This window comes from Tardiphaga sp. GW821-FHT12E02 (genome assembly GCF_058807155.1).
In genome coordinates, this window is the sequence record NZ_JBXAQK010000001.1 from 229,829 (window position 1) to 342,628 (window position 112,800).

A 112,800-nucleotide genomic window follows, 5' to 3' on the forward strand; every position below is an offset into this window, starting at 1 on the left:
GCGTATTGGCAAGCTGGTCGAGCTGCGATTGCGCCGCCGGCAACACGGTGTCCCGCATGCTGATCAGCGCCCCCAGATCACCCGACGTAATCTGCGCGGTGATATCGACACCATTGACGCTGACGCCGCTCAGACCCGACGTCGCACCAGCAACGTAGCTCGATGACGCCGTCACCGACGACGCGGCCGTAAAGCTGAGCAGATGCGCGGCGCTGTCCACCAGCGTCTGACCGGATGGCGTATAGACCTGCATGTCGCCCGTCGAGGAGATGAAGTAGCTGACATTCATCTTGTCGGCGACGGTCTGCAGCGCGACATTGCGCTGGTCTTCGAGGTCGCCGGTCGGCTGCCCAGCCGCCGCGGCCTGCTTGATCTGGACGTTCAGGCTCGCAATTGTCTTCAGGCTCGCATTGATCTCGTCCACATCGGACGCGATCGCGGCATCAGCAGAGCTTCGCAATTGCTGGATGCCCGACGAGGTCTCGCGCAATTGCGACGCCAGGTCGTCGAGCGAACTCACCACATTCGCCTGGAGCGATGCACTGCTGGTCGTGCCGGCCAGCGAAGAGATGGCTGTCTCCAGCGAGGCCAGCGTATTGGCGATCGATGTGCCGGTCTCTTCCGCCCCGGTCGTGCTGCCATAGAGCGCCTGCAGACGATCGAGATAGGTGGTATTGGCCTCGGCCGCGCCGAGCTCCGACGTCGCAGATATCAGCGACTTGAACAGCAGCTTGTCCACATTGCTGGTGATGCCGGTGATGGAAACGCCGGTACCTGCACCGCCGCTTGTGGTCGCCACCTGGGTTGCCGTCTTGACCGTATAGCCCGTGGTATCGGCGTTCGAAATATTCGACGACGACACGCTGATCTGAACCTGACTCGCCATCAGGCTGCTGACGGCGATATGGCGTGCAATCTCCAGCGACACGGCGGCGACCTCGTTCAGCTGCGATCAGATGCGCAGGTTGCGCGCATAGGACGTGGCTGGCGCGCTGAGCCGGCCATTGGCACCATAGGGCGAGTTGTCCGCGACCTGTTCGCGGATCGCCGCCATCACGGCATCGATGCGACGCTGGCTCGCCTCGATCGCAGCGCGCAACCGGGTCATGTTTTCATCCATCGCAACGCGTAGTGCCTCAAGCCTGCCGAGGATCCGGGTCTGCAATTTGCGGTCTGGCGTGTCGAGCAGCACATTCTTGCGATCCGCTTGCCTCACCCAGATCTCGAATGCTTCGGACAGTTCGAGCTTCTGCGACGTGTGGCGCGACTGCGAGGCCGGGATCCCCATCGCCAAAGCGATGTTCTCCTCGGTCACCACATCGATCAGTCGCTCGATCAGCTCGGCCAGATCCTCGATCTTACCGCCACCGTGGCCCATTTCGGGCTGCAGGGATGGACTCGGGGTCATCATGTGGTCACTCCGTGATCGATAATCGTTGTTCGCGCGCGGTGTCATGCGCCACTCCGTGCTGTGCGTGAATAAGCATTGACCGCCCGACTGCGCGCGCCAGCGATGTTGAGATTGCGGGCGATTTCGTCGCGACGCTGCTGCACCTTGGCCAGGGTGGCGCGCAGATCGCCTTGGAGGCCCAGGATCCAGCGCCGGTCACGACGCTTGCTCATGCGTGCCGTGATCAACAGGCGCTCAAGGTGATCGAGCAACGCATCGTCCTCACTGTGCTGCAACATCGCCGTCACCGCATGCTCGAAATCAGCGTATCGAACATCTTGTTCACGGCAGTGATGACCTGCGAAGCCGCGGAATAGGCCTGCTGCGCGGAGATCATGCTGCTGAACTGCTCGTTCGTATCTGTCGTGCTGGATTCCAGCTGGCTGCCATAGACCGTGCCGGCGCCATTCACGCCAGACTCCTGCAGCGCAGCCGTGCCGGACGCGGCGGTCACCGAATACAGGCCATTGCTGTGCGCCTCGAGCTCGTCAGGCGCCGCGAAGGTCGCAACGGGGATCTTGTAGATCGCGATCGTCTGGCCATTGGAATAGGTGGCGTTGACGATGCCATTGTCGCCAACCGAGATGTTGCTCAGCTTTCCGAACGACAACCCGTCGGACTCGATCCGCGTGATATTGACCGCGGGCGTCGACAATCCTGAGGCATATTGCGTCAATCCATCGGTCCCACCGACCGTGCCGAGATCGAGCGTGATCGAGCTATCAGCTGCGCCGGTAGTCCAGCCGCTGATGGCGAGCGTTGCCGGGCTCGGATTGGTGCTGGCAAGCGAGCCGTCGCTATTGAACGACACGGTCACCGTGCTGGTCGGCGTCGCCGCCGTGGTGACCGATGAGTCCGAGGAGAGTGTCGGCTGACCGAAACTCCCGCTCCAGGTATTGTCGGCTGTCTTGGTCCATGTGACCTGGAGGGAGCTCGACGTGCCCAGCGAGTCGTAGACGGACATCGCGGTCGTGAAGGTATCGCCGGTCACGGCGTCCGCAGGCAGGTTGGCCGAGAACGACGTCGTGGTCGTCGCGCTGCCGCTGGTCTGCGCGACGCTGGTATTGATCGCTTCGAGATTGCCGCTGCTCGCGCTGCCGATCACATTGCCCGAGGCATCGGTGCGCCAGCCGAGAAGATAGGAGCCATTATTGACGAGATAGCCATCGGAATCCGTCGTGAACGCACCGTTGCGCGTGTAATAGGTCGTTCCCCCCGTCAGCGACGACGTGACCGGAAAGAAGCCATTGCCCTGGATGGCGATGTTGGTCGATGTCGAGGTCGTCGACAGCAGGCCCTGCGTGGTGATGTTCGATTTCGACAGGGTGGTGACGCCACCCGACGAGTAGGACGAAGCGCCCGACGAGCTCGTCACCAAAGATTCAAACGAAGCCGACGTGGTCTTGTAACCAACCGTCGAGGAATTGGCGATGTTGTCGGAAATCATCGCAAGCGCTGAGCTTTGCGCGTTCAGCGCGGAAATAGCAGAAGACAATGCACCGGAAAGGCTCATGACGAAAACTCCAACTAATGTCAGGCTGAAACGCCGATGACGTTGTTCGTGCTGATTGAGGTGTTGCCGATATTGAGCATCGGCGTTCCGCTCGAATTATCGATCGAGGTCACCTTGCCGGTGACGGTCGTGTAGCCGTAGACGGACTGGCTGGTGCTATCGGTCGCGCTGACATTGAGTGTGTACTGACCGCCGTCGCTGAGCTGCGTGCCGTCGGTCGTCGTGCCATCCCAGGTAAAACTGTTGGTCCCGGACGTTGTCGTGCCGCTGCCGCTCCAGACCGTATTGCCGGACGAGTCCTTCACCGACAGCGTGACGTCACTCGCCGCGGAATCCAGCGAGTAGCCGAATGCGATCTGGCCGGACTGCAGCGTGCCGGTGTCGGCCTTGGCGGTCACCGTCTGGCCGATATAGTTCGACGAGTTCAGCGTGAGCAGGCTGTTGAGCGACGACACCAGCGTGCTCATATTGCTGTTGAGCGTCTGCTGCTGCTCGAAGTTCGCATAGGAGGTGAGCTGGTTGACGAAATCGGTGGAGTTCGTCGGATCGAGCGGGTTCTGATTCTGCAGTTCAGTCACGAGCAGGCTGAGAAACTGGGTCGAGGTCAGGCCCGAGGACGACGATGCCGAGCTCGTCGTCGTCGCGGTCGTCGTGGTGGCTGCAGTGGTGGCAGCGACAGTCATGGCGTGCTCCGGCGATTTCCGCGCGCAGAGCATCGCGGAATGGCTGTGGTGAGGTGCTCTTGAAGTCCGTTCCCAGATGAAACGGGCCGTCACAGCCATTCAGGCAAAGAATTTTTGCGCATGCGGATCTGCGCCGCGCGGACGCAGTCGAACGCAGATCACGTCATGATTTCAGTTGCTTACGGGAGAGAGCGCGAGTGGAGCCGCCGCCGGCCTGCGCGGCAAAAATTGCCGTTTGGCGACGCGCATGTGCATCGCTTCGTCGTCAGGATTTATCGGTCGGTTTTTTCGCCTGGCCTTTGCCAGCGGGATCGCTCGATGCGACCTTGCGCATGATCCGATCGACAAGCCCGTCAGGGGCACGGACGGGTTCGGGACGAAGGGCTTTGCGCAGCAGCCCGGCTTCGGTCAGGAGCGCGCGCGCCTGATCCGACTCGCGCAGCAGCGCCAGCGCCTCGACTCTACGATGTTCCGGCCAGCTCGACACGTCTTCGCCGTGTCGCCCCAACAGGTCCTCAAACTCCGGAATGTCCATTCTGGAAACTCGCCCGGCGCGCAACAATGCACTCGATGCCGTCCCTTCAGGATCGGCGTGGCAGCCTCGTAAGACACACCGCGGCAGGTGGCAATGCCGCCAGCTGCCATCAACTTAAAAATACATCCAATATTGGTAAAATTTCTACTTGCGCCTCGGTTTGCCTCAAGCCGGCCGCGCGGTGCTTTGCACCACTGCCAGCCAGGCATCGCGTAGCTCCGTCAGGCTGCCCACAATCCGGCGATAGCATTCCGGTGCATCGGGCCGACCAAACGAGCGCAGGCAGGCCATGATAAGGGCGTGATAGGTCGCGTGCAGATTTTCAGCGACCTCGCCACCCCGCTCGAAATTGAGATGATGGCTCAATCCGCGCAGGATCGCTGTGGCCTTGATCATCAGATCATGGCTTTCCTCGAATTTGCTCTGTTCCGCGGCCGCCACGGATTTCTGCAGGAAGGTGACTGCGCCGTCGATCAGCATCACCACGGCGCGCATCGGCGGCACCGCCACTGCCGTTTGCCGATAAGCCTGAGCTGCCTGAAAGTTCATTTGATGCTGCATGGTTTAATCACTCGACGCGTTGAGAAGGGCGGACAGGTAATCCAGAGTTGAGTTTGCCGTTGAGATCGCCGATTGGTATTTCGCATATTGCGTCACCAGCATCGCGCGATAGATCGCAGCGCGCTCATTGATGTCGTCGATCTGCTGCTGCATGCGATCGTCCTGCGATTGCAGGTTGGTGATCAGATCCTGCAGCGATCCAGAACTTTTGTTGGACGCCGCAGTTGCGATCGCATTGATCTGCGCGGCGATTCCGGTGGTCGATGTCACCGTGACCGACTTGGACGACGAGCCGCTATAGGTAAAGGCCATGCCCGAATAGATCGTGCCGGCGGCACCGATGATCGTCCGCCCCGACACCGTGAACATCAAACTGTCGCCATTCACCGAAGCCGACAACGCGCCGGACTCGTCGACGCTGATATCCATGACGAAAGACGCCGGCGGCGACGAACTCGTATTGACCACGGCAAGCGAGCTCGACGATGTCGAGGTCTTGGTCGCGAGCAGCGAGATGACCCCGTCGAGATTGTCGGCCAGCGTCGTTGCCAGCGTGCTGGTGTCCAGCACGAGATCGTTGGTACTGGAAAATGACAGGCCCAGATCGCTCATCGACATGCCGCCGATGATCGAATTCAGCACCTGCTCCATCTGCGTCATCACGTTGCGCATCGTTCCATCGCCGAACAGGACCGAGCTGGTATCTGCCGTTCCACTCGATGTCAGCGTCTGCTGGCTGGTGACGTAATCCCGCACAGCGTTATACGACGTCACGAATTGCTGCAGCACTGACTGGATCGAGCTGGTGTCGACCTCGATGCTGATATCGACCGTCGATCCGGTCGGCGTACTCTGAAGCAGGCTGAATGAGACCCCGCTCAGCACGTCGGTAATATTGTTGGTATCGCGGGTCAGGGAAATGCCATCCACGGAGAAGATGGCGGGCTGCGGCGCCTGGAGAACGTCGGTAAAGGCGCCCGTACTGTCGGTGACGCCGAGTGACGTCAACACGTCATCTCCCGAAACGACGCTGGTGGCGATACTGGCATTGTCCTTGGTTGCCGTCAGGATCATCTCGTACTGATTGCTCGAGATCTGGATGATCGAGGCCTGAACATTGGTCGTCGAGCTCTGTGCATTGATCGTATCGACCAGATCCTCCAGCGTCATGCCGCTGGTGATCGAGATATCCGCGCTGGTGCCACCTTCGAGACCGAGCGTAAACGTGCCGGTCACGCCAAGGTCGGCGGCTTTGCTCGCCACCGAGGTGCCGATCACCTTGTGAGCAGTCGCGATCTGCGTCACCGTCAGCGTATGATCGCCTGTCGCGGCGCCATTGCTGATCGCCATCGACACAGCGGAGCTGGCGCTGACGTCTCCGGTTGACGAGATGGTGGCAGCGCGTGCGCCATAGGCGCTGGATGACAGCGAGTTGACGATCGACTTGGCGAGCGACGTCGTGTCGGTCGCCACCGTCGCCAGCAGAGTCTGCAATTGTTGATAGGCAGCGATCTTCGCCTCGTTGGCGGTGATGCTGGTCTCGATTGTGGTTGCGGCCTGGGTCTTGGTGGCAACCATGGTTTCGATCAATGCGTCCCAATCCACGCTCGTCGTGGTCTTGGTACCCGATGTGGTCGTCGCCAGCGCTGCCGTGGCCGCCGCTGAAGTCGAACTCGTCACCGTCGCCATGCTGCCTCATCCAGCCAGAGAATGCGGGCCGGCGCTCACGCCGACCCGCGCGTCTGCGAATTAGCCGAGCAGCTTCAGCAGATATTGCGGCATCTGGTTTGCCGACGATTCTGCCGCAACCGCCGCCTGCACCTTGACCTGTGCCGACGATAGCTTCGCCTGTTCAGCGGCAATATCGACGTCGGTGATCGCCGAATTGGCGGCCTGGAGATTCTGCGACTGGGTCGAGATCGAACTTGCGCTGAAATTGAAGCGCGATTCCTGCGCACCGATGGTGGCGCGCGCTGCCGACACCGTGTCGATCGCGGTATCCAACGCATCGATGGCTGAGGTCGCGCCGGTCTGCGTGCTGATGTCCAGGGTCGAGACACCCAACGTTGACGACTGAAGGTCGCTGAGCGTGACCGTGATCGTATCTGCCGAGGTGGAGCCGACCAGAACCGCTGCGCCGGAGGCGAAGGCGCTGGTGCCATCGAGCAGGCTCTGGCCGCTATAGCGCGTCCCGGTCGCGATGCTGTCGATCTGGTCCGACAGCGCCGTGAATTCCGAGTTCAAATAGGCGCGGCTGCTGTCGGTGACCGTGCCCGACGACGACTGCGATGCCAGCGACTTCATGCGCGAAAGGATATCGCTGATGTTCGATGCACCACCGTCGGCGGTCTGCAGGATCGACGTTGCCTGCGAGGCGTTCGTCGCGGCCTGCTGCAGCGTGGTGATGTCCGACGAGATGCGCGTCGAGATCGCGAGACCGGCGGCGTCGTCGGATGCCTGCGTGATTTTGGAGCCGCTGGACAGCTTCGATAGCGAGCTCGACATCTGCGCCGAGTTGATATTCAGGTAGCGGACCGCGGAATTGGCGGCAGTGTTCGTGGAAATAACGGGCATTGAATTGCTCCTTGCATGAGGGACCGCTCAAGCGGTCCAACCGGGGGACGACCGGACGCAGGCCAGCCCCCGTCCACCCGCTAAACGGAATGAGACGTCGAATTCAGGCGCAGAATTTTCGGGGACCGGATTTTTATGGTTAGCAATCGCTTAACGCAGTGATGATGTCCGGCTTGTGCTGGCGCAGGATCTCACGCAATTGCTGGCGCCCGCGCTTGAGCAGTGACTCCACTGCCGAGACCGTGGTGTTCATCACTTCGGCGATGTCGCCGTTACTCATGTCCTCATGATAGGACAGGATGACCGCGACGCGCTGCTGCTCCGGCAGACGCTGGATCGCGGTCTCGAGCAGTGACGTCACCTCGTTGCGCTGCATGGCGCTGAACGCGTCCGGCTTGGCATCCGCCGGCTCCGGCACCGCATCGATATTGTCGGTACGCGGCCGACGATGCAGATCGATGCAGCGATTGGTGACGACGCGGTAGAGCCAGGTGGAAAACTTCGCGCGGCCCTGCTCCCACTGGCCGCGATGCGTCCAGATCTTGAGCATGGTGTCTTGCACGACATCCTCCGCATCGGCGCGGCTGCCGAGCAGGCGAAGCGCGACGCCGAAGGCGCGATCGATATGACGCTCCACGAGGCGACGGAATGCGACTTCATCATCGGCCGCCATGCGATCGAGCAAGGCTTCGTCGCTGTCATCCTCGTAATTGAGCGCATCCGACAGAGGGGCGATCGACATCGATGCGACCTCTAACGCTTCGGTCCGCGCGTCCAGCGCCAATGGCGCGACGTCGACGGTGTCTGCAAGCTGGATCGCGAACGCCATGCCCTTCTCCCACACATCCTATGCCGGCAGACCACGGGTCTCGCCGATCGATGTAGCTTGAACGGACGGCAGCGAAAGTTCGGGCGGCGATTTTCTTCTTTTTTTGCAAATAGTTAGCCGGAATTTTCTGCCTAGACCTAGGCAAAAAATGCCCCGCGTGCCGCTGGTTCTGCAATATCTCGCAAGAGATGGATGACGGATTGAAAACATAGATGATGAATTCTCTGGGCACGCGCAAATTGCGACGCAATGACGAAAAACGTGGAGCAACGCTACGCAGGCACGACGCGTGTAAAGCGTGATGAATGCACGACGTCAAAGCAACGCCGTGCGAGGAAACGGAGTGAGTGCACGTCGCGTTCTTCTGTACGAATCGATGCCTTGAAAAACTAACGAATTTCACCGCGCTGAAAAAGCGAAAGCGCCGCGTCAACGGCGCACATCACCTCTGCAACGCGTCTTTTTTGTTTCTCTGCGTAAACGGCTTGTCATGCGCGTTGATGCAGCAACAAACAGACATCAAATCCATCTCACAGAAATATTCAGACTTATTCTGAGTACTCCACTGCGAACTGCGCAGCGCGCTTGGCCCACTGCATGCACGATCCGCGACACCGCACCGCCTGAATGCACGATCCCGCTCGTATCACTATCGAGTTTTGATGCGGGAGCGGGCGATGGATGCAACACTGGATGAGTTTCTGCAGCAGAATGGTCCGTCGCTGCGTGTGGGCGAACGGCAGCGCCATTTTCTTCGCAAGCTCGTCGATCGCTGCAACGCTGTGATCTGCTGGGACGGCGTCAGTACCGTTCCCGACATTGCCGTGGCCGTGATGATCGTCAATGCTGCGCCCGCTGCACGCATCGAGATGTTGATCGGCGCACTCCACGAAAATTCCATTGTCATCGTCTTTGGCAGCGGCAATGCGGCTTTCGATACGCTCAAGTCTCGTCTGCATGCACACGGCTCGCTCGGCGCCGACGGCGTCGACGCACCGCATCAGATCTGGTGGGGAAGTCCGAAGCCGCCGACCGTACCGACAGGACTCTACCGAAAGCAGGACACGCTCTTTATCTCGGCCTATGACGATGACGTGAGCGCCGATCATGCGGCACTGTTAGGTCACGATCTTCAGCGGCTCGGACTCGATCACGCCGTGGTGCCGACGCCGCGATCAGGGCGGCGCCTCACCGCCGCATCGAAGGTGGATATCATCCTTCAGCACTGGTCAACATCATGCCGGCCGGTGTTCTGGATCGGCCCACATGCACGCGTCCTTGCACATCCATTGTTGCCGCAAGCGACAGACTGCGACTTCGCAGTCCGTTGCGGACGCGACGGCGCAATGACAACGGAGAGCGTGTTCTTTCATCAGACCGAGGAAGCAAGCGATCTGCTCGACATCTGGCATCGCCTGGTCAATGCCTATCCGGATCTGCCGGATCACATCCTGCTCGACCAGGCATGGACAATGACCTGCGCACAGCGACAGGTGACGACGACATGGCTGCCGGAGTCATATGGCCAGCCGAACGCGAGCGGACAGCGCGATCGCGCTGTGATCCTTGCCGGCACGCTGTCTGATCACAGGGAAGACGAGCTTTCCCTCCACGCAGCAACGCTCCACACCGGTCGGCGCTTCCATCGACCGCAAGCCCCCGAAGCCCATCTCATCATCAGGAACCCTGCCGGACGCAGCGGCCTCGTCACCGTCGTTGTCCGCGACACGCTTCAGGCCAGCGCGACCGATGTCCGTGGATCGATCGAGGCTGCCGCTACGGCTTTCGCTGCCGACAGTGGCGGCTTCTCGCAGATGGAAATCGTGTTGTGCGGCTGGAGTGAGGACATCGAGGCCGTTCTGCAGATCGAGGACCATTCATCGGTTCTGATGACCGATCCGGCCAGGCGCCTGCAGCCTGAGGCATTTCGCATGTTGGCGGAGAGTATTCGAGGCAGCAAACGAATATCCGCGAAAGGAACGCCGTCGATCGCAGCCGATATGGACACGACGCGCTCATCCTTCACGATCCATCGACCGCAGGACCGGCGCGGCATTCATAGCCATCAAAGTCGGACCGTGTTCCGGTATCGGGAGACAGTGGGTCCGTCGTCCGTTCTTAATTGAGAAGTGACCGCAGAGTCTGGCGCACCAGTCTGAAAACAAGCCGCCTTAGGTAGCGTCGGCTTGGTGCGGAAGCGGGCGAGCGTGAGCCAGCCGCTGACGCGGCAAACTGGGCTGTCCGGCCCGATTGGTGTTTTCGCAACGAAGCAGGACCTCGTCTTCGCTGCGATGGCCGTCGCAGCCTTGGAGGCCGCCGCGTCACCCGGCAGCGAATGGCCCGAGTGAGCGCTGAGTTACAGCCTCAGCGCGGACACATCCCACCGATCAAGTCAGGCGATGCGACTGGGCCCTCGGGCGCCATTCGAGCCGGGTTACGCTCATGCCGGATGGGAACGATTGGGGTTCACGAGCGACAAGCCTCAGCTTCATCCCCGGATAAGGCATTGAGAATGTGAGGGCTTCTCAGATCACAGCACAACTGGCGGAGAGGGGGTCCTTCCGATTAATCTCCAATCAAATCCAAGACCATCCAATCTACCCATAGATCTCAATAGCTTAGGTCTCTACCTCACTCGACCTCGTCCGACCAGATCCTGTTCCATCCCGATATTTTTGTGGTATGGATTGTGGGATGAAGAAGTATGGCGGACACCCCCATAAGGCTCTTTCAACCGTCAAGGTGAACAGCCTCAAGGACCCCGGAAGGTATGCCGATGGAAATGGATTATACCTCATAGTCGATCCTTCAGGGGCAAAACGATGGGTTCTCCGGACCATTGTTCACGGTCGTCGGCGTGACATCGGCCTTGGCGGTCTCCGGCTAGTTTCCCTGGCTGAAGCTCGCGACAAAGCGGCTGAGTACCGGAAGGTTGCCCGAGAGGGCGGCAATCCGCTGGAGCTCCGGCGGAAGACGGAAGCGATCATCCCGACCTTTGCCGACGCTGCCAAGCTGACCCTCGAACAGCACAAAGGGGCTTGGAAGAACGCCAAGCACGCCGATCAGTGGATCAACACCCTCACGACCTATATTTTCCCGATATTTGGCGAAACGCGGGTCGATCGGGTCGAAACAGCCGACGTTCTGAAGGCGCTGACGCCCATATGGCTGACCAAATCTGAGACGGCCCGTCGTGTTCGCCAGCGCATCGCCACAGTAATGGATTGGGCGAAGGCCGCTGGATATCGGACCGGAGATAACCCCGTCGATGGCGTCGCGAAGGGTCTGCCGCGCCAGAATGACAAGAAAGCCCACTTCGACGCAATCCCGTACGCGCAAGTGCCGAGTTTCGTGAGATCGCTGCAGGATGTCGCAACGAGTGAGTTTGCACGCCTCGCATTCGAGTTCTTGATCCTGACAGCTGCACGGACCAATGAGGTGATTGGTGCCCAATGGTCCGAATTCGACACCGATAATGCGGTCTGGACGATTCCGGCTGAGCGAATGAAGGCCGATCGGGAGCACCGAGTGCCGCTTTCTGATCGCGCCGTGACAATCGTCAAGGCGGCTGAGGCCATTAGAACGAGCGATGAGCTGGTCTTCCCCGGGCGTTCTGCCGACAAGCCGATGTCGAACATGGTCTTCCTGATGCTCTTGCGGCGGATGAAGGCGGACTTCACGGCTCACGGATTTCGATCAGCGTTTCGCGATTGGGCTTCAGAGACAACCAACTTCCCACGCGAAGTCTGCGAGATGGCTTTGGCTCATGCGATAAAGGATAAAACAGAAGCAGCTTATCGCAGAGGCGATCTGTTCGATAAACGACGCGAACTTATGAAAGCTTGGTGTGAGTTCGTCAGTAAGGAGATGCAAAGTGCCTCAAGACAGCTTTAGAAATCGAATTGAGAGAGAAGCGGAAAACTTTGATACGATCTACGAGGCGTTTGTCGCAGAGCACAAGGCTCGCCTGGAGCGGGGAACGGCGGAAAGTCCATGGCCCAGCGTTTTTGAAATGCCCTTAAGGCCCCGGGAAATGTTGCCAGATCTCGTGGCAGATCCTAGCCTTGACGCCAACGACGAGCTGTTAAGAGCATCATATGACGCCGTCGTCCGCACCGTGCGGGCGCTTAAATTGCACGAAAGACATACGGGAGCGATAACTTCAAGTGATCCGCGTCTTTTCGATCTCGAATTTCTCGGTCTCGATATCGAGGACCTTAGACCGCATTACACTTTAACAAAGAAGGAGCAAACTAGACGGGGGTTAGTTCCTATTACTCGGTCGCCCCCCGACTACAGCGACCCTTTCTTTTGGAGAACGCTCCTCGAAATTTTTTGCAGAGTTTTTATTTCATCTGCTCACGGTGCTCGACCTTGGTCGCAAAAGTTAAAAGCTCAACTAGCATTGGATATGATCGAAATTCAGCATCGTAAATTGGATGGAAAATGGAACGCCAATAAAGTTCGGAAGATCCTGAACAATGAGCCATATAGGTCCAAGTATCTTTCTGGAAATAACTCTCCCGAGCGCGGAGTAATCGGAGAAGATCGCATCAGAGAATTGACCAACCTCATCGGCCCGATGGATGATAAAGCACCCGTCAGACTTTATAAGCTCTTTCAGGATGAATGCAGGGCTATACTGCATGAGGAAACGCGACCAGAAAATGTGGAGAGGATACAAGAGCTCCTTGAGATGGGTAGACTAGCTCGCCGGCCGGATTAAATCGTCCGTTTCATCCGCCAGATATCCGTCTAGAGCCGACTCGATTAGTTCAACTGATCGAGGCAGAAATGAACCAATTTCCAAAGCTTTTACGACTAACGTCTATTGTCAGCCCGAAAGGCCCGATACCGGTTTCACGCTCTACGTGGTGGGCCGGCGTCAAGTCGGGCCGCTTTCCTAAACCAGTATCCCTCGGCCCCAAGGTCACGTGCTGGCGGGAGAGCGATATCGCGGCCCTCATCGAGGACGGCATCACCCAAAAGCCAAAGGTCGGGTGAGATGGCGCTCCCAATCGATATTGTCGATCGCCATCTTTCCCCGGCCATTTCTTGTCTGAGCTCGACCTATGAGATCGTTGCCAACGACCCGGTAGAAGCTGCTGAGCAGATTGCGGCTCATCACGGTAAATCCACGGCTGCTTACATAGATTTTGCTTATGCGTTCGCGGTCTGCTGGAAGCGGTTCTCGGATAAAGAGCAGCAGATCATCCTTCTTAAGCGTCTGGCAGAGCTCGGGGTCATCTCGCGGCGGGATGCGATGGTGCTCGCCCGCCCGAACGGAATGGTCTCAATGATCAAAAAGATCGGAGAGAACGCTCACTGGCTCCGTCGTTCCGAGATTTTGCCATTGTTGGTGCCAGAGCCGTCGAAGCTTTATCAGATTGTCCTCCTTCGAGAGGTCCTCAACGACGACTTCGATCTGATGATCAGCAAGCTGCGGACCTTGGAGCCGGGTTACACTCGCGACGAGATCATTGATCTTAGGCCTCTCGCGAGCGCATTTTGTCCGACGGAGCACAGTAGTCGCAGGGTCGATGCTCCCGGCAGCGATGTGCTAGGCAAGTCCTATGATAATCAAGGGTCTGCCCCGATTACAACGCCCGGCCGAGCTATGTCCGCCGCCGCGAACGGTGGCACTGTCACCAGTTCCGGGGAAGCAGATAGCCGAACTTTCGATCTCGTTGCAGTTAAATGCGATAGTCGCGATCTTCGCCGGTTGAGAACCGATTTTGCCGACGCGAACGAACTCGACCGCCTCCTACCGCGTCCCCCGCTGGCTGCTCTGTCCGCGGTCGTCGTTTTCGCCAGGGTCACCGACATCTCCGTTATCGAGAATCGGCTACTTCCTCACCTTGGATACAGCCGCATCGATCACGTTTTCGCTGTTGGCAGTCCCACTTTGCCCGACCTAGCTCACCAACAGATTGCGCTGGTTTCTATTCGCGGCTTATCCTGCACTTTGCCTCGCGATGCTCTGTCCAGCAAATATTCGCCGTTGGAGCTGGCGACCCGCCTCTTCCCGAAGACGAAAAGCAAAGCACATATGTTTTGCGAACCGGCTTCGGATTGGACATCGTTCGGTTGGGTGGCGGAGGAAGCGTGATGCAATTCATGCAGAAACTCGCCTCTATCGTCGAACGCTTGAGCTCGGCCAGAAACATCGCGCTGCTGTTGTCTGGCGGCATTGACAGCTATTCGGTCGGCGTGGCCGCCGAGATGACGGGAAAGAAGGTCGTCGCTTACACCTACGAACTTGAGGGTTTGCCGTCGATCGATCGTCCTAAGGCAGAACGCCTTGCTCGCTTGCGGGGATGGACGCTGAAGGTCGTCATCGTTCCGACGGGCGACCTTAGCAACGATTTTCTCCGTTTGGTAGCTGATCACGGTTGTCGGAAAAAGGTTCATGCGGAAGTCACCTTCCCGATAATGTACGTGCTTCCTGCCATTGACCAGGACGTCATCTTCACCGGCTGGAATGCCGACGATCACTACGCAAACACTGCTGCCAATCAACGGGAGATTGCTGCGGCCAAGCGCCAAGGCGCATCCAAAGATGAACTGGCAGCTCTCTTCGATGAAATCCGTCAGCGGCAATACCAAAAATTCGACGCGGTAGACTCCGACGACGCTTTCTGGATCGCGTCGCGCATCGCCTCAGCTCACAAAAAACAACTCCTGGATCCGTACGCCCATGTCGAAATCCGTTCGTACTTTGCGCTTTGATCCCGCCAAACTGGCTGATTCGAGCAAGCCGCTGGTCCGCGCCGCGCTCCGCAGTGCCGGATACCCGGTCGGCGACGACGATATTGCTGTCGGCGTTAAACTCCAAAAGGGCGGCAAAGTGTCTGACCTATTTGAGGACACTCTCCTCGACGACGATCGAATCAATCGCTTCGATCCGCCATACAATGCCATTTCGCCGCTTTGCCAGCGGTGGGGCAAAGAACGCGACCTTGCGTGCGAAGAGGTAACATTGTTTCCCCCGCAGCGACGGGCTGTCGTGAAGACCATCGAAAGGCGCGCCCACGGCTTCAAAACAATGGAAGGCATCCACCGTTCGGCGCAGCGGAAGCTCTTCACGGTTATATCGACGTTTGCCGGCGGCGGCGGCTCGTCCACCGGCTACCGAGCCGCAGGGGGAGAAGTATTGCTCGCCAACGAGTTCATCCCGGAGGCAGCCCGCACCTATAAGCGGAACTTTCCCGACACTGTCGTCGATACGCGCGACATTCGTTATCTTGTGAACAATAACGACGCGATCACTACCCTGCTTGTTGGCCTGGGTTTGCAGGTTGGTGAGTGCGACATCCTTGATGGATCACCTCCATGCTCGGAGTTCAGCAGCGCCGGAAAGGGCCCTACCGATCCTACGGTCATGAAAGCTTATTCCGACGCTAAACAGCGCGACATTTCCGGCCTGCCACTCGATTTTGTCAGATTGGCACTGATCGTTCAGCCTCGTACCATCGTCATGGAGAACGTTCCTGAACTGGCCACGCGTGGAAAAGACATCCTCGAAGGCATCGCTCGTGCTTTGGGCGAGCAGTATTTTGTCGCCTGGCGCGTTTTGAATGCGAAGGATTACGGCGTCCCTCAGGCTCGTCGACGGCTGTTCGTCATAGCTGTCCGCAAGGATGTAGGTGCTAAAGTCGGCATTCTCCGCGACCGCGACGTCGAGCGGATCTTCCCCAACCCGACGTATATGCACGAGACGATCCGCTCTGCCCTCGAAGACCTTGTCCAATCGAACGATGAGCTGCGCCCGTGGTTCACCTCTGTTCGTGCGAGCAGTCTGGAGGCAGTCATCCAACGACTGCCGCGCAACCCAACGAAACACACTCGCCCCAGCAACGTCGATCCCACCGAGACCAAGAACTTCACACTTACCCGATGCTCCTGGGACCTGCCCGCGCCAACGCTGACGGTCACGGGACAGCAGCCGAGCGGGCTGGCCGGCTGCGTTCACCCTGAACAGGACCGGAAGTTCTCGATCCCAGAGATGAAGCGGCTATTTGGGCTGCCCGATGACTTCTACTTGTCGGGCTCGGTTGCTCAAGGTGCTGAACGTATCTGCCGCATGGTCCCGCCCCCATTGACCCACGCGATCGCGGAAAGCATCTATGAGAAGTTCCTTATTCCGTATCGCGAGGCTAGAGGATGACTGGCAATCGCGATTTCTCGTTCCAAGAGCATGGCGCCGATTTTGACAAACACATCGCATCATCAATCCCTGGATACTACGCACTGCGCTCGTTGGTAGCCGATATCGCTCCACGTTTCGCTACGTCAGGGTCAACAGTTTACGATATTGGCTGCTCCACCGGCACTCAACTGCGGTCGGTTTACGACAGAGTCTACCACCGCCGACGCGACGTTCGCTTTGTTGGCATTGATGTCGAGGCCGAGTTTCGTAGCCAATGGGCAACCCTTGCCGCGCCTAACCTGATGTTTTCCACCATCGACGCTCGCCGACACAAGCTGAGGCAGGCATCGCTAGTCTTAAGTATCTTCACCGCACAGTTCCTGCCCGGTAGAGATAAAATTCCGCTTTTGCGGCAGATTCACGCGGCTCTCATTGAGGGAGGGTGTCTACTCATCGCAGAGAAGGTGCTTGCCCAATCCGGTCGCATGCAAGATGCTCTCAGCTTCCCGTACTATGACTTCAAACAGTCCAACGGCTTTTCCGCTGATGAGATTTTGGTCAAAGAGCGACAGCTCAGAGGCCAGATGACGCTCTGGACCGAACTTGAGGCGGAAGCTGCCCTTCGGCAATCCGGCTTCAAGGATATCCAACGCATTTGGGGCCATTTCCCTTTTTTCTGTTGGCTAGCGTTGAAGTGATCCGGCCTTTTACCGGAGTAAAAAGCCCGATTAGTCCGTGAGACGCGCTGCTAGAGAACTAAGGCTGGCATCAAGCCAGGCTAGGATAGAGGCAGACCCGATGAACACGATCGATGTGACTAAATTCAGCAACGCTCAGCTCGATACCTACATTGGGAACTGCCAAAGGTACGGTAAGCAGGAACTGGCTCGCGCAGCCGCCATCGAGCGCATCCAGCGGGGGCGGTACAAGGAGCACCTGCTCGCTTTGATCGAGTGGGCTCCGAGCCGCGTCGAGGAATTGCTCGCGCCGTTTGCCGAACTCGCGGCCAAGGTTAAGAACAGCAAACGGAAGGCGTACGTCGAGGCTGGTGGCCGACGGCGCAAGAGCCGTCAGGATCCGGACGCTCTTTGGATTGACCAGTACTGCGGCGTCAAGGCTGGTGGTGTAAACGCCACAATCGCGTGTCAGATCAAAGAGCCTGGCGACACGCCCCTACTGACGCTCATTGAGAGGACGTGTGAAGGCCCCCGAGAGTTGACCTACGAACCTCACGATGTGGGGGTCGCCGTGGATGATTGGCTCAGCGTCATCAAAAGAGCTACCGGGGATCGCCTCGATCGCTGATCTCACATTGGTCTCTTGAATATAAATACTCGATGATCAGCAAACATATTCTGCAACGCAAAGAAGCCTCAAGCGAGCGACTTGAGGCTCTCCGCTCCCTCATGAAGCCAGACCTTGGCAGCCACAAGAAGACACGGCTCGTCCAAGCCGGCTGTCATGGGTCCGGCTCAATTCTCCACGACAAGGTCTCCAAGGAGCATGCAGAGCTCCTGACCAATGACTTCCGCGAAATCTTTGGTCGGAGCGAGGACCAGTCGAACCTCCGGTTCGTAACAATCCTGCACTCCGTCGTTCCAGTCGATACCGGCAGAGCAGTCGCATCTGCCACGGAGATGGAGCGAGAGATCGAGCGAGTACTGGCTCCAACTGGTGCTCGCTTCCTCGGCGCCGTTGAGGTCGAGGTCGTCAGCCTGGATCTGATGAGACGGATAAGGGCATCAAAGGGAGATCAAGCCAGGAAGTTGACTGTGCTTGAAGGATTGATTGATCCCGCTGATGGATATCTTGATACTGGTATTCTTGTTCATATCCATGGAATTCTGGATCTCTGTAACTCGATACTACAGGAAGATGAGATCCGAGATCGACTGCAGGCCTCTCCGTTCTGGTCGAAAGCTCCCTATCAGGTCGAGCTCAAAGCGTTCTTCCGTACGAACGAAATCACGAAGAACCTGGCAAATATCGCTGCCTATATCACCAAGGGTGGCAACGAGACGCTCCGTTACAATCCCGGCTTCGGACGAGATCTAGCTGATCAGCTGGAAGCGAGTGTGTGGCGGGCAGGCCTTGGTCGGAGAGAATATGGGGCCGAAACCATCACGGACGAGCGAGCTCTCTCGTTCCGCGAGATTTCTACCCTTGATGAGATCTGGCGAGCCCTCATGAATCGATCGGCAGATGATCGGGGGTATCTGGTTTCAATCGGAATCAGCACCGTAGTATCGAGTTACGACACTACGATCAGACCAGAAAGCTACAAGCAGAAATCAAACAAGAACAATCAAGCTCCAGATGGATCAAATTCATTCAAAGTACAGCTCATTGATGTATCTTACGGATCGCCAGATCCCCTAGATGCTAGGTTTCTGCCAGATACTGAACCGATATCTCGCTGGATATCCAACCAGATCCATCCAAATCCCGTTGGATTCAACAGCTCGTAGTCAGAGCATGTCGTAGGCTTTCACTGGATAATTCAAGGTTCGAGATCACAATGATTGATCTAACTCGCTTTAAGAACATCGATCTAGTTAATCGATGGAAGACGGTTTCCAGCTCAATAAGACTTGATGACATCGAAAAGCGAGATAAATTCTATCATGGTTCCTATCGATACATCTTATCACATGTAGCGACATGCCAGTTTGACAAGACTGAAGGTGACTGCGAGCGCTTCTGGCAAGGGCTCATACTTGTCTACTCTTGGATGGCATGTGGGTTGCTTCACGACTTTGATAGGCCTTACGAGCGTTACCTGGAGGCCTGCGACACCTTCAAAGCAATAAAAGACGGCAATAACATTCCGACCTCTGAGCTCAAACCGCTTATGCCCATATGCCAAAATAGCGTGGTAGGTCTTTCAAAGCTGCTGCACTTTGTGGCACCGGCCGAATTTGCGATTTGGGATCGACGGGTCGCCAGCGCCGTACTTATCAAGGAACACGACGTCGAGAAGCTCACAACCTACTGCGTCTATCTGAATTGGATCAGGTCCACGCCGATCGATGAGAATACGCACAGTGAGGTTTGCAGCCTGCTGAAACTGGATCAATCCACGCCATCGCTGCGACCAAAGGAATTCATCTTATTCACGAGTGGACGAATGTCGGGCACCGCTCACCCCCAGACCTTAGCCGATTGAGCATCGTAGTAGATCACGTCAAGCGCCGTACGACGTCCCTTTCCTGGCCCACGAATCTCAACGAACTTCTCCGCCTTTGCAATGATCTTCTGATTTCCCGGTGTATCAGGCTTCCCGAACAGGCTAACCAGCAGCCACCCACAATTCCCTTTTGGAATGCAGCGAAGGATGTGATCGTCGTTGTCATCCAGCGAGTGCCCATAGACGACGATCGCATTACCTGATGACGCACAACACGACTCGAAGCTGCGGTGCGACTTGTGCAGATATGCTGCGTGCAAGATACGGTCCCACTTACTCACGCTTGTACCTTCTGAGACGAAGAGCGGATACTTCTCTTCATCGAGCGCGGCTCGAATCTGATCAATAATGGGCTTGTCTGTTTTCGACCAAGTGTACTTTGTAACCTCCGATCCTGCGTCGAATAGATGAAGAGCTCCGTGGAGATAGCTCACTGTCGCCGAGTTACCCTGCTGCCACGATACCCAGGGAGCATCGAAATTGTCTTCTGGATGGCGAAATCCGTCATCCGGCATCAGATCGAGCTCATCTACTTCGGTCTGCATCAACGCCCAATAGAGTAGAACGTCATAGTTGAGTGTGAACTTATGTCCAAAATTCGAGAGGAACTTGCGACACGCAGCATATTGATCTGCGGTGATCTCGAACGGCCGATCCGGATGGCGCTTAGCGATTACGGCAACCAGTACATCCTTGATCGCTGTAGCATCCGCCAGCAATTCAGTTACTAGTTTCTTGTCTTGAGGTCGATACAGCGCCGCAACGGCAGCTGCATTCAACAGGTGTCTAATGACGGCTTCGAAATCCTTCGTCTTTAAGGCTGCAAAGACGCTTTTGGCGTGAGGCACTTTGCTGAAGTCAGCGTTCTCAAAGAGAGAGCCATAGGTGAAAATGTCAGGCTTCAACGCAATGCTGAAGCCGTTCCCTAGCAGAAGATGCTTGTGTTTGGCTGCGCGGACAGCCTTCAATGCCTCGTCAAAACTCAGAACGGCAACCATTTCTTCCCCCGGATCGATTTTTGGCCGGGAGGCTACTTCTCTTCTGCAATTTTGGGTAGTGCTTTAACGCGCCACTCCTTGGTTTGATTCGAGCCCTACCAGACATGATCTCCAAAGAACAACGTATCGAGGCGATGAAGGGCGTACTTGCCTCACTGTTCGCTTCCCAGCGGACACTCAAGTCCCTCGCCCCCCAGTTCAAGTGGGCCGGTCTCGGCAACCTCCTCGGCGACTACGGCGAGTTCATTGCTATTGAGGCCTATGGACTTGAACCTGCTCCACGCGGAGCGAATGGATACGACGCAAAGACACCGGACGGAAAGACCGTGCAGGTCAAGGCGAACTTCGCGGCGTCTCAGATTGGGTTTCGCGGCGAGGCAGATCTGCTGCTTTGCCTCAAGATCGACTTGAATGGCGACTGGTCGGAGATCTACTACGGCGATTTCAAGCTCGTGAAGCAGGCATCCCGTCATTCAGCGCGTGACAACAAGAGCATGATTGCCATCACCGCGCTGACCAGGATCAAGGACGCCAACTACAGAATCCCCGAAGGACTACCTATCACAGTGCCAGACGCCTCAGCTGACGATGAGCCGATCTAGTTGACTACAGTCAATCTGCGAAAACGCAGAGCGAAATCATGGAAAGGAGGGCAACGGCACCGTACTGCCCTTGACTGTCAGCTGCTCAATTATGTGCGGCTTTAAGCCACCATTCACCGACCAGCGCGGCTCGGAGGGATCGCCCTCCTTGTATTTCTTATTGTCTTCCCATTGATCCCTCTTCGGGACGTCTTTCAATCCAATTGCATGTATCTTGACCTCGTCACCACAAATACGCAAACGGACGAAGTTGTTGTAGCGGCCTATTCGCAAAGCACTGAACGCGTCGTTCCGGTTCATTTGCAGCCATCGACAGGTATAGAGCATATTCAATCCGAAGATCGTGCTGCCGCCCACAAGCCCGGCCACGCCTGAGGTCACAGCAAGCCCTCCTAGCCAGAGCCAGAAGTCCGGGTAATCCGCCGAAGCGGTGATGCCGTGAGAAATCGCCCATTGTGCAGCTTTGGCAGCCAGCCAGAATTGCGCGAACGCGTGAATTAGGCTTGTCACCCAGACAATTAGGGCCTTCTTGAGCTGAAGCTTGAGTTTTGACGGTCCTAACGGCCCCAACGACTTGGTGTTGTAGTTCCCCTTTCGCCAGACTCGGAAAATGTCACTAAGTGACACGCTCTCCTGCTTAGTTGTGTATCCGATGATTGCCCACGTCATCAGTAAAAACACAACCCAATAGGTGTCCATCTCGTTGCGCGCGCCGATAAGGATTCCGACGACCATGTAAACGACTGCCATTAGGATCGAAAAATCCCAGTTCGTCGCCGCAAAAAACCGATTCCTCCAAACGAGATCTCGGCTTGTCTCCATAGATGGATAGACTGCCGCCTCGCCATCCTGCTTGTTGTTCAATGTGGCGAGGGCGATGTCCTTTCGCCCCTTGCACCATCCCAGGCTGGCCGTATCGTCAAGTTGATGGGTCGGGTGCAAAAAAGCGCCTCCCCCGCCTGACGTAATTAGCTGAGTGCCGTCGGCAGCCTGGTAGCGGCTGTAGTGATGGGTGTCACCAGAGAGGAGGATGGGCACGGTGAAGCGCTTGTTGACCTTGCGCGCGATGCCCATCGCATATTCAACTATCTCCCAAGAATTCTTGTTCGTGTCTGTATAGAGCCAACCCGGCTCTGCCGTGCAGAGGATAATGCGCGAGTCGTCGCCCATCGCATCAGATATGATCTTGAAGTAGTCGGCCTGCGGTTGGTCCATGTTATCGGCGAGCTGGATGTCCATCGCCCAGAGCCACCAAGTGTCAGTTAGCTGAATAGCAAAGTAACTGCGCCGCTGCCGGGTACGCCAGCTGCCAAAGTGCATGGGCTTTTCGCGGCAAAAGAAGGCGAGAAACATCACTAGGCCGTCGTACCAGTCGTGATTGCCAGGAATTGCAAACAGCGGTGTACCTTCGTCCTTCAGCTTGTCATGGTCAGGGAACGCCCACGAATAAGGCTGCCACAACTGATTCCTATAGGTCTTCTCCTCGGCGACTGGATAAACCTCATCGCCGCCCATCACGAGAATCTGCCCCCGAGGCAACGGCTCTTTCAGGTCTTTGACCGCGAGTTGATCTCTTGCCAACAAGCTCGCAACTGCGAAGGTGCTATCAAATCCGTCGCCTAAGTCGGCGACAAAGTCGATCCACACCGCGCCGTCGTTGTCGGGTTCGAGCTCTTTGCGGATCGCCGTCGCCCGGTTGACTAATTCCTGTGCGGGAACAGAATCGAGAGCTGCCACAATCAGCCGCCGGTCGGCGAACTGGCCGAACATGCTCGATGTGACGACGTTGTTGAGCAGCTTGCGCAACAAGATGGGATTAAACCAACGCACCATCCTCGGGTACGTCGTGAAATCTTTGAGAAAAGGCTCGGCCATGGTGGACAATCCTTTGATGAATCGAGCGTAACCCACAACCTAGCACGCTGGCGCATTTGCCTAACACGAAGCAAGTTTTCGGCGATTCACCTTGACGAGACAACCAGAGGCTCGGTCGCCGTCACGACGGCGTCGAAGTCTTTCTTGAGCAAAACAAGTTGCTGCAGCGTAGCGTTGACCGACTGCAGACTAAAGTCGCCGCTCTTTAGCTTTTCATTCTCAGTTACTACTGCCTCAAAAACTTCCATCTTGAGAGGCACAGCCTGAAGCGTCCTACGCTTTGCAAGATACGCTGAATAGGCCGCATTTAACTCAAGGCCACCATTTTTATCGAAAATATAGCTGTACTTCTCGTAGCCCGGCACTTGGCCGTTTGGCTGGTCGCGTATGTAAACAAGCTTCTCGAGAGCGCACTCATTCCACTTGCGGAAAAACCCGGTCTCCGTCGCCGCGAAAGCAGGATAGTTTATTCTCAGTATTGCAACAGCTCTTTTGAGATCCTGGTGCATTTGCTCAGCGACATATTTCATCTGCCCGACATTGGCGGAAGTTACACCCTCTCGGATGAGCACTTGAAACGCTGCGATCGCAGTTGTTATTGCTGGTGCGGCGGGAGTGGGGTTGAACGAGTTTACTGCCGTCGCGATGCCGGACGCTGCGTCGACTGTTTCGATGTCACTCTTGTTTTGCGCGACTATTGCAGTTAGCGCTTTCAGGTATCCATCGACGAAGTTTCTGGCTCTATCGAACTTCTTGCTGATTTTAACGTCGGCGACGATTTTGGCTGGATCGCGATCTAAAAGTTTTGCGAGAAGGCGCGGGTCTCCGCAGCTGTATTTTCCTTTCGAGAGGAAACGCAAGCTTTCATCCTCTTCTTGCAATTCCGCGATAAGTGTACGTTCCCTGGCCTCCTGAGACGCGAATCCTGAAGTGAGCGTTTGCCCAGAGACGGGCACCATTTTTGCTAGATCAAACTGAGTTCCGCAGGCCCCGACGGGCAGAGACAGCAGTCCGACTACAAAGATATTCTTCATCACAGCCCCCAGCCGTTTTCCAACACAACTCTCGTCCTGGTTGTTTACGGTGTCCAATGGTTGCAAACGCAATCCACAGGAAAGCTCGAATTGTACGCGCCGCTCTTTTTCGGGCCGCTTAGCATCGACGAAGCAATGTCCGAGAAACTTAGGCTCTCCGCCCCTGCCTTCATCACGTTGGCGGAAGCGACTCTGCTTGCGCAGTGCACCCCGCGGTGGGTCCAAAACGTATTCGTCGATGGTTATGACGCTCGAACCGCGGACCATTTCATCGATTACCGAGTTCTAGATTTCCATCTCGCTTACAGGCTTCGTTTTGCGACCCTTGCCGGCTGTAGTCGTTCGTATGTCATACGGACCACGATAAATCCGGTGCCTCAGGCCGCCAATTGCTTCCTGCGCTTTTGGCAGTTTCTCAACCGAAGCGGGGACGTTCTAACGCGCGCCTTAACTGAGATTTCGACGTATATTGTTGTGAGCTCTGAGCTTCTCCGCGCGGACCTTTATTGAGCTGATATCGCCACATTCCAGGCCGGACCTGCCCATGCCAATTGCCAACGGGCTCTATTCGATACGCATCTCGATGGATGGGGAGGATCGACGCCGTGCCTCTGGCATCATCACCCTGCAGGATGCAGCGCTCATCGGAGGCGACAGCTTCTTTTATTACATGGGGACTTTCGATGCCAAGGGCGGGAGATGACGTGGCGAACTAACGACGCGTCAACACACCGACGCGCCCGGCAAGAACCTCTTATTTGGTAGGCGGGAAGTCAGTTGCGGATTCTCCGGGTCTTACACGGGCAAGACTGCAAGAGTTGAGGGCACAGCCCTCGTCGGCAAAGTCAGCGTGGCTTTCAGAGCTGAGTTACAGTTTCTTCTGTTGATACAGGTCTAGTGGGCAATCACGACATTGACCCGACTAGAGTTGCTGAACGACCTTTCTCTGCGCATCGGCGTCGATATCGATATATCGCTGCGTTGTTCTCAGGTTCGTATGACCGGCTAGCAGCTGAATATCTCGAAGCGATCCGCCTACAGTCGATATTTTCCGTGCCGTGTTCGTGATGAATGTTCTACGACCACTGTGGCTTGAACATCCCATGAAGCCGAGCAGTTCATACCAACGTGAGAACATGTTCACGATCGTCTGCGGACTGACCTTCGTCGATCGCTCAGACGAAATCACGTACTTGCCAGCCTTGGACCCCAAGTGATCTTTTAAAGCCTGAAGGGCCGACCCGAGCTCACCGTTCAAGGGGATGATCCGGCCTGACCTGCCTTTACTCGCTTTGTCCTGAAGGTGGATGGCCTGACCGACCTGCCCGTCCGCATCGGTGATCATCTCCCAGGTCAGGAGGGCTATTTCTTTGGCCCTCAGCCCAGCCTTTAGGGAAAGGAGGAAGATGACCCGATTTCTGGTTGGATATCGGGACTTCGAGAGAAAGCCGAGAATGGCCTCAGTCTGGCCTTTGGTCAGGGTCTTAGCTTGCTTCCCGAGAGACATTTGGACGCTCCATCGATAGGAGCACCATATTCAGACATGCGTAATCGGACAGGGCCCAGCACTGCGACGTTCACTTGGCGGCCATCAGCAGACTTGCGGTCGGACAAGCAAGTCTCGTGGGCCGAAGGTCCGTGACGCTACGCGCCGTCGCTACATTCGGAAAGCGTTCGAAATAGAGAACAGAAATCTTGGATTTCGGTTGATGTTGTCGAACGGACGATAGCTTAGAGGAACACCGACACCGAAGTCGGCTTGTAAGTTTTCCGCAAGGAACAACCGAATGCCGCCGCCGGCTGAAGCAAGAGAAAGGCCATCTGTGTACTGGTATCCGACATTCCAAGCGACACCAGTCTCAGCAAAACCGTAGATTTGATATCCACGCAAATATCCGAAGTTCAGTGTTCCATCAAAACGCAATTCGACAGATCCGGCCATTGCATTATCGCCGCTAATCTCAGCATTGCCGTAGCCCCGGCCAAAAGAGCCGCCGCCCAAATAAAACTGCTGCGAGGTAAGCAGTTGTGTCGAGGCAAACTGACCAGCGCCTGCAATCTTCACAGACCAATCATTAGCGAGAGACTGGTACCGTGCATACTGTAGGTTCACCGTCGCGGCTTGAGCGGATCCACCATATCGCGACAATCCTTCGTCATTGACTTTCGATGCGCCCAACACGTCCAGCCCCTTACGCAAGGTAAGCGTAAGGTAGTTGACGCCGCCATACTCATCTTTCAGACGGTAATCTCCGGTAAGATATAACGTCCGCAAATGATCTCTGTACAAAGACCCGAACGCATCGCTTTCGGAAACATCCGTGAACTGCGATCCTAATGTCATAGTTAAGGTCTGGCGTTGCGTCTGAATCGGAACGGCGCTCGCGTGTATCTCGGCTGATTGTGTTCGTGTGAGGTTGCCGTATTCTCGACGCCAGTCCCCCGGTCGAACTTCGCTGTAGAATGCCGACCCGCCAAGTCTCACACCATTCACGCCTACTGGTGCATCATAACCGATGCGACCAAACCCAAGTTGGTTAGGGTCGTTTGCAATAGTCGATCCATTGATCGTTAGAGCGTCACCCGCAACGAGATACGAATTAAATGCTCCCGTTGCATAAGACTGCCACGGTCCCACAGAGCTCGATCCGAGATTGTCGGTGCCGAGCGATGCATAAACTTGCCATGACTTGACGAATACCGAAAGCCGAAACGCTCCGGTTGTTTCGCCGATCTCTTTTAATGACGTATCGGTGACCCGGATCCCAGGAAGAGAATTTAAAAGAAGAAGCTGACGTTCCAACGTTTGGTGGCGAGATGGCATCTCTGCCAAGATCGGCGACAACAGGGTCTTTACACCGAACCGCCCCTCAGGTTCTCCGTCAACGACGAGTTCAGTGATAGTTCCCTCAACGACTTTGATAATTACAACGCCGCTTGCGACGTCTTGGGTCGGCACAATTGCCCTGGTCAGGTGATACCCATTGGCGCGGTAGAGTTCGCTGATCTTTGCAGCGAGCTCACCAAGCTCGCCTTCGGTGATGCTGCCGCCAACAAACTTGCGGTACAGAGGCTCGATGGCTGGAGTTGATATCGTGCGGTTTCCAACGAGCGATATGCCGCGCACCTTGAATCTTCTGCCGCCTCCGACGACGCCCCTTCGGTTCGAAACAGCGGGAACGGAAGTTTCGTCGCCGCCCTGCTCGGCCCCCCGCCTGGCAGCTTCGAAGCGTTTCTCCGGCTGTAGTGGATCGAAGCCAGGACTGGCTGCTTGGGAGAGCGCCGCGGTCAATCCTCCGATAAGCGATATGGCGACCAGGCCTGTGGCAAATGCTGATTTGATCAGGCGATTATCGGCAAAGCAAAACGGTGCCATAGAATCCAATTCTTGACGCGCAACGACAAAAACTTGCTGCTGATCAAGTGGGTAGGTTCGTATGGTCAATGAAGCCTTAACGCGCGAGTCGTAGGTGTCCTTGCACGTAAATTTATTTTTGAATGTTTCCAGATAGCGTTACGGTTCCTTGTTCTGGAGCATTTTTGTGTCGCATATCAGACATTTATCCGTAGCTTTTATCGTGGTCGCCTTTCAGGCAAACCCCGCCTACGCAAGCGACGAACGTGGCTGGCAAATCGCCAAATCCTCGGGACAAGTCTGGACCGTCAGCGCCCAGGCACAGCCGGTATCGCTCACGAGCCAGGAAATTCGAACAGGCGACACGATCCGCACCGGTCAGAATGGTCGCGTTATGCTCAGACGTGGCGAGGAAACCATTCTCATATCGCCGAACTCTGAAGTGAAACTTCCGACGGCCGCATCGGACGGACTCTCAACCACAATTGTTCAGAAGGCAGGCTCCATCCTTTTGGATGTCGAGAAGAAAAACGTGAAGCATTTTGAGGTGGAAACGCCTTATCTCGCTGCTGTGGTGAAGGGAACACAGTTTAGGGTTAGCGTTACCTCCAGAGGGACCAACGTCAACGTTGTTCGCGGTCAGGTCGAGGTCGCTGATTTTAAATCTGGTCAGATCGCCCAAGTCCTGCCCGGCCAGACAGTGTTGTCTCGCTCGGCTGGAAACGTTGGGCTCCTCATATCAGGTCCCGGCATTCACAGCCCCATCCAACAAGGCGCACCTAGAACGCCGACATTTGACCGGCTTCCGGTGCCGCGGTCAGGCTTACCAGCACCCCGCTCAGCAGCGAACGCAATTCAAGTCCGCACGCTCGCAGCCGTAGGCACTCCTATTCCGTCCGCTGCTCCCGCGGGTCGCCGTTCGGAAGGCGAAAACGGCAATCGCGGACCTGGATCTCACAGCAAGAACAGCCCCACGCAAATCGCCGCACCGATCGGCGACGTACGTCTTAACTTTGACCGCGTGACTAACGGCCTCGCGCGGGGCACATCAGATGCTCAGCCCGGTCGTGGCGAACCAAGACGCGCGAGTTATTGGAGCTCCGGACAAAACGTGAGCCCATCCGCGGCAATATCGAACGGATCAAACTCGGACACGACCGCCGCGGCGATACCTAGCAACGTAGCCGGCGCCGCTGCCAGCCCTGTCATTACGCCCTCCTCCACGCCGAGCGCTTCCGCCAACCCCAACTCGATCACAAACAATGGGAAGTCCGGTGCCAACGGAAATGGCTACGGACGATCAAGCGACACCGCCTCGGGTAATGGGAATTCAGGAGCGGGTAATAACGGCAACGGTTACGGCCGTGCGAACGGCAACAATGGGAATGGCAACAGCGGAAATAATGGCAACGGTAACAACGGCAACGGCAACGGCAACGGCAACGGCAACGGCAACGGCAACGGCAACAACGGGAATAATGGCAACGGCAATGGCAACAACGGTAACGGCAATGGAAATGGGAACGGAAAAAAATAACGCTTAGATCGGATGACAACGATGAAGCCTTATCGCGCTCACCTTTTAGCGATGTTAGTCGTAGCTCTAGCGGCCGCGACCGGAGTTTCCGCATCGCTGTTTAACTTCGCAGCCGATTGGCGCTTCTCGCTCACTCCCCGTCCGCCGACGGGTAATATTGCCCTCATAGCTATTGACCCTCACTCGATCGAAGCTATGGGGGCGTGGCCCTGGTCCCGATCGATTCATGCCGATCTCATCAGAAAGCTCGACTCAGTTGGGGTCAGCGATATCATTTTCGACGTAGATTTCAGCTCGCCATCAACGGCAGCCGCCGATGGCGACTTGGCTGAAGCGATTAAAGCATCAACGAGCTCGGTCGTCCTTCCCGCATTTCAACAATCAAAAAAAAGTGGTTCGCCTTCTGTCCACGATAATCTGCCAATTCCACTTTTGACCGCCGATGCATGGGTTGCCTCCGCAGGAGTCAAAGTTGAGAAAGACGGCCGTGTCCGGAAATATGATTATTCGGATCGAGTGGGAAATGAACTAATTCCCTCTATCGCTACGGCAATGTCCGGAAGCGGCACACTTTCGAAGCCGCCTTTCTACATCGACCACGGTATTCGATTCCGCGAAATACCGATGGTCTCTTACTCGGACGTACTTGATGCCAACTCAGCGTCGCGCTTAAGCCTTCGAGGAAAGAAAGTCCTGATCGGCGGTACCGCGATAGAACTTGGAGATCGGTTTAGCGTTCCCAACGCGTCCGTTCTGCCCGGACCCTTGCTGCAGATACTTGCCGCTGAATCGCTCGCCCAAAACCGGGCATTGACAGCAACGTCTTGGGTTTTGAGTCTGACGGGCGTCATCCTATCTCTCATTGCGATGGTTTATGGTTGGCCTCGAATTCCCGCGAAGAGGCTCGTTATACTCATTGCTTTTGCCTCCATCGCCATTGAAGCCAGCGCGCTGTGTATCCAATTTTATTTTCCCGTTATCGTGGATACGTCGCTGCTGCAGATTACTTTCGCTGCATATTTTCTAGCGATCGCCCTCCAGGAACTAGACATCCGCGGCTTGATGACACGCGTGGCGGAGCGACGATTTCGTCGAATTGCAATGTCTATGGGCGACGCACTCATCTGCATGGACGGGAGTTTGCGTATTACGGTCTGGAATCCTGCCGCCGAGTCGATCTTTGGTTACCAGCCGGTCGAGATAATCGGCCGTTCATTCACTGAATTAATGGCGGATGCAACAAATTCCAGCGCAGTCGTGGGCATCACTGCCGACCTTATTGCAAGTCATAACGGACGTCTCATCGAGTTTGACGGCCTCCGGAAAGATGGACAAAAGTTCGACGCAGAGGCTTGCTTTTCGTCATGGGAGGATACGGACGGCCTAAGCTTTGGCTTAAGTCTAAGAGATGTTTCGACGCGAAAGAGAGAAGCCGAAAAGATCAAGTATTTGGCCGAATTTGACTCATTTACCGGCCTGCCCAATCGCTACAGCATTGAAAAACACCTTAAAGCACTACTGACGTCAAGCGATCGTCAACACTGCCTTTTCATAGTGCGTGTAAATCGGATATCCGACACCAGTGTTCTTCTTGGGCGCTCATTCAGTGGGGAGTTGATCAGGGCAGTTGGCGAGTCACTTGATCGTCACTTACCAGAAGGCCACCATTTTCTAGCGCGCATTGGCGATGAAACGTTTGCGGTATTGGCGAACGATTGCAGCGCAGACGCCGCAGCGAGATTTTCGGACACGATCAAAGCTCTCTTTGATATGCCGTTGCAGGTTGGCGAGCGGCTACACCACGCCCACGTTCGAATCGGTGCGGTACAACTACCTGATCATGGATCGACCACCGAAGCCGCCTTCGGCAATGCATACATAGCTTTGGATAAGGATAAGGCTGATGGAGCTGCCAACTTCTACCAGATGCGAGATCGCGACACGATCGAGAAGCGTCTCGCTACCGAGGAAGATCTTGTCCGAGCTTTGAATAACGATGAGTTTGAACTCTTCTATCAACCTCAGGTTTGCCTCGAAAGCAAACGAGTTGTCGGCGCAGAAGCTTTAATTCGCTGGCGCCATCCGTCTCGGGGATTAGTGCCGCCGATTGAATTTATTCCAATCGCGAACGCGACTACAGTTTCGAATGGATTGTCGCGCTGGGTAGTAGACACCGCATGGCGACAAGCCAGTCGCTGGGCTGCAGCGGGCCATGAGCTTCGGATCGGCATCAACCTTTCGCCATGCCAGTTTGCAGATAGCTCGCTGAGCGCGCAGATTGAGACGCTGCTACGTGACGCCCCCATTCGGCCGGACCTCATCGAGCTTGAAGTCACAGAAGACATTCTTCTTGACGACGAAGCCCAGGCCAAGATAGCGATCGAGAGCTTGAAGCAAACTGGTGTGAGACTTGTCTTCGACGATTTCGGTACTGGATTTGGCAGCCTCAGCTATCTAAAGTCTTTCCCACTTCACGGGCTGAAGATTGATCGGTCTTTTGTAAAGGACGCTCTCTCATGTGAAAGCGATCGGACAATTGTAAGATCGGTTATTGGTCTCGCGGAGGGGCTTGATCTCTCGGTGATTGCCGAAGGGATCGAGGATGCAGCGACTGCTGATCTTCTCCTAGCAATGGGATGCCGAGAAGGACAAGGGTACTACTTCGGGAAGCCATGCCCTGCGAGTGACTTCGAACTACAGTTCATGTCGATGGCCGGGCACATTGCCGCGTGAGCACGCCGCCCAAGTATTTTGCCATTCTGGGACCCATAGCTTTTAGACTCGGGGCGAAGATTTTCTCAGGTGTGCTGCCGGAGCTGGCGCTCTCCGCATCGACGTGTGCGCCACGCTACGGGTGGGGTAAGGTGCGGAATCAACTGCTCACAGTCTTGTTAATACTTAACGAGCGACTGTGGCGCCAAGACTCGTCACACTAAAATGCGGAAGCGGTCCCCGCGCTCCGATTCTAGTATCGGCGTCGAACGCAACCTTAGTCGCCAACGCTCGCGCGAAGCCTGCCGTCCTTTTGCTCGAGCCGCGATCGCTGTAGTTCGAAAGAGATCGTGAGAGGCTCAGCGGGAGCAATTGACGCGCGCGCCCGTCCGCTCGTGTTAGTGAATCTCCGATCCTTGGCGGTTGCAGTGGTAGCCGCGCACGGTGCGTGAGATCGCTGTCCGGAGTTGATCCGCAGTGAGGCGAAATTTCTTGTATGCCGCAAGAAATTGAGATCGAAGAAACGACGGCTCTTGCCGTTGGGGAAAGTATACTGCAGCGAACTTGGCTCGAAACGCTGGGTGGCTGCCATTAAGTTTCACGTTATTGCGCAAAAAAATGCCGGGCTTGCTCATCCGGACGGCATTCTCTGCGTCGCTCAAGCGCAGTCTGGCATAGCCAATGGAGGAGCTTTGAACGCTTCTGGTTATTTTTCAGTTAATCTGCGTGCTGGTTCCAGTCATAGCAAGAGCCTCTGGCTCCGTTCATGAAAGCGCCTTGAATTCGAAGGCGCTTGAGCAGGCATTGGAGCAAGTGAGCGGAACACTCGCCATTGGCGACACGCGAGAGCTGGACAAAGCCGAATGGCGGAAGCCCCGCCACCTGAGGCTGACGCCTACGTCTCGTTTTATCAGGGATAAGCTTTTTTCATGAGCGCCAGCCGATGCGACCCCGCGTCGCGCTATCGGTCTTGGAAGTGGCGCAGCATCGTGCGTATGATGCGGTGGTTTGGATATATCTTCACAGGAATTTTGGAATGGCTATCGGCACTGTTAAATGGTTCAACGGCACCAAGGGTTACGGCTTTATTGCACCGGAAGGCGGCGGACCTGACGTGTTCGTCCACATCAGCGCGGTCGAACGCTCCGGCCTCACTTCGCTCAATGAAAACCAGAAGATCAGCTACGAAGTTGTTGCCGACCGGCGCTCCGGCAAGGCTTCGGCTGAAAACCTCCGCGTGATGTAGGCTAGCGATCAGCTAAGGTTGCTACCAAAGCCCGCCATGCTCGCGGGTTTTTCTTTGAAGTACGTCGAGCAGTCGGCAATAATTAGCGCCTACATATCTTTGCTACTGCCGTAACCCAACGCCCTTTCCAATTCTGCCGCTTGCTGCATGTACTGTCTAGCAGCCGCTGTCATGGCGTCACGAATGTCGTTCGACGTAGCGGAGGCAGCAAGCTTGCGAGCTTGGTCAGCTCTGCGTCTTAGATCATTGATTGCAGCTTTCACGGTGCGTCCCCAACGATTCGTTGAGCTTACACTTCCTTTGCTCGGACCTTAGCTTGAAGAAGCGGCACCTTCTGCCACTTAAAACTGCGCCTCCATCATTCATGGCGGTAGCTCTCATCATTCAACTCTTGCGCTGAAACTAATGCTGTAGCGTTGAGATGTCTGCTTTGCGCCATGAGCCGACATTCGGCTAATGACAGCCGGTCCAACATGGGTGTCGGGTCAGGTTCCGGCGATGCGGTCGGCAGGCCAGTGAGTTGGGGTCAGTAGGAGGCCGACGGATAATGGCGGACGGCGATCATCGCTGCTAGAAGCCACGGATGAACGAGTTCGAAGACTTTGAAGAGCGTGTCATCTACAAGCAGCGTTTTCAGGGAACGCTTCTGGATTTTCGGGCGAGGACTTGCTTTCAGAGGTACGACTGCTGCGAGTTCGTGAAGGCCACGATCCTCATCGACGAAACAACGCAAGCCCTCGCTTTCACCAGCTGCATCTTCGAGGACTGCAACATGGACCGGCTGACGTCCGACGAAGGCAGAACGTTGATCGCTCGCGACAACATCTTCAAGGCGCCCATCGAGCAGCGCAGATCCGAGTTCGAAAAGCGGCTGGCAGACGCCTTGGCCAAAAGATCGGATAGCGAGCGGCGGCCGTAGCCTTCTTCCGCCGGATCTTCTCTTGACGAAGATCGGCAACGCCTACGTCGCGTGCTCGATGAGGGATATCACGTCGGTCGATCCTGCCGCAGGGCCTTCAGCAGCCCGTCTATCGAATACGGCTTCTTGAGGAGTTCGAAGCCGAAGGAGCCTTCCTCGGCAAGGACGTGGCTGTATCCGCTTGTCAGAACGACTTCGAGATTGGGCCATTCGGCCGCGATCTGGCGTGCCAGTTCGATTCCGCTGATGCCGGGCATGACCACGTCCGAGAAGACAAGATCGTAGTCGGCGCCGTCTTGCCGCAGCATGTCGAGCGCGCTTTGTCCGTCCCCGACCCACATGACGGCCTGGCCAAGCTCCTTCAGGAGATCGGCAGCGAATGCACCTACCGCCTCGTTGTCCTCGACGAGAAGGATCCTGCGGGTCGGAAGTCCTGGGGCGATGCCCTCCTTCACCGGCAAGCGGGATGGAGTGGCTTGAGCAGTGCTCCTCGGCAGATAGAGCGTGAAGGTCGTGCCCGACCCGAGGACGCTCTCGGCATTGATCTCTCCGCCGGACTGTTTCGCGAAGCCGTAAACCTGGCTCAGGCCGAGGCCCGTGCCCTTGTCGACCGGCTTGGTCGTGAAGAACGGCTCGAAGATCTTGACGAGCGTCTCGGGAGCCATGCCACTTCCTTGGTCAGCGATGCCGACGGCTACAAACTTGCCTGCCGCGGCGGCATGGCCTCGCACGGCGGGAACAACGTCGACCGTCTTGACGGAGATGGTTACGCGTCCTCCGTCCGGCATAGCGTCTCGGGCGTTAACGACCATGTTGACGACTGCAGTTTCGAACTGGCTTGCATCGGCTTCGATCATCATGCCGGCGTCCGGCAGCATCATTTCGACTTCCACCGTTCCGCCGACCGTTGTGCGAACGATCTGGTCCAGATCTCTTATCCGCGCCGCGACGTCGAAGAGCTCGGGCTTGAGGGGCTGCCGGCGCGCAAATGCAAGGAGCTGTCCCGTCAGCACCGTCGCGCGGCTGGCGGTGTCGGAAATGGCCTGGACGTACCGCGCGCGTTTCTCTTCCGTGATGCCGGGCCGCTGCAGGAAATCCGCGGATATCCGGATGACAGTCAGCAGATTGTTGAAGTCGTGGGCGACGCCGCCGGTCAGGCGTCCGATCGCCTCCAGTTTCTGCGCTTGCGCCAGCGCCTCGCGCGATCGCTCCAGCTCGACCTGCGCGATGCGGCGTTCCGTGATGTCCCGCGTGACCTTCGCGAAACCGACCAGCTTTCCGGTGGCGTCATGGATTGGGTCGATCAAGACATTGGCCCAGAACCGTTCGCCCGACTTTCGGACCCGCTGCGCCTCGCCCTCGAATTTCCCGTGCGTCAGTGCAGTTGCCAGCGCCCGGGCAGGCGCTCCGTCCGCCTGATCCTCGTCGGTGTAGAAGACCGAAAAGTGGCGTCCGACAATCTCCGCTTCGGTGTACCCCTTGATCGCCTCGGCGCCAGCGTTCCAATTGGTCACGATACCTTCTGGATCGAGAAGGTAGATGGCGTAGTCCTTGACGCCCTGAACGAGGAGACGGAAGCGCTGCTCACTCGCCCGCAGCTCCTCATCGATGGCCCTCTTGTCGGAAATGTCCCGCGTGATCTTGGCAAAGCCGATGATGCCGCCGGCCGCGTCGTAGACCGGATCGATGACGACATGGGTCCAGAAGCGCGTGCCATCTTTCCGGAGCCGCCACCCCTCCGACTCAAAACGTCCTTCGGTCGAGGCGGTCGCAAGCGCCCTGCCTGGCAGCCCTATGGCTCGGTCCTCGTCGGTGTAGAAGACCGAGAAGTGCCGACCGACGATCTCTTCCTCCGTATATCCCTTGAATCGCCGCGCGCCCGTATTCCAGGTCGCAACATGGCCATCCGCATCAAGAAGGTAGATCGCATAGTCCTTCACCGCATCGATCAGGAGCTGAAAACGGTCCTGCTGCGCGATGTCGGTCAGGAGTGTCGCCGGGGGAATTTGCATACCCATCCATTCAATTAGGCAGATCAGACGGCGACAGAGTGAGCCGGATGGTGGGCCGACCATAGGCCTTAGATGCGCCAATTCAAAGCCTCGTACTTGTGTCAGGCGACCAAGGCCCGGGCGCGGATGTCGAAGAGCTTGGAGGCCAGGGGCGACAACGCTCATGCTTTTGCTCGCTCGCTCTCTTACGTCCTCGATAGCGACAAAAAGGCGGCTGCCGAACAGCTTGTCGAGCGCCTGCGGCAGAAACAGGCAATATGCTCGCGGCACGGACGCCGTCAGGAAATGAAGAGCTGCCCAGCCACACCGCAAAGCGCAACGACCAGCCAGGGCGGTGCTTTCCAGACGTACAGCATCACGAAGGCGGCGAGGCCGAGGACGTAATCGAACCGGTCTGTGATGCCCGCCGTCCAGACCGGGTCGTAGAACGCGGCGAGCAGCAGCCCGACGACCGCGGCGTTCACACCCGCGAGCCCCGCCTGCGCCACGGAAATCTTCCTCAGCACCTCCCAGAACGGCAGGAAGCCGACGACCAGCAGGAAGGAAGGCAGAAATATGCCGAGAAGACACACCAGCGCGACCGACCATCCTCCGATGACGGCGCCGAGATAGGCTGAGAAGGTGAACAACGGGCCGGGAACGGCCTGGGTTGCGCCGTATCCCGCGAGGAAGGCGTCGTAGTTCACCCAGGCCGGCACCATTTCGGCCTTAAGCAGAGGAAGCACCACGTGTCCTCCTCCGAACACGAAGGAACTCACGCGGTAGAAGATGTCGAAGAGTTGCAGTGTTCCGCTGCCTGTCAGGGAAGCGAGCAGCGGCAGCCCCAGAAGCAGTCCTATGAACAGGGCGAGCGAAGCCATGCCCGCTCGCCGGCTGACCGGAAGCGGTAGAACCGTCGCGTCGACCGGCGGCACAGCCTTGATGGCCGCCAATCCCAAAATTCCACCGAGCACGATGCCGCCGATCTGCCCCCAGGCGGACGGCAGCAGGAAGGCAACAATCATGGCGGCGACGGCGATCGACGCGCGGAGGCGATCGGGCGTCAACGTCCGCGCCATGCCGAGGATGGCCAACGCAACGACCGCGACCGCGGCGACCTTCAGTCCGTGCAGCCAGCCGCCACCAAAATTGCCGCCCGCGGCATTCAGCCCATATGCGAAGCCGACGAGCACGATGGCTGAGGGCAGCGTGAAGGCCGTCCAGGCGGCAAGAGCGCCGAGATAGCCGGCCCTGGACAGGCCAATTGCGATACCCACTTGGCTCGAGGCCGGGCCGGGCAGGAACTGGCACAGAGCCACCAGATCGGCGTAATTGTTTTCGCTCAGCCATTGCCGACGTTCGACGAACTCGGACCGGAAATAGCCGAGATGCGCGACGGGACCGCCGAACGACGTCAATCCGAGTTTCAGGAAGATCAGAAAGACTTCCGCGGCACCTCCCACAACGCCGTTCATCGATTAACCGATCGGAAGGCGTCTGGCCCAAACTTGCCGCGAGAGAAAATCATCCAGAACCTTTGAACCTCTGCGACAGCCTGCCGCACCCATGTGTGCAAGCAATGCGGAGGATGTCATGCCTATAGCCTTGAAGCGTCCAGCCATCGTTGCAGAAGAGGCCCCGAAAAGCTCAAGCCCGTTGGTCCATGTCGCCATGTTCGCTGCGGCTGGCCTGTTCGTCTGTCTCTTGCTTATGACTTACGGACTGGACTTGAGCCCCGGCTTGTTCTGATCACATACGAAAAACTCGCCGGTGTCGCTCCCGGCGAGTCTGTCGTGTCTACCTGCCGGCGGTACGCATTACTGATCCGCCTATGATTAAAATGCCCTGCAATCCTTAAGGAAGGATTCCGAGCTGCGCCGCGTAATCTCGTCAGCGAAGGGATAGGCATTCACCCCGAAAGCCTCTGGCACGTATTGCCGCACCGCAACTTGTAGCGCGGGCAATGTTCTCATGGGGTTTCACTATGTCTTTTCGTTTTATATCGTTTGTTGCAGTCGCTGCTTTGATCGCCACCAGCCAGGTCGCAATGGCTCAGGGCGTCCCGGGTGGCATGGAGCGTGGCGCCCGTGATGGCGAACGCGCTGCTGGTCCGGTAGGCGCTGCGGTCGGCGCGGCAGTGGGTGGTGTTGTCGGTGGCGTGGCTGGCGTGCTTGGTGTGGACGACCGTCCCCGCTTCCGCACCTACGTCCAAGGCCGCAACGTTCGCTCGTACACCTACGCCGAGCCGGTAGCCGTTGGTACCGTACTGCCAGCTGATGGCGTGACCTATTACGACGTGCCAGATGACTATGCGTCGGTGCGAGAATATCGCTACACAGTCGTGAATGACCGCACGGTGCTGGTCGATCCGCGCACTCGTCGCGTAGTGCAGATCGTCGAGTAACACCGCTCGCGTAACGTTGACGGACGGCTCGCCTTTAACGGCGGGCCGTTTGCGTTAGGCGACACTTTGGGAGATATCTGTAATTGCCTGAGTCACTGCCGTTAAAAGTAGAATGTCGGCTTTGCGCCATGAGCCGCCATTGGTACTGCCGAATGGATTGGCCTGACTGAAAAGGACGAGGTGGACAGCGTGTCGCAGAAGACGCTGCTCTGTCTTAGGGGACAACGCGGTCGAGGAAACCGCATGGTCGGCTCGGTCTGGTGTTCGAACCATTCCACTCTACAAGCAGCGAAATTTCAGCGCTCTCGCTTGCAACTCGCTGATTGCCTACGAGCCCTCGGCCTCCATCCCCTGCCTCGTAAACGGAGACTGCAAACCGTCTAACATTCTTTTGAAGAAGGTCGGGAACTCCATCCAGTGTGGAACGCAGATCGCTGAGCATACTCGGTCATTATTGCGGCGCGGGCCGGAATATCCACTCGCGCCAGACGGTTAACAACGCTGCCATAATCACGGGTCCAACAAACAACCCAAACAGTCCAAAGGCAGCGATTCCCCCAAATATTCCGACAAAAGCAAAAAGGAACGGAAGCCGCGCTGAACTCCCGACCAAGGAAGGCCATACGAAGTGATCTCCTGCGAGCATAACGATCGCACCCCATAAAAACACCCCGGCGGCCGCAAAACCACTACCGCCGCCAGAAACCAGAACCAATGCTGCTGTGGTGAAAGCAAACCAGGCCCCGAACGGCAGCATCGCGAAAGCGGTAGTTAATATTGTAAACATAACGGGATTGGGTACCCGGGCGACCAAGAAGCCGACACCGATAAGCATTCCCTCGCCAATGGCGACGAGGACTGTTCCATTCACCGTCCCGCGCGTCGCTTCAACTATTTTTTCGACAAGTCCTTCTCCTGCATCACCGATCAAGCGGTCGCACGTCTCGAGAAAGCGACCCGCGACTGCGCGGCCATTCCTGAGGAGGAAAAACAAGGTCAGCAGCGAGAACAACATCAGAAGCAGGCGATGGAGCAATTGTGCGCCAAAAGTCTTAAATAGCTCCGACGCGTTATCTGCATTCACGGTCTGCAGCCATGCTGCCGCAGCTTTCGGATCGGAAAGATTGGCGCGCCACCAACTCTGGAGCGCTTCCGCAGCAACAGGCAGACGAGCGACCCAATCCGGAACCTCGACACCGCTTTCACGAGCTTGCTTCAGCCAATTCACGAGAACATCGCTTTGTTGCGCGATCTGGTAGATGGCAAGCGACATCGGAGTAAACAGCACCAAAGCCACGATCGCGGTGAAGAGGAACGCCGCGAGGCTAGAAGGACCTGACGAAACGTGATCTGCAAACTTTAGGTATAGTGGCCAGAGGGTAACTGCGAGAATAGTCGCCCATATCAATGCCGGTAGAAAGGCCGAAGCGGTCCATGCTCCTAGCGCGAATAGCGTGAGGGCGAGAACGACCCGCGAATTCATCCGCGCAGCAGCTCCCAAAGGAAGAGGTTTTTGCTTAGCGTTGGCTGATGCCAGATCAATTGGCGTTGTTCGCCGCTTTCGCGAAGCGTCTATTCCGGCCTTACTCACCATCGCTGGATCTCTCCATTTCACCCAATACGAACGGTCGGTCAGGCAAATTATCCAATTGCTGAAGCGCCGACCGACTGTTGAGCACTGCGAAAGTCTCGCGGGATGTTAGGAAGCTTACTGCTTCGTCAAAATGCTCGGCGTCCGCTATCTTGGCACGAGCGATAGCCAAATCAGAATCTATTTGGCCACGGCTGCGCGGCGCTTCGTGCAACGATTGCTGATGTGCTCCACGCAGGTCAGTATCAGTGCGCAGCGCGTGCAATGGACTAGCGCCGTACTCTGGCGCCGCCAGCGCCAATGCATTTGCGCGGGCAAGCACCGCGGGAGGCACGTTCTGTTCCGGCGTGGAGAACAAGCTTGCCCCCTGGCCCGCAGGCAGCAGGCGTGAAGAAATCAGGGCAACGGGCACTGACATGAGCAGTCCCAGGATCACCGGTGTCATCCAAAGGAACAGCGGCAACGATACGAGATAAGCACTGATCGCCATCAGGACGCCGACGAAGGTCGGCCCACTATATTTGCGGACCATTTCGCGAAGCGGCACGCCCCCGTCGTCGCGGCGCTGTACCTGCCAGCCCGCATCGCGGCCTAGCAGAATTTCGCCTACCGCAGACGACTGGAAGATCATCATCACTGGAGCGACGAGGCCGGACAGCACGGTCTCGACGATGATGCCGGCGAACACCCGCAGGCCGCCGCCGAAATCTTTTCGGTTCTCGCTCTGGGTAAGCAGCAGCACATAGGCGAGCAGCTTGGGTACGATCAGCAAGCCCATGGTGCCGCCGAACACCCAAGCGGCGCGTACTGGATCCTGTGCCGGCCATTGCGGAAACAGCGTAAAGCCTTTCGCAAAATATTCCGGTCGCACGAACTGCGCCTGCAGCGAGATGAGAATGCCCATCACCAGGAACATCAGCCAGAGTGGTGCGGTGAGGTAAGAGCCAATCCCGGTCAACAGATGCAGGCGCGACACCCAATGTAGCCGCCGGGCCGGCAGGACCGCCAAATGCTGCAGGTTGCCCTGGCACCAGCGGCGGTCGCGCGCGGCGAAATCGAGCAGCGACGGCGGGCATTCCTCGAAACTGCCGCCGAGTTTCGGCGCCATGTGAATGGCCCATCCGGCACGCCGCATGAAGGCAGCCTCAATGAAATCGTGACTGAGGATATGGCCGCCGAACGGCTTGCGCCCGGACAGTTCCGGCAGGCCGGCGTCGCCCGCAAAGGCGCGAATCCGGATGATGGCGTTATGACCCCAGTAATTGCTTTCGGAGCCGTGCCACCAGGCAATGCCGGATGCGATCACCGGTCCATACAGCCGGCCGGCGAACTGCTGCATGCGCGCAAACAGCGAGCGTGCGTTGACCACGATCGGCAGTGTCTGGATCAGCCCGACACCGGGATGCTGCTCCATGCCGGCCACTAGCCGCACGATGGTGTCGCCGGTCATCAGGCTGTCGGCATCGAGAATGATCATATGCTCGTAGCCGGCGCCGAACCTCCTGACCCACTCCTCGATATTGCCGGATTTTCGCGCCACGTTGCGCGGCCGATGGCGATAAAAAATGTTGGGAGCGTCGGCCGCGTCGCGTCGCAACTGCAGAAGAGCCTCTTCCTCAGCGATCCAGACCGCGGCGTCGGTGGTGTCGCTCAGAACGTACCAGTCGAAATGCGCACCATGTCCGGTTTCCGCAACAGACTCCCAGATCGCGCGCAGCCGCGCCATGATCCGATAGGGATTCTCGTTATAGGTCGGCAGAAGCATGGCGTTTCGGCTCGAGATCGCCGGCAACGGCGCCAGCGGCTCAATGGCCAGCGGATCGCGTCCGCACACCAACAGCATGGCGAAGCCCGCCGTTGCCGACATGAAGGAGAAGGCGACCCAGGCGAACAACAGCGCAAACAGCCCGAGCACCATCCCTTCCAGGATGGTAACGCCCCCGACCTGCAGCACTTCGAACATCTCGTAGCCGCCAGCTGCCGTGAGCGCGGCGGTCCCAAACAAAATATAGGCCCGTCGCAGCTTAGTCGGCATGGGTCTGAATTGCGCACGCCGCCGCGACGCGTCCTGACCGTCCAGACCGTGCGAAATCATCGCCAGTGGCATCTCCGGGGGGAGAAAGGGCGCGTCGACAGCAGCCGGCAGGTTGCCCGCGGCCGCCGTCAGTGATGACACTGACGCTTGCGCATTCAAGGTGTCCATCGATAGACCCACACTTCCGAGACCGGCTGATCATCCTGCATGAGGATCGCGCGCAACTCGACCGGGGTCTTGGACTTGGCGGCCATTTCGAAACTCAGCCGCCAGCCACCGGTCTGCGGGTTGCGCTGGGTAACGATGTTGCGGATCTCGGCTTTCTCCGCCGTAACGACGCCCTTCATCTTGGCAGGATCAACGGATGTCAACTTGTCGCCGATCAGATCCAGCACGAACAGCCTATTATCATCGCCGCGGGCACCGACGCCGCTGCGAGAAAAGATCGCCAGCGCCGACGGTTTGGGCTGGTCCGGTCCCCAGTGCAGCCGATAGGTGAACGCCTGCTCGCCCTTGGCCGGCAACGCGTTCTTTGGACGCCAGAAGCTGCCGATGTTGTCGTGGATTTCCTCGTTGGTTGGAATCTCCAGAAGCTGCACTGATCCCTCGCCCCAGTCGCCGATCGGCTCCACCCACAGACTGGGCCGCCGTTCAAAGCTGGATTCGAGGTCCTGATAGTCAGAGAAATCCTTCTGGCGCTGCATGAGCCCGAATCCCCGCGGGCTGCGGTCGCCGAACGAACTGATTTGCAGATCACGCGGGTTGTGAAGCGGCCGCCATAGCTGTTCGCCGCGCCCGTTAAAAATGGCGAGGCCGTCCGAGTCATGCACAGCAGGACGGAAGTCGTCGACTTGCTTGCGATCGTTGGGACCGAAGAAGAACATGCTGGTGATCGCGGCGAGCCCGGCGGTCTTGATCTCGACCCGCGGGAAAATCACCATCTCGACGTCGAACACAGTGGTTTCGCCCGGCCGGATCGTGAACCGGTAGGCCGCTGCCGCGCTCTCGCTGTCGAGCAGCGCATGAACGACGACGGAACTTGCATTGGCTGCCGGCTTCTCAATCCAGAATGCCCTGAACGCGGGGAATTCCTCACCGGCGGCCTCGCCGGTATTGATCGACAGGCCTCGCGCCGAGAGACCATAGACCTGGCCTTTGGCGACTGCGCGAAAATAGCTTGCGCCGAGAAACACACAGACTTCATCGTAATAGTCGGGCCTGTTGATAGGCGCATGAAGGCGGAAGCCGCCAAACCCAAGGTCTGTGCCGGCCGGTGGCGGTGTCGCGGTCCCGAATGAAAAGTTCTCCGGCTTGTACGGCACCCGCGTCGCCTGACCATTGGCAACCTCGTAGATGTCGACCCGGTTGGTGTAGGTGCAACCGACATCGGACGTGAAATGGTCCGCCGGGGCTGAGCGATCGAGTTCAAGCGATACTCCGACGGCCGATACGCTGGCGCGGAGGCGGAGGCAAAGGCCGCGAAGGCTGGCTTCTGGTCTGGAAAATTCGACGAGCCAGTCGAGTGGCGGAAGTCCAAGCGCGTCAGTGAGGTGTTGGATGCGCCGTCGGCAACACAGTCATTCAGCCCGCCGGTGGGATTGATGGCCGCCGCTGGATCGGCCGTAGCGAAGGTTCCGCCGACTACATCCGCCACAAGCTGCAAATCAGCCCGGACCTGCCGCGACGCCGTGATCCTCTGGTGCGGCGGCTACAGCCGCGCTGACGCTGATGCTGACGGAATCCCATGCGAAAACGCTTGCCGGACGCTGGCGCAGGTCGAGCCCATCAAGAAGGAGATTGGTTGCGAAAAATGAGCGTGTATCGAGGAGAGTCACTCGGGGGCGAAAACAAAGATGTTCGAGCGCGGACCATTTAGAAATTGCTTCGCCTGCGGCAAACCTGCGTTTGGCATATTGTCAGCCGGCGGGACCATGCTCCGGCGACGCTGTAAGGATTGCCGCTATGTTTGCGATGAAACTCTCCCACCCGTGGATAAAAAGGTTGTCTATCTAGATCAACTCGCAATCAGTGAAATTTATAAGCTGAAATCCGGAAAGCGGAATGCTGCTGCTGGCGGTCAAGCTCTGTGGGAAGAGATTGCCGACCAGGTCAACCGGACATTCTTGCTACAGCAGGTCATTTTTCCCGGCTCGAACATTCACAGAGACGAAACAATTGTCTCGCCGTTCCGAAGTGAGCTCGCGCTTGCACATGATATGCTTAGCGGAGACATCTCGCTTGCCAACATTGAGGACGTCGAACTGAGCCAGACGTTTGCGCATGCTAGCGCATACGCCGCTGGCTCTGCCGAGCCCGCCATATTGTTCGATGTCGATGAAATTCTAGAAGGTGCGGAGCGTAACGAGTGGATCCGCGACCTGCATATATCCGCAAATATGGATTACGGAATTTTTGCGGAGGGTATTCGGAAACATAGAGAAGAGGCGGACGCGAGTTGCACCCCGCTGTGGGAGCGATGGATCGCTCAAAAACCTAGCTTTACCGATGTCTTGATGCATGAACTCAACGATTTTAGCAAAGCGAAGCGGGGCGCGCTGCGACATGCAGCGAAGCGGGCACAAGAAGCTCTTGAGATAGACCACGACACTCAGGAATTCTTAGACCGACTGTCTCATCCGACAATGCGTGAATTCAATCAGTTGAAGGAGTTTTTTAGACAGAAAGACCAGACAGACCGTGAGGCAGTTGGCGCGGTCTACAATTTTTGGGATTGGCCTATGAATAGAGAGATGCCCGTTCACAGGATTTCTGCCTACCTTTTCGCAGGAATAGCTCGTCGGCTGGCTAGTGGTCAAAAGCGGCATCCATCCCGTGGGATGATGAACGATATCCGTGCGATCTCAACGTACGGCCCATATGTTGATGCGATGTTTCTCGACAACGAATGCGCGTCGCTCCTGTCGGAAGAGCCGCTCCGAACTGAACTAAGGCTTAAAGCAAAAATCTTCTCGGCGAAGTCCGGTGAAGCATTTTTGCAATACTTGCGTGACCTCGAGGTCGCGGCGCCGGCAGAAGTCAAAAGATATGCCGAAGAGATCTACGGCCTCTAGCATTGCGGATGATGTGTGCAATCACCTTGCGTCGCGGCTCGGCGTCCGGTCCCCAACGCGGCCAGCCGGCGCGACGCTCGCGTTTCCGTTATCCGACGACGGTGGCGCCGCATTCGGATTGACCATCACTCCGGTATTTGTGCTGCTCAGCGACTTGGTCGCCGCGGCGCCGCCGGGCGACTGCCCATAGGATGGAGAGCTCGACGAACCGCTGATGGTCGAAGGCGAAGGGACAGCTTTGTTATCGTTCGTGCCGTTCTCCCGTGTAACGGAGTTTAGGTTTCCGTTGTTTGGCTGATTAGCATTGCCGCCGAGGCCAGAGCCTCCACCGGGTGAGCTACTGCCCGCTGCCCCGCCGCCAGCAGCTCCACCTCCGGCCGATCCACCCGCACCGGCACCTCCGCCGCCACCTCCCCCACCACCACCGCCGCCGCTGCCGCCTCCGCCGCCTTGGGCGAACACAGTCCCTGATGCTGCGATGAGGACTGCGGCGAATATAGCAATAGACTGACGTGTCATGTGGAGCTCCTCGGTTCGGAGGCTTAAACCTACTTTCCGTGAACAGTTCCGGCCGCTGTGGAACGTTCGCCGCTATTGAGGCGCTGTCGAGGAGAATGGAATGTCCGAGGAACACCCAGAGCCGACAGCTGAGCCGGTCGAAGATCTGCACACGGTCGTTGTCGAGGGCGTCAAGGACGCAGCGCAGGGAGCTGGCGCAGCGATCACGGAAGCGCGCAAGCCGGGACGTCCCCTTGACCTGCTCGCGAGGATCGGACGCCAGGCGCCTCTCGGTTCGATCCTCGTAGCCTTCTTGCTAGGCGTCGCTGTAGGGCGCCGGCGATGAGCAAATCTCCGATTGTTCTCGTCGACGATCTCAGGCGGGAAACTAACCGGCCACATGCCAGGCGATACCGAATATCCGCCCCCGGAAGAAGACCTCGGCGGCGGCGACATTTGTTCGCCTGAGCAAGATCCGTCGACCGAAGACGACAAGCCTCTCGATTAGGATCTGTCCGTGTCCAACGACGCAAAGAAATTGTCAGCTGCAGAACTTCAAATCGAATGCCTTCGGGAGCTCAGCGGCGACCCGCTCACAAGAGACATCCAGACCGTCCGCATCGTCCGCCTGTGTCCCCGCGATGCTGACGGCCAAAACTGGACATTCGGTTCGCTAGAGCCGGCGCCAACCCGCGAGGGTTTTGGCGCAGCTCAGACTATTCTCGGTCCGTTGCACGCCAAGTACTCGCTTGAAGACTGATGCTTCGTCATCATGATGGCGTGCCGTGGTCATGCAATCTCAGCGGACCAAAGCTTGGTCTTCGAATCACCTTCGTGCAGCCAGAGCTCAGCGGCCTCACAGTTCTCCGGCGTGTTGCGCTCCATCCATTCGAAAGCGGCAGCCACCGCCTCCGCCTGCGTGTCAGCATCAAAGGGATCGCTCAACTTGAACGGACCGATCTCTTGTCCAAGCTCCGGCTTCAGTCGCAGCCACGCCTCGTAGTAGACCATGAATATTTCCGTTTTTCACTGAGGCTCAGACGGCTTTTCCCGCTCGTGACTTTCGGCTTCCGCAGCTGCACATGCATCCAAGCCATGGCATTTGCTCCGATAGTACCAGGTGCCTACGGCTGCCACCAAGCAGACGAGAACGAAAGCAAAAAGCAGCAACCATCGCCGATTAGACATTTCAGCGGCTGACCTTCTTCTCACCAGCCTTGGCTTCGCGTGCAAGCCGCTCCGCCTTCAAGCGTTCGCGATTGTCGTCGAAAGCTTTCTTTTCCAAGGCCTGCCCGTCTAACGGCGGGGGATCCATCTTCACAGGTTTGAAAACAGCTTCGGCGCGAGCGGCGTTTGTCATTCCGTCGGAAGACTTTTTGTTCACGGCTTCTTCTTTCGATCTCTCCGCACATCGCGGAATTCTGACGGCCCTTTGAGCAGACGCCGCTTACGCGTCTCCTGTTCCTCCGCCGACGCCGATTGATCGCTCATCTTGTCGATCTGCTTGCCGGCGAGCTCGGATGACTTCGACGAAGTCGCCGACTTCTTCGCGCGGCCGGCGGTCGCGCCAGCCAGGCCGAGCTCGACTAGGCGGCGGATGGCCTCGGGGCGCGATAGCTCCGGATCTCGCTGTTTTGCAATCCATGCGTCGATTGCCGCTAAAGGTTCGTCGAGCATTCGCACGCCGATGACAGTGCCGGTACCCGTGGTAACAGGACGGCCGCGCTTATTCGCGTTAACGCCAATTGACTTCTTCATGATTTAGCGTTAACCGAAAATCGGACCAAAGGGAAGTTGGCGCTTCCCTCGGGCCCTAACTCGCAACAAGAGGTCTAGTCATGTCGCAAGCTGTCCGTGCGAATAGCACGGCTGCGCCCGCTTTTGGATCTCCCCCCCGGTCTTCGCGAGATCGGTGAAGGAGCGACATGCCTGCTCGACGAGAGCGGTACAGCTTCTGTACTATTGTATTTGAGATCCCGAGCTTTGGCCTGCGCAAGCTTGGAGCGGGAGATGGCGTAGTCCGCCAGTGCGTTGCGCATGAACTGTGCGAGAAGTTGAGGTTGAACGCGTCCGTTGCCGTCGACAGAGAGGCAGTGGCAATGAACCTTGACCACGAAGCCGTCGATCAAGACGTCACGCTCCACAATCGATAAATGCACGTCTAGAGCTTCAGGGTCACCCGTGAGAGCTGCGACGAGATCGGCAGGCGTGATCGTCGACAGTCTTTCCCCCAAGGTTCTCCGTGTTGAGCGATGGCAATCTGAGTCGCGTCGATAGGCGCATCCAGCCTTTCGAGCGCCGCTTAATCTAGCGACTTTGAATTGTTATCGCCGAAGCAAGAAAGCTGACGCGTTATCTGTAGACAGGAATTTTGCTATCATAGTGGCCCGGCCAGTCCGCGACGTTGCCCCCACGATCCCAGCTCGCTTGTAAATTGACGTGAGGTATCTCGCCATCGACGCGGTCGTCAGCGCGCCTTTTCGTTGCGATTGAAACAGAGGCTGCTGTAGATCTGCGGGACTGAACGTTGCGTGGTGCTCGAAGCAATCTGCCAAAGCACTGCGCAGAGCTTTATCATGGAGCGCTAACCGGATCGGGCGGGAGGCGCTTTTGGGGTTAAGCACAAGCGCCGGGAGGACGCGCCCTTCGGAGGAGAAGACGTCTGCGAATCGAAGCACGGCCAGCTCGCCGGCACGCAGGCCTAGCGTGACTGACATGAGCATCGCCAGCTTCCCGCGCTTATCATGGTCGCTGTGAACCGAGCGAGAGACTTTTCGTCTCCTGAGCTCAGGGTGGTGACTAGACCACCGGTCCCTTTCGGACGACCTCTGCCTCTTCTTTTCATGATCGGCAGGGTATTTCGGCGGGAAAGGACGAACAGGGCCTAAGACCCGGTGACTTGATTTATTTTCGTCCGAATAAATCCAATTCCATCCGAGGATTTTTGGTGGATGGAATGTGGGATAACCCAATTACCCCAACAACTTAATCTAACAAATACAGATGGTTATGGGGTTAAACTGGCGGAGAGGGGGGGATTCTCAGCCAGCGGCCGCGTAGGCCCTCGAAAACCCGTAAAACAAGGCATTCCCGAAAGACCGGCATATTTTTTGTGGCCACCACTGTGTACCACATTTTCGCCCGCGGCAAGCGGCGCCGGCGCTGGCGGGAACCCCGCCCTTGATGCTCGTCAGATGGTCCGTAGTCGCGCGTCTGTTCGCCTAGCTTGACACGGCGTCGGCCAATCGGCCGGCCTCTGCCGCGTAGACGTCTTTGAAATCGACGTGGTCGGCGAGAAGATCCGGTCGATAGGGCTGCTCCTTGTCGTAGACGAGGACACGGGCTTCGTCGAAGCGACGCTTGACCGATGGATGATAGGTGGCCTTGGGAACGACCTTTCTGGACTTCTCCTTCCAGTTCAGCCTCCAAAACAGCAGCCGGACGCCCACCCGGCACTCGTCATGCTGTTGCCCGGTATGTCGACCATAGGTCGCGAGCAGGCTCTCGTTCACCAGCAGGCCCGCCTTCTTCGCCTGGCAGGCCATCCACTTCAGGGCGATGTCCGACAGCCTCGATTCGTTTTCGGGGTAGCTGCCCCCGACATCGGAATGGTTGCCGGCGAACCATAGCTGCCTGAGATCGGCGCCCTCCTCGATCTCCCGGTTCGGCGGCTCGGCGTCGTTCGCCCACGGAACGCGGTCGAAGTCCGCCCGCCGCTCGTCGAGGGCCAGCGCGTGACGTGCGTAGCGGACGAGCGGGTTCAGATGGCGGTCGAAGAACTTCATCTGCAGGTTGGTCAGGTGCACCGTCTGCCACCAACCGAAGCCAGGCACGCCGAACGAGACCTTGAGACGCAGCAGATAATACGACGTCAGTCCGGCGACGCCGACGGCGGCCATGGCCTCGATCCACGTCATCCAGAAGACGTAACCGTATCGCGCCAGAATCCACGCCAGGACCGCCGAGGAGCCGGCCACGAGGGTGGCGGCGATGGCCCAGAGCCAAGGGACGAGCGATGAGCTCACCCCGATCGCGGCGACCGTATCCCATACGCCGATGAAGTGCGGCACCGCGTTCGAGCTTCCTGCCTCCTCCGACGCGTAGCGCCGCCTGAACTGAGCGCCGAGAGCGGTCCGCTGCAGCTTGAGTGACCGGGTGCGATCCGTGGCGTGATCGTCGTCCCGGTCCGCAGCACCGCTTCCGTGCCGATAGACGCGCTTCACGGCCTCCACGGCGATCGCCTTGAGCGTCTCCGGATCCCGCTGGAGCGGGGAGCCGTCCGGCATTCGGGTCGGAATCCCGCAGAGTCCGAGCACACCGGCAAGGCACCGCACCGTGTAGGCGCCGCGGCTGAAGCCGAAGAGGAAGATGCGGTCTCCGGGACGCCAGAGCCTCATCAGAGCCACATAGCAATCGACCAGGTTGCCGGTGATTCCGAGGCCCGTAGCACTGCCGAGGCCGTTGTAGATGCGGCGCAGGAACGGCACCTTGATGTCGTCACCGGCGAGCCGCGAGCCGAGGCCCGGATCGTAGTAAGCCAATTGACGGTCGGGGTCGATGATGGAGTCAGGACCGCAACGCGTTGCCCTGAAGAGCTTGTAGACGTTGCTCCGGAATTCATCGACTTCGACGCCGCCGGCCTGGCCCGTTCCGTCCGAGAAGACGACGATGTTGCGTCCGGAGAATGTTGGCATCCGGTACGGCGTGTCGTCGTCGTCCCACCTGTCCGCTACGACCTCGACCACATCCGGAGCGGGCGTACCTTTAGGAGAAGTCATGAGCGTCACTCCGTCCTGTACGCGCGAGCGAGAAGGGTCAGAAAATCCTCGACCATGCGCTCTGCATCGAAGCGCAGCGCCGCGCGGGGGCGGACCGGCGGCGACAACAGGATCGGCCCGTGATCGTCGGTCTGCATGCGCATCGTCATGCGGTTCGGGCTGGCGTCGTGCTGCCGCCGCGTCCGCCAAGCATGGACGGAAGCGCCCTCGATCGCGACGGCCGGCGCGGAATGGGTCAGCCGCTGGGTGGGATCGATTTCGCCGAGAAGCCATTCTGCGAAGCCGAAGCCACGCAGAAGTATCCCACGGACCTCCTCTTCGATGATGGCCGACACCCCGAAGTGGGCGTCGTTCGCCTTCGGGATCGGCATCCTCATGCGTAGCGTGCCCTGAGGATCGACCAGGAGCTCCGCGCCCCGATCCTGGAAGATGATGAGCGAGCCGCCATCGAGTCGGGTGTCAGATCCCGCCCTGCTGTCGAAAATCCTGTTGGCGCCGAACATCGCCTCCCTGAGAAGCTTGTCCCCGAGGGCGGCATCCTCGATCTCGCTCGGCCGCAGGATCGCATGGGAAGGTCCGCTCGCAATGCCCATGACGATGATCGGCCCGCCCGACGCCATGCGGCCCCGCTGCTCCACCGGCATCAGCGCCCGAACCGCGGCGGACAATCCCCGGTGATCGACCGGGGAAGTCGCGATGGAAAGCTCCCATTCGTGCAGCGCGCGAACGATCTTGCGCCGGAGATCGTCCGGATCGTCGAAAGCGCCACGGAAGTATCCGCCGCTCCAGCTCTGGACATCCTTCACGAACGACGCCTGATCGGCGCCCTGCGCCACGCCGTTCTGCACGAACGCTATGACCGGCCGCGCCTCACGCGCTTCGCGGAACTCCTCCTCCGTCGCCGAGAAGCCGGACTGCTGCCGAACGCCGTATTCGCCGCCGAGGAGCAATAGCGTCAACGCCGCCTCGCGGACGCCCGACAGACACGCGACCTGCGGCGAGCGGGGACCTGGCACGAAATCCTCGGCCATCACTGGCGCGTGGCCGAGCTCTTCGATGGCAGCCTTCGCCGCAGCCCTGAAGGGCTCCATCCCGGTTATCAGCGAGCTTACGAAAATCTTCATGATGGTCCTGCTCCGCGCCGGACGACCGTCCCGGCCGCCCGCCTGTTCGGGGCCTTGCGCGCCGTCGGTTTTTTCGAATCCTTGTTCAGATGTGGCGACTGAATGCTGAGAAGCAATTGACGGGCGTAGGACCGAGCGGCCTCGAACACGCCTTCCTCGGTCACGAACAGAGCGAGGTACGCAGCATGGATCGCGGCGATCACCACCACCGCCAGTACCTTCGCGTCGAAACCGTCCGAAAGGTCCACCGGCCAACGGCGCCAGAAGATCGCGATGCAGACAAGGACGATGAGGGCGTTGAGAACGAAGCCCGGCCGCTTCAGACCGAGCAGGTTTCTTCGGAAGCCGTAGTCGACGTTCTCGTTGAAGAGTATGTCGAACTTCTTCCTGTTGCGGGTGTTCTCGCGCAGCCACGCGGTACCCCGCGCGTAGTAGGCGTCCGCGGCGCCGGGATCCGCCGATTCCTCCGCCGCCGACGGGGCGGCTTCGCCCAGCTTCCGAGCGATGAATGCATGGAAGCCGGACTTGGTCGCCGCGTCGTACGTCGGGTCGCGATGCCGCAGCGTCACCGTCGTCGGCAGACCACCCATCTTTTCGATGATCGCCGGCTCGATCGCCCGGCCGCGGCGGCGCGCAACGTCGGCGAACATGGCGAACAGACGGCGAGCCCGGTGCCCGCGATGAGATTGGTAAGCGCGACACCGCCCCAGGCGATGAAGATCGCGACGAACGCGAAAGCCGGCGCGCCTCCTATCACGGCCGGAATGAGCCGCGCACGTACCGTATAGGCATCGATCGGATTCCTCATCCGGTTGCTCCGTCTTCCTGAACCAGCGGGGCGACGGCGTCGGACAGCGCCTCCGCGGTGAAATGCACGTATCCCGCCGGCGTATGGATCAGCATCAGCAAGGGAAAAAACTGGCTGACGCAAAGGAGCGCGGCCGTCCTCACGTCGCGCGCCGACGGGCCGCTGGAAACGAGATGATTGTGCCAGGTGCCGAGCGCGTAGAGGGCTCCGCCCGACCCTTCGATGAGATCGCGCAGGACGGGGCGCAGGCCCTCCGTGCCGAGGACGAATTCGTCGCGCGAGAAGCGGCTATGCGGCGGAGAACACGAACGATACCGGCTCGACGGCACGGACACCGGATGGACTGGAGCCAGCCGCCCGCCAGGCGTTCGCAAATTCGGTGCGGATCTCTACCACCGCGACTGAAAATGCGGGAATAGTTACCCGCAGGAAGCGCATGTCGATCTGCAAATGATCTCATAGTCCGGACGATTGATTGGGGATCGTGATCATCCGCATCCAGCGGCCGAGCACGCGAAGCTGGTTCACAGCGTTGAACGACTGCGATCCGCCGCTGACCTGCATCACGGCGAGCGTCTTGCCCTGCGTCGGACGGACGGCGCCGATGGAGAGCGGGATCCAGTCGATCTGCGCCTTCATGATGCCAGTCATGGCACCATGGCGCTCGCGGCTGCACCAAACTTGTCCTTCGGACCAGGCTGACAGGTCGCGGAGTTCCGCGACCTTCGGATGCGTCGCCGGCGCGTCGTCCGGAAGCGGCAGGCCGGAAGGGTCGAAGACGCGGGTCTCGGCACCGAACGCCTGCAGAAGGCGTGCCGTCTCCTCGACGGCGAAGCGGCTGAAGGACCGCTCCCGCAGCGAGCCGTACAGCAGGAGAATCCGCGGACTGTGCCCGATGGCGGGCGTCCGCTGCAGAACCGTCGCGTCGGGGGCCCGGAACGCGGCGGGATCGATGTTCGGCAGATCAGGCGGCATCGACGATCTCTCCGTCTTCCTTCACGAACCGCCCGATGTGCGGATTCGGCAGAAGCGCCAACACTTCCTCCGACGGTCGGCAGAGTCTGACGCCTTTCTCCGTGGCCACGATCGGCCGGTTGATCAGGATCGGATGGGTCAGCATGGCGTCGATCAGGTCGTCGTCGGTCTTCGCCGGATCTGCCAGGCCGAGGTCGGCGAAGGGCGTGCCCTTCTCGCGCAGCAAGTCCCGGACGGATATACCCATGTCGGCGATCAGTTCGAGAAGCTTTTCACGGGAAGGCGGGGTCTTCAGATACTCGATCACGTCGGGCTCGACGCCGCTCTGGCGGATCATCGCCAGCGTGTTGCGGGAGGTCCCGCAGTCGGGATTGTGGAAGATGGTGACGGTCATGGCCGGACCTCCGCAGGTTTCGTTTCGGTTTGGCCGGCGCCGGCTTCGTACCAGCCGCGCGACCTCTGGACGATCTTCACGACCGACAGCATGACGGGGACTTCGACCAGAACCCCTACGACGGTTGCCAGCGCCGCGCCGGAATCGAGGCCAAACAGGCTTATGGCGGCGGCAACCGCCAGTTCGAAGAAATTGCTGGCACCTATCAGGGCCGCCGGGGCGGCCACGCACCAGGCCACCCCGAACCGGCGGCTGAGCCAGTACGCAAGGCCTGCGTTGAAGTAGACCTGCACCAGGATCGGCACCGCCAGCAACGCGATTACAGTGGGCTGCTTGATGATCTGTTCGCCCTGGAAGCCGAACAGCAGCACCAGTGTAGCCAGCAGGGCGACCAGCGACAGCGGCTGCAGCCGCGCCATGGTGCGGTCGAACCCCGGCTGGCCGGCGCGCAGCAGCAGCCGTCGCCAGACCTGGGCGAGCAACACCGGCGCCACGATGTAGAGCGCCACGGACAGGAGCAAAGTTGCCCATGGCACCGTGATGGATGCGACGCCGAGCAGCAGGCCGACGAGCGGAGCGAACAGAAACACCATAAGCACGTCGTTGAGGGCGACCTGGCCGAGCGTGTAGTGCGGCTCTCCGCCGACGAGGTTCGACCACACGAACACCATCGCCGTGCAGGGAGCCGCCGCGAGCAGGATCAGGCCGGCGATGTAAGAGGGAATCTGCTCGGCCGGTAGCACAGGCGCGAACAGGTGCCCGATGAAGAATGTCCCCAGCAGCGCCATGGAGAACGGCTTCACGGCCCAGTTGATGAACAGGGTCACGCCGACGCCGCGCATGTGCTCGGTGACCTTGCCCAGCGCGCCGAAATCGATCTTCAGCAGCATCGGGATGATCATCAGCCAGATCAGCACCGCAACGGGCAGGTTGACCTTCGCCACCTCCGCGCCGGCGACGGTGGCGAATGCGCCTGGCATCGCGTGCCCGAGGGCCACGCCAGCGACGATGCACAGCGCCACCCACAGGGTGAGGTACCGCTCGAAAATGCTCATGTCAGGCCACGTCCGGACGGGACGACGTGGTGCCTTCCGTGCGGCCGATCTCGCGCAACTTGGTGCCGAGCGACAGCCTGTCGATGCCGTCGATAGGGAGTGCCGTGAAGGCCGCTATCCGGTTTTTCAGATACCGGAAGGCCGTCAGGAACGCCGTATGCTTCAGAAGGTCCGCTCCTTCGACGTCAGAGGGGTCCTCGATGCCCCAGTGCGCCGTCATCGGCTGCCCGGGCCAGACCGGGCAAGATTCGCCGGCGGCGTTGTCGCAGACGGTGAACACGAAATCCATCACGGGCGCGTCCGGAGCCGCGAACTCGGTCCAACTCTTAGAGCGCATTCCATCGGTCGGATAGTCCAGGCTTTCCAGCACACTGAACGCGAACGGATTAACCTCGCCCTTGGGAGTGCTTCCAGCGGAGAACGCCCGGAAACGCCCGGCGCCGTCCTTCCGCATGATGGACTCGGCCAAGATCGAACGCGCCGAGTTGCCGGTGCAGAGAAACAATACGTTGTAGGTCCTGTCAGACACGGGATTTCTCCTTGTTGCGTTTCGTCTTCGCTGCGGGTCTCGGCGGGCAGCATGGCTGTAGGCTCTCGATGAGAGGGCCGCACAGTTCCGGGCTGCCGCCGCAGCAGTCCTGGATCAGGAAGAGGGTGAGAGCCTGGAACGCGGCAATGTCAGCCCGGTAGATGATCGTGCGGCTGTGACGCTCGCCGGAGACGAGGCCCGCCCGCGACAGGATAGCGAGATGCGCCGACATGGTGTTCTGCGGGACGCCCACGGTGCGAGCCAGTTCGCCAGCGGCCACGCCGTTAGGCTCTTGTCGGACGAGCAGACGGAAGGTGTCGAGGCGGGTGCCTTGCGCGAGCGCAGACAGCGCGGTAATGGCTTCTTCTTTTTTCATATATCCAGATTTATGGAAATGTTTTTTCTCTGTCAACTGGACCGGAGTCTCGATGCACGACCGACAACTGCCAGTCATCCTGGCGCTGGGCACCACGCAGACCCTGGCATGGGCGTCGAGCTACTATCTGCCGGCAATCCTTGCCGACCCGATCGCCCGCGATCTCGGCATCTCAAACAACTGGTTCTTCGCCGCCTTTTCCGGAGCGCTGTTAATCTCCGGACTGCTGGGGCCTCGGGTCGGCCGCCGGATCGATGTCGTCGGCGGCCGGCAGGTCCTGTCGTTCTCGAACGCAACGCTGGCGGCAGGTCTCGTCCTTCTAGGAAGTGCCCATTCCATCGCCGTCCTCGTCTCCGCTTGGGTCGTGCTAGGCGTCGGTATGGGTCTCGGCCTCTACGACGCCGCGTTCGGCGCCTTAGGACGCATCTACGGCGACAAGGCCCGCCGTGCGATCACGGGCATCACGCTACTGGCGGGCTTCGCCAGCACGGTCGGATGGCCACTATCGGCGTGGGGTCTGGAGACAATCGGCTGGCGTCAGACCTGCTTTGCATGGGCGGCGGCGCATGTCCTGATCGGGCTGCCTCTGAACACGGTCTTCCTCCCGAGGGTCGGGCGACAGGCGGCTGCAGCGGCCGCGTCGGTCAAACCGGATATACCGATCGACCGCACGATGGTGCTGCTGGCCATCGCGTTCGCCTGCGCCTGGGCCGTAACGGGGGCGATGGCCGCCCATCTGCCACGAATATTGGAATCGATGGGTGCGACGAGCATCCAGGCGGTGGCCGCCGGCGCCTTCATCGGGCCCGTGCAGGTGATGGCGCGGATCGCGGAGGCCAGTCTGCTGAGCCGCTTTCACCCTATCGTCTCGACCCGCATCGCGTGCGTCACTCATCCGATAGGGGCCGCCGTGATGGCATTGGTTGGCGGACCGGCGGCGATCGCTTTTGCCATCTTCCACGGCACCGGCAACGGCATCCTGACCATCGCGCGAGGTACGTTGCCGCTCGCGATCTTCGGTCCCAAAGACTACGGCTACCGGCTCGGTATCCTCGGCGCGCCAGCGCGTGTCGCCCAGGCCGCGGCACCGCTGGCGTTCAGCCTCCTGATCGATCGCATGGGAGGCGGCGTGCTGCTGGTGTCGTCGGGCTTAAGTCTCGCGGCCTTGCTGGCGTTGGCACTCGTTCGTGCCACCTCTAGAAACAAGGTTGGATTATCCACCGACCGAATTTTGAAGTCGAATTAGCAGCTCTAACCACTCTTCGGTCGCGGGGGGTCTTTCGTTTCAGCGCGTCCGACACTTAAAGTCGTCCGTTTCAACCACCCCTTATCCGTGGGGTTATTTTCATTCGAGCCAATAGCCGTAATTGTCAGGCCCTTTCTCAACGACACATTCGAACCGGCACCAGGGCGCACTGCGGAGGACTTCTTGGAAAAGGACGCAGAGAAGAAGCTTGCCAGATCGATAGCCAACCGCCCTGAAACCAACTAGACGGCGCGTCGCAAACCGCGCGGCCGCTGATTGGTGGAGTACTCGCGTTGTAGTCGCATCTGCCGCACCGAAACGTCACTCTAAGATAGGAGCGACTCGGAACACCGACTACCATTTCGTCGTGCATCCCGCATGCATAGCAGTCCGCGGTCCGCCGCGCGTATTCGGCGTTCGTGGCAAACAGAGTCAGTCGTCTTCCTGCGTCGCAGACGCGATCGCCCGGCTAGGAAATGGGACGATCTGTAAGTCGCTGTGCCCAACCATGGCTTTTGCGTCCGGCGACGAATTCAAGCACCCGCAGAGGATCTCGGCCTCAGTCTGCATCAGCGGATGCCGGCCGTGGCGGGACGTTGCGAGTTCGCGGCCGGTCGTGTCGTCCACGACCGTCCAGCCCCGCACTCCCCGGACAACCCGGAAACGCTTCGCGTCCCGACGGGGAGCATCTCCTGCGCGAGCTGTCACGACAAGCTTCCTGGGAACGACCGATGTTGCGGAACCATCATCGACCCTTCGGCCCGCCGCTGTACGTCCAGGCTCCCGCGCGTATTTGCGGCGCGACGCTCCCCGGCTGACCGGCGGAGGCGAACGACTCGAGCGGGGTTGCGGCCCGGTACGCTTCGGAGGCTCGGGTCTGCTGGTGGATTTCGTTAGGCCAGTAGCTCTTGTCTGTGATCGTCGAACCCGCATTCGCCGCGGCGGAAAATACAACGGCCGACGTCAGGATCGCGGAAAGAAAAATGGTATTGCGCAACATGGTCCAACTCCATCTGGTACGAAAGCGGCATCATTGCGCTTTCAGAGATAAGTTCGGACCCGAGCGACTGCCGGTTACAGGCTCACACCGACGTGATGACGATCGTTCACCACCTCAGCAGACGCGGGCCCAGAGCGGCTCCGGCGAGCGTGCACAACAGGATCGTTCCGCCGTACCAGACCGTCACGAAGGGTAGCGAGTCGTCCATGCAGTGCAGCGCGTAGGCCATCGCGCTCACGCCGCCGGCGAATAGTCCTGCCGCGGCCCCGGCGAGCCTGAGATCCGTCGGCGCCCCCTTCCGCACGGCCCAGATCGTGGCGGCGAAAGGAACGATCGCGATGAGCGGTATCGACAGCAGACATTCCAACCACTGATCTCCGACGATCATCGCCTCCCAATGGGCGGGCGGCGCGAAGGAAAGGTTGACCAGGCCGAGGGCCGCGATGACGGCGAACGGCAGGACGATGAGGATCGGCCTCGTCCTGCGCTCGCCACCCGGACGCGCGAGCTTCGCCAGGGAGAGGAATGCGAGCACGACGACCGCCATCGCGAACAAGAGCTTCAGGACGAGAAAACCGGCGGCGCGCGAATCGGCGAGATCCGGACGGAAGCCGAGAACGAAGGCCACGCCGATCAGCGCGGCCCCGATCACGACCGCTGCGCCGATCGTCCATGACTGCGGCGTCCGATCGACGCCGACGTCGCCCGTGCTCAGCAAGTCGAGAAGTTCGTCCGTCTTCATGCGCGCGATTCCTTCGCAATCGAAGCAGCCAATCTCTTCAGGCCGCGGTGGATGTTGATCTTCACCGAAGACTCGGAAACGCCGCATCGCGCGGCGGCCTCCGCGACGCTCCTGCCGTCGAGCTTCACCGCGACGATGGAACATCGCATTTTCTCCGGCAGCATTTTCATCAGACGCGCCAAGTCGAGGCTGCTCTCGGCGCCCGACCGGTCGTCTCCCGCCGTCACATCCTCCGCCGCGTCGATGGGCAGGTCGGTCGTAGACCTCCGCGTCCGGCGCAGGAAGTCGATCACCTTGAACCGCGCGATCGCATGCACCCATGGTGTCAACGGTTCGGTCGGATCGTAGGTGTGCCGCTTGAGGTGGATCGCCAGCACCGCCTCCTGGACGAGATCCTCCGCGTCGCCGACCGACCGTCCGGCCCGGGCGAGCTTGCTTCTGTAATACGCGCGCAGATGCCCGCTCAGGCGGCCAAGCAGCGCGCGATGCGCGACCGCGTTGCCGTCCAGGCTCGCAAGCATGAGCTTTCTAAGCTCGGACTCAGGGGAGATCATGACGGGTCCATTCCCATGAGTTCGCGAAGCCGAGAACTTCGGTTACAGGCGACCGCGAAAAAAGCCGAAATCCGACGAAGATGTACGGTAAGCCCGCAGGGCCTCATTCGGCCGCCTGTGATCGGTCAGACCGATCCATCAGCCCGGCGGCACCGTCGGGCTTTGCTTCAGGCACCTCGGCCCCCGGGTCTCGGGGCAGACCGAAGCCCTTGATGAGGGCGTAGACGGCCGGAATCACGATGAGCGTCAGGATGGTCGACGAGATCATGCCGCCGATCATCGGCACCGCGATGCGCTGCATGACTTCCGATCCGGTCCCTGTACTCCACAGGATCGGGATCAGGCCGGCCATGATGGCCACGACGGTCATCATCTTCGGGCGGACCCGCTCGACCGCCCCCAGCATGATCGCCGCGTTCAGGTCGGAACGCGTGAACGGCTTGCCTTCGGCGGCCCGCGCCGCCTGGATCTCCTTCATCGCGTGATCGAGATAGATCAGCATGATGACGCCGGTCTCGGCCGCGACGCCGGCCAGCGCGATGAAGCCGACGGCGACCGCGACGGAGAAGTTGAAGCCGAGCCACCACATCAGCCACAGCCCGCCGACGAGCGCGAACGGGAGCGACAGCATCACGATCAGCGTCTCGGTCAGGCGCCGGAAATTCAGGTAGAGCAGCAGGAAGATGATCAGCAGCGTGACGGGCACGACGATCTTGAGCCGTGCCGTCGCCCGCTCCAGATATTCGAACTGCCCACTCCAGACCACGTAGTTTCCCGGCGGAAACTGGACGCTGGCGGCAACGGCCGCCTTGGCGTCGGCGACGTAGCCGCCGAGATCGCGGTCCCGGATGTCGACGAAGATGTAGACCGCGAGCTGGCCGTTTTCGGTCCGGATCGACGTCGGCCCCCGCGTCAGCTTGATCGCGGCGACCTCGCCGAGGGGAACGGTGCCCCCGCCGGGCAACCCAACCAAGACGTCCCGGGCGATCGACTGGGGATCGCTGCGCAGATCGCGCGGATACCGCAGATTGACGCCGTAGCGCTCGCGGCCTTCCACGGTGGTGGTAATGGTTTCGCCGCCCAGGGCGGACGACACCGTGTCCTGCACGTCGCTGATCATGAGGCCGTATCGCGCGAGCACCTCGCGGTCTGGAACGACGTCCAGGTAGTAGCCGCCGATGACGCGCTCCGCATAGGCGCTCGACGTGCCTGGCACGGCCTTCACGACGGTTTCGATCTGGCGGGCGAGTTTCTCCATTTCGACCAGATCGGTCCCCAGCACCTTGATGCCGATCGGCGTACGGATGCCGGTCGCCAGCATGTCGGTGCGCGCCTTGATCGGCATGGTCCAGGCATTGGAGACGCCGGGGAACTGCAGCGCCTTGTCCAGATCGGCGATCACGCCGTCGACGGTCATTCCCGGACGCCACTGCTCCTTGGGCTTGAGGTTGACGATCGTCTCGAACATCTCGGTCGGCGCCGGATCGGTGGCGGTCTCGGCGCGCCCGGCCTTGCCGTAGACCGACGCCACTTCCGGAAACGTCTTGATGATCCTGTTCTGGGTCTGCAGGATCTCCGCCGCCTTTGTCACCGACAGGCCCGGCAACGTCGTCGGCATGTACATCAACGTGCCTTCGTTCAGGCTAGGCATGAACTCGGTCCCGAGTTGCCGCGCCGGCCACAGGCTGACCGCCAGCGCGGCGAGCGCGAGCAGGATCGTCAGAGTCTTGGCCTTCAGCACGCCGCGGATCAGGGGCCGGTAGACCCAGATCAGGAAGCGGTTGATGGGATTCCTGTGCTCCGGAACGATCCTGCCGCGCACGAACAGCACCATCAACGCCGGGACCAGGGTGATGGACAGGAGGGCAGCAGCCGCCATCGAGAACGTCTTGGTGAACGCCAGCGGGCTGAACAGCCGGCCCTCCTGGGATTCCATGGTGAAGATCGGCAGGAACGAGACCGTGATGATCAGGAGGCTGAAGAACAATGCCGGTCCGACCTCGCTCGCGGCCTCGATCAGGACCTCCAGCCGCGGCTTGTCGGGCGGGGCGCGTTCGAGATGCTTGTGCGCGTTCTCGATCATCACGATGGCGCCGTCGATCATCGCACCGATCGCGATCGCGATGCCGCCCAGGCTCATGATGTTGGAACCGATGCCGAGCAGCTTCATGGCGCCGAACGCCATGAGGATCCCGACCGGCAGCATGACGATGGCGACGAGCGCGCTGCGCACGTGCAGAAGGAATACGATGCAGACCAGGGCGACGACGATGCTTTCTTCGGTCAGCGTCCGCTTCAACGTCTCGATGGCGCTGTGGATGAGGTCGGAGCGGTCGTAGACCGGTATGATCTCGACGCCCTTGGGCAGTGCCGACGCCATCTCGGCCAGCCGCGTCTTCACGTTGTCGATGACGTCGAGCGCGTTCTGTCCGAAACGCTGCAGGGCGATGCCGCTGGCGACCTCGCCGTCGCCGTTGAGTTCGGTGATGCCGCGCCGCTCGTCCGGACCGAGCTCGATGCGCGCGACGTCCTTCAGCAGCACGGGCGTGCCCTTGTCGACCTTGAGCACGATGTTGGACAGATCGGCGAGACTCTTGACGTACCCCCGACCGCGGACGACGAATTCGAATTCCGAGAGCTCCACGGTGCGGCCGCCGACGTCCATGTTGCTGCCGCGGACCGCGTCCCGCACCTTCGCCAGCGGGATGTCGAGCGATCTCAGGCGGTTCGGATCCACCACGATGTTGTACTGCTTGACGAAGCCGCCGACGCTTGCGACTTCGGCGACGCCCTCGGCCTTCGAGATGCCGTAGCGGATGGTCCAGTCCTGGATGGACCGAAGGTCCGCAAGCGACCTGTCCTTGGACTGCAGCGCATACTGATAGACCCAGCCGACCCCGGTGGCGTCCGGGCCCAATGTCGGCGTGACGCCGGCGGGAAGCTTGCGCGCAGCGGCGTTCAGGTATTCGAGCACGCGGGAGCGCGCCCAATAGATATCGGTGCCGTCCTCGAAGATGATGTAGACGAAGGAAACGCCGAAGAACGAGAAGCCGCGGACGACCTTCGATTTCGGGACCGTCAGCATGGCGGTCGTCAACGGATAGGTCACCTGATCCTCGATGACCTGCGGCGCCTGGCCCTTATACTCGGTATAGACGATCACCTGGGTGTCGGAGAGGTCCGGAATCGCGTCCAGCGCCGAATGCTGCACGGCGTACAGGCCGCCCGCGACGACGAAGACCGTTCCGATCAGGATCAGCATCAGGTTGCGGGCCGACCAGTCGATGAGGCGCGCGATCATTGCGCTTTCTCCCCGGTGTCGAGGCCCTTGAGCGCGGCCTTCAGGTTGCTTTCGGCGTCGATCAGGAAGTTCGCGGAGACGACCACCTTGTCGTGTTCTTCGAGGCCCTCCCTGATCTCCACCCGGCCGTCACCACGGCGTCCGGGCTTCACGGCCCGCGGTTCGAACCGGCCGTCGCCCTTGTCGAGGAGCACCAGTTGGCGCTCGCCGCTGTCGATGACGGCGCTGCTCGACACGGTCACGACGGGCGCTTCCGTCCCCGTGGCGATCTCCACGTCCGCGTACATGTCGGGCCGCAGCACATCGTCCGGATTGGGCAGTTCGATCCTGACCCTCGCGGTGCGGGTCTCGGGTCTCAGGTTCGGATAGATCACCGTCACCTTTCCGGCGAACGGGCGGTCCGGATACGCCCGGGGCCGCACGATGGCCTTCTGACCGACCTCCAGAAGCGCCAGATCCCGCTCAGCTACGTCGACCATCACCCAAACCACGCCGCGGTCGATGATCCGAAACAGGATGTCGCCCGGTGCGGCCCGCATGCCGTTGACGGCGGTCCGCTCGACGATCTCGCCGTCCTGGGGCGCGGGCCAGTTCAGGTAGACGGGAATCTCCCGCGTGCGTTCGATGTCCGCGATGAAGGCGTCGGGTGCACCGAGGTTCTCGAGGCGGCGGCGCGCGCCCTTCAGCGCCTGGCCGCCGATCCCGGCGTCGCTCCGTGCGTTCAGCGCCGACAGATATTCGGCGGCGGCGCTCGACAGGTTCGGCCCGTAGAGGCGCATCAAGGGCTGGCCCTTGCGCACGTGCGAGCCGGTGGTGACGTCCGCGACGGTGTCGATGAAACCTTCGAAGCGGAGCGATACGACCGACACCCGTCGCTCGTCCTGCTGCAGCGTTCCGGGCGCCCTGACCATCGTATTGAGGGTGCGGAATTCGGCCGTTTCGGTCCGCACGCCCGCTTTCTGGAGCTTGCCCGCGCTGACCTTGACCAAGGAGTCGTCGTCCTGCTCGCCTTCGTAGACCGGCAGATAGTCCATACCCATCGAATCCTTCTTCGGCGTCGGCGAGGTATCCGGAAGACCCATCGGATTGCGGTAGAACTTGATGCGTCCGGGCTCGGCACCCTTCGCGGCCACGGGCTGCGGCGCTTCCTCGAAGCTCACGTCCTCGCTGCTCAGGACCGCCAGATATTCCTTGCCCGAAGAAGTCTTCGCCGGTACCGGCGAATACTTGGGCGCACCGTCGGGATCGCGGTAGTAGACGACCGGTCCGGTCGGCGCCGGACGGGCGGGTCCCGGGCCGGCGACCGCAGGCAGGACGGCCGACAGCCAAGCCGGCAGCGGATGGTTCGACCGGCCGAGCGCCAGGCCGGCGCCGCCCGCGATCGCCGCCGCCGCGGCGATCAGAAACAAGGTCGACGAACGCTTCATAGCGAACCTCCCGCGAGCCGCTCGAGTTCGGCGTATTTCGATTGCAGTTCGACCTTGAGCTTGAGCAGGTCGAGTTGGACGGCGCGATACCTCCGCTCGGACTCGAAGACCGACGAGAGATCGGACGAGCCGGCCTGGAAGCTGTTCCTGGCGTTGTCGACCGAGGAACGCGCGGGCGGCAGTTGGCGGGACGCGTAGATCTGGACGACCTTGCGCAGCGCGTCGACGCCGAACCAGGCATCCGCGATCTGCCCGTCGATCCGGAGCCGCAGCGCCTCGCTGCGGGCCTGGGCGGCGCCGAGACGCGCGCCAGCCGCGCGCTGTTCGGCATCCTTGACGTAGTAGTGCAGCGGCAACTTGACCCCGAGCGTGAACTCGCCGGTGTCCTCCACGCCAGGCCGCTGAACGTACTTCGCCCCGACGTTGACGTCGGGGTAGTAGTTCAGATCGGTCAGCGACTTCGTCTGGGCCGCCGAACTGCTCTGGGCGCCGGCGAGCCCCAGCATCGGGTTAGCCGACCGCCCGAGCGCCTGGGCCTGCGGGAGACCGACCGCCTTGAGGATCCGGAATCCGGTCGGCGCCGCCAAGGGCGCCATCGACGGGCGGCCGATCAGGGCGTTGAGGCGCGCCGCGGCCGACTTCAGTTCGCCCTGCCGGCGGACGAGATCACCCTCGGCGGTGGCCGCCTCGATGTCGGCCTTGATGACGTCCTGCTGGTCGACCGACGTCGTGCCATACCGGGAACGCAATAGGCTAAGGATCTCGTCGTAGCGGCGCTTGATGTCGGTGGCGATGCCGATCGCTTCATAGGCGGCGTTGTATTCGCCGTGAGCGGCCACGACCTGCGCGACCAGTTCGACGACGGTCGCGCGCCCCTGGAATTTCGCGGCGTCGGCATCCGAACGCGCGATGTCGCGCTCCAGGCCGTATTTGCCCCAGAGCTTGATCTCCTGGTCGAAGCCGATGCGGCGCTGTCCGACGCCCTGACGATTGACGTCCCACGCTTCGAGGATGAGCGTCGGATCGGCCATGACGCCCATCGTTCCGATCCTGTGCACGGCCGCGTCGAAATCGAGCGACGCGGCGGCGACCGTCGGATTGAGGCGCCGGGCAAAAGCGACGACGCCTTCCACCGTGGCACCGAGCTCGTTCCGCTCGGCAGCGGCGGCGGGATACGACCACAGCAATGCCGTGGTCGCTCCCACAATCGCGAAACGCGCGATGGAGGCCGCCGGTGTCACGGCGTCGCCTTCAGGACGAGCTTGTTCTCGACCGTTCCCGTCTCGCCCTGGACCTTGGCGCCAAGCGACAACTGCCAGCCGCCTTCCATCGTCACGGCGGCCTTGAACTTGTAGACTCCCGGCTCGGTGCTAGGCATCGCATCGATGGTGGTCTTCATCGACTCCATGCCGTCCGGAGCCATGTCCAGCCGCTTGGCGAAGATTACGGCGTCAGGGACCGGTTTGCCGTCCGGCTTGTGGACGAGGCGGACGGCGATGACCGCTTCGCCCTTCTTGACGGTCTTGTCGACCAACTGGAATTCGTAGTCCTTGACGTCGGCGCGGGCGGTGGTGGCGCCGGCGGCCAAGGCAACGCCGATCGCCGCGGCCCGGAGGGCACGCGTGGAATTGTAGCTCTTCATTCTGAGATCCTCGATGTCCTGATTTACCGCGAACAGCGGCATGCATGTTCATCCGCACGGCCTTGGGCCGATGCGGCAGCAGACGCGTTTTGGCGCCGATCAGGTTGAGGTTCGGGGAGGATGGTCCGGAGGGTCGCCGACGAGGCCGTCGGCCGCAAGGTCGTCGAACGCGAACGAGAGCCGCCGGACCTGGAAGGATATCCGGATGCCGTTCGACGCCGACGGATCCGCCTGGGCGACCGTCAGCATGCACAAGGCAAGCAACGGACAATCCTTGCAGCCGTCGCTCTTCTGCTCGTCGGGACAGCACGGCATGTCAGCCGACATGGCAGACATGTCGCCCGTCGCGGCGGAGGTCACCCGTTCGGCGGCCGCCGGCGTCACCAGCGGCGCGAACGCGAGCCCGGCGATCACGAAGACCGCGAGCAGACGACCGATGGTGCGGCGAATATCCATGACAGGACCATCACACGGGCGGTGGATGCAGGGAAGGGCCGTCGGTTCACGTCTTCGCCAGCGGGTCTACAAAACGGCCACCTGGTTAACCGCCTCCGTTCAGGACGCGATTTCGGTGCCCAGAAAGCGCATGAAGGGCTTCTGGCCGTCGGCTCCGAACATCAGGACATCGTACGCCCTGTGCGTTCCGCCTTCCATGCCGGGCGATCCGGCGGGCATGCCCGGGACAGTCTGTTCGAGTGCGTCGGGAAACGATCTCCGTACTGGACTGACCGGCCTGACGAGTTCGGCTTCTGCCATATAATCCGGCGAGAACCGTGCGCTGCTCCGGGAATGTCGATGCTTGTGTCCGCGGCTTAAGCCGGCGGCGGGGGGCGCCATTAAGATCGAGGTTCGGGGAGGATCGTATGGACCGTCCGGGAATGGTCTCCGATAGATCCGACCGCTACCGTTCGAGATGCCCGCGCGACGATGTCAGACATGCGGTCCACGATTAGAGTGCCCCGCGGCTGGTCTGCCATCCTCAACTCACCGGATATCCTTTCCGACGCGAGCAGCAACGTCGCCACGGTCGGCGGGACGGCCCTGCGCGATGCGACCCCTTCGGGCATCAGCCATCTGCGCACTGTCGCACCGTCCACGGCCAATCCGTCCGCCAACCACGACTGCCAGGAAGTCCGCCCATTGTAAGAGGCGCCGGCATACAAGGCTCGGCCAATCCGTGCGAGATCTTCCGGCGCGATCTCCCTCGTCACCATTTGAACGGATCCGCCCATGGATTCGCGACGTTGTTCGTGTCCGGCCATTCGGCGACGCGGATGTTGCCCAAACCGTCAATCTCGACGAGCTTGTTCACGGTGTCCGACATCCCGGCGATATGATCCATCACCGCTCGGAAAAGACGAAGTTCGGTCCGTCTGTCGATCTTCTCGAGGATGACGATGAGGCCGGAGTGGAGCTCGACGTCCGCCCTCTCATAGTATTTGTTGACGAAGTCGCGGCGATTATTGGTTACGAACATCCAATCTTCGGTGCGGATACGCTCTACGATATCGGGATCCTGCCAAGAAGCCGTCCCTCGGGGCGGCGTGCCGAGCCAAGGCACGTAGGTCGCCGCCAACCTGAACTCTTGTCTTGCGATGAGGACAAGCTCCGGCGTGAGGCACTCGTCGATGAGGACCTTCGAGGTTGCGTCCATCAACTGCGCCAGGCGATCCCATTTTCGTCCGCCCATCGGACGGCGGCATCGACGGCGCCTTCGGGAAGGGTTGGATACGCCGCGTGGATCTCGGCAGCACTATCGCCTGCCTTCAGGTTCGCAATGATGGAAGCCACTGCGATCCGCGTTCCGCTGATGCAGGGGTCCCCACTCATCACTTCGGGTATTGAAACGACGGCGGCGTAAACTGGCATGCAAATCCCTCCAAATATCTTCTAGTGCCAATGGCACTTTATGTCAAGCCTGGTTGCGTGGCGCGCCTATCGACGGGGTACACTACTGCAGGCCCCGTTGGTCGGGACATAAACGGTCCGGATGCGTCAGTGCGGAACGGTCGCGTCAGCCGACGCTGTTTGCCCCGACAAAGCGCATGAACGGCTTCTGGCCGTCGGCTCCGAAGGTCAGGACATCGTACGGTCGGGGCGTTCCGCCTTCCATGCCGGGCGATCCGGCGGGCATGCCCGGGACCGCAAGTCCCAGGACGGCCGGGCGCTGCGCCAAGAGCCGTCCGATCGCCTGCGCGGGCACATGGCCCTCGATCACGTATCCGGAGACTTCCGCCGTGTGGCAGGATGCCAGGGCGGCGGGCACGCGGAGCCGCGTCCGGACCGCCTTGAGGTCGCCGGTCTCCTCGACCGTCACGGCAAACCCGGCGCTCCGCAGGTGCTCCACCCATCCGCCGCAGCAGCCGCAGTCCGGATCCTTGTGGACCAGCACCGCAGTCGCGTCCGCGCGGGACGACGCCGGAAACACTGCGACGCCGGCCGCAAGCAGCGCCAGTGCGCGGCGGCGCGTCGGAAATTCGAATTCATGCATGGAAAACTCCCTTCGTTATGAACTGCTTCGTTCTCGCGCTGGTCATGAGCCTCCGACGAAGACCGCCCTCGCGCATCATGGCAGACTTTTGGAGATCGAGCGGATCGCCTTCAGACCCTCGCCGAAGCGGATGATGGAATCCCGATGGCGGTCGAGCTCGCCGTAGGAGAGATAGCGGACGTCGAGATCGACGACGGCGGCGAAGGCGGGCCTCGCCATCTGCGCGCGAACCTCGGCCTCACGGGCATCCGGGGCGACGAGGAAGATGCCCTTCAGCAGATTGCCGCAGGGGCCGAGCGCCAGATCGAGCATCCGCACGATGCCCGAATAGATGGAGGTCGTATGCTCGACCTCGAACGCGGCGTGGATGGCGCCGTCCCGCCTGTCGAGCCAGAGCACGTCGATGAGCCTGACGGCGTCGATTCCCGCCGAGCCGTCGAAGGGCCGGAGATCGCCGGCACACCCGTCGGAGAGCCGACCGCCCCCGTAGGCGCGGTTGCGGTCGTTGGCGGCGATCCAGACGTCGTATCCGAGCCCGAGACCGATATCGCGCAGCAGGCCCTGCATCTCGGTGTGGGTCCGATCGCTTTCCGCTTCGCGGGCCGGCGCATGTTCGGCGGCCTTCTCGCGCACGGCGGCCAGATCGCGCTCCCAGACCGCGACGGCCTCGGCCTCGTCGAGCGGCGGGGCGGGATAGCGGCCGGTGCCGACGTCGAACAGAAATCCGGCGACGGCGCCGAGATCGTTGGACAGCAGATCCCTGTGCCTCTCGTTGAGCCGCAGCACCCCGGCGCGCATCGCCAGATAGTCCGGCCAGCTTCCGAGCTTCGTCCGCGAACCGGTGACCGCGTTGTATCCCTTGACGATGGCGGTATTGAACGGCACGGCGATCGTGGGATGCAGGAAGTACAGCAGGTTCGCCGCCGCGGGGCCCAGCCCCTTGATGCGACGGGCGTCGAGCGCCGTCACGGCCTGCAGCACCTGCTCCTCCGTCGAACAGCAGCAACACGTGTCGAGAAAGCGGCCGAAAGCACGCTGGTTGTCGGCATTTTCGTAGATGTCGGGGATCCGAAGCTTCGGCTTCCAAAGGAACGCGTGATCCGCGCCCTTGAACATCTGACGCTGCTCGGCCACGGACTTCACGGCGACCTCGAGCGAGGATCCCTTGTACACGTTGCCGAAAGATCGGTCCTCGATCTGCCGCACGACCTGTTCGATGCCGCGGCGGATGGAGCGGAAGTTCTTCAGGCGCTCTTCCCACAGGAACCACGTCCGATAGGTCGCGCCGGGATCGGCCCGCCACGCCTCGATCGAACTCCTCAAACGGTCCTCGCTTCCCCGCGATGTCATCCGTCGTACGTCCTCTGCCTTCACATCCCTCGTCTCGCTCGCCAGCGCGATCAATGCTGGTGGCCGCGCTCGGGCTTCGCGCCGTTCTCGTCCTGCGCCGGCTTGCCGCCCGTCGCGGCTTTTTCGCCATCCATCTTCATCCCGCCCATCTCCTCGTCCGGCGGGGCGTCGGCGACCATCTGCTTGTAGTGCTCCTCCGACAGTCCCGGAAGCTTGCTCACGAAGGCGACGATGCTCCAGATGGCGGCGTCGTCGTGGCCGAGGCCCCACGCCGGCATGCCGCTCATCTTCAGGCCGTGCTTCACGACCCAGAAGGCCCTTGCGGGCTCCACGCGCTTCTCCGACAGGTTGGGCGGCTGCGGATAGAGGCCCGGCCGGATCTCCGAACCCTTCATGCCCGGCGCGAGATGACAGTTCACGCACATCGCGGCGTATTGGCCGGCGCCCTTCAGGACGACCTGTTCGTCGCCGAGGTCGGGAACGCTGATGTCGCGGGTCCTCACCGCGATCGAGTGGTCGCGGAAGGTCTCGATGGCGGCCCGCGTGACGTCCCAATGAGGCGTGTCCGCGCCGACATCGTAGACCCCGGAGGCGACGTAGAAGGCAGATGCCCCCAACGCGACCATGATGGCTGCGAAGCCGGCGATCCATCGTAGTTTCATCTCGTCGCTCCCTCGGCGTGAAGTCCTGCGGATCCGGCCGACGGCCCCGATGGCGTCCGCGCGTCGAGCGTGCGAGACCATGTCCGGTAGAAGGCCACCCCGGTCATCGCCGCGATCCCGGCGACGCTCACGGCCACCTGCGTGAGAAAGGCGTTCGACCACATCTCGAGGATGAAATGCCCGACGAATGACAGGAAGATGCCGACGCAGAACACTTCCAGCGACCGCTGTCCGCAGACGACGAGCGGTCGGAGCGCTGCGGACCGCAGCACCCGCCAGTCCTTGGGGACTAGCCGCACCAGGACGACCATGAGGGCGAGCAGGTGCAGGATGCGGTAGGGCGCCAGGTTCGTCTTGTCGTTGGGGTCGAAGAGGCCGATCAGCGCGGAAGGAAAGAGCCCGTCGACCTCGAAGCGGATGGCGAGCGTCACGGCCATCGCGAAAAGCAGATAGGCGCCGCTGATGACGACAATCGGACCGGACATGACGAGGGCACGCACGCGCCGGCCGCCTCCCATCGCCACCCAGGCTCCGATGACGAAGAGAAGCTGCCAGGCGAAGGGGTTGAAATACCAGTCGCCCGACGGCCAGGCCGGCAGGTTCCATCCCAGCCAACGGGCCGTCAGGTAGAGGATCGCGGATGCCGCCAGCGCCGGGTCGGGGAAGCGTCTCATGACCGCCAGCAGCGGCGGGAAGCACGCCATCAGCACGATGTAGAGCGGCAGCACGTCGAGGTTCAGCGGCTTGAACTTCAGCGCCAGCCCCTGAGTCAGGGTCGCCACCGGCTGTTCGATGAGCCATTTGACGTTGAACTCGTCGAGGAGGTGGGAGTGTCCGCGCTGCGCGATGAAGCCGATCGCCGCGGCGTAGAACACGAATAGGAGGATGTGGGCGACGTAGAGCTGCCACACCCGCCGCAGCAGGAGGGCGGCGCCGGCGACGATGCCCTGCACCTCCATCCGGCGGGCGTAGACGAACGCCGCCGTGTAGCCGGAGATGAAGACGAAGATGTCCGCGGCGTCGCTGAAGCCGTAGTTGCGCGTCGTCAGCCACGCGATGGCGTTGTTCGGGATGTGGTCGAGGAATATCGCCCAGTTCGCGAGTCCGCGGAACAGGTCGAGGCGGAGGTCGCGCTCCTTCGGAGCCTTGTCGTCATTCGTGGTCATGCATCGCCTTCGTCGCGTCCGACCGTCCGGCGCGGCTCCGAGAAGCCGCGCCGGACGGAGATCGAACCGGTTTCCTTGGTGTCAGGCCGCCATCGCGCGGCAGCTTTCGGCGCAGGCCCGGCAGGCCCTGACGCACTCCTCCATACCGCCTATGCGTTCGCAGTCGGCGGCGCATTCGGAGCAGATCTCGGCGCATTCGCGGCAGACATGCCGGTGATGGGCGGAGTTCATGAGCATGAAATGAGCCGCAGTCCTGCAGATCTCCGAGCAGGCGATCATCAGCCTGAAGTGGGACGGCTCGAGATGATCGCCGCCGCTTTCGAGGCAGTGGGTCATCGCCATGCCGAAGCACGTCCTGTAGCCGTCGAGACATTCGTCGATGCATTTGCGCATGTGGGCACTGGTGGTCATCGTGGCCTCCCTTGTTTGACGGCCGCCGCAAGCGGCGGCCGTCGTCGCCGGTCACTGTCCGATCGCCGGCCTGATCGTTCCGATGATGCTCACGCAGACCAGGACAAGAAGTCCCAGTGCCTGCTCGCTCAGCACGTGCGTCCGCAGTTGTCTTCGCCACGCCTCGGAGGCGCCTGCGCCCGACCGCCCGGCCGCCTCCAGCGCCGGCACCAGCCAGAAGCGGTTGGCGGCGGCGAGGGCGAGCATGCCGGCGAAGAGGACGAGCTTGACGATCAGGATCCAGCCGTAGGCGTTGGAGACGAGGCTGGAGACGGATCCGACGAGGAACCAACTGTTGACGAGTCCGGTGCCGACCAGCGTCGCGACGGCGACGTAGCCCATTCCGGAGAAGCGCATCAGCACGCCGTCGACGTCGACCGCTCCGGCTTCCGCCGGTTTCCCGCCGTAGCCGAGCAGGATGAAGCCGAGCGGGACCAGCCCTCCGAGCCAGGCACCGGCCGCCAGAAGATGCGCCGCATCGGCGGCGACGTGCACCGCCCCCTGCCAGCCTTCCTCCATCTGGGAATGACCCGCGCCGGCGAGCGACGCGAGCAGTCCGGCGGCCAGGAACGAGGTCAGCAGGTCGCGGCCCAACGACGTCCGCGACGGCGGCAGGACGGTGACCGCGACGAGCGCGGCGGCGACGAGCGTGCGGGCGGTCCAGACGGCGCCGAAGCCGGTGTCCCGGACGACCGATGCGACGACCTCCGGATCGACCACGTCGACAAGCGCCCCGCTCATGTTGGCCACCGCGAACGCGAACCATGCCAGGCCGGCGATCAGAGCGAGGACGGCGGACCACAGCAGGACCTTGCCCCGCCGGCGGAGCAGCCGCTCCGGCTCCGCGCCGGCGTAGGCGTAGAGGGGAAAGAACGCGGCGCCGGCGAGCGTGGTCGACGCCGCGTAGTGCAGGAACCGAGACAGGACGAGGCCGACCTCAATCATCAGCGCGCCACGCCGAACGAGTAGGTGCCCTTGACCTTGTGGGTGTCGTCGGACACGGCGTGCCATTCGACCTTGTAGTCGCCCGGTGCCATCTGGTCCTTCACGGGGACGATCATCATCTTCTTGTTCGTCGGATCGACGCTCGCCTTGCCGACCGCGACGGTCTTTCCGGCCTGGTCCTTGACCTCGATGCCGGAGAACTGCGGGATCACGCTCTCGTTGAAGAGGATGCGGATCTGCTTGGGCGCCGGCGACGACTTGCCGGCGGCGGGCTCGGCCGACTGGAATTCGGGGTGCGCGAGCGCGGCGGCGGAGCCGAGCGCCGCGGCGATGAACGTGATGGCCGACGTGGTCTTCTTGAACATGGTTCTTCCTTCTGTGATGCGGAGTTCGATCGGTGGTTTCAGTGGACGTCCAGAACGAGCATGAGCCCTCCGCCGCCCTTCTCTTCGACGTTGTTGTTGGCCGTGTGATGGGGGATGTGGCAGTGGACCAGCCACTTGCCCGGCTTCCGCGCGGTCCACACGACGTCGTAGCGCTGTCCCGGCCCGACATTGACGGTGTCGGCCTGATATCTGGCGCCTTCGTTCAGCGTCACGCCGTCGACGGCGACGACCTGGAACGGGCCGCCGTGGATGTGCATGGGATGCACGAAGTTGTTGTTCGTGCCGATGAAGCGGACCTTGATGGTCTGGCCGACCTTCATCGGTACCGTGTCGGTCGAGGGATACGCCTTGCCGTTGATGGTGAAGTAGTTCGGCAGCGCGCCCTCCATCAGCATGGCCGGGAAGGTCCGCCATTCGCGCTTCAGCCATTCCTGTAGCTGGATGGTGTAGTCGACATCGGCCTTCACCTCCGCGGCCGGGTCCTTCGGGGCGATCAGCAGCGCGCCGTACAGTCCCAGCGCCTGCTGGCGGTCCGGATGGTCGTGGCTGTGATAGAAGTAGGTGCCGCTCTGGGCGACGTCGAATTCGTAGGTGTAGGAGCCGCCGGGAGGGACGGGATCCTGCGTCACCTTCGCCGGTCCGTCCATCTCGTTCGGAACGATCAGGCCGTGCCAATGCACCGTGGTGCTCTCCGGCAGCGCGTTGTGGAAGTTGATGCGGACGTGCTCGCCCTCCGTGAGCTCCAGCCTCGGTCCGGGCACCTGGTGGTTGTACGCGTATGCCTCGACGGCGACGTCCGGCAGGATGTTCCAGCGGATGATCGACGCTTCCACGTCGAAGACCTTGACGCCGTTCTCCATACGGGGCTTCAGCACCTGGTCGCCCTTGGCGTCTGGCGGAGCGGCGTAGGTCACCTGCCGCGGCTTGACCGCGGCCATGTCCTTCATCGCCTCGCCCGGCAGGTCGAACGTGTTGACCATGCCGGGCGGCATGATGGCGCCGTCGACGTCGCGGGCGCTGAGCCCGAGGTTGACCGAGAATCCCGGAACGACCATGCCCGAGACAAGCAGGAAGCCGGTGACGCCGGCGAGCGCGGCGAGCTGCGGGACCGTCGCGTCGCCGCCCGCCCGGCCGCCGGTCCCATGCCCCCTTGTGGCGTGGCCGCCGTGCGCCATCTTGGCGTGATCCATCCCTTGCGTGGCCGGCTTTGCGACGTGCTCCGAACGGTCTGCTGCCGCGCCACCGCCGCGCTCGGTCATGAGGCCGTGCTTGATCCCCTTCTTCACCATCCAGACGTTGAACGGATACGCGGCCGCGAAGCCGACCATCACGCCGACCGACATCACGCCCCAGAACGCGAGTTCGAGCGGATCCATCGCGCGCATATCGCGTCCCATCATCAGCAGGCTCATGGTCGGCGCCATGCCGGCCATCATGGCGTTCATGCTGATGAACTCCGGCATGAAGCTCTTGCGGACGTTCTCCCAGTAGGTCCCGCCCATCATCTTCTTCATGAACAGGGACTGGAAGACGAACAGTCCGAACGAGAAGCCGGCGACGTATTCGACGATCAGGTCGATCCACATCGGCAGCCCCAGCGACGCCGTCACGACCGCCGCAAGGATGATTCCGGTCGCGTCGCCGGCGACGCAGTGAATGGTGCTGCCGACGCCCTGCTTCCAGAGCGGCGACGTGAATTCTTCGTGTTCGCCCGGCCGCGGCTCCTTGTCGGCAAGCACGTAGAGCAGCAGTCCGAACGGACCCATGTACAGCGTGACGAGGATGAAGCCCCACTTCATCACCGTCGGCTCGGGATTGCCGGCGAACTGGTCGTAGGCGACGTACGCGGTCGAGCCGGCCGCGAGGACGAACCATGCGATCAGGTAGTAGTCGTAGGGAAGTGCGATCATGGCGTCCTCGCGGGTTGCGTGGTTCGGTCGGGATCAGTGCTGCTGATCCACTCCTCGAGCATCTTCTGCTCTTCGGTCTGCTCCTTGATGCCCTTCTCGGCCATCTGACGGATCATCGGATCCTTGGTCTCCTTCAGGACGGTCTTCGACATGTCGATCGCGCCCTGATGATGCGCGACCATCATCTTCGCCCAGGCCTTGGTGGGATCGGGATCCATTCCCTTCATCATCGCGGCGTTCATCTTGTCCATCGACGCCTTGTATTCCTTGTCCGCTGACTCCGCCCGCGCGAGACCGGGGACCGCGAGCGCGCAGAGGACTGCGATTGCCGAGGCGCGGACACGAAGTGTAGTTGCGTTGGTTCTTGTCATCATGCTCTCCTTGTTTGAAGACGACGCTTGCTGAACGGGGCCCGAAAACCCTTGTTCCGGCGAGGTTCGAACTAACAACCGGGCGGCTAGGCGCGCGCCGCGGACGCACCCGGCCGTCGCGCGGCATGCGCTGCCGCGTCGTCGTGTCGGCTCGAACTACTCATCGTCGTCTTCAGGTTCTCCCGTGGCAGCAGGTCGATGCGGGTGCGGCGCGAGCTTGCTCGAGATCTATGTCGGAGCAGGCCCGTGCATGCGAGCCGAGTGGGCGTACGGTCGCGATCATGGCGCCCCCCCGGGTCGTTCCTCGGATGACCTCTTCCCAAAGGGGACTCGCCGTCGCGAACACGTTGTAGCCGACCCAAGGATGCCGCTTGAGGCGGTCGAGGACGGCGAGTTCGTCCACGCGGACGAAATTTCCTGCGGTTGGATCGAACGCGTAGACCCTCAAGGCCGTGCGGCCCATCAGGTGTCTGGTAAGGGCGTGGAACGGGTCGTTGCCGTGCTCCTCGCAAATGAACAGACAATCCCGCGCGGCAAGGGCTCGCGCGCCTTCGATCGCGTCGATCTCGACGCCTTCGACATCGAGCTTGACGATGACGGGCCTGCGGGCGTCGATCTGCCCGGCCATGACGAGACCGTCCAGCGAGACCCGACGCACCGCATCCGCGCAGCCTTCCCCGACCTGCTCGGTCGCGAGCGTTTCATGTCGGTCTCCGGTGATCCGGACATGCCCCGGTGACCGGCCGATCGCTGCATGCAGACACCGGAGCCGTCCGCCGTTGAGGGCGTTGTTCGATTCGAGGCGCCGGGCGTTGGCCGGAGCCGCCTCGATCGCGAGGACGTCCTTCGATCCGAACGGGGCGCTCGAAGCGACGACCGACCAGTAGCCGAAGTTCGCGCCGCCATCGACGAAAGTGTAGTCGACCGCGGCGGCCCCGCGCAGCAGCAGCTCGATCTCGTCTTCGTAGTCGTATCCCGGATTGAGCAGGCGGCTCCAGTAGCCGTCGCTGAACGGGATTGAGAAGACCGCGTCGTCGTTCAGCCGGATCGCGATGTCTCGCGGCTGCATGCCGCCGGCGACGACCGCGCAACCCAGTCTGTAGCCGCGATGACCGAACGGCATGGTCAGCACGGACCCGAGACGCAGGACGGCGAACGCCATCCGCTCGGCCGCGCCCGCGCCTTCCAGTCTGTCGGTGCGCCGATCGAAGACGAAGAGACCCTCGCCGGGTGCGCGCGACGTTTCGCTGATGTCTGCCGTGGTCGCCATGATGTGTCTCCGCGGACCGCCGATGCCGTGACCGTGCCGCCGCCCGCGCTTGCGGGCGGCGGCACCTGTCAGTTCACTTGCTCTTCTGGATCTTGGTGATGGCGATGCCGTCGTTGCCGCGCTCGGCGACGAACTGCACCTTGTCGCCCGCCTTGACCTGCTTGAGCATCGCGGGATCCTGGACCTTGAAGACCATCGTCATGCCGTCCTCGTCCATGCCGAGGTTCTTGATCGGACCGTGCTTGAGCGTGATCTTCTTGGCCGCCTCGTCGACCTTCTTGACCTCGCCGTTCACCATCGCGTCCTGCGCGTACACGGCGGCGGGTGCCAGGAGCGAGAGTGCGACGATCGCCGCCGCGAGTTTGCTGTTCTTCATCATCTTGTCTTCCTTTCGATTGCTACTTGACGACGACGTTGCCGGCCATTCCCGCTTCGCGGTGGCCGGGTATCAGGCACGCGTACTCGAACTCTCCCGCCTTGCTGAACTTCCGGACAAGATCGCCCGTCTTTTTCGGAGCCAGCCGTACGGCGTTCGGGTCGTCGTGCTCCATGTCGGGATTCCTCGACATCGACGCGGCGTGCCTGAGATTCTCCTCGGTCGTCCCGAGGATGAATTCGTGTTCGAGTTCGCCGCCGTTGCGGAGCACGAACCTGATCTCCTCGTCCTTGCGGACCTCGACCTTCGCCGGCGCGAACAGCATCTTCCCGTTCGCCTCGGTCATGGTGACCTGCACCACGCGCGCAGGCTTCTTCGCGTCGCCCGGCTCGCCAGTCGACCAGCCCTCATCGCGCTGCGCGTGACCGGCATGCTCGCCGGCCGCGATCGCGGCGCCGCCGGATGCCAACACCGCGGCGACCACCGCCGCCCGCATCATCGCTGTCCTCGTCATCGGTCTCTCCTGGATCGGGCCGGGCATCACATGCCCTTCATGCCCTTGTGCTTCATCGCCTTCATGTCGGTCCTGCCGGCTGGTTTTTCGCTCTGCTGTCGCGCGGGAGCGGTTTGAGGCGCATCGACCTGATAGGCCACGGTGCCCTTGGGAAACTGATAGGGCCCCGGGTCCCGGTAGTCGTCGCGCGCCAGTCCTTCCCGGATCTTCATGATGGTGAACATGCCGCCCATCTCGATGGGACCGAACTGTCCCGAGCCCGTCATCATCGGCAGCGTGTTGTCCGGCAGCGGCATCTCCATCTCGCCCATCGCCATGCCAGTCGAGCCCATCGCCATGCCGTCGGGCGCGACCTTGCCGATCGCCTTCGCGATGTCCTTCTTGGAGACGCCGATGAGGTTCACCATGTTGTGGCCCATCGCGTTCATCGTGTGATGGGACTTGTGGCAGTGGAACGCCCAGTCGCCGGGATTGTCGGCGACGAAGTCGAAAGCGCGGATGGCGCCGACCGGCACGTCCGTCGTGGTCTCCGGCCATGCCGCGCTCTCGGGCACCCATCCGCCGTCCGTGCAACTGACCGCGAACTTGTGTCCATGAAGATGGATGGGATGGTTGGTCATCGTGAGGTTGCCGATGCGGACGCGGACGCGGTCGCCTAGCCGGATCGGCATGACGTCGATGCCGGGAAACACCCGGCTGTTCCAGGCCCACATGTTGAAGTCGGTCATCTCGCTGACCTTCGGCAGGAAGGTGCCGGGATCGATGAGGTAGCTGCTCATGATGAACACGAAGTCGCGGTCGACGGGCCTGAAGCTCCGGTCGCGCGGATGCACGACGATCATTCCCATCATGCCCATCGCCATCTGGACCATCTCGTCCGAATGCGGGTGGTACATGAACGTGCCGCTGTGCATCATCTCGAATTCGTAGACGAACGTCTTTCCGACGGGGATGTGGGGCTGCGACAGTCCGCCCACGCCGTCCATGCCGCACGGCAGGATGACGCCGTGCCAATGGACCGTCGTCGCCTCTGGGAGCTTGTTGGTGACGAAGATGCGGACCTTGTCGCCTTCGACGCATTCGATTGTTGGGCCCGGAGACTGCCCGTTGTAGCCCCACAGATGGGCCTTCATTCCCTCGGCGAATTCGCGGACGACGGGCTCGGCGACCAGGTGGAATTCCTTCCAGTCGCCGTTCATGCGCCACGGGAGCGTCCAGCCGTTCAGCGTGACCACCGGGTTGTAGTCCGGGCCGGACGAGGGATGCAGCGGCGGCTGCATCGTCGCCTTCTCCATCGTGGGCGCTTCGGGAATGCTCGCCGCCTGCGCTCGGCCGGAGATAGCGGCCGCGCCCGCGAGCGCTGTCGCGGTGCCGAGAAAGTTTCGTCGGGAAAGGATGGGATCGCTCATCAGTGGCCTCCGCCGGCCGACGCCTGCGCGGTCGTCGTGCCCGTCGATTGGGATTGGGTTTCGCCTCGTCCGCCGCCGTTGACGGCGGTCAGCAGCGTGGAGTCCGCGAGCCAGAAGTCGCGCTTGGCCGCCACCGCCGCGCGCTGCGCGGCGATCCGTGCCGTCGCTTCGACGACCAACGCGAAGACATCGATCTGCATGCTCGAATAGCGCAGTTGCATCTCTTCGGAGATCACCTGCCGCAGCGGCAGCACTTCGCGCTGATACTGTGAGGCGACGTCGTAGGTCGCCCGGTAGGTCCGGAAGGCGTCGCGCGCCTCCGAGCGGACGTTGACCGCCTTCTCCGTCAGCAGGTTGAAAGCCTGATTGTAAATCTCGGCCGACTGCCTGACCCGCACCTCGCCGCCGTCGAAGATCGGAATCTGGAAGTCGATAGATACGCTGCGGCTGCGGCCCGGTCCCCCGAGCTCCTTGCTCTGCGATCCGGACATGTCCAGCAGGGTGACGAAGCGCGTCGCCTGCGTGAGTTCGAGCGATTTGGCGAGCCCGAGAAGATCGATGCGCGCCATCTGCAGGTCGAGCCTGCGCTCCACCGCCTGGACCTCGATGAGAGGAAGGCTGGAAGGCCTGCGCGGGAGCGGAGGCAGCCTGCCGGGAATCCTGATGCCGGTGTCGGTGCCCCACAATCCCAAGAGTCTGATGAGCCGCTCGCGAGAACTCGAAGCGTCCTGTCTGGCCGACGCCAGATCGGCCGTCGTCTCCGCGTAGAACGCCTGCTGTCGCGCCTGATCGAGCTTGTTGAGCGAGCCGGTCTGGCCCAGCTTCTGCGCCAGTTGAGCGGACGACTCGGCGATCGTCTTCGCCTCGACAAGAACGGCGACGAGCTCGTTAGCGGCCGACGCGCGGTAATAGGCGTCCCGGACGTCCGCCGCGAGCCGGAGCGTCTGCTCGGCGGCAGCGAGCTGCGCGCGCTTGAACCGCTCGCGCGCGATCTCGGACCGGAAAGGCAACGTCGCGAGCGCGAGGATGTCTCCGGCGACCTGGCGCGAAACCTCGACCGACCCACCGCTGACGCTCCGCGACACCGAGAACGAAGGATTCGGAGGCAGACTGTCGGCGACCATGTCGGCTTCGGCGAGCGCGAGTTCGTTGTAGACCGCTTGCAGGCCCCGATTGTTGAGCAACGCGATCTGCACCGCCGAGTCCGCGGTCAACGTGCGCGCCTTCAGCGATCTCATCGTCTCGTCGGCGACGCGCGCATCGTCGGCTGAGCGGATGGCAATGACGTCCTTGCGGATCGCGTCGCCGGTGACGGCGGCGACGACGCCCATGCCCTTGTCGGGCGAGAAGCTCGCGCAGCCGGAAAGAAACAGACCGGCGGCCAGGAGCGCGATGGTCGACGCGCGTCCGCGGTACCGGAGAATGCTGCGTGCAATGTGTTTGATCGGCATGGATGCGCTCCTATTCGCCGGATTTCGGCGAGGGAGCGACGCTATCGTTGCGCAGCCGCCATTCGGACGGCGACACCGGCCTGATGGACGTGTACGGCCCGACCACCGACCGATAGCCGACTTTCGGCACCGGCACGGTCGGGTCGGCTGGATCCGCGAGCAATAGCGGACCCGTTGCCGGTAGACACCCGCCCAGGGTCAACGCCGCTGCGGAGAGCCCGGCCAGGGTTGTCATCCGCTTATGAAATAGTCTCTCGGCCACCGAACGAACGGCGGCGAACTTCGCCCCAAACTGCGCAAACATGTTCTCTTCCTGAAATGACGGCGGACCACGGGCCTGGGTCGCCCGCGAGGGGCGAGGCACCGCGTCGAAACGGTCGGATCAGGAAGCGATGGGGGGACGGTAGTGCACGACCGAGGCGTTGTCCGTCGGTGCGGCGTAGGACGTCGCGACGCGGATCAGAGTCGGCGCGGAGGGGGCCAGAACCTCGACGATGGAAGCCGGCAGGATCGTCAGGCACATCAGGGCGCAGCACTGCCCCGACAGGTGAGGGCTCTTCTTCGTGGGAGCCTGCTCGTCCGATGAAATCGGAGAGACGGAGGCCTGCTCGTCATGACCGGAAGCGTGATCGTGAACGAGATGGGCTGGCATCGGCTCCGCTACGGCATGCATATGCATGGCCCCCGCGGCGACACCTTCGATCGTCATGCAATCCACGACGGCATGTTGGCCGGGCAGGGCGTAGGACAGCGTCGGCGCCAGAATGCAGAGCATGTAGACCAGGGCGGCGAGCCACCCGGCCTTCCTGCGCTGCTTCGTGGTGAGCTTGACGAACATTCCGGATTCGCTGCTTCGGGCCGCGCGAGTCGATCGAGCGACCATATCCGCGAAAAATGAGAACGCCAAGCCGGAAACTGACGGTTGCATCAGCGTTCCGCCCTGCCGATGACGGCCATCAGTTCGGTGATCTTCTGACGTTGATCCGCCTTATCGCCGCTCGCGATCGCATGCTCGACGCAATGGGAGACGTGGTCTTTCAGGACCTCCTCTTCGACCCGGCGAAGCGCGGCGCGCACGGCGGAGATCTGGGTCACGACGTCGATACAGTAACGGTCCTCGTCGACCATCTTCGAAAGGCCGCGTACCTGCCCCTCGATCCGGCCGAGCCGTTTCCTGACTGATGTCTTCACGTCGTCGCGCATGCCGCCTTATACCCCTACTGGGTACGGGTTGCAAGTGCTCAGTTGGGCGGCGGAACGGCGAGCGATGTTCGGCCTCCCGGTTCCTCCCGCTACGGGAAGCTTCCATGGTTCGAGGCGGTGCTGCGCCTCGCGGTCGGGGTCGATCTGCTCATTTCGGGACCCGCTCGCGATCGCCTTGATATTATCGTCCGACCGGCCTATATACCCCTACAGGGTATGGGTTTCGATCCCGCTGGAGGATGGCATGTCGGACGCGAAGAAGCAGGATTCGGGCGGTTGCGGTTGCGGCTCCAACAAGAAGGAGACAGAACCGGCGGCATCGGGCGCGTCCGGCTGCTGCGGCGGCGCTCCCGACACCGCACAGGCGCATGCAGGCGGCCACGCGGGTCACGCCGGTTCCGGCGAGGCCATCGATCCGGTCTGCGGCATGTCCGTCGACCCGGCCACGGCCAGCCACTTTGACCACGACGGGGAGCGGTACCACTTCTGCTCGGAGGGCTGCCGCGCCAGGTTCGCCGCCGCGCCCGGATCCTTTCTGGCGGAGGAGACGGCGCCGGGCGGTTGCTGCGGCGCGGCTGGCCACGGCCATCATTCCCATGAAGGACATGCCCACGCCGCCGCCGGCGCGATCGATCCCGTGTGCGGAATGACCGTCGATCCGGACAAGACCCCGCACAGGTTCGCAGTCGCCGGCGAGACCCATCATTTCTGCTCGGCCGGCTGCCGAGGCAAGTTCGCCGCGGACCCTCGGCGATACCTGGAGAAGTCGTCGTCCGGCACGCCCGACACTCCGGCGCCTGAGGGCACCGTCTACACCTGCCCGATGCACCCGGAGGTCCGCCAGATCGGTCCGGGAAGCTGCCCGATCTGCGGCATGGCCCTCGAGCCGGATCTGGTTTCTCTCGACGATGCGCCGAATCCCGAACTCGCGGACATGAAGCGCCGGTTCTGGATCGGCCTCGCCCTGGCCGCACCGGCGGTCGTCCTCGAGATGGGCGGCCATCTGGTCGGCGGCCATGGCCTGGTCGACCCGGGCCTGTCCAACTGGATCCAGCTCGCGTTCGCGACGCCCGTCGTCCTGTGGGCCGGATGGCCGTTCTTCGTGCGCGGCTGGCAGTCGCTCCTCACCCGCAATCTGAACATGTTCACGCTGGTCGCCATGGGCACGGGCGTCGCCTACGCCTACAGCGTGGTGGCGACTACGGCGCCGGGCGTCTTTCCGCCCGCATTCCGGGGGCATGGCGGCGCCGTGGCGGTCTATTTCGAGGCCGCTGCCGTGATCACCGTCCTCGTCCTGCTCGGCCAGGTCCTCGAACTGCGCGCACGGGAAGCCACGTCGGGCGCAATCAAGGCCCTGCTCGACCTCGCTCCGAAGACGGCGCGGCTGGTCGACGACGCGGGTGAGGACCATGAGGTCGCGCTGGACAGCCTGCACGTCGGCGACAGGCTTCGCGTCCGCCCGGGCGAGAAGGTGCCGGTCGACGGAATTATGATCGAGGGGCGCTCGTCCGTCGACGAGTCACTGGTCACCGGCGAATCGCTGCCGGTCACGAAGGAGCCCGGCGCGAAGGTCGTCGCCGGCTCGCTGAACAAGTCGGGCGGTTTCGTCATGCGCGCCGAAAAGGTCGGCCGCGATACGCTGCTGTCGCAGATCGTGCAGATGGTCGCCCAGGCCCAGCGGTCGCGCGCGCCCATACAGCGGCTCGCCGACCAGGTGGCCGGATGGTTCGTGCCGGCGGTCATCGTGGTCTCCGTCGCGGCTTTCGCGGCGTGGGCGTGGTTCGGCCCGGAGCCGCGGCTCGCGTTCGGCCTGGTCGCCGCGGTCAGCGTCCTGATCATCGCCTGCCCGTGCGCGCTCGGCCTCGCGACGCCGATGTCGATCATGGTCGGCGTCGGGCGCGGCGCGGCGGCGGGCGTCCTGATCAAGAACGCGGAAGCTCTGGAACGCCTGGAGAAAGTCGACACGCTCGTCGTCGACAAGACAGGCACGCTCACCGAAGGCAAGCCGAAGGTCGTGTCGATCGTGCCGGCGCAGGGCTTCGAGGAGGTCGGGATACTGCGGCTCGCCGCGAGCGTGGAGCGCTCGAGCGAGCATCCGCTGGCCGACGCCATCGTCCGCGCGGCGAAGGAGCGGAGCGTCGATCTCGCGCCCGTCACGGACTTCGATTCCCCGACCGGCAAGGGCGTTGTGGGCAGCATCGACGGCAAGATCGTGATGCTCGGCAACGCGAAGTTCGTCGCCGCTGCCGGCGTGGACACCTCGGCCCTGGAAAGCGCCGCCGAAGCGCTGCGCGGCGAGGGCGCGACGGTCGTGAACATGTCGGTCGAGGGCAGGCTCGCCGGCATTTTCGCCATCGCCGATCCCGTGAAGGCCACCACACCCGACGCGCTGAAAGCACTGGCGGCCGAGGGGATCAGGGTCATCATGCTGACGGGCGACAACCGGACCACCGCCGACGCCGTCGCGCGGCGTCTCGGCATCTCCGAAGTCGAGGCGGAAGTCCTGCCAGAACAGAAGAGCGCCGTCGTCGCGAAGCTGCAGAAGGCCGGCCGCATCGTCGCGATGGCGGGAGACGGCGTCAACGACGCGCCCGCTCTCGCCGCCGCGGACGTGGGAATCGCGATGGGCACCGGCACCGACGTTGCCATGGAAAGCGCCGGCGTGACGTTGCTGAAGGGCGACCTCGGGGGCATCGCGCGCGCCCGTAGCCTTTCGCGGGCTACGATGAGGAATATCCGCCAGAACCTATTCTTCGCGTTCATCTACAACGCAGCGGGTATCCCGATCGCGGCTGGAGTTCTTTACCCCACTTTCGGAATGCTGCTATCGCCCATCATCGCCGCGGCAGCGATGGCGCTATCTTCGGTGACGGTGGTTGGGAACGCTCTCAGACTGCGATCGTCGAAACTCTAAGGATCTGCGCCGACCTTCGGGAAATCAACGAGGCTCAACCCTGTCGGCAACCGACAGGGTCTCGATTACGCGGCATTCGCAGACCTGCCATGACTGCACCCATTCATCATCCGCAACAATTCGACACGCCGGGCCGAGAGCTGAGCGATACGCCGCTCCACATCGGACGGATAGGCGCGTGATGACATCGACCCATCACAAGATTGATCGGGCCGCTTGCTGGGGTCATGAGCTTGCGAATGTCGGCGATCTTGAAGCCGAGATCGAGTGCGTGGTGAATGAAGTTCAGCGGTGCGGTGTCCTCGCCTTGATAGCGCCTCTGCTTGCTGCCGATGTATTCTGCCTCGGGGCTATCGACTCTTCGCAAGCAACGGCTTCAGAACCGCGCCGACACTCCGATGAAAGGGCTGTAGCGCGGAGACGCGAGCGTCACGCCGAAATTTACCCCGCAGTCCAACTGGACGTCCTTGGTGACCCGGTAGGCCATGCCGCCGCCGACCAGGCCGACGTCACCCATGCCATCGCGCAGCCCTGTCCTTGCCGCGACCTCACCGTACGTCGAGAACTTCTCCGTCCACGCATAGCCGAGCGTCGCTGATGCGGTCGTCTCCACGTGACGGCCGACGGCATCGAGGTTCTTCACGGAATGGAGGCCGACGTTCATGCCGAAGGAGAAGTTGTCGCCTAGCTCGGTGGCGAAGAACGTCTGCAATCCGCCGTCGAGGGCTTCCGGACTGACGCCGTTGTGCGTTTCCGTCGGAAGCGACACGTACGGCAGCACCGCGAACGCCGTCGAGCTGGATTTGCCGAAGGTGTCATTTCCCCAGAGATTCCATTTCGCACGCAGAACGACAGCGCCTGATCCCGAGGCGACTGCACCGACGCCGGGACCCACGGTCCGTTGCCGCGCATAGGGTGCCACGATGATCGTCGCCTCGAGGTCGTGCGTGAGGCCGATCCGGATATTGCTCCCCACCAGCTCATAGCCACCCGTCACCGCCCCATCTGCATCCGGACGCGAGCGCGCGTACCCGAATGCCGTTGTCTCGACCTGGACCCGCCCGGCGTCGACCGTGAAAGGCACCTCGGTGATGTCCGGACGGTCTGTCGTCATCTCGCGCAGCAGCCGGTCCGGCGTCGGGTTGGCCAGCGAGTATGTCGTCTTGTCGTCGGCAGCGGACGCATTCACGCCGCTCGCCGACAACATCGCGCAGATTACAGGCACCCAAATACGCCAAGATGCTGCGAGGCTCGCCTCCGACGGCAGCATCCAGACCAGGTCGATAAATTTCGGGCCGCCGCGGCGCCCCAATTCGCTAATGCAACTCATTCGCAAGAAAAGCCACGAGAAGGTTCCCGTGTCAAGTTTTTTGCAAGTCGTTCGCAAAACGAAACAGGCGCCCATAGGCGCCTGAATCCTTCCTCCCCGATCAACGGGCTATCTAGTGGTGGCCACCACCATGACCGAAGCCACCATGACCGAAGCCACCATGTCCAAAGCCGCCGTGTCCGAACCCACCATGGTGACCGAACCCGCCGTGACCGAAGCCGTGATGGCCGAACCCACGACCGTATCCGAAGCCTCCGAATCCGAACGACCTTCCGTAGCCGCCATAGCCGTAGCCGCCGTAGTAGCCGCTTCCGTAGTAGGCCGGCTGCCAGCCGCCGTAGTCGTAGCCCGAGTACGCGGGCTGCAGATAATGCGATCGGTACTGACGGGCGTAGCCCGACCCGTACATGCGATGATGCCCGCGATGTGCGTGATGGCGATGCGAACGATGATGACGTCGGCTTGCTCCGACATCGGTCGCCTTGCTCTTCGCGGACGTCGAGATCTTCTGCGACTGTTGCGCCGCTGCGACGGCACCGGTGCTGATGAATGCGCCCGAGAGGGCGATCGTGGCGGTGACGGCAGCAGCGCTAATCCAAGTCTTCATTTCAAATCCTTTGTTTTCCCAGCGATGACCAATGCCAATGACACACGCTGTTTCCAGCGAAATATCCAAAGCACCATCACGATCGCGCGACACCCTCGAGTGTTGCAAAAACACAGCGGAAAACACCGATGATTTTATCATGCATCTTCATCGAGCTAACTTCTCGGCTACTACACTTCGCCCGTCCTGACATTCGCATCGACGAGCCTCGAAGCGCTGGCGTCACGCGTACAAGGTTGCTATCTGCGTCGCATGCGACGATTAGCAGCGACCAGCACGAACGGCATCGATGGATCGGGACGAAGCGAGTCCGATGACGGCGACGAACCTTCGACGCGTTCCAAGACCGAGATCGTCGGCCCCCTTCTCTATCTCCAAGGGCTGCGCGACGGACGCGTCCATCTCGTAGCCCTGATGGTGATGCCGCTCGCGGCCGCCCTCCCGGTCCTGCGCATCGACGACCGCTTCGTCACTGGGGCATCCATTCTCGAATGCGATGGCCGGCGCATCCTGCGCTACGCTTTCGATGTCGCGCCATCCTCCGACGGATCCTACGAGATCGACGGCCGAAGTTTCGCGCTGGACACCGCGTTCGACCGCGACCTCCGGATCGCCTTCGTGTCCTGCAATGGTCAAGAAGCCGGCGACCGGGGCCGGGACCGAAGCGAACGCAACGCCATGTGGCGACGGTTGGCCAACGAGCACGCCGTAAGCCCGTTCAAGCTGCTCCTTCATGGCGGCGATCAGATCTACGCCGACGAAGTCCTCGACGCCCATCCGCTGATCCGTCGATGGGCCGATGGTGAGACCGTACGCCCAACGCGGCCTCAGATCGACGAACTTACCGGTGTGCTGCGTCGAGCGTTCTTCGCCCGGTACGTTGGCGTCCTAGGCGAAGCGGATAGCGCCACGCTGATGTCGAGCGTCCCATCCCTCGCCGTGTGGGACGACCACGACATCTGCGACGGATGGGGATCGATGGACGCGGCGAAGCTCGACGCCCCGATCGGACAACTGCTGTTCGAGATCGCGCGCGAATTCTATCTCGTCTTCCAGTTCGGAAGCGAGCCGGACGATCTCCCCGAAAGCGTCATCGATCAGACCGGCACCAGCCTGACCTGGCACGTGAAGTTGCCCGGTCTCCATGTGATCGCTCCGGACCTGCGTTCGGAACGGCGCTGGGATCGAGTAATGGGCGAAGAGGGCTGGCGCGCCTTCGACGTGGCTATGGCCAAAGTAGACACCGGACGGGTGCTGCTTCTCTCCAGTGTACCTGGTCTCGGTCCTCGCCTATCGTGGGTCGAAGCGGCGCTGAACCTGCTGCCGAACATGCACAAGTACGAAGACGATCTGCGGGACCAATGGCAGAGCCGCGCACATCGCACCGAATGGCGACGCTTCCTGGAACGGCTGGCGGAGATCCACCGCAATCCGGCGACGCCCGTCACGCTGCTGTCAGGCGAAATCCATCTGGCGACCCGCGCGACGTTCGACACGGCGCCTGCGCCGATGCACCAACTGGTCGCTTCGGGCATCTCGCACCCAGCCCCGACCGTCGCCTACGTACTGGCGCTCGATGTCCTGGCGCGCTTCGGAGAGACGCCGGTGCCGGGCAAGCCCATCCGCCTGCATCCGCTGCCGGGAAAGAAGTCGATCTACATCTCGCAGCGTAACTATCTGGTGCTGGAACGCCGGTCTGGCGAATGGTCGGCAAGCTGGGAGCTGGAGAAAGACGGAAGGACGGCGCCTCTGAAGCTTTAAGCGCCGCGTTCACAGTACTTCGAAACAGACCCGAGTTCTCGCCACTACCGGCGTACAATCAGGAAAGGTTCCGACGATTTCGGCTCACGAACCCGTGCGCGAGATTGTGCACATGTGTGGCAAACCGGTGACGCCAATGAGGCTGGAAGCTTTCTAGGGTCCCTCCGTGATTCCAACGGAGACCATCATGAAAAAGTATCTTCTCGCCTCGGCCGCCATCGCGGTTCTCGGCACCACGGCAGCTTCGGCAGCCGACCTCGCCGCCCGCCCCTACACCAAGGCTCCGATGGCGGCGCCGGCAGTGGTCTACAACTGGACCGGCTTCTACATCGGCGGTCACGTCGGCGGCGCCTTCCGCGGCAACTCCAACAACATCCTCGGCGGCAGCAGCGACGGCAGCTTCATGGGCGGCGGTCAGATCGGCTGGGACACGCAGTTCTCGCCGAACTGGGTCTTCGGCCTCGAAGCCAACTATAGCTTCCTCGACGCCCGCGGCGTGATCGCCAACCGCGGTCTCGGTTCGGTCACCGGTCGTCTCGGCTACACCTGGGGTCCGACCATGCTCTACGTGAAGGGCGGCTACGCATGGGCCGACTCGCGCTTCATCAACGGCTTCACCGGCGACTCCGGTCGTAACGGCTACACCGTCGGCGGCGGTCTCGAATACCTGTTCACCCAGAACTGGTCGGGCAAGATCGAGTACCAGTATTACGACTTCGGCACGACCAACTTCGCGACGCCGGTCACGCTTATTCCGGGCAACTTCCGCAACGACGAGCACACCATCAAGGTCGGCCTGAACTACCGCTTCAACTGGGGCAGCACCCTCGGCGGCTTCTAAGCCTTCGCCTCCGACAACGAGCCCGGCCTAGTGCCGGGCTTTTTCCTTTGCGGACGACACGTGGCGATCGACGAAGATCGTCTGCCCGCCATCTACGTGCAGGCCACGCCGAGATCGCGCGCTTCGCGCCGGATGACTTCCTGGATCTCGCGTAACGGTGACTGAAACGCTCCTTCGATCGCGTTCGCGTATGCGAACGTGTCTACGATCGCGTTGCTCGGGGCGCTGGCCAGGTGGCGTCGCACCTCGTCGATGAGATCTCTGTTTTCAATCATCGCAATCGCAGCTCCCGTCGCTCGGCATCGACCCTAGAACGGGCTACAACACCGAACCAGTGAGCAAAAAGTCTCGCACGAACGGCCCAGCGCTCATTCTCGCAACAACGGAACGTTGCGGCCATCCTCCCGTTCGACTCCAGCAAACGACAGCCATGGAGACCGACATGAATTTGAAGAAGACAGCTCTCGTCGCGGCCGCAGTCATCGCTCTGTCCGGATCCGCCTTCGCCCAAGGCGGCGGAGGCGGCGGTGGTGGTGGTGCCGGAGGCGGTGCGGGTGGAGGTGCCGGCGGAGGCGCAGCAGCATCCGGAACGTCGGGCGGTGGTTCCGGCGGCATGGGTGGTACGGGCGGCACAAACTCCGGCAGCAGCGGCGCCAACACCACGACGTCCGCGCCCTCCTCCACAACCGGCTCGTCGAGCACGGGCGGTCCAGCCGGCTCACCGGCGACGAACTCGCTCGGCAACGCGAACACCGGCGTCATGCCTTCGACCGGCGGCAACACCGGCAATCGCTGATCTAATTCGCCTCGCGCCTGAGGGCTCCGTCGTTCGGCGGAGCCCTTTTGCTTGAGCCCGCAACTAAGTCTGTCGCGCTCGGGACCTATGGCCGCGGGAACGAGTCCAGACGGTGTCGATTGCCGAATTGCGAACCAACCACGGAGCACTCGCAATGAAGAAGATCGCAATCACGGCCGCAGTCGTCTCGTTCATGTCGACGGCAGCCTTCGCTCAGACGACCGGTGAGAACATGCGCCAGCCCAACGCTCCCGCAGGCGCGACCAACCATCCGATGCAGGATCCCAATCGCACCGCCATCGAGAACGGCAAGACGAGTGGCTCGAACATGCGCTCGCCGGACAACTCCACGAACGTCAATCGCGGCGCCGCGACGAAGGACGGTGACGGCCAGACCAAAGGCGGCATGAAGACCCACTGATCCCGCCTGCAGATCGATCAGCGCAGCGAGGGCCGGCAGCGATGCCGGCCCTCGCTGCATGTGGAAGCGGGTATGCGGAAGACTCCTACGATTCAGAAACCGGAGTTCATCGACGACCTCCCCTCCCGAAGCAAAAAAGGCCCCCGAAGGGGCCTTTCGCATCTCGACGGCAATCAGTAGCTACGATGCATGCGCGGCGCACCATGTCGCGCCGGCACGCCGTGACGTCCCATGCCGGGCGCCACCATCATGCGCGGCCCGCCATGTCCCCGCCGCACCATCGCGGGCCGATTGCCGCGGTGGCCGCCGCGCCAGGCGCCACCACCATGGCCTCCGCCTTGAACCACGACACCGCCGTGCTGCGCCTGAGCCTGCGACGTGAACGTCGGGACCGCGAGACCGAACGTGGCGACGGCGGCGATCGCCAGAATTAGTTTACGCATCTTCTTCTCCTCGATTGAAACGAACTGGACGAATGCGGAGATCGACCGTGCGTTCCCCTACTATCAAACGAATCCTTGCGATGCCTCATTCGCGCATCAACTCACGTCGATCAACTATCAAAACCAACGCGTTGTTCGCTGTTCATCCCGAGATCGTCGATAAAAACCCATGATAAAATCATGGGTTTTTATCGACGAATTACATCGACGGATTTCCTCATTGTGAAAGCGCGACACGCGCACAGCTTCGATCGTTCGACGATGCGGGTTTAGTTGAACTGTCGCAAACCGTCCCTACGGTGCCCGCGAGCTCAAAAGACGGCTCGCCCGGAGATTCGGATCCGCAACTACACAAATCGGACGCCTGGTCTTCGCCAACACATCACCGCAAACCTGCACATGCCCGCGAAGCGATTCACGGCGCGCGCGAGGCTTTGCCTATACAGGGGCACTACTCCATGAATTTCGTCACCAAGGGTTTCCTCGCGACGGTCGCCGTCGTCGGCGCACTCGGCACCGGCCAGGCGCATGCACAGTCCGCAGGCGACGGTGAGATCGCCGCGCTGAAGGCGCAGCTTCGCGCGCTCGAGAAGAAACTCGACAACGTCCAGAAGCAGGCGAACCACACGCAGAAGAAGGCCGACACCGTCCAGGCCAACTTCGCCAACGCCAACGCGGCCATGCACAAGAAGGCCGTGCCCTTCCTCGACGCCACGCTGAAGATGCCGGGCAATCGTCCGACCTTCTGCACCTCGGACGGCCTGAACTGCGTCGCCGTGACTAGCCGCCTCCATCTCGATGCCGGTGCTTATTCGTACAGCCCGAACTCGGCGGCCACCACGCCGCAGACGCTGAACGACGGCATCAACGCCCGTCGCGCCCGTCTCGGCGTGATTGGCGTTTTCAACAAGGATTGGGAATACGGCCTGATCTTCGACGCCGGCGGCACCACCGACGGCGCCGCAGTGCTCAACAACGCGTACGTATCCTACAAGGGCGTCAAGGGCCTCGTCATCCAGGGTGGCTACATCGACGTTCCCTACACGCTCGACCAGTCGACCAGTTCGAACAACGGCCTCTTCATGGAGCGTGCAGCACCGCAGGTGCTGGCCACCAGCCTCGCCGCCGGCGACTTCCGCTCGGCATTCGGTGGCTACACCTTCGGCGAACGACACTGGATCGGCGCCTACGTGACCGGCCCGGTCACCGGCACGATCAACGTCAACCACGCCCAGCCGCAACCGCTCGGCGCCACCTTCCGCGCGGTCGGCCTGCCGATGCGAAACGAAGTCGGCACCATTCTGGTCGGTTTCGACGCTCTCTACCTGGCGCAGACCGGCGGCCCGACCAACAACACGCTCGGCATGAGCGACCGCATCGAAGTCCGCATCGACCCCGCGTCAAACGGCCTGCTCAACACCGGCACGATGCAGAACATCAACAGCGCGCGCGTCCTCAGCGGTGAAGCCGCCGCCCAGTTCGGCAGCTTCATGGCTCAAGGCGAATACTTCGATTTCGCAGTACAGCGCACGAACGGACTCGGAGACCTCGGCTTCAACGGCTACTACGGCCAGGCGAGCTACGTTCTCACCGGCGAGCAGCACAAATACAGCGAAACGTCGGGCTCGTTCGGCGGCATCAATCCCAAGCATCCGGTCAACTTCGCGATCGGCGACTACGGCGCATGGGAGCTCGCGGTCCGCTACAGCTATGCGAACCTCAACGATCTCAACATCCGCGGCGGCGAAATGAAAAGCACCACCGTTGGCCTGAACTGGTACGTGAACCAGAACATGCGATTCATGTTCAATTGGATCAACGGCACCGTCGATAAGACGAGTTCCGCGGGCCTAGACACCGGCGCCGGATACAACGTCTTCGCAATGCGTACGCAGGTCGCCTTCTGAAACATCGAAGGGCGCCGCGACATCGGCGCCCTTCTCACTTTCTCCGGATACACTGGATGAGCCATAGCATTCCCGCCAAGAAAGGTCGGCAAGAACGTCCGGTCATGCCGTCGGCTCCGAACGACCACGGCGCAGGCCTCGGCCAGACGATCGTTCGCAAGTCGTACCGATACAGGATCTACCCTGACCCGGCGCAGAAGGAATTCTTCGATCGCACGATCGGATGCTGTCGGCTGCTATACAACCTCTGCCTCGACCAGAAGAAGCTCGAGCTCGAACGTAGCAGCCCAAGGAAGCTGTTCGCATTCGATCAGATCAACGAGCTGCCACAGTTGAAGCGGGACTTCCCGTTCTTCAAGGACGCCCCCGCCAACGCCCTGCAGCAGGTTGTCCTCGATCTCCATCGGGGTTTCTCGAACTTTTTCGCGGGACGTGCCCGCTTTCCCAAATTTCGTCTGAAAGGCCGACACAACTCGTTCCGGCATCCGGATCCCAAGCACGTCAAGATCGAGAAAGACCGCATCTTCATGCCGAAGTCCGGATGGACCCGGCTGGTGATGCACCGGCCGATAGTCGGAGCGATCAGAAACCTAACCGTCAGTACGGTCGCCGGCGACTGGTTCGTGTCGATCCAGGTCGAACAGGATATCGGCGTCGTCACAAGCGACAACGGCAACGCCATCGGCATCGACCTTGCAGGTCCGCGGCCCGTCTTGTCCGATGGCCGGTCGCTCCATCTACCGGAAGTTTCGCAGGAAGAGCGACGCCGGATCTCGACGATGCAGCGCACGTTGGCGCACCGGACCCCGGGATCTCGCAACCGCCAGAAAGCCATCATTCGACTCGCCCGGATGCAGGCCAAACTCGCCAGGCGCCGAAAGGACGCGCTTCACAAGGCTACCACGACGATCGTCAAAAACCACGCCGTCGTCGTGATAGCTGATCTGAAGATTATACGGACGGACGAAGCCCGGTCTACGGAGGTTGCCCCCTTACGCGCCGTGCGGCCGCATATCGGCGAACACCGGAAGATCCTGGACATCTCACCTCGAATGATGCGCGACATGCTTGAGTACAAGGCGCCATTGTACGGATGCCGGATGGTGGTCGTAGATCCCCCTGCTTCCGGCGAGCCTGAAGGTGGCGACGAAACTGCGAGTGCCAAGAGAATCTTGGAAGATGGGATCGTCTCAACCGGAGGGCTTCCGGGGATGGCCTGTGAATCGAGCCGCTCCGCCGGCCGGAAGCAGGAAAAGACGTCTGCGAGGACGGCGGCCGGGTCACAAGACCCGGGTAGCCACGTTTAACTGGATCATGAGGGATGCGCGGCCCTTCCGGAAACGCTGCCTTCACCGTATCCCGGACATGCCTGCATTTCTGCATGGGACAGAGGGAGGTCCAATCGGGCAACTGAACTCCTTCGAGCCGGTCCCCGACCATACATTGGGCCGGAGCCTGCATATGAGCGTTGTCGATGCGTCCGGATGGGAGGTCGTCGACGAAGCCAGCCATGATCCTTCATCAGGACCTTGCGTGTAGAGCCAGCAAGCGCCTCACGTCTCTTTTCCGTCCTTCAAGCAACCATGCGCCGTCATCGGAGTTTCAGGAGTCCCAACAAAACAGGGAGTCCAAGATGGTCGATACCACGAAAATCACAGAGCACATGGACGTGATCTCGTCCGATAAGAAGGTGGTCGGCAAAGTCGATCATCTGGACGGGCCCGACAAGATCAAGCTGACCAAGGCCAGCTCGCCGGATGGCCAACATCACCATTTCATTCCAACGGAATGGATCGACCACGTCGATCAGCATGTCCACCTGAACAAGTCCGGTGACGACGTCACCGCACACTGGCAGCATGGCAAGTCGTAAGCCACTGTCATGGAGGCGCGGCCCTATCATACCGCGCCTCTTCGTCGCTCTGACTCGCTGGAGCCGCTCGCACTATCTGCAGTGGCAGCGATACGAGGCCCGGACAGCCGATTTAAGCAAACCGACGAAATATTCAGGTCATCTACCTCCCGAAGATTCCCTTCCTCAGCTCTTCAGGACCGAGATAATCGATCAGTTCGGGAGTTTCAGCGGCAATCTCCCTAAAGCGAAGCAGCGCCGCTTTAGCGAGCCTCTCAGAACGGCCCCTGATGCCGCAGGTCGCCTCATCCAAATCCGGGAAATAATCCAACGTGAGCGGCATTACGGCTATCCGCTTCGCATCAATATGGAAGGCGGAGGATTGCCCAAGCTCCCTCGCTTGCGCTGCATTGATTTCGATCTCGCCTTTCGCCTTAGGCCGGTCCCCTCGATCTCGCGTTGTCGTAAACACGGCAATCAAGGCATGGCCCTGCGTCGGGTGTCGAAATCGCCTCAAGCATAAGGCGATGTGGCGCTCGTCGGATGGAACGTTCGGACGCTCAGTTTTGGGAAACTTGGTCCAGACGAAGTGGCCGTGGTCGATGACCGGATCGCCTTTCAAGGTCATTTCAATGCAGCAGCGAAGATGGCATCGAAAGTCGCTTTAGTAGCCTCGTACTCCTCGTCCGACTCGCCCTCGATCCTCTCCAGTTCGTATTCAAGGATGTCGGCAGGGACGAACACTTCCAAGTCACCGATTCTAACCGGCATCTTGAACTTCTCGCGGACGATCGCAGCAACCAACCGCTCAGGATCGGTATCGAGCTCACTTGCTCGACTGTCGATGCGCCGAGCGAGTTCGTCAGGAAATTCGATATGGAGTACACTCATAGTCATCCCCTTCATCATTACACAATACTATCAGTGCATAAATACATCACGCCTCTAATCGTTACAATTCTACGTACTGGGACGCGTTTCATCTCACCCTTCGTCAGCCGCGCTCTTCGACTCATTCGTCTTGGTCCGGAAGTGACCGAGGACGAACACCCGCAGCGCCGACGAATAGTTGAAGTGTTGCTGCCCGCTCAGAACCCGGGTGGCCAGTTCGGCGGCTGAGCACTGCTCCTTCGCCGCGATCTCCCGAAACGCTTCCCAAAACTCGTCCTCCAGGGTGACGTTAGTCTTCCGGCCGTGCAGCGCGATCGAGCGCTGCTTCATCTGGCCCGAGCTTCTCTTCCTGCTGCCGAATTGCGGCGCCTTCACCAGAGCCCTGTTCACTGCTTAACGACCGCGATCGCGCCGCTGACAAGCTCTTCGTTCTCGGCAAGTTGTATCCATGACAACGCGCTCTGGAGCGCGCGCATCGCGTCTTCCTCGTTGCCCTCCGACTGAAAAGCCTCCGCTATCCGTGCAAATTCCGCCCCTCGCCTACGGTACCGAACCGATAGTGGCGTCATGAACGTCCGCTGATCCATTTCACCCTCCATTCGACGGAGCAGCCTGTGAACCCTGCTCCGCCGCCGCAGTCAGCGCGCGGTTATCCTGAGTAGCCGCAGCGCGTTCATCGTGACGAGCACTGTCGCGCCTGTGTCGGCCAGGATCGCGGGCCAAAGACCGGTGATCCCGGCCACCGTCGTGACCAGGAAGAACGCCTTCAACCCGAGGGCCACGGCGATGTTCTGCTTGATGTTCGTCATCGTCCGTCTGGACAGCTCCACCATGGCTGCGACGTCGGAGACTCGGCCATGCAACACGGCTGCGTCGGCCGTCTCCAGCGCAACATCGGTGCCGCCGCCCATCGCGATGCCGACGTCCGCGGCAGCGAGAGCCGGCGCGTCGTTGATACCGTCGCCGATCTTGGCAACCTTCTTCCCGCCGCTCCGGAGTTCAGAAACGATGCGCTGCTTGTCCTGCGGCAGCAATCCGGCGCGAACGCGGATTCCGATCGCAACGCCGACGGCAGTCGCGGTCCGCTCGTTGTCGCCGGTCAGCATCATCGTCTCGATGCCGAGGTCGCGCAGGCGCCTCAGCCCCTCGGCCGCGTCCGGACGCGGCTCGTCCCGCATGGCGATCGCGCCGGCTGGGGAACCATCGACGAGGAGGACCGAAGCGGTCTTGCCGACCTCGTTGAAGGCGACGATCAGCTCCTTCTGCTGATCGGTGAGCGCAGCATGCTCTTCGACGGCCCGCGGCGAGCCGAGGAAGACGAGACGCCCCTCCACCGTCCCCCGGACGCCCTTGCCTCCGACGGCGCTCGCGTCGGTTGCCGTCGGCACCTCGATGCCCCGATCGGCAGCAGCGGCCACGATTGCAGTAGCCAGCGGGTGGCTGGAACCGGACTCGAGCGCCGCCGCGAGCCGCAGCACCTCGGCTTCAGGAACGCCGAAGGACGCAACGTCGGTGACCTGCGGTTTGCCGGCCGTCAGCGTGCCGGTTTTGTCGAGACAAGCGACCTGTATCCGGCCGATTTCCTCAAGGACAGCACCGCCCTTCAGCAGCAGACCGCGGCGGGCGCCTGCGGAAAGGCTCGCCGCGATCGCCGCGGGCGTCGAGATCACCAGTGCGCACGGGCAGCCGATCAGAAGGATGGCGAGACCCTTGTAGATCCACTGCTGCCAGTCGCCACCGAACGACAGCGGCGGAACGACGGCGATCAGCGCCGCGATCACGACCACACCAGGCGTGTAGTATTTCGAGAAACGGTCGATGAAGCGCTCGGTCGGCGCCTTCGACTCCTGCGCCTCCTCCACCAGGCGGACGACGCGCGCGATGGTGTTGTCTGCGGCGGCCGCCGTGACCCTGACCCGCAGCACGCCGTCGCCGTTGATCGTGCCTGCATAGACGGTCCCGTCGATGCCCTTGCGGACCGGCGTGCTCTCGCCCGTGACCGGCGCCTCGTCGATCGCGCTCTCGCCGGCGATGATGACTCCGTCCGCCGGGATGCGGTCGCCGGGACGCACCTGGATGACAGTCTGGACCTCCAGGCTCGCTGCCGGGACTTCCTCCACCCTGCCGTCCCGCTCGAGCCTGGCGGTCTCCGGAACGAGTTTGGTGAGATCCTGGATGCTGGCCCGCGCGCGGCTCGCGGCGACGCCCTCCAGCAGTTCCCCGATCAGGAACAGGAAGACGACCATGGCCGCCTCTTCCGTCGCCCCGATGAAGACGGCGCCGATGGCGGCGATCGTCATGAGCATCTCGATGCTGAAAGGCGTTCCGGAGATGGCTGCGTTGAAGGCGCGTCCCCCGATCGGCACCAGACCGATGAGCATCGCCGCCAGGAACGCCGGGGTCTCGACCGCCGGAACGAACTTGCCTAGCACGAAAGCCGCAGCGAGCGCCGTTCCGACGGCGATGGTCATCGTCGCTTTTGCGGTCCGCCACCAGGGCGTCCGCGGGTTCGACGCGTCACCGGCGGCGGCATGATCGTGGTGATCATGAGAATGGCCGTGGTGATGGTTAGAAGGCTTGGAACGCACCTGGCTGCCTTCCCCTCCGACGTCGAGCACCTTGTAGCCCAGCCCTTCGACCCGTTTCCGGAACGACTGGACGTCGGAGGCCGTATGCTGGACCGTCACGGTGCCAGCCGGGACCGACACCCTGACCTCGGACACGCCCTCGACCCGTAGCAGGGCGTTCTCGATCTTCGTGGCGCAGGAGGCGCAGTCCATGCCCTCCACCCGCATCCTGGTCTTTTCGGCTGTCGCAGCGCTCATGGCCGACCTCTCATGTATCGTGCCGCGCCGGATAGCGCTGCAGCGTCTGGTTTAGCTGGTCGCGGAGAAGCTCCGCCTCGATCCGGAACATGCCCGTCGGCGGAGGCGTCACGCATGTCACCACCCTGCCCGTCGTCCCATCGCGCACGCACCATCCGTCGCCGTCCCGGCCGATCTCGAATCTCGCATCGTCGTCGCCGGCGGGCCGTTCCATCAGTCCTCTCCCGCTCCCGCCAGTTTCCGGAGCTCTTCGGCGGGCTCGCCCTTGAAGACCGTCTTGGCCAGGACGTCGTAGGCATGCGTGGCGGCCATCATCCGGCTCATCTCGTCGGCCGGCCTGACGTTCGCCATTTCGAGGACGCCCGTCGCCAGGCGCCCCTTCCCGGACGGAATGTCGATCGGCGGCGTCACCGACGAGAAGAGTCCGCCGCCCTCCGGCGTCAGTTGCTGACGGTCGGCGAACCGGACCATCCGCAGGCCGGCGACGCGTCCCTGCGACGTCGAAATGGAACCGTCCCCCGAGATCGCGACGGGCCCGTCGCGCTGCTGCACGATCAATGGGCCGTTGCTGGTCATGACGGGCGCCCCGTCCAGCGTCGTCAGCTTGCCCTTCCCGTCCAGCGTGAAGGCTCCGGAACGGGTGTACCGGGGCCCGGCCGCCGTATCGACGACGAAAAAGGAAGCGTCGTCGATTAGCGCCACGTCCAGGAAATTCCCGGTCGCCTTCACTCCGCCGACGGCGAAGTCGGTGAACTGCGAGGTCGAAACCATCGAGCGCTTGGCTAGATCCGGAACCTCCGCCTCCTTGGCGTCGGTCAGGTACTCCCTGAACTGCACACGTCCCGCCTTGAACGCCGGCGTCGTCTGGTTCGCGACGTTGTTGGCGATCGAATCCAGATGCTTCCTCATCGCGATAAGGCCCGACAGGCCGATCATCTGCTTGTCGCTCATGACGACCTCCGATCTTTGAACCGCGGTCAGAAGCCGAGCTGCGCTTCCGCGCTTCTCATCGCCTCGTCCTCGACCTGGATGGTGACGTGTTCGATGCCGAATTCCTTCCGAACGCGCGTCTGCGCCTCCCGCAAAACCTCGCGCCACCGGGTCGCGTCCTCGACGACGAGGTGACCGCTCATCGCGTCGGTGCCCGAGGTGATCGTCCAGACATGCAGATCGTGGACCGCGGTCACGCCGGTGATCGAGCCCAGGCTCGCGGTCATTTTCTCCACGTCGACGTTGGCCGGCGTCGACTCCATCAGGATGTTGACCGCCTGCTTGAGCAGGATCCAGGTACGCGGCACGATGAACAGACCGATACCGGCACCGATCAGCGGGTCCGCCAACTGCCAACCCGTGAACATGATGACGAGGGACGCCACGATCACGCCGACGGAGCCCAGCATATCGCCAAGGACCTCGAAATACGCCCCTTTGACGTTCAAGCTTTCCTTCGAACCGCCGATTAGGAGCCACATGCTGACGAGGTTCACGGCGAGGCCGATGAGCGCGACGATCAGCATCGGTCCGCTCAGCACCTCCGGCGGCGCCAGGAAACGCTGGTAGGCCTCATAGATGATGTAGACCGTCAGCAGCAGCAGGATGACAGCGTTGGTCAGCGCCGAAAGCACCTCCATGCGGAGGAAACCGTAGGTTCTCTGCGGCGTCGCAGGCCGCGCGGCGAACCTGATCGCCAGGAGCGCCAGGCCGAGCCCTACGACGTCGGTCGCCATGTGCGCCGCGTCCGCGAGCAGCGCGAGGCTGCCGGTTATCAAGCCGCCGATGATCTCGGCGACCATGTAGGTGGCCGTCATCGCCAGCGCGATCGCGAGCCTCTTCGAATGTTTCGCCGCCGCCGTTCCGTGTGAACCGCCACCGTGCATATCAGATTTCCTTTGCTTCCGGCGCACTCAGCGAGGCACGCAGTTTCTCTTCCAGCTCGTCCAACAGGAACAGGCTGACGTCATCGACCGATCCGTGTCCCTTCGCGAAGGGTTGCTCGAGCAACCTGATGAGGTACAGGACGTAGACGAACATGTAGGCCATGAATCCGAACAGGATCGCGGACGCGGGATCTCCTTCGGTCTTCAAGAGCATCAGGAGGATGATGATCGACGAGACCAGCGTCTGGACAAGCACCCGCACCGAGGGCACGAACTCGACTCGCTGGATCGTGTAGATACGGAGCAGCGAGCTACGGAGCCGGTCCTGCGAATTGCGAAGCCTGACGACGAAATTCGACGCCATTCCGAGGCCTTCGAGCCGTCCGAGGATGGGTGTCAGCTTCGCGAGTTCTTCCAGCGCCGGCGTGATGTCCTTGTGGTCTTTCGCATGGCCGAGGCCGATCCGTAGTTTCCGCAGCAGCGCGATCATGATGTTCCGATGTCTCGCGAGATCAAACGTCGTCTTATCCTCGGCGAACATCTCCAGGTCGCCGTCAATCGCCTCGATATCGGTGCGGATAGCCGCCGGGATGCGTTCCGCTTCCTTGTAGTCCGCCAAGATGCTGGACAGCATGAAGCCGATGATGAAGATCGCACCAGCGATGCCGCTGGTGACGAGCCGATTGAGATCGAGCAGTTCGAGGCCAGAATAGTGGATCGCGAGCTTGATGGCGCTCAGGATCAGCACCACGGACGCCACGATGAAGAACAGCCTGAACTTCTTTCGGTAGCTAATATTGGCGCCGCCGAAATGCAGATGGCCTATGAGCGAGTGTTCCATCATCGTCTTCTGCGCTCGATCACCGGCGAAAATCCGCTGCGTGTCCATGAATACATTTCGGTCGTCCCGCCTTTGCGAACTGCGAGGCAGATGCGTCCGCCGTCGTTGGTGAGAGTCGTCTCGTCCGCGTATGTCCGAAAGACGGGCGACCACCCGTTTCCGCTGCGTACAAAAACCTCATGCAGGCAACCACCCGAGCGGCAGACCGCCGAGCGATTCGTGCAGGTGAGCTTGTCGTAGTGAAACGACACGAACTCCCGGCCGTCCCCTTCGATCGACACCGTGAAGAGATGCTGCGCGGATGGTTGGTTGCCGCATGCGACGGCTCGGCTCTGGACGAGCCTGCGAAGCTCCGTCGGAAGATTGTCGATGTGATACGGAGCGCGGGGCGGCTCGTCGGCGAAGCCGGCGCGCGCCGTGGCGCCTTCCGAAGGAATCAGCAGGGTCAACACAACGAGTGCCATCGCGCGCATCGTTCTCACCCCGCCTTCGCCGGCTTGGCCTTGCCGGCCTTCGCCCATTTCCGGAAATATGCGACGCCGATCATCGTGCCGATTCCGGCGAGGCTGACGAGTAGCTGGAACCAGAACGCCTCGGACACGAGATCGATGGCGAAGTACGCGACGAAGGCCAGGAACACGCCGGCGCAGAAGACTTCGAGCGACTGCTGGCCGCACACGATGATCGGCCGCCATACCGGCCACTTCAGCGCGGGCGCCTCCCTCGAGATCAGGCGAGAAACGACGATGGCCAGTGCCAGGAAATGGATGATGCGGTAAGGCGCTAGATTGGTCTTGTCATTCGGAATGAAGAACGAGCGCACGGCGTCGGGCAGCATCTCCTCGTTGCCGGTGTGTGCCGCCACCGTGACGACGGCAGAGAACACCAGGATGGCGATGCAGATCGGCATGACGAACCCGGAGCGCAACGCCTTATGCAGCGTCGCGCGGTCGATGACCGCCGTCCACGCGCCAATCACGAACAGGAGCTGCCACGCGAGCGGGTTGAAGTACCAGGTACCTGACGGATACCCCGCCAGATTCCATCCCATCTGCCGAGCGGCAAGGTACAGAGCAAAGGACGTCGCGAGCGCGACGTTCGGCGCCTTGGTGAGGAGCCAGAGCACCGGCGGGAACGGTGCCATCAGCACGATGTAGAGCGGCAGCACGTCGAGATTCAGCGGGCGATATTCGAGTAGCAGACCGTGCTTGATGAATTCGACGGGGTCCGCGATGAGGAGGCGGATGTTGAACTCGTCGAGCAGGTGCGCATGCCCGTAGCGCTGCGCCACGTAACCGATGGCCACGACGTAGAAGACGAACAAGAGTATGTAGGCGACGTAGATCTGCCAGACGCGACCGAGGACGCCGACCGCGGCCTTGAAAAAGCCCACCGTCCGCATCGTACGCGCGTAGACGAACGCGACCGTAAAACCGGAAACGAACACGAACAATTCCGCTGCGTCACTGAAACCGTAATTACGCGCGGTGATCCATGCGACCAGGTTGTTGGGCACGTGATCGAGGAAGATCGCCCAATTCGCGAGTCCTCGGAAGAGATCGAGTCTCAAATCCCTCCCTGGACCCTTGTCGTTCGTTGCTTCTGTCATCTTTTCCACTCAGAAGCGCCGCACTCGGCGGCGCTTCGATCAGCGAGACGGACGTGTCCGGTCAGTTCTTGAACTTGGCCTGGCCGGACTTGCCGGCAGCGGTCTTCAGGGTGACTGCGACGGACGCACCCTTGGCGATCTCGCCCTTGGCTTCCGCCTTGAGCGCGTTGCCTGCGGCTACCAGCGGAATCGTCTCGCGATCGCTTCCGGAGGTCAGCATGACCGATCCGGAGAAGCCGCTCGTAGAGACGGGCTTTTTCGCCTCGTCGAACACGTTGAACGTCAGCGTCTTTCCGGAAGCGACCATCTCGACTTCCACACCTGCGACGTCCTCCATCTGGCCGCCGTTCGGCCCCTTCTCATGGACGTGCTGCGCGAGCGCCGGAGTGGCGAGCAGCAGCGCGGACGCGACGAGCAGGATCTTCTTCATCAGTGGTCTCCTTTGGTGGCGTGGACAGGCATCGCCTCCACATGGGCAGGCGAGGATTCCCGGCGGAACAGGATGTAGAGCGCCGGAAGGACGAGAAGCGTGAGAATGGTCGACGAGATGATGCCGCCGATGACGACCGTCGCCAGCGGACGCTGCACCTCGGCGCCGGCGCCGGTCGCGATGGCCATCGGCACGAAGCCGAGAGAGGCCACCAGCGCCGTCATCAGGACGGGTCGCAGACGGGTAAGCGCGCCCTCGCGCACGGCATCGGCGATGTTCTTTCCTTCGAGCCGGAGCCGTTCGATGAAGGTGATGATCACCAGACCGTTCAGCACGGCGACACCGGAAAGCGCGATGAACCCGATGCCGGCGCTGATCGAAAGCGGGATGTCCCGCACGAACAGCGCGAAGATTCCGCCGGTCAGCGCCAGCGGCACGCCGCTGAACACCAGCAGCGCATCCGCTGCGGACCCGAGGCTGATGAACAGCAGGAGGAAGATCAGCAGCAGCGCGATCGGAACGACGATCGTCAGACGCTGGGTGGCCGAGACGAGCTGCTCGAACTGACCGCCCCACCCGATCCAGTAGCCCGCAGGCAGCTTGACCTTCTGGGCGACCTGCTGCTGCGCATCGCCGACGAACGAGCCGAGGTCACGGCCGCGTACGTTTGCCGACACCACGATGCGGCGCTTGCCGTCCTCACGGCTGATCTGGTTCGGTCCAGGCGAGACCGAGATCTCGGCAAGTTCAGCCAACGGCGCGTAGCGCATCTGAGACAGAGGCGACGTGCCGAACACGGCCGGCGTGGCCTTGTTCTGGTTAGGCTGGCCTTCGACGGGAGGCAGCGGGATCGGCAGCGCCTTGATCGCCTCGACGTCCGTCCGGAGCTCGTCCGGAAGACGCACGACGAGGTCGAAGCGGCGGTCGCCCTCGAACACCAGGCCTGCGGTCTTGCCGCCCACGGCGATCTCGACCAGATTCTGGACGTCCGACACGCTGATGCCGAAGCGCGCCAGCGCCTTTCGGTCGAGCTTGACGGTCAGCACGGGCAAGCCCGATACCTGTTCGGTCTTCACGTCCGCGGCGCCCTGGATACCCTGCAGGGCGGTCTGCACCTGTCCGGCGATCTGGGCCAGCACTTCGAGGTCGTCTCCGAAGATCTTGACGCCGACGTCGCTGCGCACGCCCGAGATGAGCTCGTTGAAGCGGAGCTGGATGGGCTGCGACAATTCGTAGAGGCTGCCCGCGACCTCCTCCGAGGCCTTCTCGATCGCCTTCATGACTTCCAGCTTCGGCTTCTTGGGATCCGGCCACTGGTCGCGCGGCTTCAGCATGACGTAGCCGTCCGAGATGGAGGGCGGCATCGGATCCGTCGCCACTTCGGCGGTGCCGGTGCGCGCGAAGGCTTCCTTAACCTCCGGGATCTTGTGCAGACGCTCTTCTAGCGCCTTCTGCATCTCGACGGATTGGGTAAGACTCGTCCCGGGGATGCGCATCGCCTGGATAGCCACGTCGCCCTCGTCGAGACTCGGGATGAACTCGCCGCCCATCTTGGATGCGGTCCATCCGCTGACGACCACCAGCGCGACCGCCGCGACGGCGATCATGCTGCGGAAACGGATCGCCAGATCCAGCATCGGCACGTAGGAACGATGTGCCAGCCGCATGAACCAGTTCTCCTTCTCGGAGACCCGTCCGGTCACGAACAACGCGACGGCCGCGGGAACGAAGGTCATGGACAGGATGCTGGCACCGAGAAGCGCGATCAGCACCGTCAGCGCCATCGGCGTGAACATCTTGCCTTCGACGCCCGTCAGGGTGAGGACCGGTAGGTAGACGACGGCGATGATCAGGGTACCGAAGAGGCTCGGTTTGATGACCTCCCGAGATCCTTCGATGATGGTTGCGAAGCGTTCGTCGCGGGTCAGCAGTCGTCCCTGCTTCGCCTGCTCATGGGCGAGCAGCCGCAGACAGTTCTCGACGATGATGACCGCGCCGTCGATGATGATGCCGAAGTCGATGGCGCCCAGACTCATCAGATTGGCGCTGACCTTGTTTTCGTACATGCCCGTGATCGTGAAGAGCATGGAAAGCGGGATGACGAGCGCCGTCGCGAACGCCGCCTTGAAGTTTCCGAGAATGAGGAAAAGGATCACGATGACGAGTACGGCGCCTTCGACGAGGTTCTTCTCGACAGTCGCGATGGTCGCGTCGATCAGGTGCGTACGGTCGTATATCGCGCGCAGCGAGATGCCCTCCGGAAGCGATTTCTGGATCTGCTCCAGCTTCTGGGCGACACGCTGCGCCACGGTCCGTCCGTTCTCGCCGATAAGCAACATCGCGGTACCGAGCACGACCTCCTTGCCGTCCACGGTGGCGGCACCCGTTCGCAGATCGGTCCCTTCCTTGACCTCCGCGACATCCAGAATCCGCACAGGGACGCCGTTCCGCGAGCCGATCACGATCTGGCTGATCTCTTCGGAGTTCGCGACCTGTCCGGGCGTGCGCACCAGATACTGCTCGCCGTTCTTCTCGATGTAGCCGGCACCGACGTTGGCGTTGTTGTTCGCCAGCGAGGTCATGACGTCGCGGAAGCTGAGGCGGTAAGCCATGAGCTTGGCCGGATCCGGAAGCACGTGGAACTGCTTCTCGAAGCCGCCGATGGTGTTCACCTCGTTCACGCCCTGCACGTTGCGAAGCTGCGGCTTGATGATCCAATCCTGCACGGTCCGCAGGTCGCTCGGCGTGTAGGCCTTGCCCTCCGCGTTCTTCGCGCCCTCCTTCGCCTCGACCGTGTACATGTAGATCTCGCCGAGCCCCGTCGAGACCGGCCCCATGGCCGTCTCGATGCCGGTCGGCAGCGAGTCCTTCACGCGCTGGACGCGCTCGTTGACGAGCTGACGGGCGAAATAGATGTCGGTCCCGTCCTTGAACACGACGGTGACCTGGCTCAGTCCGTAGCGCGACAGCGAGCGCGTATTGACGAGGTTGGGGAGACCGGCCATCCCCGTCTCGATCGGGAAGGTGATGCGCTGCTCTACCTCCAGAGGCGAGAATCCAGGTGCGTTTGTGTTGATCTGGACCTGGACGTTGGTGATGTCCGGCACGGCATCGATCGGCAGACGCGTGAAATTCCAGACGCCGAAGGCGCCCATCATCAGCACGCCGATCATGATCAGCCAGCGCTGATGGACGGAGAACGAGAGAAGCTTGTCGATCATGTTCGAATTCCCGACATGACGATCCCCTTCAGGGACCCGTGAAGGCTCAGGCTGACGCGGGCTTGCGGCGTCCGGACGGACTCAGTGCTCATGGGACGCCGATCCCTTTCCGAGCTCCGCCTTCACGATGAAGCTGTTCTTCGCCGCGTATTTGTCGCCTTCGAGCAACCCGAACAGGATCTCGATGTTCTCGGGATCGTGCGCTCCGATCTCGACGTCGCGGGCCTCGAACTTGTCGCCGTCGCGGACGAACACGACCTTGCGGTTCTCCACTGTCTGGATCGCGGACGCCCTGACCGCGATCGGCACCTTCTTCGCCGCGAGGATGAGCTTCGCGGACACGAAGAGGCCTGTGCGCAGACGCATGTCGGGGTTCGGAACGACGGCGCGCGCGAGCGCGCTCTGGGTGTCGCTGCTACCGACCGGCGATATGTAGGACAAAGCCGCCTCGACGGGGGCGCCGCCGTCGCCGACGTCGATCAGGATCTTGTCTCCGATCCTGACGCGCGGCAGGTTGCGCCGATAGACCGAAAGGTCGACCCAGACCGTCGAGATGTCGGCGACGGTGAAGGCCGGCTTCTGTTCGGACGCGTACTCGCCGAGAGAGATCTGCCGGTCGATGACGGTGCCCGAGATGGGCGCCCGCATCTCGTACACGGTCAGGCTCTGGTTGCTCTCGATCTTGGCCAGCAACTCGCCCTTCTCGACGTTGTCGCCGATGCGCTTTTTGATCTCGCGCACGACGCCTGGAAACCGCGGCGTCACCTGCACCAGCGTTTCCTGGTTCGGTTGCAGGATGCCGTTCAACGGAAGCGAGTCGCGCAGCGTTGCGGGGCCGGCAGCGAGGATCTCGATGTTGGACGACGCGACGCGTGCGTCGTTCATCTCGACCGCCCCTTCCTCGCCGTGGCCCTTCTCCTCCTCGCCGGCGCCGCCCTTCTTCTCGTCCTTGGATTTCTCACCCTTGGCGTTCTTCGGCGCTGCCGCGGTCCGCGTGTCGTTCTTGCTCGGTGCGTACGCATAGACGCCGGCGCCGAGTGCGAAGATCGCGACCGCCCCTACCAGAAACATGACGGGCTTCTTCATCGTGCGCTCCCCCGAGCCAATGCAAACGGATTGCCGACGAGCCCCTCGATGGTGGCGACGGCGACGTGGAAATTCTGTTGGGCTTCCTGTTCGCGCAGGCGTGCCTGCGCGACGCTGGCTTGTGCGTCCAACACTTCGAGCAGCGTGTAGCGTCCCTGCCCGTAGCCTTCGAAAATGGCGTCCGCCGCCTCCTTCGACTTCGGAATGGCGCTCTCGCGCAGGATGGCGAGCTCGCGAAGCGAGCCGGTCAACGAGTCGTAGGCGCGGCCCGCGATCACGATCAGCGTATTGCGGTTGCCCTGCCGCTCGGCGGCGGTCTTGGCGAGGCTTTCCTGCGCGGACAGGATGTTGCCCTGGTTCTGATCGAAGACCGGGATCGGCACGGACACGGAGAGACGGACCGCGCTGTCGCCGGTGTCGTTGTAGCGGCGCCAACCGGCAGCGACGGTGACGTCCGGATACGGCCGAAGGCGCGCCAGCAGAAGCTCGGCGTTCCGCTGCGCGTAGATCGCCTTCCAGCGTACCAGTTGCGGATTGGCCTCGATGGACGCCACCACGGATTGGAAGCTCGGCGGCCTGCCGACCGCGTCCAGGCGTCCGGAGACCGAACTGAACTTCGGCGCCGTATCGCCCATCAGGATCGCAAGTTCGCGGCGCGCCGTTGCGAGCGTCGATTTCGTGCGCTCGAGATCGGCCTTGACGAGTGCCGACGCCACCTCTGCCCGGCCGGTTTCCGCGATCGAGGACGCTCCGGCCTCGACACGCCGCTGCAGCAGCGGAGTGAGCTTGTTGATCGCCTCGACCTGCTCTTCGAGAATGTTGATCCGGCGCTGGAGGCCGAGGACGCTCACGAAGGCGACGGCCGTTTCCGACAAAACTTCCAGTCGCACAGCCTGGCGGCCGATGCCGGCGGCGTCGAGACCAGCTTGCCCCGCGGAAATGCGTGCGTCGCGCTTTCCCCAGAGCTCGAACATCTGGCTGACCTGGAGCGTCGAGTTCGCCGAGCGCGTGCCACGATATGCGCCCGATCCGAACGAGTCGTCCTGTTCGTAGGAGACGTCCGGATTGATCAGCGCGCCGGCCTGGATTCGCTGCCCTGTCGCGATCCCGACGTCACGTTCGGCTGCGGTCAGACGCGGGCTGGCGGCGAGCGCGCGCTGCAGCGCGGCCCCCATGGTGAGGGTTTGCGAATGGGCCACCCCCGTCGGCAACGCGACGAGCAGCACAGCCGCGCACGCGAGACGCGTGGCGTATTTCGGGAACATGATGAAAAGCCTGACGAACGACGGATTCTGGGCGCAATGCGCCCGGCGACTACGTTCAGGTCAGGGATTTGGGGGGCGGAGGGTCGATACCACGCGGCAAACTGCGTCGTTCGACGTCGTGAACGACGGTCTGGCGACTGACAAGTTCCGCTGTCGTCGCAACGACGAACGGCGCAGGCGTCGAAACCGAGAAGCATCCATGGCAGTGATGGTCCGCCACGATGCCCTTGTCGGAATGACCCGGCTCCTGGTCGACGAGCGACACGACGGTCGCACCGTTGGCGCTGGTCACGTCCAGTTCGAACAACCCGTGCATCGCACCGGCGAAGAGATATGACGCCAGCACGACCATGACCAAAGCCTTGCGCGAGAAGCGCAGCGGGCCGTGGCGGAAGATGCGGGCGAAAAGCGTCACTATCGTTGTCTCTTTCGAACTATCCGAGTGAGGTAGCACGGATCGAGGAATCGTGTCGATGACGGATACTGTAACAATTTCAATTATACAACAGTATGTACGGTTAACACGTGGGTATCTATCTGCCCCGTGTTACTCGACTATGACCTCTCCGCGAATTTCCGTCTCCGCATGACCCGGAACGAGGCAGGCAAATTCGAATGTGCCGGTATTCATGAACTGCCACTGTAGATCCACAGTGGATTTTGGCCTCATCACCCGCCCGTTGATCTCATGATGCTCGAAGTCCGGTGAAACCTTCATCGACTCGGCATGTCCGAGATTTTCAGTCGTCGTTCCCAGCACGAACTCGTGCTTCACGTCGGTATCGTTCCGGACGGAGAACTTCACGACCTGCCCCCGCTTGAACTTCAGTTGGCCCGGCGTGATCTCAAGCTTCCCGCCTTTGTCCGAGTAGACGACCGCGACCGGCATCGCGGACTTCCATTTCCCCTTCACGGGTTGGCCGGCGGCGTAGGTGTAGTGGGCGTCGACGGCAGGCCCTCGCGGGGCGGCTGCGGCGAACGTCGTTCCAGCGATCATTGCGGCGGCAGCGATACAAATTCGTAGCAAGATTTTAACTCCTCGGCAGTCATCGACCGGACGAACGCACGTCATGCGGCCCTGCCCGACCTGTAATTCAATGCGGGCCGTTCGATGGCCGACCACGAAAATATCGCAAGCGGCAGCACGCAGACGAACGAAAGAAGTGCGAAGACCGGCAGCGAAATGCCGGGCGCTAACGTCAGCAACGCCTGCTGCACGGGCCATCCGTAGATATAGGTGCCGTACGATATATCGTTGCGCTGCGTCCATCGCGTGACGGCACCGAAATCCATCGCGCCGGCGACAACGGCGACATGCGCCGTGAAAATGATGCAGGTGACCGCCGAAAGCGACGTTCCCGCGAACGCGATCGCCGCGGAGAAGGATGTCGGCAGCAGCCACGGCGTCACCGGCAGGACATCGCGCCCGCGATGTGCCATGACGCCGAGCAGGAAGCAGAGCCCGTAGCGGCTCAGATGAAAGGGCCAGAGCTTGTCGACGGCACCGACAAGCGCCAGTGATCCTGGCTGCAGGGCGACCATCATAATCGCCGTCACTACAAGTGAGATCATCAGAAAAGCAGTCGATTTTCGCAGACCCATCGCCTGGGCAGCGCCGAGACCCGCGTAGGCCGCGATCTCGTACTTCAACGTCCAAAGTGGCTCGTTGACTGCAGATGCGTATGGCAGATCGCCGAACAGACCGGGCGGCGACGGTGCTTGCTGGAAGCGGGCAAGCACCGTCGCCGGATAGGTCCACGTCGTGATGTCGGCGAAATAGACAGTCAGTGCCGCCGTCGTCAGCAGCGGTCCCGCGATAAGCGCGAAAGCCAGCCCGTAGACGAACAGCGCCGGCACGATGCGTAGCAACCGTGCGACCGCGAACCGCCGCAGTCCCGGATGGCGGTCGAGCGACCGGGACAGCAGAAGTCCCGAGAGAACGAAGAATACGTTCACCGCGTGCTGCCCGAGCGTGAACGGCGTCGACGAGGACAGTGGCTCCGGCGTGCCCGGACCGTACCTCAGGATGAAAAGATGCGAGACGATCACCGACGCAGCCGCGGCGAGCCGGACGAGATTGAACGAGTTCCGGTCCGATTGCAGCCTTTCGGATAGAACCGCGCCGAACATCGGATTCAGATCTCCAGACCGACAATATTTGGATGCGCCCTCCAAGCGGGGATATTCGCCGGAGAGCGCCTCCGTCCGGCGCGCAGGCGCACGACGGACACTCCGACCGACGTCACCACAACGACGGAGGGAATTCGAAAAGAAGAGGACGCCTCCGGCCGGGCATGGCCGAAGGCGCCTTGGAGGTTCACGAAGCCCTGAAGAGGAGCCCAGCGAACATCTCCCCCGCGAGGAAGGGAATTCGTAGCGGGAGAGAATCTCTTGTCATCAGAACGAACGGAGGATCTGAACAGCACCGTTGTAGAGGTTCTGATCCTGCGTCTGCAGCACCGTGCCAGCGGGCTTGCCAAGCATGCCGCCGGCATTCGTCGTGTAGGTGCCGTTCAGGTTCTGATCGAGTCGGCTGTAGGTGAACTGGGCCGACAGAGTGAGGTTTCTCACCGGGGTCCAGGCAGTGCGCGTACCGATCTGCGCCAACGCGAGATCGAAGTTGCCCGTACCCGCGAACACACCTGCACGGGCGGCTGGCGTCGACGACGAGTTGAAGCCTGGACCGCCGGCGCCGCCGCCCTGGAAGGCTGCCAGCATCTGAGCATTGCCGTCGCCGTACGAGATCTGGCTGTAGTTGCCGAACACCGACGTGCGCCATGCCGGGGTCCAATAGTGCTCATAGAACGCACTGACCTGCCAGGCTTCGCTCTGGATGATCTGACCGCCGGGCGCGAAAACGCCGTCAAGCACGTAGCCGAAGCCGGCGGTGTTGCCGCTGACCTTATTGTACCGGCCGCCGCCAACCACGTCGGTCGTGCCGCCGAAGATGTATTTGGCAGCACCCTTTCCGTACGAAGCTTCGAGCTTCAGGCTATCGCCAGCGCCCGTCGGAATGTTCTTGAACTCGAGGGCGCCCGTGACCGCGAAACCAAAGCTGTTGTCCGCGTGCCCAGTGTTCTCCGTGCCCGCGTAGAAGCCCGGGGTGATCGTGTGCATCGCGGCACCGAGATGCAGCGTGCCCCAAGCCTGATCCAGACGAAGGTTGCCGACGACGTCAGGGATCTGGTTGCCGCCGTACGAATTGCCGAGGAAGGTGTTCGAGCTCGAACCGTAGAACGTACCGGTGAAGGTGCTCGCGCCCGGGCCGACGATGAACGCATTCGTGTTCCAGAGACCTGCGTTGCGGTAAGGCGACGCATTCTCCAGCGAGATCGTGGCCGACACGCCGTTACCGAACGAAGCGGTGTAGGCAAGCTGGGGGATGCCGGTGGCGTTGTTCGAACCGGCGTTGAAGCCCGACGAGATATACGGCCTGGCGAGTGCCCACTGCGGATCGAACTGCGAGACAGCCTTACCAAAGGTGAAGCCGGCGAACTGGATGAACGCGTAGTCGACTTCGGTGTAACCACCGGCGATCGATTCACGGTTCTGCAGGAAGTCGAACTGGATGTTGGCATAGGTACGGACAACACCGTAGTCCGTGGCCGTGCGCGTATCGGTCGTGAGGTTGATGCGCTCACGGGTCGTGTAGTTATCCTTGGTCCACAGGTTGTTGCCGCCGGCACCGCCCTGCCAGAACGGCGTGTCGTAGGTACCGCCGTTGAATGCGGTATCGAGGCGAATGGCACCGCCGATCTTGATGCAGGTGTCGGTGCCCGGGATGTAATAGAACCCAGCACCGTAGAGCGAGCAGACCTTCACATACTCGACCGCCTTCGCCTTCATCGGCAGATCAGCCGCCTGCGCGCCCGCGATGAGAGACAGACTCGCGGCCGTTCCCAAGATCGTATTCTTCATCAGATTCATGTGAATCCCCTATCCTTCAGCGAGACATTTAGGACCGTTCGGTCATCCGGCCGATCCGATATCAATCGATGCGCTTCTCAACTCGATCGAGCGCTCATCGCGCCCCTGCTACACTTCGCGCATTCGATCAGGAGACGTCCCCCAACTCCGCCGGACGATATGAATTCCGGCGCCGCATCAGAGCAACACATGATTGATAGTTCGAGGCCGTGCGGCGTCGGTTTGCAGGTGGCCGTGACAAAAGACCAGCGCAGAAAGCGTATGATTTCGACAGGCAATTTTATCATTAAACCCAGGACATGCCGGATCATCGGGACGGACGAAGCAGATGCAATAATCATCGGAAACACTTACTTTGATAGGGATTCCGTGTTTTCGATTTGGGCATTCCGTCACTCCTCGCCCGCGGCGACGAGCAGCATCGCTCTCCCGAGCCTGCGGCGCATGGAGATCAGCGTCTCGGACAGTTCCTGCAGCGGCTGCTCCTCCAACTCGCCACGCACATGCTGCTCGAGGGTGTACTTCGACGAATCAAGCTCGTTCAGGCGCGTGATCGCCAGATCGGTGAGCGAGAGCAAGACAAGTCGCTTGTCTCCTGCCGACTGAACTCGTCTCAATAGGCCGTATTGCTCCAGGATCTTCGACTGGGCGGACACGAAAGATCCATCGACATTGAGCAATGCCGCTACGTCCCTGACCGAA

At 61.3% G+C, this 112,800-nt stretch carries 113 protein-coding genes and 3 pseudogenes (2 of these 116 only partly in view); 32 read left to right on the forward strand and 84 right to left on the reverse strand.

Annotated elements, in window-relative coordinates; genetic code table 11:
* The 10 genes from flgK to AC1RQ5_RS01110 form a co-directional block, all read right to left on the reverse strand.
* Positions 1-928, reverse strand: the 5' portion of a protein-coding gene (flgK, locus tag AC1RQ5_RS01065; RefSeq protein ID WP_493196757.1) for a flagellar hook-associated protein FlgK. 842 nt of this gene lie to the left of the window's left edge; the window shows 928 of its 1,770 coding nt (coding positions 1-928); it begins with the start codon at positions 926-928; the stop codon falls past the left edge of the window.
* Between the two features lie 24 nt (positions 929-952).
* Positions 953-1,411 (reverse strand): flagellar protein FlgN, encoded by a 459-nt coding sequence (locus AC1RQ5_RS01070; RefSeq protein ID WP_493196758.1) that lies wholly within the window; start codon positions 1,409-1,411, stop codon positions 953-955.
* Between the two features lie 41 nt (positions 1,412-1,452).
* Entirely contained in the window at positions 1,453-1,698 is a 246-nt protein-coding gene (locus tag AC1RQ5_RS01075) for a hypothetical protein (protein WP_493196759.1), read from the reverse strand.
* On the reverse strand, positions 1,695-2,963 hold the full coding sequence (flgE, locus tag AC1RQ5_RS01080; RefSeq protein ID WP_493196760.1) for a flagellar hook protein FlgE: 1,269 nt from the start codon (positions 2,961-2,963) through the stop codon (positions 1,695-1,697). The genes AC1RQ5_RS01075 and flgE overlap by 4 nt, the downstream gene beginning before the upstream one ends.
* Before the next feature lie 20 nt (positions 2,964-2,983).
* Entirely contained in the window at positions 2,984-3,646 is a 663-nt protein-coding gene (locus AC1RQ5_RS01085) for a flagellar hook assembly protein FlgD (RefSeq protein WP_493196761.1), read from the reverse strand.
* Between the two features lie 265 nt (positions 3,647-3,911).
* A complete protein-coding gene (locus tag AC1RQ5_RS01090; protein WP_398477196.1) occupies positions 3,912-4,181 on the reverse strand; it encodes a hypothetical protein in 270 nt (89 codons plus the stop codon).
* Between the two features lie 165 nt (positions 4,182-4,346).
* Positions 4,347-4,742 (reverse strand): flagellar export chaperone FliS, encoded by a 396-nt coding sequence (locus tag AC1RQ5_RS01095; RefSeq protein ID WP_493196762.1) that lies wholly within the window; start codon positions 4,740-4,742, stop codon positions 4,347-4,349.
* Between the two features lie 3 nt (positions 4,743-4,745).
* Positions 4,746-6,431, reverse strand: a complete 1,686-nt coding sequence (gene fliD / locus AC1RQ5_RS01100; RefSeq protein ID WP_493196763.1) for a flagellar filament capping protein FliD — start codon at positions 6,429-6,431, stop codon at positions 4,746-4,748.
* Between the two features lie 60 nt (positions 6,432-6,491).
* A complete protein-coding gene (locus AC1RQ5_RS01105) occupies positions 6,492-7,316 on the reverse strand; it encodes a flagellin (RefSeq protein ID WP_398477192.1) in 825 nt (274 codons plus the stop codon).
* Between the two features lie 139 nt (positions 7,317-7,455).
* Entirely contained in the window at positions 7,456-8,145 is a 690-nt protein-coding gene (locus AC1RQ5_RS01110) for an RNA polymerase sigma factor (RefSeq protein ID WP_493196764.1), read from the reverse strand.
* Between the two features lie 662 nt (positions 8,146-8,807).
* On the opposite strand from AC1RQ5_RS01110, the gene AC1RQ5_RS01115 reads away from it, so the two are divergent.
* The 11 genes from AC1RQ5_RS01115 (at position 8,808) to AC1RQ5_RS01165 (ending at position 19,460) form a co-directional block, all read left to right on the forward strand.
* On the forward strand, positions 8,808-10,271 hold the full coding sequence (locus AC1RQ5_RS01115) for a hypothetical protein (protein ID WP_493196765.1): 1,464 nt from the start codon (positions 8,808-8,810) through the stop codon (positions 10,269-10,271).
* A 568-nt stretch (positions 10,272-10,839) separates the two neighbouring features.
* Positions 10,840-12,039, forward strand: a complete 1,200-nt coding sequence (locus AC1RQ5_RS01120; protein ID WP_493196766.1) for a tyrosine-type recombinase/integrase — start codon at positions 10,840-10,842, stop codon at positions 12,037-12,039.
* Complete coding sequence (locus tag AC1RQ5_RS01125; protein WP_493196767.1) at positions 12,020-12,871, forward strand: hypothetical protein; 852 nt, start codon at positions 12,020-12,022, stop codon at positions 12,869-12,871. The genes AC1RQ5_RS01120 and AC1RQ5_RS01125 overlap by 20 nt, the downstream gene beginning before the upstream one ends.
* A gap of 68 nt (positions 12,872-12,939) precedes the next feature.
* Positions 12,940-13,149, forward strand: coding sequence for a helix-turn-helix transcriptional regulator (locus AC1RQ5_RS01130; RefSeq protein ID WP_493196768.1), 210 nt, complete (start codon positions 12,940-12,942; stop codon positions 13,147-13,149).
* 1 nt (position 13,150) lies between these two features.
* Positions 13,151-14,254, forward strand: coding sequence for a hypothetical protein (locus AC1RQ5_RS01135; protein ID WP_493196769.1), 1,104 nt, complete (start codon positions 13,151-13,153; stop codon positions 14,252-14,254).
* Positions 14,254-14,874, forward strand: a complete 621-nt coding sequence (locus tag AC1RQ5_RS01140; protein ID WP_493196770.1) for an asparagine synthase-related protein — start codon at positions 14,254-14,256, stop codon at positions 14,872-14,874. Before AC1RQ5_RS01135 ends, AC1RQ5_RS01140 begins: the two co-directional genes overlap by 1 nt.
* Complete coding sequence (locus AC1RQ5_RS01145; protein ID WP_493196771.1) at positions 14,843-16,312, forward strand: DNA cytosine methyltransferase; 1,470 nt, start codon at positions 14,843-14,845, stop codon at positions 16,310-16,312. The genes AC1RQ5_RS01140 and AC1RQ5_RS01145 overlap by 32 nt, the downstream gene beginning before the upstream one ends.
* Entirely contained in the window at positions 16,309-16,992 is a 684-nt protein-coding gene (locus AC1RQ5_RS01150; protein ID WP_493196772.1) for a methyltransferase domain-containing protein, read from the forward strand. Before AC1RQ5_RS01145 ends, AC1RQ5_RS01150 begins: the two co-directional genes overlap by 4 nt.
* A gap of 100 nt (positions 16,993-17,092) precedes the next feature.
* Complete coding sequence (locus AC1RQ5_RS01155; protein WP_493196773.1) at positions 17,093-17,599, forward strand: hypothetical protein; 507 nt, start codon at positions 17,093-17,095, stop codon at positions 17,597-17,599.
* A gap of 32 nt (positions 17,600-17,631) precedes the next feature.
* On the forward strand, positions 17,632-18,762 hold the full coding sequence (locus AC1RQ5_RS01160; protein ID WP_493196774.1) for a hypothetical protein: 1,131 nt from the start codon (positions 17,632-17,634) through the stop codon (positions 18,760-18,762).
* A gap of 50 nt (positions 18,763-18,812) precedes the next feature.
* On the forward strand, positions 18,813-19,460 hold the full coding sequence (locus tag AC1RQ5_RS01165; protein WP_493196775.1) for a hypothetical protein: 648 nt from the start codon (positions 18,813-18,815) through the stop codon (positions 19,458-19,460).
* Here the strand turns inward: AC1RQ5_RS01165 and AC1RQ5_RS01170 are convergent.
* Positions 19,436-20,479, reverse strand: a complete 1,044-nt coding sequence (locus tag AC1RQ5_RS01170) for a DUF4917 family protein (RefSeq protein ID WP_493196776.1) — start codon at positions 20,477-20,479, stop codon at positions 19,436-19,438. The two genes, AC1RQ5_RS01165 and AC1RQ5_RS01170, sit on opposite strands and share 25 nt — an antisense overlap.
* A gap of 104 nt (positions 20,480-20,583) precedes the next feature.
* Here AC1RQ5_RS01170 and AC1RQ5_RS01175 point away from each other — a divergent pair, with 104 nt between their 5' ends.
* Positions 20,584-21,081 (forward strand): DUF6998 domain-containing protein, encoded by a 498-nt coding sequence (locus tag AC1RQ5_RS01175; protein ID WP_493196777.1) that lies wholly within the window; start codon positions 20,584-20,586, stop codon positions 21,079-21,081.
* Positions 21,082-21,117: 36 nt separating this feature from the next.
* Here the strand turns inward: AC1RQ5_RS01175 and AC1RQ5_RS01180 are convergent, their stop codons facing one another.
* Entirely contained in the window at positions 21,118-22,956 is a 1,839-nt protein-coding gene (locus AC1RQ5_RS01180; protein WP_493196778.1) for a metallophosphoesterase, read from the reverse strand.
* Positions 22,957-23,042: 86 nt separating this feature from the next.
* On the reverse strand, positions 23,043-24,257 hold the full coding sequence (locus AC1RQ5_RS01185) for a hypothetical protein (protein WP_493196779.1): 1,215 nt from the start codon (positions 24,255-24,257) through the stop codon (positions 23,043-23,045).
* Positions 24,258-24,534: 277 nt separating this feature from the next.
* Between AC1RQ5_RS01185 and AC1RQ5_RS01190 the strand changes: the two genes are divergently transcribed.
* Complete coding sequence (locus tag AC1RQ5_RS01190; protein ID WP_493196780.1) at positions 24,535-24,693, forward strand: hypothetical protein; 159 nt, start codon at positions 24,535-24,537, stop codon at positions 24,691-24,693.
* Positions 24,694-24,912: 219 nt separating this feature from the next.
* On the opposite strand, the gene AC1RQ5_RS01195 is transcribed toward AC1RQ5_RS01190, so the two are convergent.
* Positions 24,913-25,497: a tyrosine-type recombinase/integrase gene (locus tag AC1RQ5_RS01195; protein ID WP_493196781.1), complete on the reverse strand. Its 585-nt coding sequence runs from the start codon at positions 25,495-25,497 to the stop codon at positions 24,913-24,915.
* 150 nt (positions 25,498-25,647) lie between these two features.
* Positions 25,648-27,435, reverse strand: a complete 1,788-nt coding sequence (locus AC1RQ5_RS01200) for a ShlB/FhaC/HecB family hemolysin secretion/activation protein (RefSeq protein WP_493196782.1) — start codon at positions 27,433-27,435, stop codon at positions 25,648-25,650.
* 79 nt (positions 27,436-27,514) lie between these two features.
* On the opposite strand from AC1RQ5_RS01200, the gene AC1RQ5_RS01205 reads away from it, so the two are divergent.
* The 6 genes and pseudogenes from AC1RQ5_RS01205 to AC1RQ5_RS01230 all read left to right on the forward strand — a co-directional run bounded on the left by AC1RQ5_RS01205 (position 27,515) and on the right by AC1RQ5_RS01230 (position 33,759).
* Positions 27,515-28,882 (forward strand): FecR family protein, encoded by a 1,368-nt coding sequence (locus AC1RQ5_RS01205; protein WP_493196783.1) that lies wholly within the window; start codon positions 27,515-27,517, stop codon positions 28,880-28,882.
* A gap of 21 nt (positions 28,883-28,903) precedes the next feature.
* Entirely contained in the window at positions 28,904-31,615 is a 2,712-nt protein-coding gene (locus AC1RQ5_RS01210) for an EAL domain-containing protein (protein ID WP_493196784.1), read from the forward strand.
* Positions 31,616-32,175: 560 nt separating this feature from the next.
* A complete protein-coding gene (locus AC1RQ5_RS01215) occupies positions 32,176-32,364 on the forward strand; it encodes a hypothetical protein (RefSeq protein ID WP_493196785.1) in 189 nt (62 codons plus the stop codon).
* A 49-nt stretch (positions 32,365-32,413) separates the two neighbouring features.
* Positions 32,414-32,527, forward strand: a pseudogene (locus AC1RQ5_RS01220) (NUDIX hydrolase); the annotation flags it as partial.
* Between the two features lie 103 nt (positions 32,528-32,630).
* Entirely contained in the window at positions 32,631-32,840 is a 210-nt protein-coding gene (locus AC1RQ5_RS01225; protein ID WP_493196786.1) for a cold-shock protein, read from the forward strand.
* Between the two features lie 583 nt (positions 32,841-33,423).
* Entirely contained in the window at positions 33,424-33,759 is a 336-nt protein-coding gene (locus AC1RQ5_RS01230; RefSeq protein ID WP_493196787.1) for a hypothetical protein, read from the forward strand.
* 68 nt (positions 33,760-33,827) lie between these two features.
* On the opposite strand, the gene AC1RQ5_RS01235 is transcribed toward AC1RQ5_RS01230, so the two are convergent.
* Complete coding sequence (locus tag AC1RQ5_RS01235; protein WP_493196788.1) at positions 33,828-35,771, reverse strand: hybrid sensor histidine kinase/response regulator; 1,944 nt, start codon at positions 35,769-35,771, stop codon at positions 33,828-33,830.
* 278 nt (positions 35,772-36,049) lie between these two features.
* Positions 36,050-37,225, reverse strand: coding sequence for a chromate efflux transporter (chrA, locus tag AC1RQ5_RS01240; protein ID WP_493196789.1), 1,176 nt, complete (start codon positions 37,223-37,225; stop codon positions 36,050-36,052).
* A gap of 509 nt (positions 37,226-37,734) precedes the next feature.
* Between chrA and AC1RQ5_RS01245 the strand changes: the two genes are divergently transcribed.
* Positions 37,735-38,154 carry a DUF1236 domain-containing protein gene (locus AC1RQ5_RS01245; RefSeq protein ID WP_493196790.1) on the forward strand — a complete coding sequence of 140 codons (420 nt, stop codon included), beginning with the start codon at positions 37,735-37,737 and terminating at the stop codon, positions 38,152-38,154.
* Between the two features lie 451 nt (positions 38,155-38,605).
* Here AC1RQ5_RS01245 and AC1RQ5_RS01250 read toward each other — a convergent pair whose 3' ends face one another.
* From AC1RQ5_RS01250 to AC1RQ5_RS01260, 3 genes and pseudogenes are all read right to left on the reverse strand, one after another.
* Positions 38,606-39,748, reverse strand: a complete 1,143-nt coding sequence (locus AC1RQ5_RS01250) for an AI-2E family transporter (RefSeq protein WP_493196791.1) — start codon at positions 39,746-39,748, stop codon at positions 38,606-38,608.
* Positions 39,738-41,948, reverse strand: a complete 2,211-nt coding sequence (gene mdoH, locus AC1RQ5_RS01255; protein WP_493196792.1) for a glucans biosynthesis glucosyltransferase MdoH — start codon at positions 41,946-41,948, stop codon at positions 39,738-39,740. Before mdoH ends, AC1RQ5_RS01250 begins: the two co-directional genes overlap by 11 nt.
* Positions 41,936-43,162 (reverse strand): annotated as a pseudogene (locus AC1RQ5_RS01260) (glucan biosynthesis protein G); the annotation flags it as partial. The pseudogene AC1RQ5_RS01260 and the gene mdoH, both read right to left, overlap by 13 nt.
* 471 nt (positions 43,163-43,633) lie before the next feature.
* Between AC1RQ5_RS01260 and AC1RQ5_RS01265 the strand changes: the two are divergent.
* The gene (locus AC1RQ5_RS01265) at positions 43,634-44,851 is read left to right on the forward strand and encodes a hypothetical protein (protein WP_493196793.1); all 1,218 of its coding nucleotides are present in this window, start codon (positions 43,634-43,636) and stop codon (positions 44,849-44,851) included.
* 1,015 nt (positions 44,852-45,866) lie between these two features.
* Positions 45,867-46,109, forward strand: coding sequence for a hypothetical protein (locus AC1RQ5_RS01270; RefSeq protein WP_493196794.1), 243 nt, complete (start codon positions 45,867-45,869; stop codon positions 46,107-46,109).
* A gap of 29 nt (positions 46,110-46,138) precedes the next feature.
* Here the strand turns inward: AC1RQ5_RS01270 and AC1RQ5_RS01275 are convergent, their stop codons facing one another.
* The 12 genes and pseudogenes from AC1RQ5_RS01275 to AC1RQ5_RS01330 form a co-directional block, all read right to left on the reverse strand.
* The gene (locus tag AC1RQ5_RS01275) at positions 46,139-46,360 is read right to left on the reverse strand and encodes a hypothetical protein (RefSeq protein ID WP_493196795.1); all 222 of its coding nucleotides are present in this window, start codon (positions 46,358-46,360) and stop codon (positions 46,139-46,141) included.
* Positions 46,361-46,538: 178 nt separating this feature from the next.
* Complete coding sequence (locus tag AC1RQ5_RS01280; RefSeq protein WP_493196796.1) at positions 46,539-46,733, reverse strand: hypothetical protein; 195 nt, start codon at positions 46,731-46,733, stop codon at positions 46,539-46,541.
* Positions 46,730-47,107: a hypothetical protein gene (locus AC1RQ5_RS01285; RefSeq protein ID WP_493196797.1), complete on the reverse strand. Its 378-nt coding sequence runs from the start codon at positions 47,105-47,107 to the stop codon at positions 46,730-46,732. Before AC1RQ5_RS01285 ends, AC1RQ5_RS01280 begins: the two co-directional genes overlap by 4 nt.
* A 1,463-nt stretch (positions 47,108-48,570) precedes the next feature.
* Entirely contained in the window at positions 48,571-50,127 is a 1,557-nt protein-coding gene (locus AC1RQ5_RS01290) for a T6SS phospholipase effector Tle1-like catalytic domain-containing protein (protein ID WP_493196798.1), read from the reverse strand.
* Between the two features lie 5 nt (positions 50,128-50,132).
* Complete coding sequence (locus AC1RQ5_RS01295; RefSeq protein ID WP_493196799.1) at positions 50,133-51,251, reverse strand: DUF4062 domain-containing protein; 1,119 nt, start codon at positions 51,249-51,251, stop codon at positions 50,133-50,135.
* Complete coding sequence (locus AC1RQ5_RS01300) at positions 51,248-51,901, reverse strand: hypothetical protein (RefSeq protein WP_493196800.1); 654 nt, start codon at positions 51,899-51,901, stop codon at positions 51,248-51,250. Before AC1RQ5_RS01300 ends, AC1RQ5_RS01295 begins: the two co-directional genes overlap by 4 nt.
* 154 nt (positions 51,902-52,055) lie before the next feature.
* Positions 52,056-52,394, reverse strand: a complete 339-nt coding sequence (locus AC1RQ5_RS01305) for a hypothetical protein (RefSeq protein ID WP_493196801.1) — start codon at positions 52,392-52,394, stop codon at positions 52,056-52,058.
* 130 nt (positions 52,395-52,524) lie between these two features.
* Positions 52,525-53,034 (reverse strand): annotated as a pseudogene (gene arsH / locus AC1RQ5_RS01310) (arsenical resistance protein ArsH); the annotation flags it as partial.
* Positions 53,024-53,428, reverse strand: coding sequence for an arsenate reductase (glutaredoxin) (arsC, locus tag AC1RQ5_RS01315; protein WP_493196802.1), 405 nt, complete (start codon positions 53,426-53,428; stop codon positions 53,024-53,026). The gene arsC and the pseudogene arsH, both read right to left, overlap by 11 nt.
* Positions 53,425-54,483, reverse strand: coding sequence for an ACR3 family arsenite efflux transporter (gene arsB, locus AC1RQ5_RS01320; protein ID WP_493196803.1), 1,059 nt, complete (start codon positions 54,481-54,483; stop codon positions 53,425-53,427). The genes arsC and arsB overlap by 4 nt, the downstream gene beginning before the upstream one ends.
* A 1-nt stretch (position 54,484) precedes the next feature.
* The gene (locus tag AC1RQ5_RS01325; RefSeq protein ID WP_493196804.1) at positions 54,485-55,012 is read right to left on the reverse strand and encodes an arsenate reductase ArsC; all 528 of its coding nucleotides are present in this window, start codon (positions 55,010-55,012) and stop codon (positions 54,485-54,487) included.
* Entirely contained in the window at positions 55,005-55,388 is a 384-nt protein-coding gene (locus tag AC1RQ5_RS01330; protein WP_493196805.1) for an ArsR/SmtB family transcription factor, read from the reverse strand. Before AC1RQ5_RS01330 ends, AC1RQ5_RS01325 begins: the two co-directional genes overlap by 8 nt.
* A gap of 52 nt (positions 55,389-55,440) precedes the next feature.
* Here AC1RQ5_RS01330 and AC1RQ5_RS01335 point away from each other — a divergent pair, with 52 nt between their 5' ends.
* Positions 55,441-56,634, forward strand: a complete 1,194-nt coding sequence (locus AC1RQ5_RS01335; RefSeq protein WP_493196806.1) for an MFS transporter — start codon at positions 55,441-55,443, stop codon at positions 56,632-56,634.
* 745 nt (positions 56,635-57,379) lie between these two features.
* On the opposite strand, the gene AC1RQ5_RS01340 is transcribed toward AC1RQ5_RS01335, so the two are convergent.
* From AC1RQ5_RS01340 to AC1RQ5_RS01375, 8 genes are all read right to left on the reverse strand, one after another.
* On the reverse strand, positions 57,380-57,634 hold the full coding sequence (locus AC1RQ5_RS01340) for a hypothetical protein (RefSeq protein ID WP_493196807.1): 255 nt from the start codon (positions 57,632-57,634) through the stop codon (positions 57,380-57,382).
* Positions 57,635-57,740: 106 nt separating this feature from the next.
* Positions 57,741-58,376: an NrsF family protein gene (locus AC1RQ5_RS01345; protein ID WP_493196808.1), complete on the reverse strand. Its 636-nt coding sequence runs from the start codon at positions 58,374-58,376 to the stop codon at positions 57,741-57,743.
* The gene (locus AC1RQ5_RS01350; protein ID WP_493196809.1) at positions 58,373-58,930 is read right to left on the reverse strand and encodes a sigma-70 family RNA polymerase sigma factor; all 558 of its coding nucleotides are present in this window, start codon (positions 58,928-58,930) and stop codon (positions 58,373-58,375) included. Before AC1RQ5_RS01350 ends, AC1RQ5_RS01345 begins: the two co-directional genes overlap by 4 nt.
* A gap of 103 nt (positions 58,931-59,033) precedes the next feature.
* Positions 59,034-62,231: an efflux RND transporter permease subunit gene (locus AC1RQ5_RS01355; protein ID WP_493196810.1), complete on the reverse strand. Its 3,198-nt coding sequence runs from the start codon at positions 62,229-62,231 to the stop codon at positions 59,034-59,036.
* Positions 62,228-63,658, reverse strand: a complete 1,431-nt coding sequence (locus tag AC1RQ5_RS01360; protein WP_493196811.1) for an efflux RND transporter periplasmic adaptor subunit — start codon at positions 63,656-63,658, stop codon at positions 62,228-62,230. Before AC1RQ5_RS01360 ends, AC1RQ5_RS01355 begins: the two co-directional genes overlap by 4 nt.
* Positions 63,655-64,899, reverse strand: coding sequence for a TolC family protein (locus AC1RQ5_RS01365; protein WP_493196812.1), 1,245 nt, complete (start codon positions 64,897-64,899; stop codon positions 63,655-63,657). The genes AC1RQ5_RS01360 and AC1RQ5_RS01365 overlap by 4 nt, the downstream gene beginning before the upstream one ends.
* Positions 64,896-65,300 (reverse strand): FixH family protein, encoded by a 405-nt coding sequence (locus tag AC1RQ5_RS01370; protein WP_493196813.1) that lies wholly within the window; start codon positions 65,298-65,300, stop codon positions 64,896-64,898. Before AC1RQ5_RS01370 ends, AC1RQ5_RS01365 begins: the two co-directional genes overlap by 4 nt.
* Positions 65,301-65,399: 99 nt before the next feature.
* The gene (locus tag AC1RQ5_RS01375; RefSeq protein ID WP_493196814.1) at positions 65,400-65,756 is read right to left on the reverse strand and encodes a hypothetical protein; all 357 of its coding nucleotides are present in this window, start codon (positions 65,754-65,756) and stop codon (positions 65,400-65,402) included.
* 480 nt (positions 65,757-66,236) lie between these two features.
* On the opposite strand from AC1RQ5_RS01375, the gene AC1RQ5_RS01380 reads away from it, so the two are divergent.
* Positions 66,237-66,446 carry a hypothetical protein gene (locus AC1RQ5_RS01380; protein ID WP_493196815.1) on the forward strand — a complete coding sequence of 70 codons (210 nt, stop codon included), beginning with the start codon at positions 66,237-66,239 and terminating at the stop codon, positions 66,444-66,446.
* A gap of 61 nt (positions 66,447-66,507) precedes the next feature.
* On the opposite strand, the gene AC1RQ5_RS01385 is transcribed toward AC1RQ5_RS01380, so the two are convergent.
* The 19 genes from AC1RQ5_RS01385 to AC1RQ5_RS01475 all read right to left on the reverse strand — a co-directional run bounded on the left by AC1RQ5_RS01385 (position 66,508) and on the right by AC1RQ5_RS01475 (position 81,254).
* Complete coding sequence (locus AC1RQ5_RS01385) at positions 66,508-66,954, reverse strand: DUF5615 family PIN-like protein (RefSeq protein ID WP_493196816.1); 447 nt, start codon at positions 66,952-66,954, stop codon at positions 66,508-66,510.
* Complete coding sequence (locus AC1RQ5_RS01390) at positions 66,954-67,169, reverse strand: DUF433 domain-containing protein (RefSeq protein WP_493196817.1); 216 nt, start codon at positions 67,167-67,169, stop codon at positions 66,954-66,956. Before AC1RQ5_RS01390 ends, AC1RQ5_RS01385 begins: the two co-directional genes overlap by 1 nt.
* A 145-nt stretch (positions 67,170-67,314) precedes the next feature.
* The gene (locus tag AC1RQ5_RS01395) at positions 67,315-67,791 is read right to left on the reverse strand and encodes a DUF411 domain-containing protein (protein WP_493196818.1); all 477 of its coding nucleotides are present in this window, start codon (positions 67,789-67,791) and stop codon (positions 67,315-67,317) included.
* 75 nt (positions 67,792-67,866) lie between these two features.
* Entirely contained in the window at positions 67,867-69,141 is a 1,275-nt protein-coding gene (locus AC1RQ5_RS01400) for a type II restriction enzyme NmeDI-related protein (protein ID WP_493203252.1), read from the reverse strand.
* A 50-nt stretch (positions 69,142-69,191) separates the two neighbouring features.
* Positions 69,192-69,803: a c-type cytochrome gene (locus AC1RQ5_RS01405; RefSeq protein ID WP_493196819.1), complete on the reverse strand. Its 612-nt coding sequence runs from the start codon at positions 69,801-69,803 to the stop codon at positions 69,192-69,194.
* Positions 69,800-70,969: an OpgC domain-containing protein gene (locus AC1RQ5_RS01410; RefSeq protein ID WP_493196820.1), complete on the reverse strand. Its 1,170-nt coding sequence runs from the start codon at positions 70,967-70,969 to the stop codon at positions 69,800-69,802. The genes AC1RQ5_RS01405 and AC1RQ5_RS01410 overlap by 4 nt, the downstream gene beginning before the upstream one ends.
* Positions 70,970-71,050: 81 nt before the next feature.
* Positions 71,051-71,380: a four-helix bundle copper-binding protein gene (locus AC1RQ5_RS01415; RefSeq protein ID WP_493196821.1), complete on the reverse strand. Its 330-nt coding sequence runs from the start codon at positions 71,378-71,380 to the stop codon at positions 71,051-71,053.
* 51 nt (positions 71,381-71,431) lie between these two features.
* The gene (gene copD / locus AC1RQ5_RS01420) at positions 71,432-72,364 is read right to left on the reverse strand and encodes a copper homeostasis membrane protein CopD (protein WP_493196822.1); all 933 of its coding nucleotides are present in this window, start codon (positions 72,362-72,364) and stop codon (positions 71,432-71,434) included.
* Complete coding sequence (gene copC / locus AC1RQ5_RS01425; RefSeq protein ID WP_493196823.1) at positions 72,364-72,729, reverse strand: copper homeostasis periplasmic binding protein CopC; 366 nt, start codon at positions 72,727-72,729, stop codon at positions 72,364-72,366. Before copC ends, copD begins: the two co-directional genes overlap by 1 nt.
* Positions 72,730-72,767: 38 nt before the next feature.
* Entirely contained in the window at positions 72,768-74,660 is a 1,893-nt protein-coding gene (locus tag AC1RQ5_RS01430) for a multicopper oxidase domain-containing protein (protein ID WP_493196824.1), read from the reverse strand.
* Complete coding sequence (locus AC1RQ5_RS01435; RefSeq protein ID WP_493196825.1) at positions 74,657-75,031, reverse strand: DUF305 domain-containing protein; 375 nt, start codon at positions 75,029-75,031, stop codon at positions 74,657-74,659. Before AC1RQ5_RS01435 ends, AC1RQ5_RS01430 begins: the two co-directional genes overlap by 4 nt.
* A 172-nt stretch (positions 75,032-75,203) precedes the next feature.
* On the reverse strand, positions 75,204-76,301 hold the full coding sequence (locus tag AC1RQ5_RS01440; protein ID WP_493196826.1) for an FkbM family methyltransferase: 1,098 nt from the start codon (positions 76,299-76,301) through the stop codon (positions 75,204-75,206).
* Positions 76,302-76,374: 73 nt separating this feature from the next.
* Complete coding sequence (locus AC1RQ5_RS01445) at positions 76,375-76,677, reverse strand: copper-binding protein (protein WP_493203254.1); 303 nt, start codon at positions 76,675-76,677, stop codon at positions 76,375-76,377.
* 22 nt (positions 76,678-76,699) lie between these two features.
* Positions 76,700-77,191: a cupredoxin domain-containing protein gene (locus tag AC1RQ5_RS01450; RefSeq protein ID WP_493196827.1), complete on the reverse strand. Its 492-nt coding sequence runs from the start codon at positions 77,189-77,191 to the stop codon at positions 76,700-76,702.
* A 26-nt stretch (positions 77,192-77,217) separates the two neighbouring features.
* Entirely contained in the window at positions 77,218-78,588 is a 1,371-nt protein-coding gene (locus tag AC1RQ5_RS01455; protein WP_493203256.1) for a multicopper oxidase family protein, read from the reverse strand.
* A gap of 11 nt (positions 78,589-78,599) precedes the next feature.
* Entirely contained in the window at positions 78,600-80,051 is a 1,452-nt protein-coding gene (locus tag AC1RQ5_RS01460) for a TolC family protein (protein WP_493196828.1), read from the reverse strand.
* 10 nt (positions 80,052-80,061) lie between these two features.
* Positions 80,062-80,355, reverse strand: a complete 294-nt coding sequence (locus AC1RQ5_RS01465; protein WP_493196829.1) for a hypothetical protein — start codon at positions 80,353-80,355, stop codon at positions 80,062-80,064.
* A gap of 78 nt (positions 80,356-80,433) precedes the next feature.
* Complete coding sequence (locus tag AC1RQ5_RS01470) at positions 80,434-80,889, reverse strand: hypothetical protein (RefSeq protein ID WP_493196830.1); 456 nt, start codon at positions 80,887-80,889, stop codon at positions 80,434-80,436.
* Positions 80,890-80,978: 89 nt separating this feature from the next.
* A complete protein-coding gene (locus tag AC1RQ5_RS01475; protein WP_493196831.1) occupies positions 80,979-81,254 on the reverse strand; it encodes a metal-sensitive transcriptional regulator in 276 nt (91 codons plus the stop codon).
* A 244-nt stretch (positions 81,255-81,498) separates the two neighbouring features.
* Here AC1RQ5_RS01475 and AC1RQ5_RS01480 point away from each other — a divergent pair, with 244 nt between their 5' ends.
* Complete coding sequence (locus AC1RQ5_RS01480) at positions 81,499-84,168, forward strand: heavy metal translocating P-type ATPase (RefSeq protein WP_493196832.1); 2,670 nt, start codon at positions 81,499-81,501, stop codon at positions 84,166-84,168.
* A 106-nt stretch (positions 84,169-84,274) separates the two neighbouring features.
* Here AC1RQ5_RS01480 and AC1RQ5_RS01485 read toward each other — a convergent pair whose 3' ends face one another.
* Genes AC1RQ5_RS01485 through AC1RQ5_RS01495 form a run of 3 tightly spaced genes read right to left on the reverse strand, consistent with a single transcriptional unit; the run spans position 84,275 to position 86,105 of the window.
* The gene (locus tag AC1RQ5_RS01485) at positions 84,275-84,535 is read right to left on the reverse strand and encodes a MerR family transcriptional regulator (protein WP_493196833.1); all 261 of its coding nucleotides are present in this window, start codon (positions 84,533-84,535) and stop codon (positions 84,275-84,277) included.
* A gap of 9 nt (positions 84,536-84,544) precedes the next feature.
* Complete coding sequence (locus AC1RQ5_RS01490) at positions 84,545-85,573, reverse strand: transporter (protein WP_493196834.1); 1,029 nt, start codon at positions 85,571-85,573, stop codon at positions 84,545-84,547.
* Between the two features lie 37 nt (positions 85,574-85,610).
* Positions 85,611-86,105 carry a hypothetical protein gene (locus tag AC1RQ5_RS01495; RefSeq protein ID WP_493196835.1) on the reverse strand — a complete coding sequence of 165 codons (495 nt, stop codon included), beginning with the start codon at positions 86,103-86,105 and terminating at the stop codon, positions 85,611-85,613.
* 252 nt (positions 86,106-86,357) lie between these two features.
* Between AC1RQ5_RS01495 and AC1RQ5_RS01500 the strand changes: the two genes are divergently transcribed.
* Both AC1RQ5_RS01500 and AC1RQ5_RS01505 read left to right on the forward strand, forming a co-directional pair.
* Positions 86,358-87,866 (forward strand): alkaline phosphatase D family protein, encoded by a 1,509-nt coding sequence (locus tag AC1RQ5_RS01500; RefSeq protein ID WP_493196836.1) that lies wholly within the window; start codon positions 86,358-86,360, stop codon positions 87,864-87,866.
* Positions 87,867-88,053: 187 nt separating this feature from the next.
* The gene (locus tag AC1RQ5_RS01505; protein WP_493196837.1) at positions 88,054-88,707 is read left to right on the forward strand and encodes an outer membrane protein; all 654 of its coding nucleotides are present in this window, start codon (positions 88,054-88,056) and stop codon (positions 88,705-88,707) included.
* Between the two features lie 92 nt (positions 88,708-88,799).
* Here AC1RQ5_RS01505 and AC1RQ5_RS01510 read toward each other — a convergent pair whose 3' ends face one another.
* Positions 88,800-88,982, reverse strand: a complete 183-nt coding sequence (locus tag AC1RQ5_RS01510; RefSeq protein ID WP_493196838.1) for a hypothetical protein — start codon at positions 88,980-88,982, stop codon at positions 88,800-88,802.
* Positions 88,983-89,149: 167 nt separating this feature from the next.
* Between AC1RQ5_RS01510 and AC1RQ5_RS01515 the strand changes: the two genes are divergently transcribed.
* Both AC1RQ5_RS01515 and AC1RQ5_RS01520 read left to right on the forward strand, forming a co-directional pair.
* Complete coding sequence (locus tag AC1RQ5_RS01515; RefSeq protein ID WP_493196839.1) at positions 89,150-89,503, forward strand: hypothetical protein; 354 nt, start codon at positions 89,150-89,152, stop codon at positions 89,501-89,503.
* A gap of 154 nt (positions 89,504-89,657) precedes the next feature.
* Positions 89,658-89,924 carry a hypothetical protein gene (locus tag AC1RQ5_RS01520; RefSeq protein ID WP_398465569.1) on the forward strand — a complete coding sequence of 89 codons (267 nt, stop codon included), beginning with the start codon at positions 89,658-89,660 and terminating at the stop codon, positions 89,922-89,924.
* Between the two features lie 173 nt (positions 89,925-90,097).
* On the opposite strand, the gene AC1RQ5_RS01525 is transcribed toward AC1RQ5_RS01520, so the two are convergent.
* Positions 90,098-90,367 carry a hypothetical protein gene (locus tag AC1RQ5_RS01525; RefSeq protein ID WP_493196840.1) on the reverse strand — a complete coding sequence of 90 codons (270 nt, stop codon included), beginning with the start codon at positions 90,365-90,367 and terminating at the stop codon, positions 90,098-90,100.
* Positions 90,368-90,825: 458 nt separating this feature from the next.
* Between AC1RQ5_RS01525 and AC1RQ5_RS01530 the strand changes: the two genes are divergently transcribed.
* The 3 genes from AC1RQ5_RS01530 (at position 90,826) to AC1RQ5_RS01540 (ending at position 94,147) form a co-directional block, all read left to right on the forward strand.
* A complete protein-coding gene (locus AC1RQ5_RS01530) occupies positions 90,826-92,274 on the forward strand; it encodes an OprO/OprP family phosphate-selective porin (protein ID WP_493196841.1) in 1,449 nt (482 codons plus the stop codon).
* A 56-nt stretch (positions 92,275-92,330) separates the two neighbouring features.
* Positions 92,331-93,581 carry an RNA-guided endonuclease InsQ/TnpB family protein gene (locus tag AC1RQ5_RS01535; RefSeq protein ID WP_493196842.1) on the forward strand — a complete coding sequence of 417 codons (1,251 nt, stop codon included), beginning with the start codon at positions 92,331-92,333 and terminating at the stop codon, positions 93,579-93,581.
* 326 nt (positions 93,582-93,907) lie between these two features.
* Complete coding sequence (locus tag AC1RQ5_RS01540; protein WP_493196843.1) at positions 93,908-94,147, forward strand: DUF2171 domain-containing protein; 240 nt, start codon at positions 93,908-93,910, stop codon at positions 94,145-94,147.
* Between the two features lie 142 nt (positions 94,148-94,289).
* On the opposite strand, the gene AC1RQ5_RS01545 is transcribed toward AC1RQ5_RS01540, so the two are convergent.
* The 20 genes from AC1RQ5_RS01545 to AC1RQ5_RS01640 form a co-directional block, all read right to left on the reverse strand.
* Positions 94,290-94,748 carry a hypothetical protein gene (locus tag AC1RQ5_RS01545; RefSeq protein ID WP_493196844.1) on the reverse strand — a complete coding sequence of 153 codons (459 nt, stop codon included), beginning with the start codon at positions 94,746-94,748 and terminating at the stop codon, positions 94,290-94,292.
* 2 nt (positions 94,749-94,750) lie between these two features.
* A complete protein-coding gene (locus AC1RQ5_RS01550; RefSeq protein WP_493196845.1) occupies positions 94,751-95,017 on the reverse strand; it encodes a hypothetical protein in 267 nt (88 codons plus the stop codon).
* A 93-nt stretch (positions 95,018-95,110) separates the two neighbouring features.
* Positions 95,111-95,347, reverse strand: a complete 237-nt coding sequence (locus AC1RQ5_RS01555) for a ribbon-helix-helix domain-containing protein (protein WP_493196846.1) — start codon at positions 95,345-95,347, stop codon at positions 95,111-95,113.
* A 56-nt stretch (positions 95,348-95,403) separates the two neighbouring features.
* Positions 95,404-95,604, reverse strand: coding sequence for a hypothetical protein (locus AC1RQ5_RS01560; protein ID WP_493196847.1), 201 nt, complete (start codon positions 95,602-95,604; stop codon positions 95,404-95,406).
* A 51-nt stretch (positions 95,605-95,655) separates the two neighbouring features.
* The gene (locus AC1RQ5_RS01565; protein WP_493196848.1) at positions 95,656-97,842 is read right to left on the reverse strand and encodes a heavy metal translocating P-type ATPase; all 2,187 of its coding nucleotides are present in this window, start codon (positions 97,840-97,842) and stop codon (positions 95,656-95,658) included.
* A 10-nt stretch (positions 97,843-97,852) separates the two neighbouring features.
* Positions 97,853-98,056 (reverse strand): hypothetical protein, encoded by a 204-nt coding sequence (locus AC1RQ5_RS01570; RefSeq protein ID WP_493196849.1) that lies wholly within the window; start codon positions 98,054-98,056, stop codon positions 97,853-97,855.
* Positions 98,056-98,793, reverse strand: a complete 738-nt coding sequence (locus tag AC1RQ5_RS01575) for a flagellar hook-basal body complex protein (RefSeq protein ID WP_493196850.1) — start codon at positions 98,791-98,793, stop codon at positions 98,056-98,058. Before AC1RQ5_RS01575 ends, AC1RQ5_RS01570 begins: the two co-directional genes overlap by 1 nt.
* A 26-nt stretch (positions 98,794-98,819) precedes the next feature.
* On the reverse strand, positions 98,820-99,719 hold the full coding sequence (locus AC1RQ5_RS01580; RefSeq protein ID WP_493196851.1) for a cation diffusion facilitator family transporter: 900 nt from the start codon (positions 99,717-99,719) through the stop codon (positions 98,820-98,822).
* A 1-nt stretch (position 99,720) separates the two neighbouring features.
* Positions 99,721-100,560 carry a hypothetical protein gene (locus AC1RQ5_RS01585; protein WP_493196852.1) on the reverse strand — a complete coding sequence of 280 codons (840 nt, stop codon included), beginning with the start codon at positions 100,558-100,560 and terminating at the stop codon, positions 99,721-99,723.
* Complete coding sequence (locus tag AC1RQ5_RS01590; RefSeq protein WP_493196853.1) at positions 100,560-101,024, reverse strand: hypothetical protein; 465 nt, start codon at positions 101,022-101,024, stop codon at positions 100,560-100,562. Before AC1RQ5_RS01590 ends, AC1RQ5_RS01585 begins: the two co-directional genes overlap by 1 nt.
* 14 nt (positions 101,025-101,038) lie before the next feature.
* Positions 101,039-102,169 carry an OpgC family protein gene (locus AC1RQ5_RS01595; protein ID WP_493196854.1) on the reverse strand — a complete coding sequence of 377 codons (1,131 nt, stop codon included), beginning with the start codon at positions 102,167-102,169 and terminating at the stop codon, positions 101,039-101,041.
* A 61-nt stretch (positions 102,170-102,230) separates the two neighbouring features.
* On the reverse strand, positions 102,231-102,599 hold the full coding sequence (locus tag AC1RQ5_RS01600) for a hypothetical protein (RefSeq protein WP_493196855.1): 369 nt from the start codon (positions 102,597-102,599) through the stop codon (positions 102,231-102,233).
* Positions 102,599-105,820, reverse strand: a complete 3,222-nt coding sequence (locus tag AC1RQ5_RS01605; RefSeq protein WP_493196856.1) for an efflux RND transporter permease subunit — start codon at positions 105,818-105,820, stop codon at positions 102,599-102,601. The genes AC1RQ5_RS01600 and AC1RQ5_RS01605 overlap by 1 nt, the downstream gene beginning before the upstream one ends.
* 81 nt (positions 105,821-105,901) lie before the next feature.
* A complete protein-coding gene (gene ihpB, locus AC1RQ5_RS01610) occupies positions 105,902-106,906 on the reverse strand; it encodes a divalent metal ion exporter adaptor subunit IhpB (RefSeq protein ID WP_493196857.1) in 1,005 nt (334 codons plus the stop codon).
* Entirely contained in the window at positions 106,903-108,171 is a 1,269-nt protein-coding gene (gene ihpA, locus AC1RQ5_RS01615) for a divalent metal ion exporter subunit IhpA (RefSeq protein WP_493196858.1), read from the reverse strand. The genes ihpB and ihpA overlap by 4 nt, the downstream gene beginning before the upstream one ends.
* Before the next feature lie 55 nt (positions 108,172-108,226).
* Positions 108,227-108,586: a hypothetical protein gene (locus tag AC1RQ5_RS01620; RefSeq protein ID WP_493196859.1), complete on the reverse strand. Its 360-nt coding sequence runs from the start codon at positions 108,584-108,586 to the stop codon at positions 108,227-108,229.
* 132 nt (positions 108,587-108,718) lie between these two features.
* Positions 108,719-109,198, reverse strand: a complete 480-nt coding sequence (locus tag AC1RQ5_RS01625; RefSeq protein WP_493196860.1) for a cupredoxin domain-containing protein — start codon at positions 109,196-109,198, stop codon at positions 108,719-108,721.
* 41 nt (positions 109,199-109,239) lie between these two features.
* A complete protein-coding gene (locus AC1RQ5_RS01630; protein WP_493196861.1) occupies positions 109,240-110,301 on the reverse strand; it encodes an acyltransferase family protein in 1,062 nt (353 codons plus the stop codon).
* A 267-nt stretch (positions 110,302-110,568) separates the two neighbouring features.
* Positions 110,569-112,098 carry a porin gene (locus AC1RQ5_RS01635; protein WP_493196862.1) on the reverse strand — a complete coding sequence of 510 codons (1,530 nt, stop codon included), beginning with the start codon at positions 112,096-112,098 and terminating at the stop codon, positions 110,569-110,571.
* A 392-nt stretch (positions 112,099-112,490) separates the two neighbouring features.
* Positions 112,491-112,800, reverse strand: partial view of a MarR family winged helix-turn-helix transcriptional regulator gene (locus tag AC1RQ5_RS01640; RefSeq protein ID WP_493196863.1) — the 3' portion only. The gene runs 188 nt beyond the window's last position; only the last 310 of its 498 coding nucleotides appear in the window; its start codon lies off the right edge, out of view; it ends in the stop codon at positions 112,491-112,493.

Bases quoted from the DNA above. Each gene is read 5' to 3' on its own strand.
- AC1RQ5_RS01390 (WP_493196817.1), bottom strand. From the start codon at position 67,169: ATGCCAGTTTACGCCGCCGTCGTTTCAATACCCGAAGTGATGAGTGGG.
- AC1RQ5_RS01070 (WP_493196758.1), bottom strand. From the start codon at position 1,411: ATGATGACCCCGAGTCCATCCCTGCAGCCCGAAATGGGCCACGGTGGC.
- AC1RQ5_RS01480 (WP_493196832.1), top strand. From the start codon at position 81,499: ATGTCGGACGCGAAGAAGCAGGATTCGGGCGGTTGCGGTTGCGGCTCC.
- AC1RQ5_RS01605 (WP_493196856.1), bottom strand. From the start codon at position 105,820: ATGATCGACAAGCTTCTCTCGTTCTCCGTCCATCAGCGCTGGCTGATC.
- fliD (WP_493196763.1), bottom strand. From the start codon at position 6,431: ATGGCGACGGTGACGAGTTCGACTTCAGCGGCGGCCACGGCAGCGCTG.
- AC1RQ5_RS01575 (WP_493196850.1), bottom strand. From the start codon at position 98,793: ATGAGCGACAAGCAGATGATCGGCCTGTCGGGCCTTATCGCGATGAGG.
- AC1RQ5_RS01180 (WP_493196778.1), bottom strand. From the start codon at position 22,956: ATGGCCGAGCCTTTTCTCAAAGATTTCACGACGTACCCGAGGATGGTG.
- AC1RQ5_RS01370 (WP_493196813.1), bottom strand. From the start codon at position 65,300: ATGAAGAGCTACAATTCCACGCGTGCCCTCCGGGCCGCGGCGATCGGC.
- AC1RQ5_RS01525 (WP_493196840.1), bottom strand. From the start codon at position 90,367: ATGCGTAAACTAATTCTGGCGATCGCCGCCGTCGCCACGTTCGGTCTC.
- AC1RQ5_RS01285 (WP_493196797.1), bottom strand. From the start codon at position 47,107: ATGAAGAAGTCAATTGGCGTTAACGCGAATAAGCGCGGCCGTCCTGTT.
- AC1RQ5_RS01430 (WP_493196824.1), bottom strand. From the start codon at position 74,660: ATGATCGCACTTCCCTACGACTACTACCTGATCGCATGGTTCGTCCTC.
- AC1RQ5_RS01190 (WP_493196780.1), top strand. From the start codon at position 24,535: ATGCCAATTGCCAACGGGCTCTATTCGATACGCATCTCGATGGATGGG.
- AC1RQ5_RS01330 (WP_493196805.1), bottom strand. From the start codon at position 55,388: ATGAAAAAAGAAGAAGCCATTACCGCGCTGTCTGCGCTCGCGCAAGGC.
- AC1RQ5_RS01095 (WP_493196762.1), bottom strand. From the start codon at position 4,742: ATGCAGCATCAAATGAACTTTCAGGCAGCTCAGGCTTATCGGCAAACG.
- flgE (WP_493196760.1), bottom strand. From the start codon at position 2,963: ATGAGCCTTTCCGGTGCATTGTCTTCTGCTATTTCCGCGCTGAACGCG.
- AC1RQ5_RS01115 (WP_493196765.1), top strand. From the start codon at position 8,808: ATGCGGGAGCGGGCGATGGATGCAACACTGGATGAGTTTCTGCAGCAG.
- AC1RQ5_RS01225 (WP_493196786.1), top strand. From the start codon at position 32,631: ATGGCTATCGGCACTGTTAAATGGTTCAACGGCACCAAGGGTTACGGC.
- AC1RQ5_RS01560 (WP_493196847.1), bottom strand. From the start codon at position 95,604: ATGGATCAGCGGACGTTCATGACGCCACTATCGGTTCGGTACCGTAGG.
- AC1RQ5_RS01395 (WP_493196818.1), bottom strand. From the start codon at position 67,791: ATGCATGAATTCGAATTTCCGACGCGCCGCCGCGCACTGGCGCTGCTT.
- AC1RQ5_RS01140 (WP_493196770.1), top strand. From the start codon at position 14,254: ATGCAATTCATGCAGAAACTCGCCTCTATCGTCGAACGCTTGAGCTCG.
- AC1RQ5_RS01515 (WP_493196839.1), top strand. From the start codon at position 89,150: ATGAATTTGAAGAAGACAGCTCTCGTCGCGGCCGCAGTCATCGCTCTG.
- AC1RQ5_RS01120 (WP_493196766.1), top strand. From the start codon at position 10,840: ATGAAGAAGTATGGCGGACACCCCCATAAGGCTCTTTCAACCGTCAAG.
- AC1RQ5_RS01375 (WP_493196814.1), bottom strand. From the start codon at position 65,756: ATGGATATTCGCCGCACCATCGGTCGTCTGCTCGCGGTCTTCGTGATC.
- AC1RQ5_RS01245 (WP_493196790.1), top strand. From the start codon at position 37,735: ATGTCTTTTCGTTTTATATCGTTTGTTGCAGTCGCTGCTTTGATCGCC.
- AC1RQ5_RS01570 (WP_493196849.1), bottom strand. From the start codon at position 98,056: ATGGAACGGCCCGCCGGCGACGACGATGCGAGATTCGAGATCGGCCGG.
- AC1RQ5_RS01165 (WP_493196775.1), top strand. From the start codon at position 18,813: ATGATTGATCTAACTCGCTTTAAGAACATCGATCTAGTTAATCGATGG.
- AC1RQ5_RS01600 (WP_493196855.1), bottom strand. From the start codon at position 102,599: ATGAAGAAGATCCTGCTCGTCGCGTCCGCGCTGCTGCTCGCCACTCCG.
- AC1RQ5_RS01210 (WP_493196784.1), top strand. From the start codon at position 28,904: ATGAAGCCTTATCGCGCTCACCTTTTAGCGATGTTAGTCGTAGCTCTA.
- AC1RQ5_RS01335 (WP_493196806.1), top strand. From the start codon at position 55,441: ATGCACGACCGACAACTGCCAGTCATCCTGGCGCTGGGCACCACGCAG.
- AC1RQ5_RS01110 (WP_493196764.1), bottom strand. From the start codon at position 8,145: ATGGCGTTCGCGATCCAGCTTGCAGACACCGTCGACGTCGCGCCATTG.
- AC1RQ5_RS01565 (WP_493196848.1), bottom strand. From the start codon at position 97,842: ATGAGCGCTGCGACAGCCGAAAAGACCAGGATGCGGGTGGAGGGCATG.
- AC1RQ5_RS01635 (WP_493196862.1), bottom strand. From the start codon at position 112,098: ATGAATCTGATGAAGAATACGATCTTGGGAACGGCCGCGAGTCTGTCT.
- AC1RQ5_RS01355 (WP_493196810.1), bottom strand. From the start codon at position 62,231: ATGATCGCGCGCCTCATCGACTGGTCGGCCCGCAACCTGATGCTGATC.
- AC1RQ5_RS01380 (WP_493196815.1), top strand. From the start codon at position 66,237: ATGCGGTCCACGATTAGAGTGCCCCGCGGCTGGTCTGCCATCCTCAAC.
- AC1RQ5_RS01175 (WP_493196777.1), top strand. From the start codon at position 20,584: ATGATCTCCAAAGAACAACGTATCGAGGCGATGAAGGGCGTACTTGCC.
- AC1RQ5_RS01090 (WP_398477196.1), bottom strand. From the start codon at position 4,181: ATGGACATTCCGGAGTTTGAGGACCTGTTGGGGCGACACGGCGAAGAC.
- AC1RQ5_RS01415 (WP_493196821.1), bottom strand. From the start codon at position 71,380: ATGACCACCAGTGCCCACATGCGCAAATGCATCGACGAATGTCTCGAC.
- ihpB (WP_493196857.1), bottom strand. From the start codon at position 106,906: ATGAAGAAGCCCGTCATGTTTCTGGTAGGGGCGGTCGCGATCTTCGCA.
- AC1RQ5_RS01265 (WP_493196793.1), top strand. From the start codon at position 43,634: ATGTTCGAGCGCGGACCATTTAGAAATTGCTTCGCCTGCGGCAAACCT.
- AC1RQ5_RS01580 (WP_493196851.1), bottom strand. From the start codon at position 99,719: ATGCACGGTGGCGGTTCACACGGAACGGCGGCGGCGAAACATTCGAAG.
- AC1RQ5_RS01400 (WP_493203252.1), bottom strand. From the start codon at position 69,141: ATGACATCGCGGGGAAGCGAGGACCGTTTGAGGAGTTCGATCGAGGCG.
- AC1RQ5_RS01160 (WP_493196774.1), top strand. From the start codon at position 17,632: ATGATCAGCAAACATATTCTGCAACGCAAAGAAGCCTCAAGCGAGCGA.
- arsB (WP_493196803.1), bottom strand. From the start codon at position 54,483: ATGAGCATTTTCGAGCGGTACCTCACCCTGTGGGTGGCGCTGTGCATC.
- AC1RQ5_RS01505 (WP_493196837.1), top strand. From the start codon at position 88,054: ATGAAAAAGTATCTTCTCGCCTCGGCCGCCATCGCGGTTCTCGGCACC.
- AC1RQ5_RS01275 (WP_493196795.1), bottom strand. From the start codon at position 46,360: ATGGTCTACTACGAGGCGTGGCTGCGACTGAAGCCGGAGCTTGGACAA.
- AC1RQ5_RS01460 (WP_493196828.1), bottom strand. From the start codon at position 80,051: ATGCCGATCAAACACATTGCACGCAGCATTCTCCGGTACCGCGGACGC.
- AC1RQ5_RS01520 (WP_398465569.1), top strand. From the start codon at position 89,658: ATGAAGAAGATCGCAATCACGGCCGCAGTCGTCTCGTTCATGTCGACG.
- AC1RQ5_RS01185 (WP_493196779.1), bottom strand. From the start codon at position 24,257: ATGGTCCGCGGTTCGAGCGTCATAACCATCGACGAATACGTTTTGGAC.
- AC1RQ5_RS01585 (WP_493196852.1), bottom strand. From the start codon at position 100,560: ATGGAACACTCGCTCATAGGCCATCTGCATTTCGGCGGCGCCAATATT.
- chrA (WP_493196789.1), bottom strand. From the start codon at position 37,225: ATGAACGGCGTTGTGGGAGGTGCCGCGGAAGTCTTTCTGATCTTCCTG.
- AC1RQ5_RS01130 (WP_493196768.1), top strand. From the start codon at position 12,940: ATGAACCAATTTCCAAAGCTTTTACGACTAACGTCTATTGTCAGCCCG.
- AC1RQ5_RS01510 (WP_493196838.1), bottom strand. From the start codon at position 88,982: ATGATTGAAAACAGAGATCTCATCGACGAGGTGCGACGCCACCTGGCC.
- AC1RQ5_RS01290 (WP_493196798.1), bottom strand. From the start codon at position 50,127: ATGACTTCTCCTAAAGGTACGCCCGCTCCGGATGTGGTCGAGGTCGTA.
- AC1RQ5_RS01300 (WP_493196800.1), bottom strand. From the start codon at position 51,901: ATGTTCGCCGACGTTGCGCGCCGCCGCGGCCGGGCGATCGAGCCGGCG.
- AC1RQ5_RS01340 (WP_493196807.1), bottom strand. From the start codon at position 57,634: ATGTTGCGCAATACCATTTTTCTTTCCGCGATCCTGACGTCGGCCGTT.
- AC1RQ5_RS01435 (WP_493196825.1), bottom strand. From the start codon at position 75,031: ATGACAAGAACCAACGCAACTACACTTCGTGTCCGCGCCTCGGCAATC.
- AC1RQ5_RS01555 (WP_493196846.1), bottom strand. From the start codon at position 95,347: ATGAAGCAGCGCTCGATCGCGCTGCACGGCCGGAAGACTAACGTCACC.
- AC1RQ5_RS01550 (WP_493196845.1), bottom strand. From the start codon at position 95,017: ATGAGTGTACTCCATATCGAATTTCCTGACGAACTCGCTCGGCGCATC.
- AC1RQ5_RS01405 (WP_493196819.1), bottom strand. From the start codon at position 69,803: ATGAAACTACGATGGATCGCCGGCTTCGCAGCCATCATGGTCGCGTTG.
- AC1RQ5_RS01145 (WP_493196771.1), top strand. From the start codon at position 14,843: ATGTCGAAATCCGTTCGTACTTTGCGCTTTGATCCCGCCAAACTGGCT.
- AC1RQ5_RS01195 (WP_493196781.1), bottom strand. From the start codon at position 25,497: ATGTCTCTCGGGAAGCAAGCTAAGACCCTGACCAAAGGCCAGACTGAG.
- copD (WP_493196822.1), bottom strand. From the start codon at position 72,364: ATGATTGAGGTCGGCCTCGTCCTGTCTCGGTTCCTGCACTACGCGGCG.
- AC1RQ5_RS01250 (WP_493196791.1), bottom strand. From the start codon at position 39,748: ATGGTGAGTAAGGCCGGAATAGACGCTTCGCGAAAGCGGCGAACAACG.
- AC1RQ5_RS01495 (WP_493196835.1), bottom strand. From the start codon at position 86,105: ATGAAGACTTGGATTAGCGCTGCTGCCGTCACCGCCACGATCGCCCTC.
- arsC (WP_493196802.1), bottom strand. From the start codon at position 53,428: ATGACCGTCACCATCTTCCACAATCCCGACTGCGGGACCTCCCGCAAC.
- AC1RQ5_RS01445 (WP_493203254.1), bottom strand. From the start codon at position 76,677: ATGAAGAACAGCAAACTCGCGGCGGCGATCGTCGCACTCTCGCTCCTG.
- AC1RQ5_RS01530 (WP_493196841.1), top strand. From the start codon at position 90,826: ATGAATTTCGTCACCAAGGGTTTCCTCGCGACGGTCGCCGTCGTCGGC.
- AC1RQ5_RS01535 (WP_493196842.1), top strand. From the start codon at position 92,331: ATGAGCCATAGCATTCCCGCCAAGAAAGGTCGGCAAGAACGTCCGGTC.
- AC1RQ5_RS01475 (WP_493196831.1), bottom strand. From the start codon at position 81,254: ATGCGCGACGACGTGAAGACATCAGTCAGGAAACGGCTCGGCCGGATC.
- AC1RQ5_RS01085 (WP_493196761.1), bottom strand. From the start codon at position 3,646: ATGACTGTCGCTGCCACCACTGCAGCCACCACGACGACCGCGACGACG.
- AC1RQ5_RS01595 (WP_493196854.1), bottom strand. From the start codon at position 102,169: ATGACAGAAGCAACGAACGACAAGGGTCCAGGGAGGGATTTGAGACTC.
- AC1RQ5_RS01385 (WP_493196816.1), bottom strand. From the start codon at position 66,954: ATGGACGCAACCTCGAAGGTCCTCATCGACGAGTGCCTCACGCCGGAG.
- AC1RQ5_RS01345 (WP_493196808.1), bottom strand. From the start codon at position 58,376: ATGAAGACGGACGAACTTCTCGACTTGCTGAGCACGGGCGACGTCGGC.
- AC1RQ5_RS01590 (WP_493196853.1), bottom strand. From the start codon at position 101,024: ATGGCACTCGTTGTGTTGACCCTGCTGATTCCTTCGGAAGGCGCCACG.
- AC1RQ5_RS01170 (WP_493196776.1), bottom strand. From the start codon at position 20,479: ATGGTTGCCGTTCTGAGTTTTGACGAGGCATTGAAGGCTGTCCGCGCA.
- AC1RQ5_RS01150 (WP_493196772.1), top strand. From the start codon at position 16,309: ATGACTGGCAATCGCGATTTCTCGTTCCAAGAGCATGGCGCCGATTTT.
- AC1RQ5_RS01235 (WP_493196788.1), bottom strand. From the start codon at position 35,771: ATGCAAATTCCCCCGGCGACACTCCTGACCGACATCGCGCAGCAGGAC.
- copC (WP_493196823.1), bottom strand. From the start codon at position 72,729: ATGTTCAAGAAGACCACGTCGGCCATCACGTTCATCGCCGCGGCGCTC.
- AC1RQ5_RS01105 (WP_398477192.1), bottom strand. From the start codon at position 7,316: ATGCCCGTTATTTCCACGAACACTGCCGCCAATTCCGCGGTCCGCTAC.
- AC1RQ5_RS01410 (WP_493196820.1), bottom strand. From the start codon at position 70,969: ATGACCACGAATGACGACAAGGCTCCGAAGGAGCGCGACCTCCGCCTC.
- AC1RQ5_RS01540 (WP_493196843.1), top strand. From the start codon at position 93,908: ATGGTCGATACCACGAAAATCACAGAGCACATGGACGTGATCTCGTCC.
- AC1RQ5_RS01440 (WP_493196826.1), bottom strand. From the start codon at position 76,301: ATGGCGACCACGGCAGACATCAGCGAAACGTCGCGCGCACCCGGCGAG.
- AC1RQ5_RS01450 (WP_493196827.1), bottom strand. From the start codon at position 77,191: ATGACGAGGACAGCGATGATGCGGGCGGCGGTGGTCGCCGCGGTGTTG.
- mdoH (WP_493196792.1), bottom strand. From the start codon at position 41,948: ATGGACACCTTGAATGCGCAAGCGTCAGTGTCATCACTGACGGCGGCC.
- AC1RQ5_RS01295 (WP_493196799.1), bottom strand. From the start codon at position 51,251: ATGAAGATTTTCGTAAGCTCGCTGATAACCGGGATGGAGCCCTTCAGG.
- ihpA (WP_493196858.1), bottom strand. From the start codon at position 108,171: ATGTTCCCGAAATACGCCACGCGTCTCGCGTGCGCGGCTGTGCTGCTC.
- AC1RQ5_RS01490 (WP_493196834.1), bottom strand. From the start codon at position 85,573: ATGGGCGCCTGTTTCGTTTTGCGAACGACTTGCAAAAAACTTGACACG.
- AC1RQ5_RS01360 (WP_493196811.1), bottom strand. From the start codon at position 63,658: ATGAAGCGTTCGTCGACCTTGTTTCTGATCGCCGCGGCGGCGGCGATC.
- AC1RQ5_RS01465 (WP_493196829.1), bottom strand. From the start codon at position 80,355: ATGTTTGCGCAGTTTGGGGCGAAGTTCGCCGCCGTTCGTTCGGTGGCC.
- AC1RQ5_RS01350 (WP_493196809.1), bottom strand. From the start codon at position 58,930: ATGATCTCCCCTGAGTCCGAGCTTAGAAAGCTCATGCTTGCGAGCCTG.
- AC1RQ5_RS01135 (WP_493196769.1), top strand. From the start codon at position 13,151: ATGGCGCTCCCAATCGATATTGTCGATCGCCATCTTTCCCCGGCCATT.
- AC1RQ5_RS01630 (WP_493196861.1), bottom strand. From the start codon at position 110,301: ATGTTCGGCGCGGTTCTATCCGAAAGGCTGCAATCGGACCGGAACTCG.
- AC1RQ5_RS01155 (WP_493196773.1), top strand. From the start codon at position 17,093: ATGAACACGATCGATGTGACTAAATTCAGCAACGCTCAGCTCGATACC.
- AC1RQ5_RS01230 (WP_493196787.1), top strand. From the start codon at position 33,424: ATGAACGAGTTCGAAGACTTTGAAGAGCGTGTCATCTACAAGCAGCGT.
- AC1RQ5_RS01470 (WP_493196830.1), bottom strand. From the start codon at position 80,889: ATGTTCGTCAAGCTCACCACGAAGCAGCGCAGGAAGGCCGGGTGGCTC.
- AC1RQ5_RS01500 (WP_493196836.1), top strand. From the start codon at position 86,358: ATGCGACGATTAGCAGCGACCAGCACGAACGGCATCGATGGATCGGGA.